Origin of the sequence: Mesorhizobium sp. M0058, assembly GCF_040323095.1 — a bacterium.
GTDB lineage: Bacteria > Pseudomonadota > Alphaproteobacteria > Rhizobiales > Rhizobiaceae > Mesorhizobium.
Genome location: NZ_JAMYUQ010000016.1, coordinates 56442 through 140645, shown reverse-complemented (window position 1 = coordinate 140645; position 84204 = coordinate 56442). Strand labels below are relative to the sequence as shown.

Annotated in this window: 79 protein-coding genes and 1 pseudogene (1 of these 80 cut by a window edge); 33 read left to right on the top strand and 47 right to left on the bottom strand. The window is 63.5% G+C overall.

The genetic code is table 11. The features are described from left to right. Together NKJ75_RS26080 and NKJ75_RS26075 are read left to right on the top strand one after the other, a co-directional pair. The coding region (locus NKJ75_RS26080; RefSeq protein WP_352500355.1) for an aminotransferase class III-fold pyridoxal phosphate-dependent enzyme at positions 1 to 315 on the top strand (315 nt) is incomplete at its 5' end. Between the two features lie 9 nt (positions 316 to 324). Continuing rightward, positions 325 to 1428 carry an alcohol dehydrogenase family protein gene (locus NKJ75_RS26075; protein ID WP_023834904.1) on the top strand — a complete coding sequence of 368 codons (1104 nt, stop codon included), beginning with the start codon at positions 325 to 327 and terminating at the stop codon, positions 1426 to 1428. A 12-nt stretch (positions 1429 to 1440) separates the two neighbouring features. Here the strand turns inward: NKJ75_RS26075 and NKJ75_RS26070 are convergent, their stop codons facing one another. Further along, the gene (locus tag NKJ75_RS26070; RefSeq protein WP_023709171.1) at positions 1441 to 1584 is read right to left on the bottom strand and encodes a hypothetical protein; all 144 of its coding nucleotides are present in this window, start codon (positions 1582 to 1584) and stop codon (positions 1441 to 1443) included. A gap of 210 nt (positions 1585 to 1794) precedes the next feature. Here NKJ75_RS26070 and NKJ75_RS26065 point away from each other — a divergent pair, with 210 nt between their 5' ends. Genes NKJ75_RS26065 through NKJ75_RS26040 form a run of 6 tightly spaced genes read left to right on the top strand, consistent with a single transcriptional unit; the run spans position 1795 to position 6621 of the window. Continuing rightward, on the top strand, positions 1795 to 2466 hold the full coding sequence (locus tag NKJ75_RS26065) for an amino acid ABC transporter permease (RefSeq protein WP_023695231.1): 672 nt from the start codon (positions 1795 to 1797) through the stop codon (positions 2464 to 2466). Beyond that, positions 2466 to 3125, top strand: a complete 660-nt coding sequence (locus NKJ75_RS26060; RefSeq protein ID WP_352500354.1) for an amino acid ABC transporter permease — start codon at positions 2466 to 2468, stop codon at positions 3123 to 3125. Before NKJ75_RS26065 ends, NKJ75_RS26060 begins: the two co-directional genes overlap by 1 nt. A gap of 13 nt (positions 3126 to 3138) precedes the next feature. After that, positions 3139 to 3873, top strand: coding sequence for an amino acid ABC transporter ATP-binding protein (locus tag NKJ75_RS26055; RefSeq protein ID WP_023699816.1), 735 nt, complete (start codon positions 3139 to 3141; stop codon positions 3871 to 3873). 2 nt (positions 3874 to 3875) lie between these two features. After that, the gene (locus NKJ75_RS26050) at positions 3876 to 4802 is read left to right on the top strand and encodes an isoaspartyl peptidase/L-asparaginase (RefSeq protein WP_352500353.1); all 927 of its coding nucleotides are present in this window, start codon (positions 3876 to 3878) and stop codon (positions 4800 to 4802) included. An 11-nt stretch (positions 4803 to 4813) separates the two neighbouring features. Then, positions 4814 to 5605 carry a transporter substrate-binding domain-containing protein gene (locus NKJ75_RS26045; RefSeq protein ID WP_023738369.1) on the top strand — a complete coding sequence of 264 codons (792 nt, stop codon included), beginning with the start codon at positions 4814 to 4816 and terminating at the stop codon, positions 5603 to 5605. Beyond that, positions 5599 to 6621 carry a LacI family DNA-binding transcriptional regulator gene (locus tag NKJ75_RS26040; RefSeq protein WP_352500352.1) on the top strand — a complete coding sequence of 341 codons (1023 nt, stop codon included), beginning with the start codon at positions 5599 to 5601 and terminating at the stop codon, positions 6619 to 6621. Before NKJ75_RS26045 ends, NKJ75_RS26040 begins: the two co-directional genes overlap by 7 nt. 81 nt (positions 6622 to 6702) lie before the next feature. On the opposite strand, the gene NKJ75_RS26035 is transcribed toward NKJ75_RS26040, so the two are convergent. From NKJ75_RS26035 to NKJ75_RS26010, 6 genes are read right to left on the bottom strand one after another with little or no spacing between them, the layout of a single operon-like run. After that, positions 6703 to 7962, bottom strand: a complete 1260-nt coding sequence (locus NKJ75_RS26035; RefSeq protein ID WP_352500351.1) for an ABC transporter substrate-binding protein — start codon at positions 7960 to 7962, stop codon at positions 6703 to 6705. 36 nt (positions 7963 to 7998) lie between these two features. Then, on the bottom strand, positions 7999 to 8427 hold the full coding sequence (locus NKJ75_RS26030; RefSeq protein ID WP_023667860.1) for a hypothetical protein: 429 nt from the start codon (positions 8425 to 8427) through the stop codon (positions 7999 to 8001). Continuing rightward, positions 8424 to 9479 carry an aldo/keto reductase gene (locus NKJ75_RS26025; RefSeq protein WP_352500350.1) on the bottom strand — a complete coding sequence of 352 codons (1056 nt, stop codon included), beginning with the start codon at positions 9477 to 9479 and terminating at the stop codon, positions 8424 to 8426. Before NKJ75_RS26025 ends, NKJ75_RS26030 begins: the two co-directional genes overlap by 4 nt. After that, positions 9476 to 9829, bottom strand: coding sequence for a TIGR04076 family protein (locus NKJ75_RS26020; RefSeq protein ID WP_023682686.1), 354 nt, complete (start codon positions 9827 to 9829; stop codon positions 9476 to 9478). The genes NKJ75_RS26025 and NKJ75_RS26020 overlap by 4 nt, the downstream gene beginning before the upstream one ends. Beyond that, on the bottom strand, positions 9830 to 10318 hold the full coding sequence (locus NKJ75_RS26015) for a DUF3830 family protein (RefSeq protein ID WP_352500349.1): 489 nt from the start codon (positions 10316 to 10318) through the stop codon (positions 9830 to 9832). A gap of 1 nt (position 10319) precedes the next feature. Further along, the gene (locus tag NKJ75_RS26010; protein ID WP_023686960.1) at positions 10320 to 11042 is read right to left on the bottom strand and encodes a GntR family transcriptional regulator; all 723 of its coding nucleotides are present in this window, start codon (positions 11040 to 11042) and stop codon (positions 10320 to 10322) included. A 124-nt stretch (positions 11043 to 11166) separates the two neighbouring features. Between NKJ75_RS26010 and NKJ75_RS26005 the strand changes: the two genes are divergently transcribed. Genes NKJ75_RS26005 through NKJ75_RS25985 form a run of 5 tightly spaced genes read left to right on the top strand, consistent with a single transcriptional unit; the run spans position 11167 to position 15890 of the window. Continuing rightward, positions 11167 to 11967 (top strand): ABC transporter ATP-binding protein, encoded by an 801-nt coding sequence (locus tag NKJ75_RS26005; RefSeq protein ID WP_352460169.1) that lies wholly within the window; start codon positions 11167 to 11169, stop codon positions 11965 to 11967. Then, a complete protein-coding gene (locus tag NKJ75_RS26000; RefSeq protein WP_352500348.1) occupies positions 11964 to 12713 on the top strand; it encodes a branched-chain amino acid ABC transporter ATP-binding protein in 750 nt (249 codons plus the stop codon). Before NKJ75_RS26005 ends, NKJ75_RS26000 begins: the two co-directional genes overlap by 4 nt. Beyond that, positions 12710 to 13618: a branched-chain amino acid ABC transporter permease gene (locus NKJ75_RS25995; protein ID WP_352500347.1), complete on the top strand. Its 909-nt coding sequence runs from the start codon at positions 12710 to 12712 to the stop codon at positions 13616 to 13618. Before NKJ75_RS26000 ends, NKJ75_RS25995 begins: the two co-directional genes overlap by 4 nt. Then, on the top strand, positions 13615 to 14598 hold the full coding sequence (locus tag NKJ75_RS25990) for a branched-chain amino acid ABC transporter permease (RefSeq protein ID WP_023682691.1): 984 nt from the start codon (positions 13615 to 13617) through the stop codon (positions 14596 to 14598). The genes NKJ75_RS25995 and NKJ75_RS25990 overlap by 4 nt, the downstream gene beginning before the upstream one ends. Continuing rightward, on the top strand, positions 14595 to 15890 hold the full coding sequence (locus NKJ75_RS25985) for an NAD(P)/FAD-dependent oxidoreductase (protein WP_023682692.1): 1296 nt from the start codon (positions 14595 to 14597) through the stop codon (positions 15888 to 15890). Before NKJ75_RS25990 ends, NKJ75_RS25985 begins: the two co-directional genes overlap by 4 nt. 67 nt (positions 15891 to 15957) lie before the next feature. On the opposite strand, the gene NKJ75_RS25980 is transcribed toward NKJ75_RS25985, so the two are convergent. From NKJ75_RS25980 to NKJ75_RS25945, 8 genes are all read right to left on the bottom strand, one after another. Further along, the gene (locus tag NKJ75_RS25980) at positions 15958 to 18795 is read right to left on the bottom strand and encodes a nitrate reductase (RefSeq protein ID WP_031247200.1); all 2838 of its coding nucleotides are present in this window, start codon (positions 18793 to 18795) and stop codon (positions 15958 to 15960) included. Positions 18796 to 18798: 3 nt separating this feature from the next. Beyond that, the gene (gene nirD / locus NKJ75_RS25975) at positions 18799 to 19128 is read right to left on the bottom strand and encodes a nitrite reductase small subunit NirD (RefSeq protein WP_023745647.1); all 330 of its coding nucleotides are present in this window, start codon (positions 19126 to 19128) and stop codon (positions 18799 to 18801) included. A gap of 5 nt (positions 19129 to 19133) precedes the next feature. Beyond that, the gene (gene nirB, locus NKJ75_RS25970; RefSeq protein ID WP_023686953.1) at positions 19134 to 21584 is read right to left on the bottom strand and encodes a nitrite reductase large subunit NirB; all 2451 of its coding nucleotides are present in this window, start codon (positions 21582 to 21584) and stop codon (positions 19134 to 19136) included. A gap of 4 nt (positions 21585 to 21588) precedes the next feature. Continuing rightward, on the bottom strand, positions 21589 to 22386 hold the full coding sequence (locus NKJ75_RS25965) for an ABC transporter ATP-binding protein (protein ID WP_023667847.1): 798 nt from the start codon (positions 22384 to 22386) through the stop codon (positions 21589 to 21591). 10 nt (positions 22387 to 22396) lie between these two features. Continuing rightward, complete coding sequence (ntrB, locus tag NKJ75_RS25960; protein WP_023682697.1) at positions 22397 to 23287, bottom strand: nitrate ABC transporter permease; 891 nt, start codon at positions 23285 to 23287, stop codon at positions 22397 to 22399. Positions 23288 to 23379: 92 nt separating this feature from the next. After that, positions 23380 to 24708 carry a CmpA/NrtA family ABC transporter substrate-binding protein gene (locus NKJ75_RS25955; protein WP_023745648.1) on the bottom strand — a complete coding sequence of 443 codons (1329 nt, stop codon included), beginning with the start codon at positions 24706 to 24708 and terminating at the stop codon, positions 23380 to 23382. A 343-nt stretch (positions 24709 to 25051) separates the two neighbouring features. Further along, the gene (locus NKJ75_RS25950; protein WP_023745649.1) at positions 25052 to 26290 is read right to left on the bottom strand and encodes a CmpA/NrtA family ABC transporter substrate-binding protein; all 1239 of its coding nucleotides are present in this window, start codon (positions 26288 to 26290) and stop codon (positions 25052 to 25054) included. A gap of 2 nt (positions 26291 to 26292) precedes the next feature. Next, on the bottom strand, positions 26293 to 26895 hold the full coding sequence (locus NKJ75_RS25945; protein ID WP_023667842.1) for an ANTAR domain-containing response regulator: 603 nt from the start codon (positions 26893 to 26895) through the stop codon (positions 26293 to 26295). A gap of 282 nt (positions 26896 to 27177) precedes the next feature. On the opposite strand from NKJ75_RS25945, the gene NKJ75_RS25940 reads away from it, so the two are divergent. Beyond that, positions 27178 to 29466, top strand: a complete 2289-nt coding sequence (locus tag NKJ75_RS25940; RefSeq protein WP_245265816.1) for a mechanosensitive ion channel family protein — start codon at positions 27178 to 27180, stop codon at positions 29464 to 29466. Positions 29467 to 29641: 175 nt separating this feature from the next. On the opposite strand, the gene NKJ75_RS25935 is transcribed toward NKJ75_RS25940, so the two are convergent. Genes NKJ75_RS25935 through NKJ75_RS25925 form a run of 3 tightly spaced genes read right to left on the bottom strand, consistent with a single transcriptional unit; the run spans position 29642 to position 33832 of the window. Then, positions 29642 to 31129 (bottom strand): aldehyde dehydrogenase, encoded by a 1488-nt coding sequence (locus NKJ75_RS25935; RefSeq protein ID WP_023692260.1) that lies wholly within the window; start codon positions 31127 to 31129, stop codon positions 29642 to 29644. Then, positions 31126 to 32340: a cytochrome P450 gene (locus tag NKJ75_RS25930; RefSeq protein ID WP_031204603.1), complete on the bottom strand. Its 1215-nt coding sequence runs from the start codon at positions 32338 to 32340 to the stop codon at positions 31126 to 31128. The genes NKJ75_RS25935 and NKJ75_RS25930 overlap by 4 nt, the downstream gene beginning before the upstream one ends. A 43-nt stretch (positions 32341 to 32383) precedes the next feature. Beyond that, positions 32384 to 33832, bottom strand: a complete 1449-nt coding sequence (locus NKJ75_RS25925; protein WP_023745652.1) for an APC family permease — start codon at positions 33830 to 33832, stop codon at positions 32384 to 32386. A 165-nt stretch (positions 33833 to 33997) separates the two neighbouring features. Between NKJ75_RS25925 and NKJ75_RS25920 the strand changes: the two genes are divergently transcribed. The 6 genes from NKJ75_RS25920 to NKJ75_RS25895 are packed head-to-tail and all read left to right on the top strand — an operon-like array spanning position 33998 to position 40447. After that, a complete protein-coding gene (locus tag NKJ75_RS25920; protein ID WP_352500346.1) occupies positions 33998 to 34768 on the top strand; it encodes an IclR family transcriptional regulator in 771 nt (256 codons plus the stop codon). Further along, the gene (locus NKJ75_RS25915) at positions 34768 to 36051 is read left to right on the top strand and encodes a Tm-1-like ATP-binding domain-containing protein (protein ID WP_023738353.1); all 1284 of its coding nucleotides are present in this window, start codon (positions 34768 to 34770) and stop codon (positions 36049 to 36051) included. The genes NKJ75_RS25920 and NKJ75_RS25915 overlap by 1 nt, the downstream gene beginning before the upstream one ends. Next, positions 36048 to 36710, top strand: a complete 663-nt coding sequence (locus tag NKJ75_RS25910; RefSeq protein ID WP_023745654.1) for an HAD family hydrolase — start codon at positions 36048 to 36050, stop codon at positions 36708 to 36710. The genes NKJ75_RS25915 and NKJ75_RS25910 overlap by 4 nt, the downstream gene beginning before the upstream one ends. A gap of 20 nt (positions 36711 to 36730) precedes the next feature. Continuing rightward, positions 36731 to 38080 (top strand): aspartate aminotransferase family protein, encoded by a 1350-nt coding sequence (locus tag NKJ75_RS25905; protein WP_023745655.1) that lies wholly within the window; start codon positions 36731 to 36733, stop codon positions 38078 to 38080. Positions 38081 to 38111: 31 nt separating this feature from the next. Then, the gene (locus NKJ75_RS25900) at positions 38112 to 39419 is read left to right on the top strand and encodes an aminotransferase class III-fold pyridoxal phosphate-dependent enzyme (protein ID WP_352500345.1); all 1308 of its coding nucleotides are present in this window, start codon (positions 38112 to 38114) and stop codon (positions 39417 to 39419) included. Next, a complete protein-coding gene (locus NKJ75_RS25895; protein ID WP_023745656.1) occupies positions 39416 to 40447 on the top strand; it encodes a phosphotransferase enzyme family protein in 1032 nt (343 codons plus the stop codon). The genes NKJ75_RS25900 and NKJ75_RS25895 overlap by 4 nt, the downstream gene beginning before the upstream one ends. 17 nt (positions 40448 to 40464) lie before the next feature. On the opposite strand, the gene hpaH is transcribed toward NKJ75_RS25895, so the two are convergent. The 5 genes from hpaH to NKJ75_RS25870 are packed head-to-tail and all read right to left on the bottom strand — an operon-like array spanning position 40465 to position 45083. Next, the gene (hpaH, locus tag NKJ75_RS25890) at positions 40465 to 41274 is read right to left on the bottom strand and encodes a 2-oxo-hept-4-ene-1,7-dioate hydratase (RefSeq protein WP_031204606.1); all 810 of its coding nucleotides are present in this window, start codon (positions 41272 to 41274) and stop codon (positions 40465 to 40467) included. Further along, positions 41268 to 42143, bottom strand: coding sequence for a fumarylacetoacetate hydrolase family protein (locus NKJ75_RS25885; protein WP_023834914.1), 876 nt, complete (start codon positions 42141 to 42143; stop codon positions 41268 to 41270). Before NKJ75_RS25885 ends, hpaH begins: the two co-directional genes overlap by 7 nt. Positions 42144 to 42172: 29 nt before the next feature. Next, positions 42173 to 43153 carry a 3,4-dihydroxyphenylacetate 2,3-dioxygenase gene (gene hpaD / locus NKJ75_RS25880; protein ID WP_023686936.1) on the bottom strand — a complete coding sequence of 327 codons (981 nt, stop codon included), beginning with the start codon at positions 43151 to 43153 and terminating at the stop codon, positions 42173 to 42175. 14 nt (positions 43154 to 43167) lie between these two features. Then, positions 43168 to 44685: a 5-carboxymethyl-2-hydroxymuconate semialdehyde dehydrogenase gene (gene hpaE, locus NKJ75_RS25875; protein WP_023745659.1), complete on the bottom strand. Its 1518-nt coding sequence runs from the start codon at positions 44683 to 44685 to the stop codon at positions 43168 to 43170. 11 nt (positions 44686 to 44696) lie between these two features. Beyond that, positions 44697 to 45083 (bottom strand): 5-carboxymethyl-2-hydroxymuconate Delta-isomerase, encoded by a 387-nt coding sequence (locus tag NKJ75_RS25870; RefSeq protein ID WP_023686935.1) that lies wholly within the window; start codon positions 45081 to 45083, stop codon positions 44697 to 44699. 201 nt (positions 45084 to 45284) lie between these two features. Between NKJ75_RS25870 and hpaR the strand changes: the two genes are divergently transcribed. After that, complete coding sequence (gene hpaR / locus NKJ75_RS25865) at positions 45285 to 45680, top strand: homoprotocatechuate degradation operon regulator HpaR (RefSeq protein WP_023704722.1); 396 nt, start codon at positions 45285 to 45287, stop codon at positions 45678 to 45680. Positions 45681 to 45690: 10 nt separating this feature from the next. Here hpaR and NKJ75_RS25860 read toward each other — a convergent pair whose 3' ends face one another. Continuing rightward, positions 45691 to 46200, bottom strand: coding sequence for a flavin reductase (locus NKJ75_RS25860; RefSeq protein ID WP_023692271.1), 510 nt, complete (start codon positions 46198 to 46200; stop codon positions 45691 to 45693). A 6-nt stretch (positions 46201 to 46206) separates the two neighbouring features. Then, positions 46207 to 47751 (bottom strand): 4-hydroxyphenylacetate 3-hydroxylase N-terminal domain-containing protein, encoded by a 1545-nt coding sequence (locus NKJ75_RS25855; protein WP_023710044.1) that lies wholly within the window; start codon positions 47749 to 47751, stop codon positions 46207 to 46209. A 92-nt stretch (positions 47752 to 47843) separates the two neighbouring features. Between NKJ75_RS25855 and NKJ75_RS25850 the strand changes: the two genes are divergently transcribed. Both NKJ75_RS25850 and NKJ75_RS25845 read left to right on the top strand, forming a co-directional pair. Further along, positions 47844 to 48713, top strand: a complete 870-nt coding sequence (locus NKJ75_RS25850; RefSeq protein ID WP_023745660.1) for a helix-turn-helix domain-containing protein — start codon at positions 47844 to 47846, stop codon at positions 48711 to 48713. Positions 48714 to 48981: 268 nt separating this feature from the next. Then, entirely contained in the window at positions 48982 to 49728 is a 747-nt protein-coding gene (locus tag NKJ75_RS25845; RefSeq protein WP_023745661.1) for an IclR family transcriptional regulator, read from the top strand. A gap of 335 nt (positions 49729 to 50063) precedes the next feature. On the opposite strand, the gene NKJ75_RS25840 is transcribed toward NKJ75_RS25845, so the two are convergent. Then, positions 50064 to 50789, bottom strand: a complete 726-nt coding sequence (locus tag NKJ75_RS25840) for an SDR family oxidoreductase (protein WP_023682721.1) — start codon at positions 50787 to 50789, stop codon at positions 50064 to 50066. 147 nt (positions 50790 to 50936) lie between these two features. Between NKJ75_RS25840 and NKJ75_RS25835 the strand changes: the two genes are divergently transcribed. Then, on the top strand, positions 50937 to 51833 hold the full coding sequence (locus NKJ75_RS25835; protein ID WP_352500344.1) for an AraC family transcriptional regulator N-terminal domain-containing protein: 897 nt from the start codon (positions 50937 to 50939) through the stop codon (positions 51831 to 51833). 70 nt (positions 51834 to 51903) lie between these two features. On the opposite strand, the gene NKJ75_RS25830 is transcribed toward NKJ75_RS25835, so the two are convergent. Then, positions 51904 to 52923 (bottom strand): NAD-dependent epimerase, encoded by a 1020-nt coding sequence (locus NKJ75_RS25830; RefSeq protein ID WP_352500343.1) that lies wholly within the window; start codon positions 52921 to 52923, stop codon positions 51904 to 51906. Positions 52924 to 52954: 31 nt separating this feature from the next. After that, positions 52955 to 54235 carry a nucleotide sugar dehydrogenase gene (locus NKJ75_RS25825; RefSeq protein WP_023686926.1) on the bottom strand — a complete coding sequence of 427 codons (1281 nt, stop codon included), beginning with the start codon at positions 54233 to 54235 and terminating at the stop codon, positions 52955 to 52957. A gap of 102 nt (positions 54236 to 54337) precedes the next feature. Here NKJ75_RS25825 and NKJ75_RS25820 point away from each other — a divergent pair, with 102 nt between their 5' ends. The 3 genes from NKJ75_RS25820 (at position 54338) to NKJ75_RS25810 (ending at position 57863) form a co-directional block, all read left to right on the top strand. After that, on the top strand, positions 54338 to 54520 hold the full coding sequence (locus NKJ75_RS25820; protein ID WP_023667816.1) for a hypothetical protein: 183 nt from the start codon (positions 54338 to 54340) through the stop codon (positions 54518 to 54520). A 179-nt stretch (positions 54521 to 54699) separates the two neighbouring features. Next, complete coding sequence (locus NKJ75_RS25815) at positions 54700 to 55677, top strand: UDP-glucuronic acid decarboxylase family protein (RefSeq protein ID WP_023667815.1); 978 nt, start codon at positions 54700 to 54702, stop codon at positions 55675 to 55677. Between the two features lie 224 nt (positions 55678 to 55901). Then, positions 55902 to 57863: a 3-hydroxyacyl-CoA dehydrogenase NAD-binding domain-containing protein gene (locus tag NKJ75_RS25810; RefSeq protein ID WP_352500342.1), complete on the top strand. Its 1962-nt coding sequence runs from the start codon at positions 55902 to 55904 to the stop codon at positions 57861 to 57863. 8 nt (positions 57864 to 57871) lie between these two features. On the opposite strand, the gene NKJ75_RS25805 is transcribed toward NKJ75_RS25810, so the two are convergent. The 5 genes from NKJ75_RS25805 to NKJ75_RS25785 all read right to left on the bottom strand — a co-directional run bounded on the left by NKJ75_RS25805 (position 57872) and on the right by NKJ75_RS25785 (position 63004). Then, positions 57872 to 59143, bottom strand: coding sequence for a cysteine desulfurase-like protein (locus tag NKJ75_RS25805; RefSeq protein WP_352500341.1), 1272 nt, complete (start codon positions 59141 to 59143; stop codon positions 57872 to 57874). A 45-nt stretch (positions 59144 to 59188) separates the two neighbouring features. Then, complete coding sequence (locus tag NKJ75_RS25800) at positions 59189 to 59863, bottom strand: amino acid ABC transporter permease (RefSeq protein ID WP_023667812.1); 675 nt, start codon at positions 59861 to 59863, stop codon at positions 59189 to 59191. 150 nt (positions 59864 to 60013) lie between these two features. Then, the gene (locus NKJ75_RS25795; RefSeq protein WP_023682726.1) at positions 60014 to 60811 is read right to left on the bottom strand and encodes an ABC transporter substrate-binding protein; all 798 of its coding nucleotides are present in this window, start codon (positions 60809 to 60811) and stop codon (positions 60014 to 60016) included. A 76-nt stretch (positions 60812 to 60887) separates the two neighbouring features. Further along, positions 60888 to 62087, bottom strand: coding sequence for a pyridoxal phosphate-dependent aminotransferase (locus NKJ75_RS25790; RefSeq protein ID WP_352500340.1), 1200 nt, complete (start codon positions 62085 to 62087; stop codon positions 60888 to 60890). A 155-nt stretch (positions 62088 to 62242) separates the two neighbouring features. Then, the gene (locus tag NKJ75_RS25785) at positions 62243 to 63004 is read right to left on the bottom strand and encodes an HpcH/HpaI aldolase family protein (protein ID WP_023686922.1); all 762 of its coding nucleotides are present in this window, start codon (positions 63002 to 63004) and stop codon (positions 62243 to 62245) included. A 120-nt stretch (positions 63005 to 63124) separates the two neighbouring features. Between NKJ75_RS25785 and NKJ75_RS25780 the strand changes: the two genes are divergently transcribed. Beyond that, positions 63125 to 64216: an LLM class flavin-dependent oxidoreductase gene (locus NKJ75_RS25780; RefSeq protein WP_352500357.1), complete on the top strand. Its 1092-nt coding sequence runs from the start codon at positions 63125 to 63127 to the stop codon at positions 64214 to 64216. A 23-nt stretch (positions 64217 to 64239) separates the two neighbouring features. Here NKJ75_RS25780 and NKJ75_RS25775 read toward each other — a convergent pair whose 3' ends face one another. From NKJ75_RS25775 to NKJ75_RS25715, 14 genes and pseudogenes are all read right to left on the bottom strand, one after another. Then, on the bottom strand, positions 64240 to 64635 hold the full coding sequence (locus NKJ75_RS25775; RefSeq protein WP_023667806.1) for a RidA family protein: 396 nt from the start codon (positions 64633 to 64635) through the stop codon (positions 64240 to 64242). Between the two features lie 54 nt (positions 64636 to 64689). Then, a complete protein-coding gene (locus NKJ75_RS25770; protein WP_352500339.1) occupies positions 64690 to 65838 on the bottom strand; it encodes an acyl-CoA dehydrogenase family protein in 1149 nt (382 codons plus the stop codon). Next, entirely contained in the window at positions 65838 to 66650 is an 813-nt protein-coding gene (locus NKJ75_RS25765) for an enoyl-CoA hydratase family protein (protein ID WP_023834923.1), read from the bottom strand. Before NKJ75_RS25765 ends, NKJ75_RS25770 begins: the two co-directional genes overlap by 1 nt. Continuing rightward, positions 66647 to 67117 (bottom strand): MarR family winged helix-turn-helix transcriptional regulator, encoded by a 471-nt coding sequence (locus NKJ75_RS25760; protein ID WP_023667803.1) that lies wholly within the window; start codon positions 67115 to 67117, stop codon positions 66647 to 66649. The genes NKJ75_RS25765 and NKJ75_RS25760 overlap by 4 nt, the downstream gene beginning before the upstream one ends. Beyond that, positions 67111 to 67884 carry an SDR family NAD(P)-dependent oxidoreductase gene (locus tag NKJ75_RS25755; RefSeq protein WP_023834924.1) on the bottom strand — a complete coding sequence of 258 codons (774 nt, stop codon included), beginning with the start codon at positions 67882 to 67884 and terminating at the stop codon, positions 67111 to 67113. Before NKJ75_RS25755 ends, NKJ75_RS25760 begins: the two co-directional genes overlap by 7 nt. Continuing rightward, positions 67881 to 70175, bottom strand: a complete 2295-nt coding sequence (locus tag NKJ75_RS25750) for a bifunctional salicylyl-CoA 5-hydroxylase/oxidoreductase (protein WP_023834925.1) — start codon at positions 70173 to 70175, stop codon at positions 67881 to 67883. The genes NKJ75_RS25755 and NKJ75_RS25750 overlap by 4 nt, the downstream gene beginning before the upstream one ends. 141 nt (positions 70176 to 70316) lie before the next feature. Then, a complete protein-coding gene (locus tag NKJ75_RS25745; RefSeq protein ID WP_023834926.1) occupies positions 70317 to 70916 on the bottom strand; it encodes a VOC family protein in 600 nt (199 codons plus the stop codon). Positions 70917 to 70992: 76 nt separating this feature from the next. Continuing rightward, on the bottom strand, positions 70993 to 71823 hold the full coding sequence (locus NKJ75_RS25740) for an ATP-binding cassette domain-containing protein (protein ID WP_023834927.1): 831 nt from the start codon (positions 71821 to 71823) through the stop codon (positions 70993 to 70995). Beyond that, entirely contained in the window at positions 71816 to 72694 is an 879-nt protein-coding gene (locus tag NKJ75_RS25735) for an ABC transporter ATP-binding protein (protein WP_023695186.1), read from the bottom strand. Before NKJ75_RS25735 ends, NKJ75_RS25740 begins: the two co-directional genes overlap by 8 nt. Continuing rightward, positions 72691 to 73539, bottom strand: a complete 849-nt coding sequence (locus NKJ75_RS25730) for an ABC transporter permease (RefSeq protein WP_023714925.1) — start codon at positions 73537 to 73539, stop codon at positions 72691 to 72693. The genes NKJ75_RS25735 and NKJ75_RS25730 overlap by 4 nt, the downstream gene beginning before the upstream one ends. Beyond that, a complete protein-coding gene (locus tag NKJ75_RS25725) occupies positions 73532 to 74539 on the bottom strand; it encodes an ABC transporter permease (RefSeq protein WP_023699867.1) in 1008 nt (335 codons plus the stop codon). Before NKJ75_RS25725 ends, NKJ75_RS25730 begins: the two co-directional genes overlap by 8 nt. Before the next feature lie 42 nt (positions 74540 to 74581). Further along, positions 74582 to 74694: pseudogene (locus NKJ75_RS32900) on the bottom strand (endonuclease domain-containing protein); the annotation flags it as partial. 33 nt (positions 74695 to 74727) lie between these two features. Then, positions 74728 to 76257 (bottom strand): ABC transporter substrate-binding protein, encoded by a 1530-nt coding sequence (locus NKJ75_RS25720; protein ID WP_023686913.1) that lies wholly within the window; start codon positions 76255 to 76257, stop codon positions 74728 to 74730. 112 nt (positions 76258 to 76369) lie between these two features. Further along, on the bottom strand, positions 76370 to 77944 hold the full coding sequence (locus tag NKJ75_RS25715) for a phytoene desaturase family protein (protein WP_023834928.1): 1575 nt from the start codon (positions 77942 to 77944) through the stop codon (positions 76370 to 76372). Between the two features lie 119 nt (positions 77945 to 78063). On the opposite strand from NKJ75_RS25715, the gene NKJ75_RS25710 reads away from it, so the two are divergent. The 5 genes in view from NKJ75_RS25710 to NKJ75_RS25690 are tightly spaced (at most 43 nt apart) and all read left to right on the top strand, a layout consistent with a single transcriptional unit that may run on beyond the window. Then, on the top strand, positions 78064 to 78855 hold the full coding sequence (locus NKJ75_RS25710) for a cyclase family protein (protein ID WP_023695181.1): 792 nt from the start codon (positions 78064 to 78066) through the stop codon (positions 78853 to 78855). Between the two features lie 16 nt (positions 78856 to 78871). Further along, positions 78872 to 80443: a phytoene desaturase family protein gene (locus NKJ75_RS25705; protein WP_023834930.1), complete on the top strand. Its 1572-nt coding sequence runs from the start codon at positions 78872 to 78874 to the stop codon at positions 80441 to 80443. Next, positions 80443 to 80925: a MarR family winged helix-turn-helix transcriptional regulator gene (locus NKJ75_RS25700; RefSeq protein ID WP_023834931.1), complete on the top strand. Its 483-nt coding sequence runs from the start codon at positions 80443 to 80445 to the stop codon at positions 80923 to 80925. Before NKJ75_RS25705 ends, NKJ75_RS25700 begins: the two co-directional genes overlap by 1 nt. A 43-nt stretch (positions 80926 to 80968) precedes the next feature. After that, the gene (locus NKJ75_RS25695; protein ID WP_023834932.1) at positions 80969 to 83122 is read left to right on the top strand and encodes a thiamine pyrophosphate-dependent enzyme; all 2154 of its coding nucleotides are present in this window, start codon (positions 80969 to 80971) and stop codon (positions 83120 to 83122) included. After that, a protein-coding gene (locus tag NKJ75_RS25690) for an indolepyruvate oxidoreductase subunit beta family protein (RefSeq protein ID WP_352500338.1) crosses the window boundary here: on the top strand, positions 83115 to 84204 show its 5' portion. 503 nt of this gene lie beyond the right edge of the window; 1090 of the gene's 1593 nt are visible here — the first part of the coding sequence; the start codon lies at positions 83115 to 83117; its stop codon lies off the right edge, out of view. Before NKJ75_RS25695 ends, NKJ75_RS25690 begins: the two co-directional genes overlap by 8 nt.

The window sequence follows — 84204 nt, the reverse complement described above, 5'->3', positions numbered from 1 at the left end:
ACCGGCGCCTATTTCCGCGCCGAACTCGCCAAGGCTGTCGGCGGCCACAGACACGTCGGCGACGTGCGCGGCGATGGCATGCTGGCGGCGGTCGAATTTGTCGCCGACAAGGACGACCGGGTGTTCTTCGACGCCTCGCTCAAGATCGGGCCGCAACTGGCGACAGCACTTGCCGCCAGCGGTGTCATCGGCCGCGCCATGCCGCAGGGCGACATCCTTGGCTTCGCGCCGCCGCTCTGCCTGACGCGTGAGGAAGCCGACATCGTCGTCTCGAAAACCGCCGATGCCGTCAACAGCGTGTTTTCCAATCTCTGAGATCGACCCATGAATGCCATGACCAAGACCCTCCCCGCCACCATGGCCGCCGTGCTGCTCACCGGGCATGGCGGACCGGAAAAGCTCGTCTATCGCAGCGATGTGAAAGTGCCTGTGCCTGCCGCCGGCGAGGTGCTGGTCAGGGTCAGCGCTTGCGGTATGAACAACACCGATGTCTGGGTACGCCAGGGCGCCTATGGCACGGAGGAGGACGCTGCCGCCGTGTCGACGTGGCGGCGGCAAGGCAACACGCTTACCTTCCCGCGCATCCAGGGCACCGACACGGTCGGCACCATCGCTGCCGTCGGCGAAGGCGTTTCCCCGGGCCGTATCGGCGAACGGGTAATGGTCGATTTTTCGATCTACAACCGCGACGACGATTCCCTCGCCGACATCGACTATATGGGCCACGGTCGCGATGGCGGGTATGCCGAGTACCAGACAGTGCCGGCCGAGAACGCTCATGTCGTAGACACCGGGATGAGCGACATCGAACTCGCCACTTTCTGCTGCGCCTACCTCACCGGCGAGCAGATGCTGGAACGCGCCGGGCTGAAAGCCGGCGAGCGCGTGCTGGTCACGGGCGCCTCAGGCGGCGTCGGTTCCGGCATCGTGCAGCTGGCGCGGGCGCGCGGCGCCATTCCCTACGCCGTCGTCGGCAAGGGCAAGGAGCAGGCGGTGCGCGACATCGGCGCCGAAGCGGTTATTACCCGTGGGGTTGCCGATCTTCCCGCCGCCGTGAATGAAGCCACTGGCGGCCAGCCGATCGATGTGGTCGCCGATCTCGTCGGCGGCGCGATCTTCAACGACCTCTTGCGCATCCTGAGGCCCGAAGGCCGCTACACCACCGCCGGCGCGATTGCCGGTCCGGTTGTGCAGCTCGATCTCCGGACCATGTATCTGAAGCAGCTGCAACTGCACGGATCGAGCCAGGGGACGCGCGCCGACTTCCGCCGCATCGTTGGATACATCGAAGCGAAGAAAATCCGGCCGCTGGTCGGCGGTGTCTACAAACTGTCCGATTTCCACAAGGCGCAGGCCGACTTCATCGCCAAGGATTTCGTCGGCAAGCTGGTGGTTGTGCCGGACGCCATGTGGAACATCCGCGCATAACGGCTCCCAACGTCAGAGCGCGTCGTAAACGGCATCAATCAACACCTTGCGGCGTGGATCGACGTCGTCGAAACCCAGCATGCGGTTGGTGACGTAGCCGAATCCGACACCGGCGCCGGGATCGGCAAAATCGAGGGCGCCGCCCCCAGCCGCCATGGCCGAGGATTGCGGCGACGCGCGGCTGGCATAGGCGGCGTCCTCGAGCTGAAAGCCGGCGGCGAATTGCCGGCGCTTGAGACATAGCGCGCATGAGGCGAACCGGAATCATCGCAACGAATGCAAGCCACAGGCCGGCAACCAGACCCTGCATCTTGACAGACGAGGCGAAAGCCAAAAGAGTGAAACCGGTTTCACTGGGGACCGCCGGTGCATTTCGATCTGTCCATTCTGCTCCCGCATCTGGGTTTTCTGGCGCGCGGCGCCGAACTTACGGCGGCGGCTTGCGCGCTGTCGCTGGTGGGAAGCGTCGTCATGGGCGCGTTGGTGGCGATCGCACGCACCTCCGCCTCGGCACTGCTTCGACGGATCGCCTTCGTCTACGTCGATCTCTTCCGCAATGTGCCGTTCATCGTCCAGCTGTTCTTCTTCTATTACGGCCTGCCCGAGCTCGGCATTTACATCGACGCCTTCACCACCGGCGTCGTGGCGCTTTCCATTGCCGGCGGCGCCTATGCCTCCGACATCATTCGAGCCGGCATCCTCGCCATCGACCAGGGCATCATCGACGCCGCTGAAGTGAGCGGCCTGTCCAGGCGCAAGATCTTTACCCGCATCGTGCTGCCGATTGCGCTGCGCACCTCCGTGCGACCGCTCGGATCCGTGCTCATCAACATGATCCTTACGTCCTCGATCCTCTCGACCATCACGCTCAACGAGCTCACCGGCTCAGCCCAGATCGTGGTCTCGCAGACCTATCGGCCCTTCGAGGTCTATGTGGTGCTGCTCTGTGCCTATGCGGCCCTGACTTATCTGGTTTCGCTGGGCGTCACCCTGCTCCACCGCCATCTCAATCGGGACATGATGGAGGCGGTCGGCTGATGCGGTTCAGCGATTTCACCTCCTACGACCTGATCCTGCTGGCGCAAGGTCTCGGCACCAACGTCGCGCTGTTTCTCGTCACCTCTCTGATCGGACTGCTGATTGGCCTGAGCTGGGCGCTGGTGCGGTTCTACCGTGTGCCGGTTCTGGCCCAGGTCGTCACCTTCCTGTCGGAGCTGTTGAAGAACTCGCCGGTGTTGGTGCAGCTGTTCCTGGTGTTCTTCGGCCTGCCGGCGCTGTTGCATATAAGGGTGACGCCGGTCACCGCAGCGACCATCACTCTGTCGGCGAACACCGTGGCATTCGTCTATGTCATCGCGGTCTCGGCGATCGAGTCGATCGAACGCGAGCAGGTCGAGGCCGCGCGTGTCTTCGGCCTGACCCGGTGGCAGGTCCTGCGCCATATCGTTTCGCCCCAGGCTGCCGCCTTCGCGGTCGGCCCGCTCGTCGCGCTGCTGGTCAACCAGCTTCAGGTGACGTCGCTGATTTCTGTCATCGGCGTCGTCGACCTGACCAAGATTGGCCACATCCTCAACATGCGAACCTTGAAGCCGTTCGTGGTCTGGACCGTCGTCGGGCTGCTCTACTATGGCGCGGCAAAGCTGGTCGCCCTGCTTGGCGAGCGTCTTGAAAACCGCCTGCGGGCGCACAGCGCCTGACGGGGGCTTTAACATGCTCAAGATCGAAAACGTGCACAAAGCGTTCGGCGAGGTCACTGTGCTGGACGGCGTCGACCTGACGATCGCGCCCGGCGAAGTGGTCTCGATCCTCGGGTCGTCGGGGTCCGGCAAGTCGACACTGATCCGTTGCATCAACGGCCTCGAAAAGCTGAAGTCGGGCCGCATCACGGTCGACGATTTCGATGTCAGCAAGCCGAAGGAGCTGGCCGAGGCGCGCAAGCGCTCAGGCACCGTCTTCCAGCTGTTCAACCTCTATCCGCATATGAGCGCGCTTCAGAACATTACGCTCGCCCCGATCGAGGTGCTGAAGATGCCGCGCCCTGAGGCCGAGGCGCTGGCGCGCAAGCTGCTCGAGTCCGTCGGCCTCGCCGATCGGGCCAACGCCTACCCGGCGCAGTTGTCGGGCGGGCAGCGCCAGCGTGTCGGCATCTGCCGGGCGCTCGCCATGCAGCCGCGCTATCTGCTGCTCGATGAAGTGACCAGCGCGCTCGACCCGGAAATGACTTCCGAGGTGCTGGCCATCCTGGCAAAGCTCGCCGCGCAAGGCACGACGATGCTGTTCGTCACCCACGAGATCGAATTCGCGCGCGAGATTTCCAACCGCATCGTCTTCCTCGACAAGGGCAGGCTGGTGGTCGATCTGCCAACGGATCGTTTCTTCGCCGCGGACGGCGGCCGGGCGCAGCCGCGGGTTGCGCAGTTTCTCTCCAAGATGCGCAAGGACTAGGAATGCTGCTGTTAGCCAACAACGAAGCATGGCCGGGATTCGAAACCTCGGTGCAAATGCTGCGCGATGGCGCCGTCAGCCTGGACGCGATGGTTGCCGGCATCGGCATGGTGGAGAAAGAGGTCAAGGTTCGCAGCGTCGGTTATGGCGGCTGGCCGAACATGCTGGGCGAGATGGAGTTCGACGCCGGCGTCATGGACGGCAATACAAGAGAGGTCGGTTCAGTCGGCGCCGTGCCAAGGACCTTGGCGGTCGCTGCCCTGGCGCAGCAGGTAATGAAGCGCCTGCCGCATGTGATGCTGACCGGCGAAGGGGCGCGGCGCTTTGCCAGCGAAATCGGTTTTGCCGAAGACGAAGTCTTGTTCGAGGACAGCAAGCGCGTCTGGTGGGAGCGGCTGCAACAGGAACTCACACCGCAACAGCTGGCGAAATTCCCCGATATCGATCTGGCGCCGCTCAGCCGTACTATAACCGATCCCGAGCGCGTCCGCGACACCACCGTCTTCCTGTCGGCGGATGCGCGGCGCGGCATCCATGCCGCGACTTCGACCTCGGGCTGGGCGTGGAAATATCCGGGCCGGCTCGGCGATTCTCCCATTCCCGGCGCAGGCTTTTACGCCGACAGCCGCTATGGCGCGGCGGCGTGCACCCATACCGGCGAGATGACGATGCGCTGCGCCACCGCACGGACCGTCGTGCTGGCCATGAAGTTTGGCCGATCCCTGTCGGATGCGGTCGCGCTGGCGGTCGAGGAACTGGCTGAACTCGACACCGGCTTCCTGGCCGGAGTGGTCATCCACGCCGTCGACGCCGAGCAGAACCACGAGGTGGTGAATTTCAGATGCGAGGGCGAGGTCCGCTACTGGCTCTGGAAGGATTCCATGCCCGCACCCGAATTGCGGGCAGCAAAACGTGTCACTAGAAAATAAGGAGAGGAACCATGAAAACCGTACTGCGTGCCTTCGCCGCGCTGGCCATCGTGGCCGGTTCGGCTTTTCCGGCCCTTGCCGGCATGATTGACGACATCCGCTCACGCGGCACCATTCGCATCGGCGTATCGCTCGGCGGCGAGCCGATCGGCTTTCGCGATGCACAAAACAACCCTGTCGGCTACGATGTCGATGTCGCGACGCTGCTGGCGCAAAAGCTCGGGGTGCAGGTCGAGTTCGTCGACGTCTCGGGCGATGCCCGTATTTCCATGCTGGTGTCGGGACAGATCGATGTCGCGGTCGCAAACACCTCGGCAACGCTCGAGCGGGCCAAGACCGTCAACTTCACCATCCCCTACAACCGGGCCGGGCTGCGCGTCATCGTCCAGAAGGATGCCGGGATAACCGACCTCAAGGGGCTCGCCGGCAAGAAGGTTGTCGTCGGCCGCGGCACCACGGGCGAAACCTTCCTCAAGGCGGCCGTGCCGGAAGCAGAGCTCGTCTATGTCGACCAGTTCGCGCCCGACGGGGTTCTGCAGCTGCAACAGAAGCGCGTCGATGCGGCGATTGAGGATTCCTCGCTGCTCGATTACCTCGCGACCAAGACACCGAGCCTGGTGACGCTGCCTGGCCTCTATTCCAACGATCCGATCGGCATCGCGGTCGCCAAGGGCGATCCCGAATTCGTCCGCTGGCTCGACATGTTCGTGTCCGACTTCATCCAGTCGGGCACCTATGAGACGACCTACAAGAAGTGGTGGGGGCCGGACTCCAACCCGCCGGCGCTCAACCCGCTGTGGTGACACCCACTACCGGTAACCGATCGGCGCACACTCGAGGCGCCGTCGCAACGATCGCCGATGTCGCGCGGCTGGCAGGCGTGTCGCGTGCCGCGGCCAGCCGTGCGCTGTCGAGCGGACCGCGACCGGTCTCGGCGGACAAACGCGAACGTGTCGTGCAGGCCGCCGCGCAGCTCGGCTACAAACCCAATCTCCTGGCGCAAAGCCTGACCACCAAGACCGTCAATCTGGTTGCCGTCGTGGTCAACCACATTCACGATCTTTCAGATCTCGACCTGTTCGACCGGCTGCTCGACGCAATCCAGTCGATCGGCAAGCAGGTCATCCTCATCCGCATCGGCTCGGCGGAAGGGGTCGAGGATTTTCTGCGCAACGGCGTTGCCTATCATGTCGATGCCGCCGTGGTGTTCTCCGACTTTGCCGATGCAGCGACGGTGCGGCGCATGTTTCGCTCGGACCTGGTCATCATGCTGAACGGACTGCATGACGATCTGTCACCCACCGTCATTCCCGATGAAGGCGTCGGCATCGCCGAGGCCGTGGCGGATGCGGCGGCCAAGCGCGCGCGCACGGCCAGCCTGCTGACCGGCCGTTCGTCCTCGCGGGTCGAACAGCTGCGCATCGGCCACTACCTCGAAGCGTTCCGGCATCATGGAATTGAACTGCTGCAGACGGTCCAGGGAGACTATTCCTACGAGTCGGGCTATGCGGCAGCCGCCGGCCTGACGGGACGCGGCTGTCCCGATGCGGTCTTTTGTACGTCCGACGCGATGGCCATGGGTGTTCTGGATGTCTGCCGGGCGGATTTCCCCGACAACCGGCCCAGCCGCTTCCGCCTCTATGGCTTCGACAATGTGTCCCTGACCAATTTCGACGCCTACCCGATATCGTCAATCGGCTACGACAAATCAGACTTTGTGGGTCATATCGTCGGCGCCCTCTCCAATCCGCAGGTCTTCATGCCCGGCCAGCCGCCTGTCGTTATATTGACCCGGCTGATTTCGCGCTTGACCGCGTAACTAGCGCCGATGTTGGACTGCTTGTCCGGCGTCGATCTCCCAGAGATCGAACGGAGATCGCGCCGGACAATGTACCGGCGCCTACTGCAATTTCGCCTGTAGCACGTTGACGTCGTCGGTTGTCATTTCACCGTCGGTCGTCACCTTGCCGTCGACGATCTTCCACAGCCGGAACGGACCGGTGATGTCGCCATATTTGTCGAAGCTGACCGGACCGATGACGCCTTCATAGCGGATCGGCTTGCCGTCCTTGATCAGGCCGAGCGCCTTGGCGAACTCGTCCTTGCCGGCATAGATCGGTGTGCCGGCAGGATCGACCGCCTTGTACATGGCATCCTTGATCTTGGCTGGATCCTCGGAGCCGGCAATGGCAATGGCGAGGCCGACAATGGCGCCGGCATCATAGGAACGGTCGGCTGCCGGGTTCGACGGTTCGATGCCCGAAAACTCCTTGTAGTTTTTCAGGAAATAGTCGGTGGATGCCGTCGGGCTGGTGCCGGAAGAGGTACCGTAGGCATCCTTCAGATAATCGGCGCCGACGGATTCGATGAAGTCCGGGCTGTTCATGCCGTCATTGAGCAGGAATTTCTGCACGCCGCCCTGCGATATCCAGGTGCGGGCGACCGTTGCGCCGTCGACCGGCGTGCTGACGAGGTAGAGTCCGTCCGGCTCGCCTCCCATCGCCGCCGTCACTTCCGAAGCATAGCTCGACTGCTTTTCATTATAGGGCGTGTCGGAGACGATGGTGCCGCCGAGCGCTTTGTAGGCACGCGAGAATTCGGCCACCATGTTGACGCCGAAGTCGTTGTTGACATGGATGATCGACAGTTTCTTGAAGCCCTTGTCGATGGCGTATTTGGCGGCGGCCACGCCTTGCAGCGCATCCGACGTGATGGTGCGGAAGAAGATGCCGTTGGTCTTGCCGTCGCGGCCAAGGGCGGTCAGCGTCGGCGAGGACGAAGCCGGCGACACCTGCACGATCTTGGCCGGCCCGGTGACCGAGGTCAAAATCGGGATCGACACCGAGGAGATGATGCCGCCGATGATCACCGGCACCTTCTTGACCTGTACCAGCTGGGTCGCGGCATCGACCGCGATATTGCCCTGGCTCTGGCTGTCGCGCGTGTCGGTTGCGAGATCGCAGCCGCGTACGCCACCGGCTTCATTGATGTCGCGGAAGGCCATTTCGACGGACTTCGCGCCGGCCTGGCCGTATTCGCCGGCCGGACCGGTGAGCTCCATGACCAGGCCGACGGTGATCTTGCAGTCCGCTGCATGTGCGGCGCCGGCCATCGTCACGAGAGCCAGTGCTGTGGTGATTTGAAGTATCGTCTTCTTCATTGCCGTTCCCCTTTTCTTGTTTGAACTTTTGCCTGTTCAGCCTTCCGGCGCCTGCAGCCAGGTCTCATGCAGATGCCGCCATTCGACGCCGTTTGGTGCCGATGAACTGGTGGTGAAGACCGCACTGGACTGCCGGCGACTGTGTTTGCCGGCGCGCAGTTGCGCCTCGATGTAGAAGATGACGATCGTGTCCGCGTCCTGCCAACCCGGCCTGATGTCCTCGATCGATATGGCAAAACCGTCGTCGCAAGTGGCGCGGCTTGTCCGGACATGATCTACGACCGCGTCGCGATCGAGGATCTGGCCATTCGGCGCCACCATGGTGAGGCCTTCGCCCATGACAGCCTCGAAGCGGCCGAACTCCACAGCGTCGGCTCGCGCGGCGACAAACCAGTCGACGAAGAAGCGATGCAGGTCGATGATTTCAGCGCTGGCACGCGAAAAAAGGGAAGGCTCTCCGCTCATTTCTTCCCCGCATTGAGGTTGTAATGCATGATCGAGCCGTGGCGGCCATGACGGTCGCGCTCCAGCGCGTAGACATCGCCCGCGAGGCCGGTGCCTTGTGCGATGGCGGCAGCAATCCGCGCGCGATCGTCGGCGTCGAGCGCGACGTCCATGATTTTCGTATTGGCCAGCGCATGTGCCTGGTTGCGCGCACCCACAATGACGGCCGCGACCTGCGGCTGCTCGAGCACCCATGCCGAGGCGATGGTGGCGATGTCGACGCCGTGGCGATCGCCGACCGCTTTCAGCGCCTTGAGCAGGGACTGGAACAGCTCCCAGCCGCCGAAGTCGTCGATGATCAGCTTGTATTTGACCAGCGAGCGGTTTTCGAGCGGCGTGGAGGGCTCGGCCACGCCAAGCCATTTGTCGCTGAGGAAGCCGCCCGCCACCGAGCCGTAGCAGAGGAAGCGGACACCGTTCTTAGCGGCAAGGCCCGCAAGGCTGTTTGCCGGCCGCTGGTCGAGCACTGAATATTGCAGTTGCTGGCTGACCAGCGGGATGCCCGCGGAGAGGATTTCGGCTAGCCTCGGCGTATCGAAATTGGTGGTGCCGAGATTGCGCACCTTGCCTTCCAGCCGAAGCTCGTCGAGCCAACCCATCGCCTCGACGTAACGAGGCTGGTCATAATCCCACCAGTGAAACTGCACGAGGTCGATCCGCTCGGTCTTGAGCCTGCGAAGCGACTGATCGACGATGCCCCTGATGTAGTCGCGGCTGATGCCTGCCAGTCGTTCGAGGTCCGGCACCAGCTTGGTGTGCACCTTCATCCTGGCCGCGACATCGAGACCGCGCTCGCCGGCCAGCCGCAGGCGCGCGGCGCCGATCAGTTCCTCGACGCCGGTGTAGATGTCGGCGCAGTCATAGGTCCAGATGCCGGCATCGAAAGTGGCGATGAGGTCGGTCACCGCCTGGCTGCGGTCGACGGCGCCATGCCCGCCGGCGAGCTGCCAGCCACCGCGGATGACGCGCGAGATCGTATAGCCGGGGCTGAGTTCGACGGTCCTGGCGCTCATCTTTTGTCGGTCTCCTTCGGCAGCGGCACAGCCGTGGTTTGGGCATGGCTGAACCGCCGCTTGGCCAGCCTGACGATCCGCAGCCGGCTGGCGCAATTGGGATCGGGACAGGCGATCTCGGCATCCGAGGTCATCCAGTCATTTGCATGCGTCGGGCGCTGCTTTGCCGCCAGGAGCGGCAACACGGCGGAGATCGAGTAAATCGAAAAACCCTGCCCCGCCGGCAGCGACAGCATTTCGCCCTTGAGTTCGAAATAGTCGCCGGCCCTGGCGCCGCAATAGACCGGCTTGCCCTCGGGGATGACCGCTTCGACGCGCAGATCGAAGAGTTCGAAACTGTCGTCGGCCATTCAGGCCTCCACCAGGCTGAAGGTGATGTCACAGGCGCCGTTGCGGCGGATGACGCCGCAGGCGGCGGCAAACTGATCGCGCTCTCCGGCAAGCACTTGCGCGACCACGCTGCCGGCCAGCCAGCCGATCGGGAACAGCAGCCGCGCCCCCTGCCCGTAGTACAGGCCGATATCGAAGATGGCATTGGGATTGCCGCCCCACACGCGTGGCGGCACATAGGACAGCACGATATCGCCGGGCTGCGGCGTCAGCGTTGCATTCTCCGGTCGCAAAGACTGGGCATAGGCCTGGCCGTGGAGATCGGCTGACGGAACCGGGCACGAGATTTCCGGTCCTGTCCACATCGCATGGATGCCTGGGATGATGCGTGGCTGCGCCAGATACGCCAGCAGGAAGGCGGCATTCTCCGGCGCCTTTTCGGGCAATAGCAGCGCCGTCACGGAAAGCTTCGAGCGTGGTTCTGTGATGCCGATGGCGGGCTTGGGCATGTCAGTCCTTCGCCGATTGAAGTTTGTCGCGCAGGAAGGCGAAGGGGCGGCTGATGTCGGCTACCAGCGCCTCGCGCGCCGCTTGCGCATCCTGTTTGGCAAGTGCAGCGACAATTCGACGATGATAGTGGGCGGTATCAACCTCGCCTGCCTCGGAGAAGGCATAGATGGCGACGCGGATGCAGGGACCCGATTGAAGCCAGAGGCTTTCGATCATCGGGATCAGCACAGCCGAGCCGCAGCAGCGGTAGATCTCAAAATGAAAGCTCTGGTTGAGCGTCGCTTCGCGATCGATATCCTTCTTGTGCTTCAGGGCCCGCATCTCGTCCCACTCGCCCAGCATGGCTTCGATCGATGCGATCTGGCGCGGGCTCATGCGCCTGGCGGCAAGCGCGATCGCTTCGCCTTCGATGAGTGAGCGGGCACGCAGGAGGTCGTCGATGCGCTCCAGCGTGATCGGCGGCACGCGCACGGAACGGTTGGGCAGCGCCTCCAGCGCCTTTTCCGTGATCAGCCGGCCGAGCGCTTCGCGTACCGGCATGGTCGAGGTGACCAGCGCATCGGCAAGACCGCGGATGGTCAGCACCTGGTTCGGCTCGAAAAGGCCACCGATCAGAGCACGGCGCAGCTCGGAATAGACGCGATCCTGCACGGTCTCGCGGCCGACCGGCGTAAGCTGGGCTGCGATCGTCTCGTTGTTCTTTTCGATGGCAGCCTTCTGCATTACCGGCATTTGCCCCGTTTTCGGCTTGCGAATGGAATTAAAGCCGAATAGCGTGATCAAAGCAAGTGTGATCACAAATCAAAAATCAGGAGGCGACAACGATCGTCTTCGGCCAGAGGGTTTGATGAGCGATGCAGCGGAGCGCCAACGGCAGGAGACCCGTGCGCCGGTTCTGACGGCACGAAACGTCGTCAGGCGTTTTGGCGGCCTTGTCGCCGTCAACGATGTCTCGTTTGATGTCAAAGCGGGCGAAATCCTCGGCCTGATCGGGCCGAATGGCGCCGGCAAGACGACGATGTTCGATCTGTTGGCGGGCAGCATATTGCCAACCAGCGGCGATATCCTGCTCAATGGCACGCGCGTCTCCGGCGAAGCCGCTCATCTGCGTATCGGCCGTGGTCTTGGCCGCACCTTCCAGATCCCGCGCCCCCTGCCCAATCTGACGCTGATCGAAAACATCATGCTGGCGGCGCAGGGCCAAGCCGGCGAAAAATTGCTCGCCAACTTCGTCACGCCTTGTCGGGTCGCGGCACAAGAAAGGGCTGCCAGGACAAAGGCGCTCGAGCTGCTGGAGTTGGTCACTCTCACCCATCTCGCGCACGAGCCGGCACGCGTGCTTTCCGGCGGCCAGCGCAAGCTGCTCGAACTCGCCCGCGTCATGATGGCCGACCCGGCGATCATCCTGCTCGACGAACCGGCGGCCGGCGTCAACGCGACGCTGCTCGAGATCATCATCGACCGTATCCGCGACATCAACGCGCGCGGCATCACCTTCCTGCTGATCGAGCACAATATCGACATGGTAACGCGGCTCTGCCACCGCGTGCTGGTCATGGCGAGCGGCCAGTTGCTCAGCGAAGGCACGGCAGAGGAAGTCGCCCGCGACCCGCGCGTCATCGAGGCTTATCTCGGGGGCGCCACATGAACGAGACCGTCCTCGACGTGCGCAACCTCGAAGCCGGCTATGAGCTTGGCGTGCCGATCGTGCGCGGCGCCTCGATCACCGTCGGCAAGGGGGAGATCGTCGTCGTGCTCGGCCCCAACGGCGCCGGCAAGTCGAGCTTCATCAAGGCGATCGCCGGCCTTGTCCCGATCACCGGCGGCGCGGTGTTCCTGGACGGCAAGGACATAACCGCCGCGCCCGCCCACACCATGGTCCGGCTCGGCCTCGCCTTCGTACCGCAGACGGAGAACATCTTTCCGCTGATGTCGGTCGAGGACAATCTGAAAGTCGCCTGCGGCATCCTCGAGCGACGCGAAATCCCTGCCCGCATCGAGGAAATGTATGCGGCCTTCCCCGACCTCGTCCGCCAGCGCCGCACCGCCGCCGGCAATCTGTCGGGCGGACAGCGGCAGATGCTCGCCGTCGCACGCGCGCTGATCGTCCATCCCAAGGTGCTGGTGCTCGACGAGCCGTCGGCCGGCCTGTCGCCGAAATTCGTATCGATGGTGTTCGAGATGCTGGCCGGCATCCGCAGGTCCGGCGTCACCATCCTGCTGGTCGAACAGAACGCCAAGGCAGCGCTGGCCATCGGCGACCGCGCCTATGTGCTGGTCGAAGGCAAGGACCGGCACGAGGGTGTGGCGTCCGAATTGTGGAACGATCCTGTCGTCGCCGAACTCTATCTCGGCCAACGCCCGTCTCACGCCGGCAAGGAAGGCGCGGCATGAGCCTGCAATTTGTCGTCGATGGGTTGCTGACCGGCTCGATGATCGGACTTGGCGCCATCGGCGTGACGCTGACCTATTCGATCCTGCGCTTCTCGAATTTTGCCCATGGCGACTTCATGGCCTGGGGAACCTATGCGACGCTCGCCGTCGTCAGCGCCATCGGCGCGATGTTCGGCAAGGTGGCGCCCATTGGACCGCTGTCTTTCGGCTGGCCGCTGCTGGTTGCGCTGGTTGTCGGCATGACTTTCACCGCCCTGCTGGCGCTGTTGCTCGACAAGGTGCTGTTTTCGCGGCTGCGTTCGCAGGGGCAAGCCATCATCGTGGTGATGGCGAGCTTCGGCGCCTCGATGGCGCTGCGCAGCCTGCTCGAATTCACCTTCAGCTCACGCCCGACCTATTTCAGCCGGACGATCCAGATCGCCATGCCGGTCGGCTTCGGCATCCGCATCACGTCCGATCAGATCGCGCTGCTGCTGCTGACCGCAGTGCTGGTGCTCGGCGTGCATCTGTTGATGACACGCACGCAGACCGGCCGCTCCATGCAGGCGCTGAGCCAGAATGCAGCGCTGGCCCGCATCGTCGGTATCGACGTTGCCTCCGTTGTGCGTGTCACCTGGATCATCGGCGGGGCGCTGGCCTGCGTGGCCGGCGTGATGATCGGCATTCTGGTGCAGATCCGCCCGTTCATGGGCTTCGACATGCTGCTGCCGATGTTTGCAGCAGCCATCCTCGGCGGCATCGGCAGCATTCCGGGCGCTGTGCTCGGCGGCTTGATCATCGGTCTTGCCGAAGCCGGTGCGGTGCAGCTGATCGGCGCCGAATGGCGCGCCGCAATCTCCTTCATCATCCTGATGGCGGTGCTGTTCGTTCGGCCGATCGGCCTGTTTGGTGTGAGGGAACGCTGATGGACCTGCTCGGCTACGGCGCCTTCTTCCTGACCACCGCACTGATCTTTTCGCTGGTCACACTGGGGCTCAATCTGCAGTGGGGGCTGACTGGCCTTTTCAATGTCGGCCTTGCCGGATTCGTCGCCATCGGCGCCTATACATCGGCGCTGCTGACGACCCCGGACGATGCCGCGCGCTTCGGCGGCTTCGGTCTGCCGATCCTGGTCGGCTGGGCGGGCGCCATGGTCGTCGGCGGTATCGCCGCAGCACTTACCGGCATGGCCACGCTGCGTCTGCGATCCGACTACCTGGCGATCACCACCTTCGGCGTCGCCGTCGTCGTGCAGCTGGTCGCGCTCAACGCGCAGAAAACAACCGGCGGCCCGTTCGGCATCGGTTTCATCCCGCGCCCGTTCGGCGGCCTTGCCGAAACGCCGCTGCTGTTCAACCTGTCGAACCTCGCCGTCGTTTCGGCTGTGACGCTGATCGCCTATCTCGCTCTGGAGCACCTGTCGCGCAGCCCCTGGGGCCGCGTGCTCAAGGCGCTGCGCGAGGACGAGCGAGCGGCGATTTCGCTGGGCAAGAGCGCGCGCTTCTACCGCGTCCAGGCCTTCGCCGTCGGCGGCGCTATCATGGCGCTGGCCGGCGCTTTGCAGGCGCATTTCACCGGCTTCATCGCGCCCGATAACTATCTGCCGATCCTGACCTTCCAGGTCTGGGTGATGCTGATCGTCGGCGGCTCGGGCAGCAATGCCGGCGCCGTTGCCGGCAGCATCCTGGTCTGGGCGATATGGGCGGGGTCGGGCACGCTGACCAGCGTGCTGTTTGCGCCCGAGCAGCAAGCACGCGCGGCCTCACTGCAGATCATCGCCATCGGCGTCATGCTCTGCGTCATCCTGCTGATCCGGCCTAACGGATTGTTCGGCGACCGGCCGCGCCGACCGAAGCCCGGCACACAGACAAAGGCGGCGGCCAACGAGAACGAGGCCGGATCATGAATGCCATGATCCGGCAGCAAGCGTATGGCGTTTCGCTCTGGCATGCCGTCAGCCGCAACCGCCGCGACAGGGGCGCGCTGCAAGGCGGACTCGACGTCGATCTCGCGATTGTGGGCGGCGGCTTTTCCGGCCTGTCGACGGCATTGCATGCCTCTGAGAAAGGGCTTTCGGTCGCGGTCCTCGAAGCCGAATTCATCGCTTGGGGTGCGACCGGCCGGAATGCCGGCTTCGTCGTTCCGAACTTCGCCAAGCGGGATCCAGACGACATCATCACCGAACTCGGACCCGAGCGCGGCGGGCGCCTGGTTGACTTCGCCGCCGGCAGCGCTGATCTCGTCTTCGGCCTGATCAAGAGGCACGGCATCGAATGCGACGCTGTGCAGAATGGTTGGATCCAGCCGGCGCATTCGTCCGCCGCGCTGGAAAAGACGCGATCGCGCGCCGAGCAATGGGCGGCGCGGGGCAGGCCGACCGTTGCGCTCGATGCCATGGCGGTCACGACGCTCACCGGTATCGGCGGCTACGCCGGCGGTTGGATGGATAACTCGGGCGGTGTCCTCAATCCGGTCGAGTACGCACGCGGCCTGGCAGATGCCGCGGAAAAGGCAGGAGCGCGCATCTTCGAGCAGACGCGTGTCACTTCCATCGACCGCACTCCGGATGGCTGGGCCTTGAAGACGGCGTCCGGCACTGTGCGAGCGGGCAAGGTCTTGGTCGCCACCAACGCCTATGGTGGAGAGCTGAACCCGACCTTGGCGCGGACCTATATCCCGCTGAAAATCTTCCAGATCGCCACCGCGCCGCTGCCGCGCGCCATACGCGCGCGCCTGCTGCCGGGCGGCCAGGGCGTCGGCGACACCAGGCGCAATCTCTTTACCTGCCGCTTCGATGGCCAGAACCGGCTGATCAGCGGCGGCATGCATGTCGTCGGCGCCGGCGCCGAGACGCGCTTGCCGCAAACGATTTGGCGACGGCTCGCCAGGCATCTCGATTTGCCTGACCTGCCGCCGCTTGCCTACAGCTGGACAGGCGTGGCGGCGGTGGTGCCGGATTTCCTGCCGCGTCTCATCGACCTCGGCCCGGGCCTGATCGCCGGCTTCGCCTGCAACGGCCGCGGCATCGCCATGACCACGGCAATGGGCAAAGTTCTGGCGGACTGGGCGAGCGGAACGGACGCCCGATATCTGCCGCTCCCCTTCGCGCCGCCAGCGCCGATCCCGCTGCACAGCCTCGTGCGCTATGCGCCGAATATGCTGCTTCCCTGGAGCATCCTGCGCGACCGGCTGGATTAGACAGCCACCACCTTCCGCAATCGATGACCATGGTGGCCCAAGAGGATATCGTCAGATCCAGCCGCACCTACTCCGCAGCCTGAACCCGATTGGCCTGAATGACCGCCCGGATCTCGGACCGGCAGGAGCCGCAATTGGTGCCGGCCTTCAGGGCGCCGCCTATGGCTTCGACTGTCGTGCACCCGGCTGCCACTGCCGCCGCGATCTGGTTGACCCCGACGTTGAAACAGGAGCAGACGGTCGCGCCCGCATCGGGCCGATCGGCGCCGGCGCGACCGGCGACGATCCTGAAGCGTTCGCGCTGGCTGGTGTAGACCTCCTCGAGCTGTTGTGCCGCCCAACCGCGCGAAACCGCCACCGGGCCGGACGCGATAAACAAAGCCCCGGCGAGGTGCTGGTCGTCGAAGGCAGCAATGCGATGCTGGCCGGAATCGCGGTCGTGATAGGCGAGCATATCGGCTACGGGAACATCGAAGAGCGAACCAGCGAAACCAGCCCAGTCGATGTCGTCGTCAGCAAAAGCAAGCTCTACCCGCCAGCCGCCCTTGCATTTGGCCACGGCCCAGTAATCTGCTGCGACCGGCACCGGCTTTCGGCGCACCACAGCAAAGCCGAAGGCTCTCGCGGCGAACTTCTCGATGCGGGCGCCGACATGTTTCAGCGCAGGTTGGCCGGAAACCGGATCGGTCAGAGGCGCGGTCAGCGTGTCGAGGCGGCCCTTTGCCGAAAACTGATCGGTCCAGTGCATCGGCGCAAACACGCTCCCCCGGCGCTGGCGTGCCGTCACCAGCGCGCGCACCAGCACATCCCCGCGCAGGCTGGAGACGCGCACGATGTCGGCGTCGCCAATGCCGTGATGCGTGGCATCCGCCGGGTGGATCTCGACGAAGGGCTCGGCCATGTGCTGGGAGAGACGTGGGCTTTTCCCAGTGCGGGTCATCGTGTGCCAATGGTCGCGAACACGGCCGGTGTTGAGGATCAGCGGATAGTCCGGGCTGGTGCGTGTCTCGACGATGGGACGAATGGCGATGAAGCGCGCCTTGCGGTCGGGATTGTAGAAATTGCCGTTGGCGAAGAAGCGGGTGCTGGAAGGGTCAAGTCCCGCTTGAACACCCCCCTCTGTCCTGCCGGACATCTCCCCCGCAAGGGGGGAGATTGGCAGCTTTGACGCCGGCATATCTTCTGCATCGTTGGTAATTGGCGAAGGCCGAGGCGACGGCTGATCTCCCCCCTTGCGGGGGAGATGGCCGGCAGGCCAGAGGGGGGTGGCTGGGCTCGGCGCCGGCCATTGGAAAGGCTCAAGCGCTGCATAGGCCTCCTTATCAACACCAGCATAACCACCAATATCGAAATCCCGTGCGCCGTCATTCTCGAACCCGGACAGCGCGGCGTGTTCGGCGAAGATTTCCGCTGGCGACGAATAGGAAAACGCCTCGTCAAACCCCATCCGCTTGCCCACCTCGGCGACGATCAACCAATCCGGCCGCGCCTCACCGGGCACTGCAAGAAAACTGCGCTGGCGCGAGATGCGGCGCTCTGAATTGGTCACGGTGCCGTCCTTCTCGCCCCATGCGGCGGCAGGCAGCCGCACATGGGCGTGGCGCACGGTGTCCGTGCTCGCCAGCACGTCCGACACCACGACGAACGGGCAAGCCTTGATCGCTGCCTCGACGGCATCGGCGTCCGGCATCGAATCGACCGGGTTGGTGGCCATGATCCACAATGCCTTGATGCGCCCGGCAGCGATCGCCTGAAACATCTCGACCGCCTTCAGACCGGGCTTTGGGGCGACGGCCGGCGCATTCCAGAAACGCTGCACGCGGTCGCGGTGCTCGGGGTTTTCGATCTCCATATGGGCGGCCAGCATATTGGCCATGCCGCCGACCTCGCGGCCGCCCATGGCGTTGGGCTGGCCGGTCACTGAAAACGGTCCGGCCCCAGGTTTGCCGATGCGGCCGGTGGCAAGATGGCAGTTGATGATGGCGTTGACCTTGTCGGTGCCCGAAGACGACTGGTTGACGCCTTGGCTGTAGACGGTGACGGTCTTCGCTGTGGCGGCAAACAGGCTGTAGAAGCGGGCAAGCTCCTCTTCGCTCAAGCCGGTGGCGGCGGCAGCGCCGGCAAGATCGAGTTTCGAGGCGGCGAAGAGCGCTTGCCCGAAGCCAGTCGTGTGGGCGGTGATGTAGGCGCGGTCGAGCGCGTTGTGCTGGCCAAGCCAGGCGAGCAGACCAGTGAACAAAGCAACGTCGCCATCCGGCGCGATCGCCAGGTGCATGTCGGCGATATCAGCGGTCATTGTGCGGCGCGGGTCGACCAGCACGACCTTCATCTCCGGTCGTTTTTCCCGGGCCGTCGCGATGCGCTGGAAGAGCACGGGATGGCACCAGGCGAGATTGGAGCCGACCAGCACGATCAGGTCGGCGAGCTCGAGATCCTCGTAAGTGCCGGGCACGGTGTCGGAGCCGAAGGCGCGGCGGTGGCCGGCAACCGACGAGGCCATGCACAGGCGGGAATTGGTGTCGATGTTGGCCGAGCCGATGAAGCCCTTCATCAGCTTGTTGGCGACATAATAGTCTTCGGTCAGCAACTGGCCCGAGACATAGAAGGCGACGGAGTCCGGACCATGCTCGGCGATGGTTTGCGAGAGGGTCGAAGCGACGAGATCGAGCGCCTCGTCCCAGCCGGCATGGCGGCCGTGGATTTCGGGGTAGAGCAGCCTGCCGTCGAGGTCGATGGTCTCGGCAAGCGCGGAACCCTTCGAGCAGAGCCTACCGAAATTGGCTGGATGGTCGGGGTCGCCGCGGACAGTGACTTCACCGTCCGCGGCGACCTTCGCCAGCACGCCGCAACCTACCCCGCAATAGGGGCAGGTGGTCCTCACCTCGCGCGCTTCGCCAGGTTCCATGCTTCAGGCCGCGCGGCTGGCCAGCGCTTTCAGCGCAATGAACAGGTGCTCGCCCTCGATCCGCACAGGAATGGTGCGCACCACGCCCTCGTCGGCGCCGAGCGCCTTGCCCGTCTCCAGCGAAATGACCCAATTGTGCAAGGGGCAGGTGACGGCGGTGCCGTGGACGATGCCTTGGCTCAGCGGCCCACCCTTGTGCGGGCAATGGTCGTCGATGGCATAGACCTGATCGTCCTGCGTGCGGAAGACGGCGATCTTACCCTCGGGTGTGTCGACGCAGCGCGCGCCGCGGCGGGGGATGTCGGAGAGCGAGCCGATTGCGATCCAGTCCATTTTAATCACTCCGCAGCCTGCGCAAACCCGACAGAAGCCATTGGCCGGAACTCGTGCTTGTCCTTGCCGGAGACGCGTTCCGACCACGGGTCGACTTGGGCGAATTTCTGGCTGAAGACGAAGCGTTCGTAATAGGCCTTGCGCTTGGCACCGTCGTCCATGATCTGGCGCTTGATCTCGGGGATACCGATGCGCTTGGCCCATTTGTAGATGCGCTCGAGATAGCGGCCCTGCTCGCGGTACATCTGCGTCAGCGCCACGATATGCTCCAGCGCCTCGTCCTCGGTCTTGACCAGGCCAAGCACTTCGGTGCCCTTGATGTCGAGGCCGGCGGCGCCGGCGAAATGGATCTCGTAGCCACTGTCGACACAGATCACGCCGACATCCTTGCAGGTCGCCTCGGCGCAGTTGCGCGGACAGCCCGACACCGCCATTTTGACCTTGGCCGGGGTCCACGAGCCCCACATGAATTTCTCGATGCGAATGCCGAGGCCGGTCGAATCCTGCGTGCCGAAGCGGCACCAGTCGGAGCCGACACAGGTCTTCACCGTGCGCAGGCCCTTGGCGTAAGCATGGCCTGAGACGAAGCCGGCCTGGCCGAGATCGGCCCACACCGCCGGCAGATCCTCCTTGCGGATGCCCAGCATGTCGATGCGCTGGCCGCCGGTGACCTTGACCATCGGTATCTCGAACTTGTCGACGACGTCGGCGATGGCGCGCAGTTCGGCGGCGTTGGTGACGCCGCCCCACATGCGCGGCACCACCGAATAGGTGCCGTCCTTCTGGATGTTGGCGTGGACGCGTTCGTTGATGAAGCGCGACTGATAGTCGTCGGCGTAATCGTTCGGCCAGTCGCAGACGAGGTAGTAGTTGAGCGCCGGCCGACATTTTGCGCAGCCGCAGGAGGTCGTCCATTCCAGCTCCTGCATGACGGCGGGAATGGTCTTCAGGCTCTTGGCGATGATCAGCCGGCGCACCTCGTCATGGCCGAGCGTGGTGCAGCCGCACATCGGTTGCACGGCGGCCGGGTTGTATTTGTCGCCGATGGTCAGCACCATCAGCTTCTCGACCAGCCCGGTGCACGAACCGCAGGAAGCCGATGCCTTGGTGTGGGCGCGCACGTCGTCGAGCGAAGCCAGGCCCTTGGCCGTGATCGCGCCGGTGATCTTGCCCTTGCAAACGCCGTTGCAGCCGCAGATTTCCGCATCATCCGGCAAGGCTGCAACGGCCGCCATAGGGTCCAGCGGGGCACCCCCCTGGTAGGACTGGCCGAAGATGAGCGTGTCGCGCATCTCCGATATGTCGGTCTGCTTCTTCTTGAGATCGTTGAACCAGGCCCCATCCGCCGTCTCGCCATAAAGCACGGTGCCGATGATGCGGTCGTCCTTGAGCACAAGGCGCTTGTAGACGCCGGCGGCGGCATCGCGCAGCACGATCTCCTGGCGGTCCTCGCCTTCGGCGAAGTCGCCAAGCGAGAACAGGTCGATGCCGGTGACCTTGAGCTTGGTCGGCGTGTCCATGTGGACGAAGGCCGCTGCCTCGTTGCCGGCCAACTGGTTCGCGGCAACGCGCGCCATCTCGTAGAGCGGCGCGACCAGCCCGTAGACCTGGCCGTAGACCTCGGCGCATTCGCCGAGCGCGTAGATGTCGGGGTCGTTGCTGCGCATGCCGGCATCGACGACAATACCACGATTGACGGCTATGCCGGCCTCCCTGGCCAGCGCCGCATTCGGCCGGATGCCGACCGCCATCACCACCAGCGTTGCCGGGATAATAGTGCCGTCGGCAAGCTCCACCTGCCCGACCTTGCCGTTGCCGGTGATCGCCTGGGTGTTGGCCTTGGTGATGACCTTGATGCCGCGCTGTTCCACCGCGCGCTGCAGGAGATAGCCGGCGGCTGGATCGAGCTGACGCTCCATCAATGTCGGCATGACATGCAGCACGGTGACGTCCATGCCTTGGGCGTTCAAACCTGCTGCCGCCTCCAGCCCGAGCAGGCCGCCGCCGATGACCACGGCCTTGGCGCGCGACTGGGCGGCAAGCATCATGGCCTGAACATCGTCGAGGTCGCGATAGGTCAGCACCCCCGGCAGATCATGGCCGGGCACCGGAATGATAAAGGGCACCGATCCGGTGGCGATGACGAGCTTGTCGTAAGGCTCGGTGACGCCGTGATCGGAGGTGACTGTCTTGGCCGCCCGGTCGATGGCGACGATCTTGTGACCTTTGTAGAGGGTGATGTTGTTGGCGATGTACCAGCCGTCGCCGTGGATGATGATTTCCTCATAGGCCTTTTCGCCGGAGAGAACCGGCGACAGCATGATGCGGTCGTAGTTCACCCGCGGCTCGGCGTTGAAAATGGTCACGGTGTAGCGGCCCGGCGCCTGTTCGAGCAGATGCTCCAGCATGCGCCCGGGGGCCATGCCGTTGCCGATGATGACGAGTTTTTCGGTCATGGCGTTACTCCGCGGCTTCGACGAAGCGGTGGCGTTCATAGAGGAACTTCAGCACCGCTTCGCGGCAGCGCAGGAAGGTGCGGTCGGAAGAGAGTTCGACGCGTCGACGCGGCCGCAGCAGCGGCACCGCAAGCACCTCGCCGATTGTCGCCGCCGGACCGTTGGTCATCATGACGATGCGGTCGGACAACAGCACCGCCTCGTCGACATCGTGGGTGATCATGATCGTCGTCGAGCCGAGCCTGGAATGGATGTCCATAACCGCATCCTGCAGATGGGCGCGCGTCAGCGCGTCGAGTGCCCCGAACGGCTCGTCGAGCAACAGGATCTTCGGCTCCATGGCAAGCGCCCGGGCAATGCCGACGCGCTGCTTCATGCCGCCCGATATTTCGGCCGGCCGCTTGTCCTTGGCATGGGCCATCTGCACGAGATCGAGATTGCGCATGATCCAGTCATGTCGCTCGGTCCTGCTCTTGGAACGGCCAAAGACTTTCGACACCGCCAGGCTGATGTTTTCGTAGACGGTGAGCCATGGCAGCAGGCTGTGGTTCTGGAACACCACGGCGCGCTCGGGTCCGGGGCTGTCGACCTCCTTGTTTTCAAGCAGCACGGCGCCGGCGGAAACCTTGGTCAGCCCGGCGATCAGATTGAGCAAGGTCGACTTGCCACAGCCGGAATGGCCGATGATGGAGACGAATTCGCCCTTGTCGATGGTCAGCCTGATGTCCTTGAGCACCTCGCTGACCTGACCGCCGCGGGCAAAGGATTTGTCGATATGGTCGAGCTTCAGATAGGCCGTCATCGCCCTCTCCTCACTTTGCCGTTGTGCCGCGGGTGACGAAAGCGCCGACCGCAGCGACCAGGCGGTCGAGGCAGAAGCCGGTGACGCCGATATAGGCGAGCGCGACGATGATGTCGGGCAGCCGCGACGAGTTCCAGGCGTCCCAGATGAAGAAGCCGATGCCGACGCCGCCGGTCAGCATTTCGGCGGCGACGATGGCGAGCCAGGACAGGCCGATGCCGATTCTGAGGCCGGTGAAGATGTAGGGTGCGGCGGCCGGAACCATGATCTTGACGAAGAATTCGAACTGGTTGAGCCGCAAGATGCGCGAGACGTTGCGGTAGTCTTCCGGAATGTTTCGCACGCCGACGGCGGTGTTGATGATGATCGGCCAGATCGAGGTGATGAAGATAACGAACAGCGCCGACGGGCTGGAATCGCGGAAAGCAGCCAGCGACAGCGGCAACCAGGCCAGCGGCGGCACGGTGCGCAGTATCTGGAACACCGGATCGAGGCCACGCATGGCCCAGATCGACTGGCCGACCAGGGCGCCGAGCGCGACGCCGACGATCGCCGCCAGGCCGAAGCCGATGGCGACGCGCTGCAGAGAGATCAGCACCCGCCACGCAAGGCCGATATCCTGCGGGCCGTTGTTGAAGAACGGATGCGCGATCAGGTCATAGGCCTCGTTCCACACCTGGCTGGGCGGCGGTAGGCTGGCGGTCGGCGACGAGCAGGCGATCTGCCACACGACCAGCATGAAGGCGATAACGATGACCGGCGGCACCAGGGCGGTGGCCAGCCTGCCGGCGATCGCGATCGGGTCGAAGCGGCGCCGCGCTTTGGCGGTGAAAGCGATGACTGCGGCAGGCTTGGCGGGGAACGCCTTCACCGTGGTTTCCTCAATGGCTTGGATGGACATGTCTGGGTATAACTCCGGGGTCGGTGCGGGCGACAACGGCGAAGCGCCGTTGCGCTGGGGCGACAAACGGCGGAACGCGCCGTTTGCGCTGGTCAAGCCGATGCCTTGATCTTCAGGCTGTCGAGATAGGCCGACGGGTTGGCCGGGTCGAAAATCTTGCCGTCGAAGAAGGTCTCGACGCCGCGCGACGACGAGGCCGGAATATCGGCTGCGGCAACGCCGAGATCCTTCGCCGCCTCGCGCCAGATATCCTCGCGATTGACCTGATCGACCAGCGTCTTGATGTCGGTGGTCGGCGCGAATTTTCCCCAACGGATGTTTTCGGCGAGGAACCAGCTGTCGTGGCTCTTGTAGGGATAGGAGACGCCACCCTTCCAGAATTTCATGTAGAGGTCAGTGCCGGTGGCCACGCGGCCGTTGCCGTAGTTGATGTCGCCCTTGAGGCGGCCGATAATGTCGGCGACAGGCACGTTCATCCATTGCCGCTTGCCGATGATGGCGGCCATCTCGTCCTTGTTCTCCGTGGCCTCGCACCATTGCTGGGCCTCCATGACGGCCATCACGATCGCCTTGGTGGCGTTCGGGTATTTGTCGATGAATTCGGCGCGGAGGCCGAGCGCCTTTTCGGGATGACCCTTCCACAGTTCGCCGGTGGTGGCGGCGGTGAAACCAACGCCTTGGTGGACGAGCTGTTCGTTCCACGGTTCGCCAACGCAGAACACGTCCATGTTGCCGACTTTCATGTTGGCGACCATCTGCGGCGGCGGCACGACAATGGTCGAGACGTCCTTGTCGGGATCGATGCCGCCGGCGGCCAGCCAGTAACGGAGCCACAAATCATGGGTGCCGCCCGGGAACGTCATGGCGGCCTTGATTTCCTTGCCGGCCGCCTTCTTGGCGGCGAAGGCGTCCTTCAGCTTGGAGGCGTCGAGGCCGACACCGGTGCCGGCGTATTCCTGCGCAACCGAAATGCCCTGGCAGTCGTAGTTGAGCCGCGCCACGATAGCCATCGGCATCGGCTGGTTGTTCTGCGTCACCTTGCCGGTGTGCATGAGATAGGGCAGCGGCGTCAGGATGTGAGCGCCGTCGATGCCGTTGGCTGCGCCGCCGAGCATCAGATTGTCGCGCGTCGCGCCCCAGGAGGCCTGCTTGAGCACCTCGACGTCGGGCATGCCGAACTTGGCGAACAGCCCCTTCTCCTTGGCGATCATCAGCGGCGCCGCGTCGGTCAGCGCGATGAAGCCGAGCTTGGCGCCGGTGACCTCCGGAGCGGTCGTGGCGGCATAGGCGCCCGAGGGGAAGAGCTTGCGGGCCGCCACGAACAGGCCGGCCGTCATGGCGCTGCTGACAAGAAAATCGCGGCGCGTCACATCCTTGAGCGATGTTCCCGTCCCGATCCATTTCCCTATTTTTTCTTTCATCGTGATCTCCGGTTGAACGCGAGGGCTTCGTCGAGTGGCCAAAACAAAAAAGCCGCCGTCCAGGCCTCGCGCGTCCGTACATCCGGGATCGCGTCGTTGACCTGAGCGGCAGCTTTGCCTGTGGCGCCCGCCATTGGACGCCTGTTCCGTGACCCGCGAAGGGCCTGACTAATTCAAAGCAGGAACCGTGCCAGTTTTGGGTGAAACGAAAAACCTAAATGAAATCAACATTACGCGCCAGATGCCGGCACGCGAGCCGACATCGCAAGCAGATCAAAGATTGTTCACTACAGCAATCGCACGCACATTTTTTGTGCAATGCACAAGAATGGCGCGAGAATGATCAGGCTTCCGCGCGAGCGGCTTTCTGGCGCGCTATATAGCCGTCGATCTCGTCGGGGTCGAAGGTCTGACCGTCGAAGAAGCCGTCCGGCCCAAGCACCAAGCCTGCCCCGGTCGCACCGACAGCCGTGGCGACCTTAAGCGCGCCCTCGACCTTCGCATTGGCGCCGGGAAGTGCAACGCCAAGCGGCTTTAGCGCCGAGCGGTAGAGGTCCGGACGGTAGCAGTCACGGGCGATAGCAAGGTTTTCCGGCGTGTGCTCGACATGCCCCCAGCGCACCATCTGCGTATAGAACCACAGCGCATGGCTCTTCCACGGAAAGTTCGCCGCCTTGTCGAAGGGCAGGAAGAAGTCGTCGACATCCAGTTCGGCGCCGCCGCCCAGTTCAAGATGGCCGGTCAGGATCGGCATCTGGACAGCTGGTGGCAGGCCCAGGAAGCCAGCTTGAGCCATCACACCAGCCAGTTCGGCGTGGTTGCGCCGATCCTGGCACCAGCGCGCCGAATGATGCAGCGCGCGCAGCAATGCTGCCAGCGCGACCGGGTTCTCCTGCGACCACGCCTTGCGCACGCCGATCACCTTCTCCGGACTGTTGCGCCACAGCAGCGCCTTGACGGTGACGATATGGCCGGTGCCGGCGGCGACCGAGGCGCTGTTCCAGGGCTCGCCGACGCAGTAGCCGTCGATCCGCCCGGCGACCAGCGCATCGGCCATGAAGGGCGGTGGCACGATGACGATCTCGATCTCGCGCTCCGGATCGATGCCGCACCCGGCAAGCCAGTAGCGCAGTTCGTAATTATGCCCCGAATGCGGGTGAACCACGGCAAAGCGCAGCGGATCGCCGCCAGCCCCGGCGCGGTCGCGAATGAAGGCACCGAGGGCTGCGCCCGCGCGCGCGGGCTCGAGATCGGGTATGGCGCCGTGTGCCGCCATGCCTTCCCAGACGGCGTTGGAGATGGTGACGCAATTGCCGCCAAGCCCGAGCGAAAACGGCACGATGGTCTCGGAAGCAAGCGGCGTCAGCCCGAGATTGCAGGCGAGCGGCATCGGCCCCAGCATGTGCGCCAGGTGGAAATGGCCGATGGCGATGCGGTCGCGGATGTTGGCCCAGGAGGTCTCGCGGTGAAGTGTGAGATCGATGCCCTCGCGCGCGGCAAATCCAAGCTCACCCGCCGCAACCAGCACGGCACTGTCGAAGAGCGGCATGAAGCCGGCGGTGATCTGGTGCTCGGCGCTCATGCTCATTCGTCCTCCGACGGCCCGAGCAGCCCGGCGGCAGTCACCAGGCTCTGAGCAATGTCGCCGATCTTGCGGTTCTGGTTCATCGCCGTCTTGCGCAGCAGCGTGTAGGCGGCCTCTTCGGTCAGGCCGCGCGACTTCATCAGGATGCCCTTGGCACGGTCGATCACCTTGCGGCTCTCAAGCTCCCCTCGAACCTCTTCCAGCTCGCGCGCCATGCGCGAGAAAGCGTTGAAGCGGCTGACCGCCATGTCCAGGATCGGCTTGACGCGCTCTTGCCTGAGGCCGTCGACGACATAGGCCGAAACGCCGGCATCGACCGCCGCTTCGATCGATGCCTGGTCCGATCGGTCGACGAACATGGCGATCGGCCGCTTCACCGCACGCGACAGCTGGAACATGTTTTCCAGCATGTCGCGGTTCGGGTTTTCCAGGTCGATGACGATGACGTCCGGCTCGATCTCGGCGATGCGCCGCGCAATGCCGGTCACGTCGTGGATGACGGTGACCCGCTCATGGCCGGCCTCGCGCAAACCTGCCTCGATGATCGCGGCGCGGATACGGTTTTCGTCGATGACCAGGACGGCGAGTGAGCTGCGGACCATGCGTGCATTGTGGGCAAGGTCGCAAAATTGTGCAATGCGGCATGGTCACAGGCTCCCGCCGCGGAGCAACCGACGACCGACAACGACCCGGTCTAGGTGGTCGGGACAAGGAACGCAGCGCAACGCTGGCGCTGGTGATGACAGCCTTGCCGGTCGCCTGGTGCCCTACCCAACGGTCTAGGTGCGATGAGACTTGCACCGCAACATCGGCTTGTTAAAGGTGGGGGCAACGACGGACATAGCTGTCCTTGCTCGCCGATCTGACCGGAAGGTTACCGCACGATGCTGCTCATGAAACGACGATTGGGGGCCAGGGAGCCGGCGCGCCCGGCACGGCGTCCCGGGAACCTGACGGCGATGTTCGTCCTGATAGCCGGGCCACTCGTCCTTGGCATCGCCCTCCTGTTGGCTGGTCCGGCACAGGCCCAGGCACCGGCCGCCGTCACGCCCGACAAGGTCAAACAGCTGTTCGAGCTTCTCGACGATCCGTCGGTGAAGGCCTGGGTGGCCGAGCAACGAAATCCGGCCGCAGGATCGACGGAAGCGCCTGCCGAGACTAGCGCTCCGCCGGCCGACGCCGTGGCCGCACCGGGCCAGATGAATACTATGGCATCCTCGACGCTCGATCGGATCAAGCATCACATCGAAAAGATCGTGCGAACCTTGCCTTCGCTGCCGGACCAGTTCGCGCGCGTCCGGGCCAATACCATGGACGATATGTCCAGCAAGGGCCCCGTCAGCATATTGGTGCTGATTGCGATCTTTATCGCTGCCGGCCTGGCGCTCACCTGGGCAATATACAAGCTCACCCGTCCATTTCGTCTTTGGATCATCGCGCAACCCAGAGATACGCCCATCGGGCGGGCCAAGAAGATCGGCGGCCGCACGCTTTATTCCAGCATGATGATCGGCTCGTTCGCGCTGGGCAGCGCCGGTGCGTTCATGCTGTTCGACTGGCCAGCGCTCATCCGCGAGATTGTGCTGACATTTCTGATGGCTGCGGTCTTTACGTGGGCTGTGCGCCTATACGTGATGGCCACACTCGTCCCTTCTTTCATGGAGGTCGAGCACGCCATCGAGGTTCGTGCCCTGCCGATCACCAACGGAGCTGCTGACCATTGGGCTTATTGGCTGCCCCGGATCGTCGGCGTTTTCGCCTTCTTCGCCGCCGCGTTTGTCCTCTTGCCGGGTCTCGGCATAGACCAGGACGGAATGATGGTCCTGTCGGTGGGCGCCGATTTCATCCTGCTGTTGCTCTTCCTGCTGGCCATTTGGCGTCGGCCAAGAACGCAGCGAGACGGCGCGCGCCACAGCGGTGACACGGCAGTGACATGGTTGTTGACGGCTTACTTCGTCGTTCTGTTCCTCGAACGCATTGCCGGCCTCTACACATTCTTCTGGTTTACCTTCACCGCATTCTTCCTGCCTTTGGCAATTGTGCTGACAGAGCGCGGGGTTAATTTCGTCCTGCGGCCCGGTTCGGAAGATGCCGGCCGGCCGACGATCCCGGCGGTGACGATCGCTGTCATCGATCGCGGTATCCGGATGATTTTCATCCTCGCGGCGGCTTACCTTCTCGCACGCGTACTGGGCCTGGACATGCAATCCATGCGCGGCAGCGATACGACCACCATGCTCATATTGCGCGGCTTGATCAACGTCGTGGTCATTGCCCTTGCTGCCGATTTCGGCTGGTCGATCATCAAAGCCTTGATCGAACGAAAGCTGGGCGTCGCGATACCGCAAGCGGTGGTGAGCGAAGAAGACATCCTCACCCTCGATCCGCATCAGGCGCGGCTGCACACGCTGTTGCCGATCATCCAGAACATTCTGCTAGCAGTGATCATCGTGATGGCGGTGCTGATGATGCTCGCTTCGATCGGCATCCAGATCGGCCCGCTGATCGCCGGCGCCGGCGTCGTCGGCGTCGCCGTGGGTTTTGGCGCGCAAACCATCGTCAAGGACGTGATCTCTGGCGTGTTTTATCTGCTCGACGATGCTTTCCGTGTCGGCGAATACATTTCATCGGGCAGCTACAGGGGTACGGTGGAGAGCTTTTCGCTGCGCTCGGTGAAGCTGCGCCACCATCGTGGTCCGCTGTTCACGATACCTTTCGGCGAACTCGGCGCCGTGCAGAACCAGAGCCGTGACTGGGTCACCGACAAATTCAACATCACCGTTGGCTATGACACCGATATCGACTTTGCTCGCAAACTGATCAAGCGAATTGGCCTGGAACTGGCGGAAGATCCGGAGTTCAAACACTGGGTGATCGAACCGATCAAGATGCAGGGGGTGCAGGAGTTCGGCGAGTACGGCATCGTCTTGAGGGTCAAGGTCACGACCAGACCTGGAGGCGCCTTCAGCATGAAAGGCAGGTTCTTTTTGCGCCTCCGCCAGGCCTTCAAGGAGCAGGGCATCGAGCTCCCATTCCCGACCGTCCACGTCCAGGGGCTGCAAGACCCGCATGGGACAGAGAATGCGCGTTTGGAGGTCACACCTGAATTACGAATGGCCGTCGCCCAGTCGCACACCAATCGGCGCAGAAAAAAAGCCGGCACAACGGAGTAGGACGCTGTGATACCCGCCGGTCGCAACACGGCTTTCCGCGCAAAGCCTGGACCCGCGACACCACGCTAGTCGAGCTGCCGATAGCGACGACCTGATCGCCGCCAACCAGCACCAGCGTGGCGTTCTGAGGCCAAGCTTGACGAAAAGAGCAGATATGCTGGCCTTTCCGCGAGGCTCAGAGCGCAATCCAGGCGGTCTTGAGGTCGACAAATTTCTCCAGCGCATGCAGCGACTTGTCACGGCCGAAACCGGACTGTTTGACGCCGCCAAGCGGCACGGTGATATCGGCTCCGCCATAGGTGTTGACGTGGACGACACCGGCGTTGATGGCGCGCACCATGCGATGGGCCGTGGAAAGATTGGCGGTCCACACCGCCGAGGCAAGTCCGTAGACAGTGGAGTTGGCCAGATGCACCGCCTCCTCCTCGGTCTCGAAGCGCATCACGCCGAGCACCGGTCCGAACACCTCCTCGCGCGCCAACTGCATCTCTTGCGTCACGTTCTCGAAGATCGTCGGCGCCATGTAGCTGCCGCCGGTCTCGGTCAGTATCCGTTCGCCACCGGCGACGAGACGGGCGCCTTCGGCTTGCGCCATGGCGACGAAGCCGAGATTCTTGTCCAGCTGTTCGGCGCTCGATACCGCACCGATATCGCTGGCGAGATCGAGCGGGTCGCCGACCTTGAGCCGCGTGGTTGCCGAGACAAGTTCGTCCATGAAAAGATCATAGACCGACGACTGGACGAGCAGACGCGAGCCCGCCACGCAGACCTGGCCTGAATTGCGAAAGATGCCGTTAGCCGAGACGACCGCCGCCTGCTTCAGGTCCGGAGCGTCGGCAAAGACGATGTTGGGCGACTTGCCGCCAAGCTCGAGGAAGACCCGCTTCAAATTGGAACGGGCGGAGTATTCGAGCAGCCGCCGGCCGACCGGCCCCGATCCGGTAAAGGCGATGGCGTCGACATCCATATGGAGGCCAAGCGCTTCGCCGGCGACAGCACCATGACCGGTAACGACGTTGAACACGCCTTCGGGAAGTCCAGCCTCGCTTGCGAGTTCGGCCAGCCGCAGCAAGGTCAGCGAGGCGATCTCCGGCGGCTTGACGACGACGCTGTTGCCGGTGGCCAATGCGGGCGCAATCTTCCAGGCACCGATCATCAGCGGGAAGTTCCACGGCACGATGACGCCGACGACACCGAGTGGCTCCCTGTGGATCAGCCCGAGCACATTGTCGGCCGTCGGCGCGATCTCGCCATAGACCTTGTCGATCGCCTCGGCGTAGTAGCGGATGGTGCCGGCCGCCGACAGCGGCTCGGCCTTGTAGGCCATGCCGATCTCGGTGCCGTTGTCGCGCACGCCAAGCACGGCCAGCTCATCGACATGTTTTTCGATCAGCTCGGCAAATTTCGTCAGCACCTTCTTGCGAAAGGCAGGGGCGGCGCGCGACCATGAACCCTTCTCGAATGCTTTTCGCGCCGATCGGACCGCGCGATCGATGTCAGCGGCATTGCCGTCAGCGATGCTGGCAAAAGGGCGGCCGTCGATCGGCGAAATCACCGCCAGCGTCGCGCCGCTCGTCGCTGCGGCCTGTACGCCGTCGATAAACAAGCCCCGCTCGCCGATCTCCGTCTTGCGCAGCGCGTCGATGGCATTCTGGCTGATCATTGGTGGCGGACTCCCAGGGAAACATACAACGTGGTTGGCGCGCGGAATTCCCAGCCGCGAAACACCGGCACCTTGCCTGGCACCAAGCTGAGATCGGGGAAGCGCAGGAGCAGCAGCCTTAACGCAAGGCACATCTGCTCGCGCGCGAAAAACCGGCCCGAACAGAAATGATGACCAAAGCCGAAGGCGGCATGATTGCCTTCCCTGCGGTTGATGTCGAAGCGGTCTGGATCGGCAAAGCGGCTCTCGTCGCGGCTTGCCGAGGAGACAAGTGCAGCGACCGCGGCGCCGGCAGGGATCGTTACGCCGCCAAGCTCGACCGCCCGCGTCGTCTGCCGCGTCTGGGTTCCGATCGGCGCCACCCAGCGCAAGCCTTCATCGACAGCCCTGGGCACAAAGGTCTCGGGATCGGCGAGCACCTGCCGCACTTGTTCGGGATGCGCAAGCAGGCCGGCGAGGATCGAACCGGCACCATGTCCGGGCTCCTGCATGCCGCCAAGCAGGATGACCTTGATGCTTGGCATCAAGAAATCGATCGGCCGCGTCGTGCCTTCCGGCATGCCGTCATGCAGCATATGCGACAGCGCCGAGTCGTCGGGTGCGCGCGCAAGTCTATCCAGAGTCGGCCGGATGGCAACGCCGACCTCGGCGCTGATCGCATCGGCGATCTCTTGCCGTTTTTGGTCGTTCTCGAAATTGATGGCACCCTGCGCAAGGCCATAGAACCAGCGGCGCAGCGTCGCCATGTCGATGTCGGCAAGGCCCAGCGAGCGCGCCAGGCTGAGCGTCGACACCGGCTCGAAATAGTCCGCCATCAGCTCGGCGGAGCCTTGTTCGGCGATCCGGTCCAGAAAAGGTTCGGCAATCGACCGTACGAGATCGCCGGCATAGGCGGCGACGGTGCGCGGCCGGTATTTCGGATCGACGCCTTGGCGTAGCTGTCTATGCGTTTCGCCGTCGGTGGTCAGGATGGTCGGCTTGCCGAACGAGCGTTCGACCGGAGACGTACCGACGACGGCGGAGAAGATGTCGGGTGACTTTGCGACGGTCTCGACGTCCTTCCAGCGGGTGACGAACCAGAGATTGACCGCCGGCACGAAAGCGACAGGGGCGCTGCGCCGCAGTTCCGCATAGATCGGATACGGATCGGCTTCCAACGCCTCAACGGTGATGCTCTCGGCAAAGCTCAACGCCGGTACTCCCTTTGCCATGGAAAGGGGCGGCGCCGAACGCGCTACCCCCTTGTCCTTTGTCCTAGTCCTTCAGCGGCACGCCGAGATTTTCGAAGGCAACCGGATCCCGGCTCTTCAACGCACCGGCAAGCAGCAGGCCGACCACCGCGGCAATCAGCACCAGCCCCGGCAGCAACACGCCGAGGAAGCCGCTGGCGCCCGACAGGCCACCGAAATTAATGACGATCAGGTAGATGATGATGACGAAGGCGACGAAGGTCAGCCCCGGCAGGATGGTGGTCTTCAGCGCGTTTTCCTGGGCAGACGGATTGGCGCGAAAGTACATCACCACGGCGAGCGAGGCCACGGCCATCATCACGATGACTCCGAGCGTCGCGACATTGGTTAGCCAGGAAAACAGCGCCAGAACTGGATCGAGGCCGAGTATCGCGAACAGTCCGATGACGAGCGCGGCCAACACGCTCTGGATGACGGAAGCGGCATGCGGGCTCTGGTGCACTGAATGCGTCACGCCGATCGATTCAGGCAACAGCTTCTCGCGGCCCGAGACGTAGATGTAGCGGGCAACTGCGTTGTGGAACGCCAGCACGCCGGCAAACAGGCTCGATACGAACAGGATGCTCATGGCGTGCGACAGCATGGTTCCGGCGTAGCGGTCGGACAGGCCGAACAGGAAGGTCGTCGGATCCTGAAGCGTCTGCAGTGCAGGCAACAATTTGTCGACGCCGGCCCCGACCGCCATCAGCCAGGCCGTGACCATGTAGAAGACGCCGATCAGCAACACTGAGAAATAGGTGGCGCGCGGAATGGTCACCTTGGGATTGCGGGCTTCCTCGGCGTAGATCGTCGTCGCCTCGAAACCAATGAAGGCGGCGAAACAGAACAGGATGGCGATGGCGGGCGAGCCGCTGACGATCTGGCTCCAGCTGAACGGCGCCGCCGAGAGACCACTGTCGCCACCGGTCTTGAGGATGGCGAGGTCTAGCACCAGCACAACGATGTATTCGCACAGCACCAGCACCGTCAGGATCTTGGCCGACAGGTCGACCTGGCGGTAGCCCAACACCGCGACGATGGCGACGGCGATGAAGCTCCACACCCACCAGGGCAGGTCGATGCCCCAGCCGGCGAACAGGCCGGCGGTCGCGGCCCCCAGCAGGCCCATGACCCCGATCTGCATGGCGTTGTAGGACAGGATCGCGATGATTGCGGTTGCGCCGCCGGCAAAACCGCCCAGCCCGCGCGCGGCATAGGCATAGAAGGCGCCGGCATTGCCGACATGGCGCGACATGGCGACGTAGCCGACCGCAAACAGCAGCAGCAACACGGTCACGATAAGATAGGTGCCGGCAAAGCCCGCCCCATTGCCCATAAGCATGCCGAGCGGCGTGCCGCCGGCGACCGCGGTGAGCGGCGCCGCCGCCGAAATCACCATGAAGGTGATAGCGCCGACGCCAAGACTGTTCTTGCGCAGCCTGTTGGCGGGCGCCTGTTCCGAAACTGCTGACATTTGTCCCTCCAGTTTACGAACCCCTGGGTTCGCGGCCGCTCGGCCTGTTCCCTGAATGCCATCGGTTCATTATTTGAACCCTTATTTTGAATATAGACTTGCAAAGAATGCCGATGCCTGTCAAGTTAATTCACACATTAAGTTTCTATCCGAGCGGGAGGCTGGATGGGTACGGTCGGCAAGGCGATTTCACTTCTGGAGCTGTTCACGGCGGACGAGCCCGAGCTCGGACTTTCCGATCTCGCGCGGCGGTGCGCCTTGGACAAGGCGACGACGCGGCGGCTGCTGATGGCGCTGGGCGGCCATGGCTTCGTCGAGCAGGATGCCGGCACGCGGCACTATCGCCTCGGCGCCGGCCTGTCGCGGCTAGCGCGTATCCGCGAAGCCTGCTTCCCGTTCCTGCCAACGGCAATTCCCGTGGCGCAGGATTTGGCGGGTTCGACAACCGAGACGGTGCATCTGTCGGAATTCGGCGTCGACAGGCTGATCACCGTCCATGTCGAGCATTCAAGCTGGGCAAACCGGGTGAACATCGATGTCGGCCAGCTTCTGCCGCTGCATTCCACCGCCTCCGGCATCGCCTATCTCGCCTTCGCCGACAACGCGACCGTGAAAGCATGCCTGACAGGTTCGCTTGAGGCCTTCACCGATCATACCCTCGTCGAGCCGGCCGCCATTTCAAAGTCGATCGGCGAGGCGCGCGACCGCGGCTATTCAATCTGCGACCAGGGCCATGAGGACGGCGTGATCGGCGTCGCGGCTGCAATCCGCGCCGCCGATGGTCTTGCGCTGGGGACAATTGCGGTGGCAGCCCCGAAGGCCAGGACGACACCGGCTACGATCGTGGAACGAGGGCTTGCGGTTGTGACCGCAGCACGGGAGATTTCGATGCGCCTCAATGGCGAAAACCTGCAAACCCTGAGGAGGCAGGCCTGATGTCTGCAGATATGGCGACGCCCCGCATCCTGGTCATCGGCACGGGCGATACCAAGACCGACGAACTGCTGTTCATGAAAGCGTGTATCGAGGCATCCAGTGGCCGCGCCGTGATGATGGATGTCAGCGTGCTGGGCGACCCCGCCTATAGTCCCGATCACGACAAGCATGCCGTTGCGCGGGCCGCTGGCGTGACGATGGCCGAAATCGTCTCGAGCGGCGATGAAAACACCGCCATGACATTGATGGCCGTCGGCGCCGTTCAGCTGGTGCGCCAGCTTCACCAGCGCGGCGAGATCGACGCCTTCATCGCCATCGGTGGTTCGATGGGAACCGATTTGGCGCTCGATGTCGCGCTGTGCCTGCCGCTCGGCGTGCCGAAATTCGTCGTCTCGACCATCGCCTACTCGCACCTCATTCCGCCCGAGCGTGTCGCGCCCGACCTGATGATGATCCTGTGGGCAGGCGGGCTCTACGGCCTCAACACCATCTGCAAGCTGGTCCTTTCCCAGGCCTGCGGCGCGGTCGTCGGTGCGGCGAGGATCGTGCTTGCATCCCGTGCTTCGGCCCCGGCGGTCGGACCGACCATCGGCATGACTTCGCTGGGCAGCAGTTGCCTGCGCTATATGAAGACGCTGAAGCCGGCGTTGGAGCAGCGCGGCTATGATGTCGCGGTCTTTCACACCACCGGGATGGGCGGCCGGGCCTTCGAATCGATCGCCAGCCAGGACCATTTCTGCGCGGTGTTCGACTTCAGCCTGCAGGAGATCACCAATCATCTTGCCGGCTCGGTCGTCAGCTCCGGCGCCGACCGGCTCGAGAATGCCGGCGCCCGCGGCATTCCGCAGATCGCAGCCCCTGGCGCCGTAGACATGGTCGATTTGCCGACCTGGCAGGCGCTGCCGACAAAGTTCGCGCAGCGGCCATTCCATGCTCATAACAGGTTGATCGGCTCGATTACCGTCGATGCCGCCGACCGCCGTGAAGTCGCCAGGACCATCGCCGCCAAGCTCGGTGCGTCGAAGGGGCGCTCCGCTTTCATCCTGCCCTCCGGCGGCATCCAGGAATGGGATGCGCAGGGCGAGCCGCTGTACGAACCCGAAGCCCTCGCGGCGTTCACCGATGAGATGCGCAAGGCCATTCCCGCCGGCGTCGAGTTCCACGAGATCGACGCCCACATTAACAGCGACGAGTTCGTCGGCAAGGCGCTCGAAATCTTCGACCGCTGGGTCGAGGAAGGCATCATCCCGCGCGGCATGCCGGCCAAGGGAGTGGCTGCGTGAGCGCTGTTCCTGCCCAGGCGCTCGTCCTCGATTTCGGCGGCGTCGTCACCCGGACCCTTTTCGAGACCCATGCCTTGACCGAACAGGCGCTCGGCCTCGCGCCGGGAACGCTGCAATGGTACGGGCCGTTCGACCCGGATTCAGATCCGCTGTGGCGCTCAATGCAGGCCGACGAGATCAGCGAGCGCGATTATTGGCGCACCCGCACCAGCGAAGTCGGCCGGCTCGTCGGCGAGGACTGGCAGGCGATGGAGACATTCGTCCAGCGCGCACGCGGAGCCGAGCCGGAAAAGATCGTGCGGCCCGAAGCCGTCCGCGCAATCCGGACCGTGCATGCGGCGGGATTTCGCCTGGCGATCGTGTCCAACGAGCTAGATCTGTTCTATGGCGCCGGCTTCCGTCAGCGGCTGCCGCTGCTCGAGCTGTTCGACACCATCGTCGACGCCACTTATACCGGCATCCTCAAGCCCGATCCGCGCGCCTATGCCTTGGTGACCGAGGCGCTTGGCCTGCCTGCCGGCGCCTGTGTGTTCGTTGACGACCAGCAGCGCAATGTCGATGGCGGCCGTGCCGCCGGCATGCGCACGGTTCATTTCGACGTCGCGCGACCGGCACTTTCCTATGCCGAGGCCCTCGGCCATTTCGACCTCATCTCCTGAGACATTTGCGGAGCCTTGCGATGCGCGACATCAATTTCCTCACCGAGAAAAACGCCAAGCCGATCTGGCATCCGATGGCACACCCGGCCGAGATGCGGGCCAACCCGCCAAAGGTGATCATGAAAGGCGAAGGCGTGATGGTCACAGACATCGACGGCAACACCGTGCTCGATGCGGTTGGCGGACTGTGGAACGTCAATCTCGGCTACTCCTGCGACCCGATCAAGAAGGCCATCGCCGACCAGCTCAGCGCCCTGCCCTACTATTCCGGGTTTCGCGGCACGTCGACCGGCCCGTCGATCGAGCTCGCTTACGAACTCAGCGAATGGTTCGAACCGGAAGGCATGGTGCGGACCTTCTTCACCTCGGGCGGCTCGGATTCGGTCGAAACCGCACTGCGGCTCGCCCGCCAATACTGGAAGATCCGCGGCCAGGGCGACCGGACAAAATTCCTCGCGCTGAAGAAGGGCTATCACGGCACCCATTTCGGTGGCGCGTCAGTCAACGGCAACGCCAATTTCCGCCGCAACTATGAGCCGCTTATGCCCGGCGTCTTCCACATTCCCGCACCCTGGACCTTCCGCAATCCGTTCGATGAGACCGATCCGGCGCGGCTGGCCAAACTGTGCGCCAAAGCGCTGGAGGATGAGATCGCCTTCCAGGGCGGCGACACCATTGCCGCCTTCATCATGGAGCCGGTTCTCGGCGCCGGCGGCGTCATCGTTCCGCATGACAGCTTCATGCCGCTGGTGCGCGAGATATGCGACCGCCACGAAATCCTGCTGATCGCCGACGAGGTGGTCACGGGCTTCGGTCGCACCGGCGCCTGGTCGGGTTCGCGGCTATCCGGCGTGAAGCCGGATTTCATGACCATCGCCAAGGCGATCACCTCGGGCTATTTCCCGCTCGGCGCCACCTTGATCGGCGCCAAGGTCGCCGACGTCTTCGAGGCCGACAAGACCAGCTTCGGGGCGATCGGTCATGGCTATACCTATTCCGGCCATCCTGTCGGCTGCGCGGCAGGGCTGGCTGCACTTGTCGAGACCAAACGGCTTCGCCTGGACGAGAACGCAGCCGCGCGCGGCATCGAGCTGGCGGCGATGCTGGAGGGGCTAAAAGCCAAGCACGCGATCGTCGGCGACATCAGGTACAAGGGCCTGATGGCTGCGCTAGAGCTGGTCTCCGATCGCACGACGAAAAAGCCGGTGGACAAGAAGACCATGGCCGTGGTTTCGGAAGCCACTTATGACGCCGGCGTCATGCTGCGCGTGTCCGGCAACAACATCATCCTGTCGCCGCCGCTGATCATCGGCGCCGCCGACGTGGCAAAGATCGGCGAGGCCATCGATGCAGGTCTGTCGAGGGCCTGATGCCCGCTGACGCAATGGAGTTTGGTACGCAATGACCCAATCTGAGAAGAACCCGAGCGAGGAAGCGCTCGTCAAGCGGCGTGCCCGCCTGCTCGGCGCGAAATCGCAATTGTTCTACGACGAGCCCGTGCACCTGGTGCGCGGCGAAGGCGTCTGGCTCTACGATGCCGACGGCCGCAAGTATCTCGATGCTTACAACAACGTCGCCCATGTCGGCCATTGCCACCCGCATGTGGTCGAGGCCTTGTGCCGTCAGGCAAGCCTGCTCAACACCCACACACGCTATCTGCACACCGCAATTCTCGACTATGTCGAGCGGCTGACGGCGACCTTCGATGCAAGCCTCACCACCGCAATCCTGACCTGTACCGGCAGCGAGGCCAACGACATAGCGCTGCGCATGGCGCAGGCCGCCTCCGGCAATATGGGCATCATCGCCACCGACGCCACCTATCATGGCAACACGGCGGCGGTTTCGCAGCTCAGCACGCGCATGCCTCCGATCCGCGGCCGCGCCCCCCATGTCAGGCTGGTGCCGGCCCCCGACAGCTATCGCCATCCCGATGCGATGGCCAATGGCAAGGCCTTCGGCGACGCCGTGCGTCAAGCGATCGCTTCGCTGGCACAGGACGGCATTGGCCTGTCTGGCATCATCTTGTGTCCGCTGCTCGCCAATGAAGGTTTCCCGGCTCTGCCCACCGGATTTTTCGACGACGCCTTGGGGGCCGTGCGCGAAGCCGGTGGTCTGGTCATCGCCGACGAAGTGCAGCCCGGCTTCGGCCGCACCGGCAGCCATTTCTGGGGCCATCAGCGCGCCGGCTTCGTCCCCGACATCGTCACCATGGGCAAGCCGATGGGCAATGGCCATCCGATCGCGGCCGTGGTCACCACCAAGGAGATACTGGCGACCTTCCGCGACGCTTTCCGCTACTTCAACACCTTCGGCGGCAACCCGGTCTCCTGCGCGGTCGCCAATGCCGTCCTCGACGTCATCGAACAGGAAAACCTTGTCGCCAACGCGCAAGACGTCGGCGCTTATGCGCTTGGCCTGCTGCGCCCGCTGGCCGATCGGCATGAGTGCATCGGCGAGGTCAGGGGCGCCGGACTGTTCTTCGGCGCCGAGCTGGTCCACGACCGCGACACGCGCGAACCGGCGCCCGACATTGCCGAGCAGGTCGCCAATCGCATGCGCCATCGCGGCGTGCTGATGGGCAAGACCGGCATCCACGGCAATGTGCTCAAGATCCGCCCGCCCATGCCGTTCTCGCGTGACAATGCCGACTTCCTGATCGGCCTGCTGGACGAGGTGCTGGGCGAAGTCGGCGGAGTGCCGGCGTGAATTCTGTTTCCACCCAATCCGAGCCCGAAACGGCAGCCGATGTCACGGAGCTCGCCAGGCGTGCGCTCGAACATTGGGGCGTCCGCAACTCTGAGCCGGAACTTCTGAAGCACCGCGAGAACGCCGTCTTCCGCGTGCGGCTGCCGGATGGCCAGCCGGCAGCCATGCGCATCCACCGGCTCGGCTACCACACGGACGCCGCGCTGCGTTCGGAACTGCAATGGATGGGCTTCCTGCAATCCGCCGGCGTCGCCACGCCGTCTTGCGTCGCAACACAGGCCGGCGATCCGTTCGTACTTGTCAGCACGGCCACCTCGGCGCAGCCCCGGCAGGCCGATTGCCTGAGCTGGCTGGAGGGCCGCGCCGTGGGCGCACGCGGCGTGCCACTGGCCTACACGGCCGACCAGTCGATCCAGATCTTCACGGCGATCGGGCGGACCATCGCCCATATGCACAATGTCACTGCCTCGTGGGCGCCGCCCGCGGGCTTCGCCCGCCATGCCTGGGACTTCGACGGCTTCTTCGGTGCGAACCCGGTCTGGGGCCGGTTCGAGACCTCGCCCTTTCTCGATGGTCCTCGCCGCGCGCTGGTCTTGCAGGCGCGCGACAAGGCAGTGAAGGCGCTGTCGCAACATGAGCGCAGCGCGCGCAATTTCGGCATCATCCACGCCGATCTGGTGCGCGAGAACGTGCTCATCCATGACCGTGCCGTACGCATCATCGACTTCGACGATTGCGGCCATGGCTGGCACATGTACGACCTTGCCGTCGCCCTCTACCAGAACCGCGAGGAGGCGATCTACCCGCTGATCGAAACCGCTTTGCTTGACGGCTACCAGCAAGAGCGTGCGCTGACCCCGCAGGACATCGCCGCATTGCCTCTATTCGCCGCCTTGCGTGCCTTCGCGTTTCTTGGCTGGGTGCAAAGCCGCGTCGAAGGCGACATCACCAGGGATGTCGGCTTGCGCATGTCGACCATCGCAGCCGATGTGGTGATTGACTACTTGCGCGGCGAACAGCCCAACTGACGAGCCGATGAGAGCCGTCAGCTCTTGGCGAAATGGATACTGACCGTTCCCGAGCTGCCGAAGTCGGCGACGATCGTATCGCCGGGCCGCGCCTCGACCGGGCGCACGAACGATCCGGACAGCACCACCTCGCCGGCCGCGATGGACATGCCGTAGCGGGCGAGCCTGTCCGCCAGCCAGGCAATGCCCATCGCGGGATGGTTGAGCACGCCGGCGCCAAGCCCGGTCTCCTCGACCTCCGCATTGCGCGAGACGATGGCGCCGATCCAGCGCATATCGGCTTCATCGGGTCGTTGCGGCCGGCCGCCGATGACAATGCCGGCATTGGCGGCGTTGTCGGAAATCGTATCGAAGAAAGTGCGCGCCTTCTTTGTCTCGGCATTGACGCGTTCGATGCGCGTGTCGAGGATTTCGAGCCCCGGCGTGATATAATCGGTGGCGTTGAGCACGTCGAAGATGGTCACGCCTGGGCCCCTCAGCGGCGCCTTCATGACGAAGGCTATCTCGGCCTCGACGCGCGGCTGGATGAAGCGGCCGACGGGTATCGTCGCGCCGTCGTTGAAGAACATGTCGTCGAACAGCACGCCCGAATCCGGCGTGTCGATGGCGAGCGCATATTGCATCGCCTTCGATGTCAGGCCGATCTTCCAGCCCTTCGGGGTCAGCCCGGCATCGGTCTTGCGTTTCACCAGCGCTGCCTGGACGCGATAGGCATCCTCCATCGTCGCATCGGGAAAATCGAGGCTGAGCAGACGGATCTGGCGGCGCGAACGCTCAGCTTCGAACAGCCTTGCCGCGGCATCTTCAACTTGCTCGGGGGTCACGATGCTGCCTCGTCGACGACGCCGTTGCGGAGCACGCCGATGCCGTCGGCTTCGACTTCGATCACGTCGCCCGGCTTCAGCCAGATCGGCGGGTCGAAGCGGGCGCCGGCGCCGGTCGGCGTACCGGTGACGATGATATCGCCTGGCACCAGCGTGGTGAAGGTGGAGACATAGGCGATGATCTTGCGGAACGAGAAGATCATCCGGCTGGTGCGGTCCTGCTGGCGCAATTCGCCATTGACGCGGGTGGTCAGCGCGATGTCGGCAATCTGCGCCTCGTCGGTGAACGGCACCAGCCACGGACCGAGCGAGCCGGTGCGGTCGAAATTCTTGCCCTGCGTGACGTTGAACTTGGCGTGCCGTACCCAATCGCGAATGGTGCCTTCGTTGCACAGGGATAGTGCCGCGATATGGTCAAGCGCATCCCTCTCGGCGATGCGTCGTCCACCCTTGCCGATGACGATGACGATCTCGCCCTCATAGTCCAGCTGCGGCGATTCCGGCGGCCGCACCAGCGGCGCGTTGTGGCCGACGAAGGAGCGGGGGAAGCGGATGAACAGCGACGGGTTCGAAGGCGCGGCCTGGCCGTCCTTGTACTCTTCGTTGCGGTCCGGGTAGTTGACGCCGACGCAGATGATCTTTTCCGGCGACGGCACAGGGATTTCATAAGCGATGGCGCCGACTGGAAAATCGACGGCGTAGGCTTCGGCCTCTTCCGCCAGCCGCCGTAGCACGCCGGCCTCGATCACTTCGCGCAGCGTCGGCCACTGGCTGTGCCGCGCCGACAGGTCGACGACGCCCTTATCTGTGACCACGCCATAGCGCGTCTTGCCGCCGACGGTGAAGGTGGCGAGCCGCCCATGTGCAGTCATCCCGGTCTCCGTCAGGTTCGCGTCTGTGGTCACGGTGCGATGATCGGCGACGCCGTCAAATCCGGTTGGCGTGCGGCCGCGCCGGCAAAGGTGCTGCCCTCCTCGAACCAGCTTTTCGGCGCCGGCGCGCCCCACAGCGTCTGGCGCTGCGGGTCCTTGAGGTCCCACTTGATCGGCTCGAGATCCGGATCGACCGTCTGGTAGTCCGAGCAGTAGATCTCGATGCGGTGATTGTCCGGGTCTCTGACATAGAGGAAGAAGGCGTTGGAAATGCCATGCCGGCCGGGGCCGCGCTCGATATTTGCGAGGTAACCCGTCGTCGCCATCAGATCGAGCAGGTCGATGATGTTGAGCGGTGTCGGCACCCAGAAGGCGACGTGATGCAGGCGCGGACCCACACCGTTGGTGAAGGCGATGTCGTGGACGCCGCCCTTGCGGTGCGTCCAGGCCGCCCACAGCTTTCCGCTACTGGCATCCTCGGTGTATTCGGTGACGCGGAAGCCAAGCTCGTTGTAGAAGGCGACGGACTCGTCGACATTGGGCGAGAAGCAGTTGAAGTGGTCGATGCGCAGCGGCTTCACGCCCTTGTAGAGCGCATATTTCTGATGAATCGGCGGCAGCCTTTCCATTTGGGCAAAGAACTCGAGCGGAATGCCGTGCGGGTCGCGGGTGCGGAAGGTGCGCGACTGGTACTGTCGCTCGACCCACTCGACCGGCAGGCCTTTTGCCTTGAAGAAATGCTCGGCCTTGTCGAGATCCTCATCCGAAAAAACCTTGAAGCCGAGATCGCGGGCTTCGGCGCTGCCGGCCTTCTTCAGCACGATGCAGTGGTGTCCGCGCTCTTCCAACGCCCTTAGATAGATGGCTTCCGATGTCTCGTCGGTAACCTGCAGGCCAAGCGTGTCGACATAGAAGGCGCGGGATTTCGCAAGGTCGGTGACCGCCAGTTCGACATGGCTGAGGCGCACGATGTTGAAGGCGGGATAGAGGTTTGGTTTGGGCAGTGGCATGCGATGTCCTCCGGTCAGCCGCCGAGTTTCTGGATCGTGTGCGCTGAAGTGGCGAAGGCGATGTTCTTCGTCTCCATGTAGAAATCGAAGGAATGGTCGCCGCCGTCGCGGCCGATGCCGGAATTCTTGACGCCGCCGAACGGCGTCGGCAAATGCCGCACATTCTCCGAATTGACCCAGATCATGCCGGCGTCCAGCGCATCGGTGAAGCGGAAGGCGCGGGTGACATCCGACGTCCAGAGATAGCCGGTCAGGCCGTATTGGGTGTCGTTGGCCAGCGCCAGCGCTTCGGCCTCGTCCTTGAAGGAAATGGCGGTCAGCACCGGCCCGAAAATCTCTTCCTGGGCAATGCGCATCCTGTTGGTGGCGCCGGTAAACAGCGTCGGGCTGACATAGCAGCCACCGCCCGGACCGGCGAACTTGTCGCCGCCGGCGGCTACCACCGCGCCTTCCGATTTGCCGATCTCGATATAGGAAAGCACCTTTTCCTCGTGCACCGGATGGATCAGCGGACCAACAACCGTTTTGGGATCGAGCGGATGGCCAACCTTGATGCGCTTTGCCTTCTCCGCAACCAGATCCGTGAATGTGTCGTAGACCGAGGCTTCGACCAGAAGCCGCGACGATGAGGTGCAGCGTTCGCCGTTGAGCGAGTAGATCATGAACACGGCCGCATCCGCCGCACGTTCGAGATCGGCGTCGGCGAAGACGATCACCGGGTTCTTCCCGCCCAGTTCGAAATGCACGCGCTTCAGCGTATCGGCGCCTTGTTTCATGATCATCGAGCCGGTGCGGCTCTCACCGACAAAACCGATCGCCTTGATGTCAGGGTGCTCGGTCAGCGCCTTGCCGGCGTGCTCGCCGAGGCCGTTGACCAGGTTCCACACGCCTTTCGGCAGGCCGGCCTCCTCCGCGATCTCGACCAGCAGGCGAGCGGTCAGCGGCGAAAATTCGGCCGGCTTGTGGACGACGGTGCAGCCTGCCGCCAGCGCCGGCGCGATCTTCCATGTCGACAGCATGAACGGCGTGTTCCACGGCGTGATGATGCCGACCGGGCCGATCGGCACGCGCGTGGTGATGTTGACCTGGCCTGTCGTGCGCAGCGTCTCGCCGTCGCGCGCTTCCGGCGCGCGGTCGGCGAAGAAGCGGAAATTCTCGGCGCCGCGCAGCGCGGCCTTGGCCATGAATTTCAGCGCCTGGCCGGTGTCCATGCACTCGACGAAGGCGATCTCCTCGGCGCGCGCTTCGATCGCATCGGCTATCTTGTGCAGCAGCTTCTTGCGCCCGTCGCCCGGCATGGCGGCCCAGGCCGGGAACGCCGCCTTTGCCGCCTTGGCGGCGCGGTCGATATCGGCGGCACTGCCACGCGCGACCTTGGCCAGCGGCTTGAGATCGACCGGCGACATGCTCTCGAAGGTCGAGCCATCCACCGCCGGCACCGCTTCGCCGCCGATCTGGTTCAGCACGCCGTCGCGCTTGAAACGGGCCAGATAGGCCTCGGCCTTTTTCAGATTGCCTTCGAGGTCGGACATATCAGCTTCCGTCACTTGCCGCGCAGTCGCGGATGGATTGCGTTTTTCTTCCAGCTCAGTACCGGGTCGATCTCCCTGATCTCCAGGGAAAGAGCGAAATGCGGGGTCTCGAACAGGGGCCCAAGGTATTCGCTCACCGCGGCGAAGACCGCCTCCCCGGTTCGTTTCTTGTCCTGGGCGCTGCGCCCGGTTCCAATGCGAAACGACATGTCGAGGAAAGCGTTTTCCGGCAGGCTGTCGGCGATGGCATAGGCTTCCGCACGGAAGGCCCGCACCCGCACCGCGCCGGTTTCAAACAGCCCGGTGCCGAGCACGGTGCGCAACACCAGCGCGCACAATTCGCTCATGTCGACCTTGGCATCGAGGTTGGCCGAATACTCGATGGAAAAGTGAGGCACCGCGTCTCGTTCCCCGGATTGTTCCACTGTTGTAGTTAACGCGTTAATTACATGCAGCATCACTGAAGTCAAGCCTTGCATCCAAGTTGAGGCGACGATACGGGATGGAAAGGTCAGGTTTTGGCGTGCGGTCCCGCCGACCGCCCGCATCATTGGGGACGCTGCTTCTTGCTGCCTGAAAACACCCGTCGTTCTCTGCCGATGGCGCTGCTCCATGCCCGCGAAGTGGTGATGGCGCGGTTTCGCCCTATGCTGGCGGCGCATGACGTGACCGAACAGCAATGGCGTGTGCTGCGCGTTCTGAGCGAGGCCGGCCCTGTCGAGGCGACGGAACTTGCCGATCGCGCTTCGGTGCTGCCGCCCAGCCTGACACGCATCATCAAGACGCTCGAGGGCCGAAAATTCATCACCCGCAACAAGGCGGAAGGCGATGGCCGCCGTGTCGTTCTGACGATCGCCCCGGCGGGCTCCGCCCTTATCGATGCCTTGTCGCCGGAACGCCTCGTCATCTACCGCGACATCGAACAGCGCTTCGGACATGAGAGGCTCGAGCAATTGCTCGATCTGCTGGAGAGCCTGATCGCCGGCGAGAGCTGATCGCTGCGGCTCAGCCGCCAAAGCTGCCAAGCCGCGTCGGCTGCGTGTAATTGCGGTCGACATAGAGCAAGGCCGAGCCGCCGCTGCCGTGCCTGACATCGATAACGCGGCCGATCATGACATTATGCGTGCCGACGATGTGCACATCCTCGATCTCGCAATCGAAATTGACGATCGCATCGGACAGCGCCGGCGTGCCTGACGCCAGCGTTTGCCAGCGCGCCGCCGAATAGCGTGCCTCCATGTCCCTGGTCGCGCCGGCGAACTTGCCGGCTAGGTGCATATGGTCATGCGTCAGCACGTTGACGCAGAAGCGCCGGTTGGCGAGGAACATGGCGGCCTGCGTCGAGCGGCCGTTCATGCACACCAGCAGTGTCGGCGGTTCGTCCGACACACTGCACATGGCGGTGGCGGTGAAGCCGCCGCGCCCGGCCGGACCATCTGTCGTGACGATGTTGACCGGCGCGCAGACCCTTGCCATGGCGTCGCGGAAATCGGCCTTCGAAATCTGCGTGGCCATCTGACATCACCCGGCCGTAGAAGCGAGCGGATTGAGCCAGGTATCTCCCGTCCAGCCGTTCTCGTCATAGTCGGCCATGCAGGTGTCGACCAGTTCTTCCATGGCCTTCAGGCGGCCGCCGCGTTCGGCGCCCTTCAGCACCTGCAGCCGCACCTCTTCCGGCGCACCGGCATAGTTGAGTTCGTAGAGTGCGTGGCGGCCGCCGAACTCGGTGCCGGTCGCGTCCCACAACAGTTTCATGATCTTGATGCGCTCGACATGGCCCATGTCGTTGGAACCGCGCACATATTGCGCGAGGTATTTGTCGATCTCGGGATTGTTGAAGTCGCGCACCGATGACGGCAGGTAGATCAAGCCGGAGGCGATCACCCGGCGCACCGTGTCGATGACGCGCGGATAGGCTTCCGACATGAAAGTCCGGTAGGCAAGGGCTGCTTCCAGGTTGGGCAGGACAGCGCCATTCGCCCACGGGATCGGATTGTAGGCCATGGCGTTGGAAAAGCTCCAGAACATGTGCCTGAGCGCGATGACCTCGCCCAGCGCCGCCTGGTTGCCTCGGAAGGCATCGCCGCCGGTGGCGCGCAGCGCCTTGGCTAGCAGGCCGGCGAGGAAGTCGAGCTTGACGGCAAAGCGTGTGCAGCCCTGGAAGCAATAGCCATGCATGAAGCCCGAAGCTGGATGGAAGGACAGGATTTTCTGCGCGTCGCGCAGCACCAGTACGTCCTCCCAGGGGATGAAGACATTGTCGAGCACCAGGATGGCATCGTTCTCGTCGAAGCGCGACGACAACGGATAGTCGAACGGAGCCGCCGCCGTGTTGGCCGTCTGCTCATAGGAGACGCGGCAGAACATCTTTACCCCCGGCGCATTCATCGGCACGATGAACATGACCGACAGCGACGGATCTTCGGTGACCGTCGCCGAACTCTGCGCCAGGAAATTGTAGTGGGTCAGCGCCGAGGACGTCGCCACCACCTTGGCGCCGGAGACATAGATGCCGGCGTCGGTCTCCTTGGTGATGTGGACGAAGACATCCTTCACCTGTTCGGCCGGCTTGTGCCGGTCGATCGGCGGGTTGACGATGGCGTGGTTCATGAACAGCACGGCTTCCTGCGCACGCTTGTGCCAGGCGAGCGCATTGTCCTTGAACGGGCCGTACCAGTCGGCATTGGCGCCGAGCGTGTTCATCAGTGCCGCCTTGTAATCGGGCGTGCGGCCCATCCAGCCATAGGACATGCGTGACCACTCGGCGATCGCGGTCTGCTGGGCCGCGAGTTCGCCGGAGGATTTGGCGACGCGGAAATATTTGTGGGTGTAGCCGCCCGAACCGGTATCGGTAGGCGAGGTCAGCGTGCCCTGCCGCTTGGGATCGTGCAGCGCATCATAGAGGCGCGCCAGCGACCGCGCCGAATTGCGCATGGCCGGATGGGTGGTGACATCGGCAATGCGCTCGCCGTTGATGTAGACCTCGCGGCCGTCGCGCAGGCTCTCCAGATACTCGGCCCCGGTGAACGGGCGCCCATTGTCGGCACGAAAGTCTTCCGATCGCATGATGTTCCTCCACTTATGGCATCAACTCTAGCGCTCCTGGCAAGGATCGGTTAGGACGTAACGGCAAAACCGATTGGACTTTTTCCGGCGCCATGAGCCTCAATTCCATTCCTGATTTCTTTGTCTATGGCGAGCCGGTGCGGCCGCTCGATGTCGGCTTCCTGCATGTCGAGACGGTGCTTGCGCGCAGCAACATTCATCTCGGCCAGGTTGCCGCGCACAAGCATCCGCAAATGGGCCAGATCACCTACTGGACAAGCGGCTCCGGCACTTATCGCATCGAAGACCAATCCTGGGACTTTTCGGCACCGTCCGTCAGCTTCGTGCCGAGCACTATCGTGCATGGCTTCTCGATCGGGCCCGGCACCGACGCCATCGTCGTTTCGGTCGCCGATGATGCGCTTGCGGCAATAGCAGCTCACAGCCTGCTGCCATTGGACCGGCCCGTCTTTGCCGATAGCCTTCCTCAGCACGTCGCGTGGAAAAGGCTTGCGGCGGTGCTGGAGATGATCGCCACCGAATATGCCGAGGCGCAGGCCGGGAGTGACAAGACCCTGCCGGCGCTGATTGCCGTCGCGCTCTCGCACATCGCGCGTCTTGGTCCCGAGGTAATGGATCCCACTGGCTCTTCCGATGCTGCATTGGCGCGCGGCTTGCGCCGCCTGGTCGATGCGCATTTCCGCGACAACTGGCCCGTCGACCGCTACGTCGGGGCGCTGGCCACGACACCGCATCTTCTCGACAAGGCCGCCCATACGGTGCTTGGCAGCGGCGTCAAGCGACTCATGGGGGAGCGACGGTTGCTGGAGGCCAAGCGCTTGCTGCTATTCACCGTGCGCACCGTCGAGGACATCGCCTACGAAATCGGCTTCGAAGATCCGGCCTATTTCTCACGCTTCTTCCGGGAGCGGGTTGGCCAGGCGCCCGCCGCCTGGCGCCGCGCGCAGCTGGGGCAGAGTTGAAGCTTCCGCGCCGGCCAGGATCAGGCGTTTGGGCCGACACGCCGGCCAGGCACGGCGCCGCCGAGTTGATCCACCTGTTGATAGGTGTTGCCGCGCAGCATTACCCCGCGCACGGCGCGGCGCATCGAGATTGATGTCGCCGCGAAACTTGCTGGTGTTTTTTGTCGCTTCCAAACGGTTCGTTATTTGAACCACCGTTTGATGTGCTATGAGCGGACTGCAAGGTGGATTGGCTTTCGTCCCATGCGAAGTATCTTGAGGATGCACGATGAGCACAGTCGGCAAAGCGATATCGCTGCTGGAGCAGTTCACGCTCGGCGAACCGGAGATCGGCCTGTCCGAGCTCGCCCGCAAAACCGGCCTCGACAAGGCGACGGCGCGGCGCCTGCTGATGGCGCTGGCCGACCACCGCCTGATCGAACAAGAGCCGGCAAGCCGCCGCTACCGGCTCGGCGCCGGCCTGTCGCGGCTGGCCCGGTTTCGCGACGCGCATTTTCCCTTCGTGCGCGTGGCAGCACCTGTGGTTCGCGAGCTGGCGCTGGAAACCGGCGAGACGGTGCATCTGTCGGAATTCAGCGCCGGCGCACTGCTGACGGTCCATGTCGAGCTGTCGGCAAAGGCCAACCGGGTCAATGTCGATGTCGGCCAGGTGCTGCCCTTGCACGGCACCGCCTCCGGCATCGCCTTTCTCGCCGCTTCGCCTCGGGAAGCGGCCGAGGCCTATGTCGACAAGCCGTTGCCGACCTTCACGCCACACACGGTGACGCAGCCCGACAGGCTGATGAAGGCGATCCGGCTTGCCGCCAAGCGCGGCTATTCCTCGAGCTCCCAAGGCTATGAAGAAGGCGTGCACAGCATAGCCGCGGCAATCCTCGGCTCCGATGGGCGTCCTCTCGGTGCGCTCGCGGTGGCCTCGCCTGCGTCACGCGCCGATGACAGCATGGCGGCCAGCCAGGGCGAAGCGGTGATCCAGGCGGCGCGGCTGATTTCAGCGCGCCTGGCCGGCGAAGCCTGACATCTCTACCGTCGGAGGGGAGATGATTAGCGGGTTAAGTTCCCAGCGGCGCACCGGCCTTGCCGCGAGACCGGAACGCTTCGTCTGGGACAGGCGGCTGGAGCGCAGCAAGGAAGAATTGTTGTCGCCCGCCCGAGCGTCGCCCACGATCTCGGAAATCGCCTTTGCTTGCGGGTTCAATTCGAGTGCGCATTTTCGCGCGCGTTCGAGAGCCGGTACGATGTGGCCCGCGGGAGTTGCGCCAGAGGCTGAGGGCGGGTGCATTAAGGGGTGGGCCGTTTGCCGATCTCGGATAGCGCCCTAGCTCGCCGAAAGCCGGCATCCGGCAGCAAGTTCTACATATTGGCAGCGGTTGGCCGCACGATCACTTCGTTGACGTCGACGCCATCGGGTTGATCAAGCGCAAAACGGATCGCCCGTGCAATGGCGTCCGGTGTGAGCGACTTCTGCCGCCATTCTTTCAGAGCCGTGGCGACCTGAGGATCGCTGATATCGTCGCCCAGTTCGGTTGCGGTCACTCCGGGGGAGATGATCGTGGCGCGGATGTCGTCATGCTCCTGCCGCAGCCCCTCGGTGATTGCCCAGACGGCATATTTCGTGCCGCAATAGACCGCCGCGGTGGGCAGCACGATATGCGCGCCGACCGAGGCGACATTGACGATATGCCCATTCTTCTGGGCGACGAAGCGCGGCAGCACCGCGGCGATCCCGTTCAGCACGCCGCCGATGTTGACATTGATCATGCGAGACCACTCATCGCGCTTCAGCGCGGCAAGCGGCGACAGCGGCATGACGCCGGCATTGTTGACCAGCACATCGATCTGCCCGAATTCGGCATGAGCGGCATCGGCAAAGGCGTCGAAATTCGCCGCGTCAGTCACGTCGAGTTCGCGCCACGCGACGCCTTTGCCTATTTCTGCGGCCAGCGCCTTGAGCCGCTCGGTGCGGCGGGCCCCGATGAACAGTCTGGCGCCGGCACCGGCAAGTTCCCGAACCGTCGCTTCGCCGATGCCGCTGGAGGCGCCGGTGATGAGTACAACCTTGTCTTTAAGTCCCGTCATGATCGTTCCTTTTTCGCTGCGGTGACGGGGAGATAGATGGCGGCGAACCGGCAAAGGGCGGTAGCGTGATCGTCCAAAGAGTTTGCACGATCCTCCAAATGAACTCGAAATGCCTTGCAACATTTCGCGCCATGAAGATTATGCGGCATGGGGAAAATCAATGAACTCGCCGAGCTGATCACCCGCTTTGCGCCGAAATCTGGCATGGCCGGCACTGCGGTGCCGCGGCTGTCGCTCATTCGCGCCAACCAGCCCAGTGCACCCGTGCCTGCGGTCTACGAGGCGTCGCTTTGCATAATCGCCCAAGGATCGAAGCGCGTCTCGCTGGCCGACCAGAGCGTGGTCTATGACGCATCGAGCTACCTGCTCGTCTCGGTCGACCTGCCGCTGGTCGGGCATGTGTTGGAGGCGAGCCCGGCGGCGCCCTACCTCTGTTGCAAGATAGATTTTGATTCCACCGCGCTGGCCGAACTGCTTGTGAAAGAAGGACGTGCATCCCCCAGCAGGGATCTGCCGGTGTTAGCTGCCTATCCAAGTGACCCCGACCTGATTGATGCCGCCTGTCGGCTTGTCAGGCTGCTCGATCGCCCCGAGAGCATCACCGTGCTGGCGCCGCTGATCGAACGCGAAATCCTTTACCGGCTCCTCACCGGACCGCACGGTGACACGCTTCGCCAGATGGCGTCGGTGGACAGCCACCTGAGCCAGGTCAGCCGCGCCATCGCCACGATCCGCAATCATTTCCAGGCACAACTGCGCATCGAAGACATTGCGGCGGCATCAGGCATGAGCGCGTCGTCCCTTCATGCCCATTTCAAGGCGATTACGCGCATGACCCCGCTCGAATACCAGAAGCAGCTGCGCCTGCAGGAGGCGCGAAGGATTATGCTTGCCGGCGGCGCAAACGCAGGCACGGCCGGGTTCGCGGTGGGCTATGACAGCCCTTCGCAGTTCAGCCGAGAATATCGTCGCCTGTTCGGTGCGCCGCCCCGGAAAGATATTGACCGCCTTCAGGCAACACCCAGTTCGGCTGCGGCTTATTGAGTTTTCCGAGCGGCATGCGCCAGCCATGGCTGGTCAGGAGCCAGCCGCCTCCAGGTGGCGAAGCGTCCGATCATGCTCGGTAGAACTCCCGGTACCATTCGACAAAGCGCGGAACCCCTATTTCGATCGGGATTTTGGGCTTGAAGCCGGTCGCCTCCTCGAGCGAGCTGACATTGGCGAAAGTTGCCGGAACGTCGCCTGGCTGAAGTGGCCTGAGGTTGCGGTTTGCCTTGCGTCCCAGCGCGTCTTCGAGCACCTCGATCAATCGGTTCAGTTGAACGGGCGAATTGCCGCCGATGTTGTGAATCCTGAACGGGGAGTTGCTGGTCGCTGGGTCTGGCGCGACACTTTTCCACTCAGGATTGGGTGTCGCGGGTTGCTGCATGACGCGGATAATGCCTTCGACAATGTCGTCGATATAGGTGAAATCCCGCTGCATATTGCCATAGTTGAAGACCTCGATCGGCTCGCCAGCGAGGATAGCCTTGGCGAAGATGAACAGCGCCATGTCCGGCCGCCCCCACGGACCATAGACGGTGAAAAAACGCAGCCCGGTGGTCGGCAGTCCAAACAGATGGCTGTATGTGTGCGCCATCAGCTCGTTCGCCTTCTTGCTTGCCGCGTAAAGGCTGAGCGGATGGTCCGCCGGATCGTGCACGGAAAACGGCATGCGGGTGCTGCCGCCATAAATCGAACTCGACGATGCATAGACCAGATGGCCGACCGACGCCTGCCGGCATCCTTCCAGGATGTTGACAAAGCCGCTGAGGTTGCTTTCCACATAGGCGTGCGGATTGCTGATCGAATAGCGTACGCCGGCTTGCGCCGCGAGATTGACGACAACCTCCGGCGCGGCCGAAAGAAAGAGCTCCGAAATACGGTCCCGCTCCGTGAGATCGGCATGCTCGAAACAAAAATTCGAAAACGCTTTCAGCCGCTCGAGACGAGCCTGCTTCAGGCTGACGTCATAATACTCGTTCATGGAGTCGAGGCCGATAACCTGGCGTCCTTCGGCAAGCAGCCTCAGGCAAAGATGAAACCCTATGAACCCGGCTGCGCCGGTGATCAGTATCGGCCTGCTTGATGTCACTGCATATCCTAGCGTTAATTTCAGGCGAGCTTTACAAGCTCCAGTATTTTATGTTGTCGGGAACTTCATTGGGCTTGATGGCCGACTTGACATCGAACAGTGTCCCCCCCGGCCTGATCATTTGAAAAAGACGCGCTCTTTCGTTGGTGAGATATTGCCTGTGAGGCACCGCCAGAACAAGCGCCTGCAAATCGTTTATCTCATCGAGCGGCAGGATTGTTTCGCCGTGATCACGCCGAGCGGTTTCGACATCGGCAAGGGGATCATGGACTTTGGGGACAATTCCGAACTGCCTTAGTTCCTTGACCATGTCGAAAACGCGGCTGTTGCGCAAATCCGGCACGTCCTCCTTGAATGTCAGCCCGAGAATGCCGACAGAAGCCCCTTTGACGGGCGTGTCAGAACCAATCAGCCGTTTGACAACCTGCTGGGCGACGAAGGCCCCCATGCCGTCATTGATGCGACGTCCGGCGAGGATGATCTGCGGATGGTAACCTTCGGCCTCGGCCTTGGCGGTCAAATAATATGGATCGACGCTGATGCAGTGGCCGCCGACGAACCCCGGTTTGAAGGGAAGGAAGTTCCATTTCGTCGACGCAGCATCAAGAACATCCTGCGTCCGGATATCGAGCCGCTCGAAGATCATTGCCAGTTCGTTCATCAGCGCGATGTTCAGATCGCGCTGGGTGTTCTCGATAACCTTCGCTGCCTCGGCCACCTTGATCGACGGGGCGCGGTAGACGCCGGCATCGATGATACGGCCATAAACGTTCGCGACGCGCTCCAGCGTCTCGTTATTCTCGCCGGAGACGACTTTGACGATCTTTTGCAGCGAGTGTTCTCGATCGCCGGGGTTGGCGCGTTCGGGCGAATAGCCGAGGGCAAAGTCGCGGGGATGTCGCAGGCCGGAAACCTGCTCGATGATCGGCCCACAGAAATCTTCGGTCACACCTGGATAGACTGTCGACTCAAAAACGACGACGGCGCCTTTGCTCACCGCCTCGCCGACGAGTTCGGACGCCAGTTTCAAAGAAGCTAGATCGGGAGCGCGATTTGCGTCGATAGGGGTTGGCACGGCGACGATGAAGAAAGTAGCGCCTTTCAACATCTCCCGGTCGGTGGTCAGCCCTATCGAGGTCTCCTTGAGCGCCGTTGCGTCAACTTCCCCCGTACGATCGACGCCGCCACGCAATTCCCCGATCCGACGCTCGCTGATGTCAAAAGCTATGGTGCCGGGGAAAACCTTCCCAAAGGCAATGGCTACCGGCAGGCCGACATAACCCAGGCCGATAACTGCAATGCGTTCGGACATCCGTGGGGTTCCTCGAGCCACCTGTTGAGCCGACGTGCTTGTATGGCAGGCTGTTGGCCAATTCAACGATGCTCTATCGCGAAGAGGAATGTCTCACGAAAAATGGTCGTTGCCATTTTCATGTTGCCATCCGCCGATGCCATCGATGTTGTGGATAAAATCCAGCAGGACCGGGTTTCGAGCCACTCTCTGCTGCGGATTGGGGTGAACCGTCAGGTTCTGCCGGCCATCTACGCAGCGGCGGCCCTGACGACAGGGCTGATATTCTCTGCTGCCAATCCATAGGCCACTATCGGCCTCAATCGTGCCTTCTGATCAAACCAAATGCCCGGATCGGAATTCGCATCGGCACCGAGCGGATCTGCGAAATTTCAGTTTGGTCCTTGTGCATTGGCTGCGGACACGTCGTATCCTGCGTGTGGCGACCGATATCTGGTCGATCAGCATTTGCCTGGGAGCAGAAATTGGCCAGACTCTATGACAGCCGCAGACGCATTCTCGTTACCGGGGGCGCAGGGTTTATCGGCTCGCATCTTATTGACCGCCTGTTGGAACGAGGCGACGAAATCTTGTGTGTCGACAACCTTTTCACCGGATCAAAGCGCAATATCGACCATTTGGCCAAGCATCCCCGCTTCGAATTCATGCGCCATGACGTGACCTTTCCGCTCTACGTCGAAGTCGATGAGATTTACAACCTGGCGTGTCCGGCCTCGCCTGTTCACTACCAGTACGACCCGGTTCAGACGATCAAGACCGCCGTGCACGGCGCCATCAATGTTCTTGGACTGGCAAAGCGGCTGAAATGCAAAGTCTTTCAGGCCTCCACCAGTGAGGTCTATGGTGACGCGTCTGTGCATCCGCAGCCCGAGAGTTACTGGGGCAATGTAAACCCGATCGGGCCGCGCTCATGCTACGATGAAGGCAAACGCTGCGCCGAAACGCTGTTCTTCGACTATCACCGACAACATGGCTTGTGGGTCAAGGTCGCGCGGATTTTCAATACGTTCGGGCCGCGCATGCACCCGGCAGACGGCAGGGTTGTCTCAAATTTCATCGTGCAGGCGCTTCGTGGTGAACCGATAACCATTTTCGGCGACGGCTCACAGACAAGGTCGTTTTGCTACGTCGACGACCTGGTGAGCGGCATGCTGCGCCTCATGGATACGGGGCCGGAGGTGACCGGTCCAGTAAACATCGGCAATCCAAGGGAAGTAACGATCAGGCGCTTGGCCGAACTGACGACGCAGATGACCGGATCAGGTTCGGATATAATTTACCGCGATCTTCCGCAAGACGATCCGCGGCACCGCCAGCCCGATATCACCCTTGCCAAAAGGCTTGTCGGCTGGGAGCCGACGGTGACTTTAGAAGCCGGGCTGCAACAGACGATCGACTATTTCAAAGCCCTGCTGCCGAAGGTTTCCACAAACTCGCCTTGACCCGGCACCGCAGTGCAACCGTCAAGTCTGACCGATCACCGTCGTGGTAGCGACGCCTTTTGCAGTCGACTCCGGTAGGCTTGAAGTTTTTCGAATTCTAATTATTTTAAGCTTGAAATTATTTTGAAGATCCATGGCGCTTCATCCGTCCGAGCCGGGACACCGGCATTTGGCGGAGAGCAGAAGGAGGAGGAAGATTTGCCGTCGTTCCGGGATAAAACTCCATGAACACAGCACGATTTTCCGAGAGTGTCACAGGCAAGATCGTCGATGGCGTTCTCGTCGTCACGATCGAAAATCCGCCGGTCAACGCGCTGTCCTTCCATGTCAGGGCCGGACTGATGGCTGCGCTTGGGCGTGCGGCGTCGGATGAAGTGTCTGCCGTGGTGCTGACCGCCATTGGGCGCACCTTCATCGGTGGCGCCGATATCAAGGAATTCGGCAAGCCCGCTGTCTCGCCCACACTGCCTGACGTGATCGAAGCGATCGAGAGCTTCGCCAAACCGATCGTGGCGGCAGCAGGCGGCGCGGCGCTCGGCGGCGGCTGCGAGATTGCGCTGGCCTGCCACTACCGGGTGGCCAGCAAGGCGGCCAGCTTCAGCCTGCCCGAGGTCAAGCTCGGGTTAGTGCCTGGGGCCGGCGGAACCCAACGCCTGCCCCGCCTCATCGGCACGGTCGCCGCAATTGACCTGATCGGCACGGGTCGGCCCGCAAATGCCGACGAAGCGCTCGCTCTCGGTCTGATCGATACCATTGCCGACGATCTTCCCGAAGGCGCGCTCGACGTCGCCCGCCATCTCGTCGGCCAACCGCTGCGGCGCACGGGTGCGCTTTCCGTCCCGCGCTCGCAACCTGAGGCCGACGCGGCAGCCGCAAGAAAGGTGCTTTCCCGCAGCCGTGGACAGATCGCGCCTGCAGAGGCCGTGAGACTGGTCCGGGCCGCGTCCACGGCCAGACTTGAGGACGGTCTTGTGCACGAACGCGCGACCTTCCTGCGCCTCCGGGATTCTCGCGAGGCGGCAGCGTTGCGCCACGTCTTCTTTGCCGAGAGGCAAGCCAGCAAAGTCGACAGGCTGGAGGGTGTCACGCCTCGCAAGGTCGAGACCGTCGGTATCGTCGGAACCGGCCTGATGGGTGCAGGCATCGCGGTCTCGGCCTTGAATGCCGGCTATCGCGTAATCGGCATCGAGCAGAACGACGACGCCGCGGCAAAAGGATACGAGCGTATCGCCGGGCTTCTCGACAAGTCGGTCCAATCCGGCCGTCTCACCGATCATGCGCGCAGGGAGGCGCTGAGCCGGTTTGAAGCGGCCAGCGACGCCGGCAGGCTGGTGCAGGCCGATCTGGTCATCGAGGCAGTGTTCGACGATCTCGCGGTAAAAACCGAACTCTTCCGGAAGCTCGAACGTATCGTCCGCCCCGACGCCATCCTTGCGACCAACACCAGCTACCTCAACCCCGACGAGATCGCCTCGGCAACCGCCCGGCCCGAACGGATCGTCGGCCTGCATTTTTTCTCCCCGGCCAACGTCATGCGGCTCACCGAAGTGGTGGATTGCGCGGCGACGGCGCCCGATGTGCTCGCCTCGGCGATCGCCTTCGTCAGGAAGCTCGGCAAGCTGCCTGTCGTGTGCGGCGTTACCGAGGGTTTCATCGGCAACCGCATCTATTCCGCCTACCGCCGCGAGGCGGAGTTCATGGTGGAGGATGGCGCAGCACCCGATGAGGTGGATGCCGCGCTGGAGGCCTGGGGCTTCCCGATGGGGATCTTCGCGGTCAACGATATGGCTGGGCTGGAGATAGCCTGGGCGCGGCGCAAGCGACAGGCGGCGATGCGCGATCCGCAAGCACGTTATGTCGAAATCGCCGACCGGCTGTGCGAGGCCGGCCGCTTCGGCCGCAAGACCGGGCGCGGCTGGTACGATTATTCGGACGGCGAACGCAGGAGCGACCCGCAAGTAACGGCGCTGATCGAGGCCGTGCGAGCGGCCAACGGCATCGTGCCGCGCCGCTTTTCGTCCGATGAGATCGTCACGCGCTTACTGGCGGCAATGGCCGAAGAGGGCAAGGCACTGCTGGCCGAAGGCATCGCGGCGCGTGCCTCCGACATCGATCTGGTGATGATCAACGGCTATGGCTTCCCGGCCCACAAGGGCGGGCCGATGTTCCACGCCGGAGACATCTGACGATCGAGCTAAGACAGCTTGGCGATGACGGCGCGCAGGGCTTCGCCGAAACGCCTGACCTCGTCGACCGTGTTGTAATGAACCAGCGAGGCGCGGATGGCGCCGCTGTCCATCGACAGGTTGAGACGCTTCATCAGCCGGGGCGCATACATATGGCCGTCGCGGATGCCGATCTGCATGTCAGCCATTTCCTCGACGATCCGCTGCGGCGACAGCTTGCCGATGTTGAAGCAGAATGTCGGCACGCGTTCGTTGATGCGGGCTTCCTCGGCGACGCCGTAGATCGTGGCATTGCATCCCTTGAGCACGGCGAGCATCTCACGCGCCAGGAGCACTTCGTAATCGCGGATGGCGCCCATGCCGGCAACGACGTTGTCGCGCCGCGAGCGGTTGTTGGAGGGCGCCAGATTGCGGCCGATCAGTTCCAGGTACTGCACTGCGGCATCCATGCCTGAGACGTTCTCGTAGATGAAGGTGCCTGCCTCGACCTTGTAAGGCGGCTCGTCGGGGATGAAATCCTCGCGGAAGGTCGGCAGCCGCTTCAGCGTTTCGAAGCGGCCCCACAGAAAGCCCATATGCGGCGAGAAATTCTTGTAGCCGGAGCAGACGAGATAATCACAGTCCCAGGCCTGCACGTCGATCAGCCCGTGCGGTCCGTAATGCACGCAGTCAAGGAACACTTCGGCGCCGGCCGCATGCGCGATCGCGGCCACCGAAGCGACGTCGACGATCGAGCCGATCGAATGCGCGGTCACCGTGCAGGCGACGAGACGGGTGCGATCGGAAACCAGCGGCTTGAGGTCGTCGACATGCAGGTTGCCGTCCTCGCGCATGCGCCACCATTTGAACTTGGCTCCGGCGGGCTCCAGCGCCAGCCACGTGGCGATGTTGGCGTCGTGGTCCATATCGGTGATGACGATCTCGTCGCGCTCTGTGTCCTTGGCCAGCATCTGGCCGATGCCGAGGCTGACCAGGCGAATGAACGAGGTGGCGTTCATGCCGAAGCAGATTTCCGACGGACTGTAGGCGTTGATCAGCAAGGCCACGCTCGTCCGAGCATCCGCAACCGATTGGTCGACCGTGACCGAGCGCCCATAGCGACCACCACGCTGCACATTGTGCGAGACCAGGTGATTGGTCACCGCGTCGAGCACGCTCTGCGGGATCTGCGCGCCGGCGGCGTTGTCCATGAAGATGAAATCACCGGCGCGCTGCAAGGCCGGAAACATGGCGCGGATGGGGTCGACCGGAAAGCCGCCGGCGGCTTGGGAATTGCTCAACTGTATCTCCTGCGAATGGCTTGGGAAGCGGGACGGTTGATGAGGTCAGCGCGTCTTCTCGGTCTTGAAGCGGTCTTCGAGCAGGCTGACGAGGCGGACCATCGGCCAGAGGAAGATGAGATAGACCAAAGCGGCGCCGATCAGCGGCGAGGGATTGGCATAGAGCGACTGCGCGTTGGTCGCTTCCTTCAACAGTTCAGGCAGCGCAACGGTGGAAGCGAGCGACGTGTCCTTGAACATCGAGACGCAATTGCTGGTCATCGGCGGGATGACGACGCGGATCGCCTGCGGCAGCACCACCTTGCGCAAGGTCAAAAGGAAAGGCAGGCCGAGCGCCTGTGCTGCCTCGAATTGGCCTTTCGGAATGCTCTCAATGCCGGAGCGGAACACTTCTGCTGAATAGGCCGACATGATGATGGCGAACGCCGTCACGGCGGAGGCCCAGGACGACAGACGGATGCCGAGGAAGGGCAGCGCATAATAGATCAGGATCAGCACCACCAGCACCGGCAGGGCGCGGAAGATGTCGGTGTAGCCGACCGCCAGCCAGCGCAGCGGCTTCGGCGCATAGAGCCGCAACAGGCTGATCCCCAGGCCGATGGGAATGCCGATGCCGATACTCAAAATGCCGAGCAGCAGCGTGTTCAGGAAGCCACGCAACAGCGCCGGCAGGCTGGACATTATCACGTCAGGATTGAAGAAGGTGTCGATCAGCGACATGGGAGCGTTCCCGAACCCCAGAGCAAAGGATGCTCAAGTTAAAACCAATCGACCTTGCCTCCGATGAGGCTATCCGTGCGGCAGCAGGCGCCGGAGCGTGAAATGAATCGTGCCGGCCTGGGAGCCGGCACGATTTAAGTGCATTGCCGGTCAGGCCTTGGGCAGCGGCATTTCCTTGACCGTCGAGGAATCGGCTGGCGCGTCGCTGCCGAACCACTTCTTGTGGATCGCGGCCAGCGTTCCGTCCTTCTTCATCGCGGTCAGCGCGTCGTTCAGCTTGCCGAGCAGCGGATGGTCCTTGCTCATCATCAGGCCGTACTGTTCGCCGGTCTTGATGCGCTGCTTGACCTTGAGGTCCTTCATCTTGGTGAAGGAGTATTCCATGCCCGGAATATCGCTGACGGCGGCGTCCACGCGGCCCGCGCTGAGGTCGAGCAGCAGATTCTGCTGCGTGTCATAGCCCTTCACGTCGCTGTAGCCGTCAGCCTCCTGATGCGCCTTGACCCAGGTCTCGCCGGTCGAGCCTGAAAGCACGCCGACGATCTTGCCCTTGAGGTCGGCCTCGGTGTTAACAGCGCTATCGGTCTTCGTCGCAATGCCCATGTCGGAGTCATAATAGGGCTGGGTGAAGGACAGCGTTTTCAGTCGCTCCGGCGTGATGGTGATCGAGGAGATCGCGACATCGATGCGATTGGAACTGACAGCCGCGAACAGCGCCTGGAAGCCGAGGTCGGCAATGTCGGTGGTCATGCCGGCACGCTTGGCCGCTTCGTTGACGATGTCGACTTCAAAGCCCTCGAACGTGCCGCTCTCGTTCTTGTATTCGAAGGGCGGATTGGTCGGGTAGGCGCCGACATTGAGCACATCGGCGGCAAAGGCGGTGGCCGGGCCGGCAGCGATGCCGATCGTGGCGGCGAGAAGAAGCAGGTTGCGACGAGTGAAGCTCATTTTGTGTTCCCTCTGGTTGTGATCGGGCGGGTTTGCTCCCGCACGGTTTGTTGCCGTCCCACCTCCCAGCGGGGCGTCAATTCATGGCGGCGACCATGCGCTCGAGCGCGGTCGCTATCTGGTCGCGTTCACGGCACACGCACATCCGCAGGAAGGCCGCTGCCGAATTTCCAAAGAGGTGGCCGGGAGCCAGCCCGACGCGCGCCGTCTCCAGTATCCTGGCGCAGGCCTGCCGGGCGTCGCTTTCGCCGTCCATGGCAAAGAAGGCATACATGCCTCCGCGCGGTTTCGTCGGCAGGATGATGCCGGGAATCTGGGCCAGCCTGTCATAGGCAAGGTCGAGGCCGGTTTTGATCCGCTGCCTGATCTCCTCGACCAGCGGCTCGCCTTGGCGGATGGCGGCGACAGCGCCTGCCTGGATAGGCGCGGCGGTGCCGCTGTTGATGTACTGCGTCATGGCGCCAAGCTGGTCGGCCACCCCCGACGGATGCGTCAGCCAGCCGATGCGCCAGCCGGTCATCGCCCACGCCTTCGAAAAACTGTTGACCGACAGCACCCGGTCGCCATCCTCGGCGATCTGCAGGATGGAAGGAGCAACATTGCCGTCGAAATAGAGCCGGCCATAGACCTCGTCGGAGATGATCCAGATGCCGGTGCGCCGGCTGAAGTCGAGCAGCGCCTGCATCTCCTCGCGCGACGCGGTCCAGCCGGTCGGGTTGGACGGCGTCGACAGGAAGATCGCGCGTGTGCGCGCATCGCAAGTGGCGAACAGCCGGTCGAGATCGAGATGCCAGTCGCCCTTGAAGTCGAGCGAAAACGGCCTTGGCTCGCCGCCCATCAGATGGATGGCGTTGTGGATGTTGGGCCATTGCGGCGCGACATAGACGACGTTGCTGCCGGTATCGACCAGCAGTTCCAGCGCCAGGTACAGCGCCTGCATGCCGCCGGGCGTGACCGTGGTGCGCGCAATCGGGATCGTCCGGCCGTGAATGCGCGTTTGGTATTCCGACAGCGCCTCGTTCAGTAGGGGGTGCCCACGCATGTTAGGGACGTAGAACGTCTGGCCTTCATCGAAGGCGGCCTTCGCCGCGTCGCGGATGAAAGCGGGCGTCACCATGTCGCCTTCGCCGTACCAGAGCGCGATCACGTCGCCCAGTTCTCGGGCGCGCACGGCAAGGTTGGCAATGTTTTCGGTGTGCAGGTCACGGATCTGGGCACGTACGCCGTCGAAAGCATAACGCGCGCTGGACGATGACTGGGGCAGTATGAACGACAAGGACTGAAACCCCTCCCACCCGGAGCACCGCGACGGACTGCCCGGCAAGCCCCACCGGCACGACAGTCGCCATCGAGTTTGGATGCTATCCAATGTGCTGCGCTTTTCAAGGAAAAAGTTTTAAGCTTAAAAAGTTTTTGCCCGATCCCGCCCGTCTACCGCAGCTCGGCGCGCGCAGCGGTGCAGTTGGCCGCAGCGCCGGCGCCAAGAAACATCGTATCGCTGGCCAGCACGAAGAAGCTCGCGCCGATAGCGGCCCACTGGCTGATCGTCTGTGGGCTGGCGCAAAATATACCCGATGTCCTGCCATGCGCGACGGTCGCGCGGATGATCCTTGTGATCGCCTCATTGAGCTTGTCCACGCCTTTCGGCCCGATCGCATCGATCGACACGGAGAGATCGCCGGGGCCGACGAAGACCACATCGATGCCGTCTATGGCCGCGATCGCCTCGATGTTGGCCAGCCCCTCCGATGTCTCGACCTGGACCGCGACGACCACCCTATCATTGGCCGCGGCCAGATATTCGGGAATGCGATAGCCATAGCCGGCCGCGCGGCCAGGCCCGACGCCGCGCTCGCCCAGCGGCGGATAGCGCGAGGCTTTCACCGCCGCCTCGGCCTGAGCAGCGGTCGAGACGCGCGGCACGAGCACGCCTTGTGCGCCGCTGTCGAGCGCCGCCTGGATAGCTTCCGGCGCATGACCGGGAACACGCACCATGGCCGGCACGCGATGCACGTCGGCCGCGCGCACCATGGTTTCGATCGTGTCGCGCGCGATCTGGGCATGTTCCCAGTCGATGCAGACGAAGTCGAGGCCGGTGAGCGCCATCACTTCGACGGCGACGGGATGGGGAATAGCGGCGAAGGAGCCGACGAGATTGGTCTTGCCGATGCACTTCTGACGGAACGCGCTCATATCCATCCCCTTTTCCCCTCCAAATTCATATCCGCAATCGGCGGCGAGGCGAAGCTATTTCAGGCTTGAAATATTTTTGCGCGGGCCTAGCGTGTCGGTCTCCCGCCACGAGTTCCCATGATGATCAAAACGCATCCCCTGCACGGCTCGAACAAACTGAAGCTCGGCGTCTTTTCGACCAATGCCGATGGCGGTCTGGCCATCACCGATGTGCCGGAACGCTGGACGGCAAGCTGGCAGGACAATTTGACGGCGGCGCAGATCGCCGACCGCGCCGGGCTGGAATTTATGCTTCCGATCGCGCGCTGGCGTGGCTTTGGCGGCCGCAACAAGGTGCGCGAATGGTCGTTCGAGACCTTCACCTGGGCAGCAGCTCTGGCGGTGGCCACCGAGCAGATCGGCCTGTTCATGACCGTGCATGTGCCGCTGGTGCATCCGCTCTATGCCGCCAAGGCGCTGGCAACTGTCGACCATATCAGCCAGGGCCGCGCCGGCTTGAACATCGTCTGCGGCTGGAACCCGAAGGAATTCGGCATGTTCGGCACGCCTTTGGTCGAGAAGGGCTACGACCAGGCCGCCGAATGGATCGAAATCCTGGAAAAGCTCTACGCCTCGGACCAGCCTCTGGACTATGAAGGCACCTACTATCGCCTCAAGGAGGCGGTGAGCCGGCCGGCGAGCCTGCAGGTTCCACGCCCGGTGACCATGAACGCTGCTTTCGGTGGCCCGGGCCGGGATTTCGCCGCCGCCCGATGCGATTATCTGTTCACGACCTTTTCGGAAATGAGCGATGCCGGCAAGCATGTCGCCGACATCAGCGAGCGGGCCGACAAGGTTGGCCGCAACGTCGGCGTCTACACGGTGGCGCATGTCGTCTGCCGTCCAACCATGGAAGTGGCGCAGGCCTACTACACGCGCTATGCCGTCGATCTGGCCGACCACGATGCGGTCGATGCCCATATGGCCGGCAAGAAGGAGTTCTCGCAGTCGCATGACCCGCATGCCTATGACCGCTACCGGCAGCGTTTCGCCGGCGGCGCCGGCACCTACCCGCTGGTTGGAACGCCGGAGACGATCGCCGCCGAGATGGCTGCCATTGCCGGGCATGGCTACCAGGGCATCGCGCTGTCGTTCGTCAACTACACCCAGGAATTGCCCTATTTCTGCGACCATGTGTTGCCGCTGCTGAAGCGGGCGGGGCTGCGCTGCTGATCAGTCAGGGAATAACGAATTCGTTAATCCGGAATAACGGCGGTGGCCTGAATCTCGATTTTGGCGCGATCTTCCACCAGCGCCACCACCTGCATGGCGGCCATCGCCGGAAAATGCCGGCCGATCACCTCGCGATAGGCTTCGCCGATGCCCTTGAGGTTGCCGAGATATTCGGCTTTGTCGGTGAAATACCAAGTCATCGCGGTGATGTGGCGTGGCTCCGCGCCGGCTTCCGCCAGCACGGCGACGATGTTTTGCAGCGTCTGCCGCACCTGGCCGGCGAAATCGTCGGTCTCGAACTGGCACTGTCCGTTCCAGCCGACCTGTCCGCCGACGAAGACGAGCCTGCCGCGCGCAGCAATTCCGTTGGCGTAGCCGACCGGTTTCGCCCAGCCCTCCGGCTGCAGGATCTCGTGCATTTTCAAGCCTCCCCGGTATTCTTAAAGATCAATCTCAAATGAAATACATCGCCGTCAGGCCGCGCCCATCACCTGCCGCGCGATCACCACCTTCTGCACGTCGGAAGCGCCCTCATAAATGCGCAGCGCGCGGATTTCGCGATACAGGCTCTCGATGATGTGACCTTTGCGGACGCCGTCGCCGCCATGCAGCTGCACAGCCTTGTCGATCACCTCTTGCGCCTTGTCGGTGGCGAACAGCTTGGCCATCGCCGCCTCGCGGGTTACACGCGCCGCGCCCATGTCCTTGGTCCAGGCAGCGCGGTAGACCAGCAGCGCCGCGGCATCGACGTCCAGCGCCATGTCGGCGATATGGCCTTGTACCATCTGCAGCTCTGCCATCGGAGCGCCGAAAAGTTTGCGCTCGGCCACCCTGCTGATGCTTTCGTCCAGCGCCCGGCGGGCAAAGCCGAGTGCCGCCGCGCCGACCGTCGATCGGAACACGTCAAGCACCGACATGGCGATGCGGAAGCCGTCTCCCGGTTTGCCGATCAGCGCCAAAGCCGGCACCCGGACCTGATCGAAGGAAAGCCGCGCCAGCGGATGCGGCGCGATCACTTCAAGGCGCTCGGCAATGCCAAGCCCCTTGGTATCAGCGGGTACGAGAAAGGCGGAAAGTCCCTTAGCACCCGGTGCCTCGGCGGTGCGGGCAAAGACGACGTAGAGATCGGCGATGCCACCGTTGGATATCCAGGTTTTTTCACCCGACAGAATATAATCGTCGCCATAGCGCGTCGCAGACATTTCCATATTGGCGACGTCCGAGCCTGAACGCGGCTCCGACAACGCGAACGCCGAGATCGCCTTGCCGGCCCTGGTCTTTGCCAGCCATTGCTGCTGGCCGGGCGTGCCGAACAGGCTGAGCGCGCCGGTGCCGAGGCCCTGCATGGCGAAGGCGAAGTCGGCCAGGCCGTCATGGCGCGCCAGCGTCTCGCGCGTGATGCACAAAGTGCGGACATCGAGTGGTCCGGGATTGTCGGTATCGAGCGCCGTCGGCTTCAGCCAGCCGTCGCGGCCAAGTTTGGCCACAAGCTCACGGCAGGCGGCATCGACGTCATGGTGATCGACCGGCAGGTTCCTGGCGCACCAGGCATCAAGGCGCTCGGCGAGTTCGCGGTGGCGATCTTCAAAGAACGGCCAGCTGAGGAAACTCTTGTCAGCCATCAATTGCCCTCGAACACCGGTTTTTCCTTGGCGACTAAAGCCTTGTAGGCGCGCTCGAAGTCACGCGTCTGCATGCAGATCGCCTGCGCCTGCGCTTCCGCTTCGATCGCCTGGTCGAGGCCCATCGACCATTCCTGGTTGAGCTGCGTCTTGGTGATGCCGTGCGCGAAGGTCGGGCCGGAGACGATGCGCGCCGCCATCTCGAGCGCGTCGGCCTCGAGCACTGCGGCATCGACCAGCCTGTTGTAGAAGCCCCAGCGCTCGCCTTCCGCCGCCGTCATCGTGCGGCCGGTGTAGAGCAATTCGGCGGCACGGCCCTGGCCGATGATGCGCGGCAGGATCGCGCACGCGCCCATATCGCAGCCGGCAAGCCCGACGCGGGTGAACAGGAAAGCGGTCTTGGCCTCCGGCGTGGCGATGCGGATGTCGGCGCTCATGGCGATGATGGCGCCGGCGCCGACCGCGACCCCGTCGACCGCCGCGATGATCGGCTTGCCGCAATTGAGCATCGCCTTGACGAAATCGCCGGTCATGCGGGTGAAGGCGAGCAACTCCTTCATGTCCATCTTGACCAAGGGGCCGATAATGTCGTGGACATCGCCGCCAGAGCAGAAATTGCCGCCATTGGGCAGGAACACCACGGCGTCGACGTCGTCGGCATAGACAAGATCGCGGAACGTATCGCGCAGTTCCGCATAGCTGGCGAAGGTCAGCGGATTCTTGCGCTCCGGCCGGTCGAGCCGCACCCTGGCGATCCTGCCTTCGACTTCCCAAAGGAAGTGCTTCGGCTTGAGGCCGGCCATCGAACTCATTCGCGTCCCTCCCAGTTGCTGCGGAACGAGGTCAGCATGCCGGTCAGCCGGCGCGCATCCTCCTCGCTGACCTTGGCCAGCAATTCTCCGATCCAACCCTCATGCGCCGCGGCCATTGCGGCAAAAGATTTGGAACCCTCGTCGGTCAGTCGCACCATGGATGTGCGGCGATCGCCATTGCGGCGCGCGCGCGCGACCACCCCTTCCGAAACCAGCCGGTCGACAATGCCGGTGACATTGCCGTTGGATACCAGCAGGAAGCGCGACAGATCGCTCATCAGCATGCCTTCCGGCGCGCGGTAGAGGGCGGCCATGACGTCGAAACGCGGCAGTGTCGTATCGAATTCCTTCTTCAGGCGCTCGCGCAGCTCGGCCTCGATCGTGCGCGAGGCGCGCAGCAGCCTGATCCAGAGACGCAGCCGGTCCTTGCCGGGTCCCGACGGCGCGGGCAATGGGCCGGCTACCATGTTTCGCCTCCTGAGATCGAAATCGCTTGTCCGGTAATCGACGCAGCCGCATCGCCGCACAGCCAGAGCACCGCCGCGGCAACTTCCTGCGGCTGGATGAAACGGCCTTGCGGGTTGGTCGAGGCAAGGCTCGCCCGCGCCTGCTCGACTGAGCGGCCGGTCTTTTCGACGACGCGCTGAATGGAGTCCACCAGCATGTCGGTCTCTACGAAGCCCGGGCAAACGGCGTTGACGGTCACGCCGGATTTCGCCGTCTCGGCCGCCAGTGCCCGCATCAGCCCGACCACCCCATGCTTGGCCGCCACGTAGGGCGCGACATAGGCGTAGCCTTTCAGCCCTGCGGTCGAGGCGACGAAGACGATCCGGCCCGCCTTGCGCGCGGCCATGCCGGCCAGCGCCGGCTTCACCGTCAGGAAGGCGCCGGTCAGATTGACGTCGAGCGTCCGCTGCCAGTCGGCAAGCGAGGTCTTGTGCGCCGGCGTGCTGCCGGCCATGCCGGCATTGGCGACGACGATGTCGAACGGGCCGCGCACGGCTTCCGCTTGCGCGTAGAGCGATGTCACCGCCGCCTCGTTGGCAACATCGGCTGACATGGCGTGGATGCGGTCGTTCTCGCCAGCCACCTTGGCAAGCTCGGCCTCGCGCCGCCCGCATATGGTCACCTCTATGCCGGCCTCGGCCAGCACGAGTGCTATGGCCCGGCCGACGCCGGAGCCGCCGCCAGTGACCAGCGCATGCTTGCCTGAAATCGCCAAGGCCGTCGTCATACTTTCAGCCCCGCCGCCGCATCGCGCTCGGCCAGCCGGTAGATCTGGTCGCGTCCGGGCAGATAGGGATCCGGCCATTTGACACCACGATCACCGAGCGTCACGGCCGCATGCAGCGTCCAGTAGGGATCGGCGAGATGCGGCCGTGCCAGGGCCACCAGGTCGGCGCGGCCGGCCATCAGGATCGAATTGACATGATCCGGCTCGTAGATGTTGCCGACCGCCATCGTCGCCATGCCGACCTCGTTGCGGATGCGGTCCGAGAACGGCGTCTGGAACATTCGGCCATAGACAGGCTTGGCGGCAATCGAGGTCTGGCCTGCCGAGACGTCGCATATGTCGACGCCGGCTTCGTGCAGCATCCGCGCGATCTCCACCGCATCGGCCGGCGTCACACCTTCGATGCCGACCCAATCATTGGCCGAAATTCGCACCGAGATCGGCTTTCGCGTCGGCCAGGCGGCGCGCACCGCATGGAAGATTTCCAGGGGATAGCGCATGCGATTTTCCCGCGAACCGCCATACTCATCCGTGCGCTGGTTGGTGACCGGCGTGATGAAGGACGACAGCAAATAGCCATGCGCGGCATGGATCTCGAGCATGTCGAAACCGCAGCGATCTGCCATCTCGGTGGACGCGACGAACTGGTCACGCACCTCGTCCATGTCGGCGCGGTCCATGGCTTTCGGCACCTGATTCTCAGGCGACCATGCAATCGCCGAGGCCGCCATGACCGGCCAATTGCCCGAGGCGAGCGGCACGTCGGTGCCTTCCCACCCGACACGGGTCGAGCCCTTGGCCCCGGAATGGCCAATCTGGGCGCAGATTTTCGCCTCGGTCTCGGTGTGGACGAAATCGACCAGCCGCTTCCACGCCACCTCATGTTCGGACGCATAGAAGCCGGGACAACCGGGCGTGATGCGTCCTTCCGGGCTGACGCAGGTCATCTCGATATAGACAAGCCCGGCGCCGCCCTTGGCACGCTCGGCATAGTGGGCGAAATGCCAGTCGGTCGGGCAGCCATCGACTGCCTTGTACTGCGCCATCGGCGAAACGACGATGCGGTTGTTGAGCTGCATGTCGCGCAGTTTGAACGGCGCGAACATCGGTGCCCGGCGCTGCCTGTTGCCGCCTGCCCCTGCCTGGCGCTGGAACCATTCCTCGGCGCTTTCAAGCCATTTGGCATCGCGCAGCCGCAAATTCTCGTGGCTGATGCGTTGCGAGCGGGTCAGCAGCGAATAATTGAACTGCACCGGATCGAGGCCGAGATAGCGCTCGACCTCCTCGAACCACTCCAGCGAATTGCGCGCCGCCGACTGCAGCTTCAGCACCTCGGTGCGGCGCGCATCCTCATACTTGCGGAAGGCGGCGTCGAGGTCCGGTTCGGTTTTGACATATTCGGCCAGCGCCACCGCGCTTTCCAATGCGAGCTTGGTCCCGGAGCCGATCGAGAAATGTGCCGAGGCCGCCGCGTCGCCCATCAGAGCCAGGTTCTTGTAGGACCAGCGTTCGCACAGCACGCGCGGGAAATTGATCCAGGCCGAACCTCTGATGTGATTGGCATTGGTCATCAGCGCGTGGGCGCCGAGATGTTTCTCAAAGATGCGCTCGCAGACGGCGATGGATTCCTGCTGCGACATGGCGCCGAAGCCGAAGGCAGCCCAGGTCTGTTCGCTGCACTCGACAATGAAGGTCGCTGTCTCGCTGTCGAATTGATAGGCGTGCGCCCACACCCAGCCATGCTCGGTCTTCTCGAAGATGAAGGTGAAGGCGTCGTCGAATTTCTGGTTGGTGCCGAGCCAGACGAATTTGCATTTGCGGGTGTCGATGTCGGGCTTGAAGACTTCGACGAAGGTGTTGCGCGCCCTTGAGTTCAGCCCATCGGCGGCGACGACCAGATCATGCGTCTCCATATAGGGCTGAGGGTCGGCGATATCGCTCTCGAACATCAGCCTCACGCCAAGTTCGCGCGCGCGTCGCTGCAGCAGGACCAGAAGCCGCTTGCGGCCGATGCCACAGAAACCGTGGCCCGACGAGACCGTGCGCACGCCGTCATGGATGACGGCGATGTCGTCCCAATAGGCGAAATGCTTCTTGATCCAGACAGCGCTGACCGGGTCGTTTTTGGCAAGGTTGTCGAGTGTTTCGGCCGACAGCACGACGCCCCAGCCGAACGTATCGTCGGCGCGATTGCGCTCGAACACCGTGATCTCGTGGGCGGCGTCCCGCAGCTTCATTGAAATGGCAAAGTAGAGGCCGGCTGGTCCGCCACCGAGAACCGCAACCTTCATCCGTGCGATCTCCTCTTCGCTTGCTGCATATCAAGTATCGCGCCGGAGATAAAATATTTCAAGCTTAAAGTTTCATGTTGGAACGATTGCTGGACACGGGTGGCGCGCCTGCGGGCTGGCCCCGCAAGCGCGCTCTGGAAATCACTTGTCCGGGTTCTTCGGGCTCCACAGCACAGTCTCGGCACCCTTCTCATAGGCCATCCCATCGGGATAGCTGATCGCCTCCAGTTGCAGTCCCCATGGCGCCTGGAAATAAAGGATGGTCTGGCCGGCCGCCGGACCTTCCTTGACCGGCAGCGGACCCATCCGCGTCTTCACCCCCTTGCCGTCGAGATAGGCTTTCGCCGCGGCGACATCATCGACATACATGGCAATGTGGAAGCCGCCGATATCGCTGTTCTTCGGCGTCAAATCCTTCTGGTCAGGCGCGGTGTATTTGAACAGCTCGATGTTCGATCCATAGCCGCAACGCACCATGGTGACCTGCTCGATGACAGCCTTCGGATCGACGCCCAGAAGATCCTGCATGAAGGTGCCCTTGTCGTCGGCAAAGGGCCCGAACGACATCGCCTTCTTGCAACCGACGACCTCAGTGAAGAAGTCGACCGCCTGCTTCATGTCGGGAACCGTTATGCCGGTGTGGTCGTCGCCGCGCATGCCGGGGATCGAATCGGCCGAGGCCGCTCCCATCGAGCCGAACAGGATCGCGGCAAGCATCGTGCCGCGGGCTGCATAGTTCATGTTACCCTCCGTTCGCGGGCTGATTTTGCTCTTCTGCACGTCCGAGGCCCGCTGTTGGGCGTGCAGATGAACAATCCTATTCCGGCGCTTTCGCCGCTGGCCGCAGCCAGTCCGCATCGATCTCGGGCAGCGGAATGGCGGCAAGCAGGTCGCGCGTGTAGGTCTCCCTGGGATTGTCGAACAGCGCATCGGTGGCGCTCGCCTCGACGATCCTGCCCTCGCGCATGACGATCACCTGTTGGCAGAGCCGCCGGATGACCGACAGGTCGTGGCTGATGAAGGCGACCGTCAGCCCCATCTCCGCGGCCAGTCTCTCCAAAAGGGTGAGGATCTGCGCCTGCGTCGATACGTCGAGGCCGGAGACGATCTCGTCGGCCAGCACGAATTTCGGCGAAAGCGCCAACGCGCGCGCAATTCCGACGCGCTGGCGCTGCCCGCCCGACAGTTCATGACGATAGCGACTAGCGAAGCTTTGCGGCAGGCCGACGCGATGCAATGCCTCGGCGACGCGTTCCCTAAGCCTGTCGCCAAGCCCATTCTGCTTGAGCGGCGCGGCAATGATGCCGGCGATGGTGCGACGCGGGTTGAGCGACGACATCGGGTCCTGGAAGATCATCTGCAGGTCGCGGCGCAGAGGTCGCAGCTCCGCATCCGGCAGATGGGCGATATCGCGGCCCTCGAAATGGATGCTGCCGACGCTCGGCTCCAGAAGTCTGACAAGCGTGCGGCCGAGCGTCGATTTTCCGGACCCGGATTCACCGACGATGCCGGTCACCGAACCTCTCGGCAGATCGAAGTCCAGGCCTTTCAAAATCTCGGCCAGCGGCGCGCGGCCGATCAGCGGCTTGCGGGTCATTTCGGGCAGCGCCACCTTCAGCCCGCGCACGGAAAACAGCGGCTCAACCATGCGGCCGCCTCCACGCCTGGTCTGCCGCGCCGATCTCGGCGGCAAGCCCGGCCAGCACGGTCTCGTCCACCGGCTTCAGCGAGGCCAAGGGATGGGTGTAGCGTGGCGTGGCGGCTATCAATGCCCGCGTATAGGGATGCTCAGGCGCGGCGAAGAGAGCGGCTGTATCAGCCTCTTCCACCACCTTGCCGGCGTAGAGCACAGACACTTGCTGGCTGATCTTTGCAACGACGCCGAGATCGTGGGTGACGAACAGGATCGCGGTGCCATGCTCGCGTTGCAACTCGGCGATCAGGCGCAGGATCTGCTTTTGCACGGTCACGTCGAGCGCGGTTGTTGGCTCGTCGGCAACGATCAGCCGTGGCTCGGCGGCGAAGGCGGCGGCGATCAGCACACGCTGGCGCATGCCGCCGGACAGCTCGTGCGGATAGCATTTCAGCACCCGGTCGGGATCGCGGATCTGCACCTCATCCAACAATTGCCGGATACGCTTGTCCGCCTTGTCACCGTTCCAGCCGAGAATGCGCACCAGCCGGTCAGTCATCTGCGGACCGATGCGGCGCGACGGGTTGAGCGCAGTCAACGGATCTTGCGGGATCAGCGCCGTGCGAGCGCCGATCAGCGTGCGCCTTGCCTTGGGCTGCAGCCTGCCGAGGTCTTCGCCTTCGAGCTGCATGGCGCCTTCGACGATGCGCACGCTTGACGGCAGCACACCGAGCACCGCCTTGCCGATCATCGTCTTGCCGGCGCCGCTCTCGCCAACAAGGGCACGCACCTCACCCGGCTGCACGGAGAGCGACACCGACCGCAGCACGCGCTGGCCGTTCGGCAGCACGGCGCTCAGATTGGCAATATCCAGGCAAGCGCTCATCGCAGCACCGGATCGAAGCGTGTCTTCAGCGCCTCACCGAACTGGCTGAACGACAGCACGGTGAGGATCAGCGTGACAAGCGGAAACACCAGCACCCACCAGGCCTGATGGATCGACAGCCGGCCCTCGGCGATGATGCCGCCCCAGGTCGGATCGTCGGTCGAGATCGACAGATTGACGAAGGACAGGATGGCCTCGACGATGACGGCGATGCCCATCTCCAGCGACAGCAGTGCCACGATCGACGGCACCACATTGGGCAGCACCTCGCGCAGCATGATGCCGATGCGGCCATAGCCGGCGATGCGGGCGTTCTCGACATAGTCCATGCGCGACTGGCCCATCGCTTCGGCGCGGATCACCCGGCAAAAGCGCGTCCAGTCGATTATGACGATGGCGAGGATGACGGAACTGAGGCCGGTGCCGAGCACCGCGACCAGCAGGATGGCGAACAGCACCGGCGGGAATGCCATCCAGACGTCGACGATGCGTGAAATGATGCGGTCGGCCCAGCCGCCAAAATAGCCGGCGACCAGTCCGAGCGTCGAGCCGACAAGGCAGGCGGCGATCGCCGCCGCGAAAGCGACGATGAAGGCGATACGGCCGCCGAAGATCAGCCGGGAGAGGAGATCGCGGCCGAGGCTGTCGGTGCCCAGCCAATAGCCGGATTCCGCACCACTCATCCAGAATGGCGGCAGCCGTTCCAGCATCAGGTCTTGCGCCAGCGGGTCCTGCGGTGCGACCAGCGGCGCGAAGATCGCGGCCAGCAGCGCCAGCAGCAGCCAGCCGCCGGCCAGCCACAGCCTCGGGCCCAGTCCGCGCCGGGCGATGCGTGCCTCATCCATGGCGCAGCCTCGGATTGAGCAGCGCGTACATCATGTCGACGCCAAGATTGATCAGCACGAACAGCAGCGCGAACACCAGCACGATGCCTTGGATCAGCGGCAGGTCGCGGTTGATGACGGCATCGATCGCCATGTTACCGAGCCCTTCGTAGGAAAACAGCCGCTCGACGATGACCGTGCCGCCGATGAGGAAGGTGAACTGGACGCCGACGAGAGTCAGTGTCGGCAAGGCAGCGTTCTTCAGCGCCTCGCGTAAGATAACCTGCGTTTCCGAAAACCCCTTCACCCGCGCCAGCACGACATAGTCGAGGTCCAGCACTTCCTTCAGCGACTGTTTCAGCAACTGCGCGATGATTGCGGCCAGCGGCAGCGCCAGCGCCACAGCCGGCATCAGCATGTGCTTCAGGAGATCCCAGGTCAGGTCGAGGCGCAGCCGAAGCAAGCTCTCGAAGAAATAGAACTGGGTGACGAAGGGCAGGTCGAGCTGCGGCGATACGCGGCCGGAAATGTCGAAGATCGGCACCAGCACGCCAAACAAAAGGATCAGCACGAGGCCCCACAGGAAATCGGGAATGGAAAGGGCGGCACCGCTGGCGATATCGATGCCGGCTTCGACCGCCGTGCCACGTTCGCGGGCGCCGAGGATCGCCGTCGTGCCGCCGAGCCCAACCGCCATGATCAGCGCGACGATGGCGAGTTCCAGCGTTGCCGGCAAGCGGTTGAAGACGAGGCTGAGCACATCTTGCCTGAGCGAAATCGAGGTGCCGAAATCGCCCCTGACGACGCCGGACAGCCAGATGAAGAATTGCTGCACGATGGTCTTGTCGAGCCCGTAGAGTGCACGCAGCCGGTCGATGTCGGCATCTGTCGCACCGGGGGGCAGCATCATGGCGATCGGGTCACCAGGCGCGACGCGGATCACGACGAAGACGACGACAGCCACGCCGAACAGCGTGATCAGCATCGTCAGCAGACGGATCAGGAATCGTTGCAGGAGCATTCTGGTGTTGGCCCAGTGCGTTTCTAACGAAGAGCCCCCTCATTCGTCCGCTTCGCGGCCACCTTCTCCCCGAGGGGAGAAGAGGTCACGGACAGCTGAGCTGGTCTCTTCTCCCCAGCGGGGAGAAGGTGGCCCGAAGGGCCGGATGAGGGGGCCGCTCAGCGAAGGGTGGCGCCCACAAGCCGATATCAGGCCGGGGTCATCAGCGCCGGCAGCAGCGCGCCGGACACATGCTGCACCACGTTGACGCCCTTGGCATGCACGATAGGTTGCGCATACTGAATCAGCGGCAGCACATAGGCCTGCTCGGCGATATACTTGTCGACAGCCTTCCAGCCGGCGATGCGCTTGGCCTCGTCCTTCTCGCCCCAGAGCGGATTGATCATGTCGATCAGATCCTGGCTGTCCCACACCGAGTGCGGGCTCGGCCCATACATGGCAAAACCCGTCGACGTCGTCGGGTCGCCGATGGCGTTGCCCCAATTGTAGAAGGCGGCCGGCGCCAGCTTGTCGGCGGCGCGCAGTTCATAGTGCTTGGCGATCTCGTAGACCTCGATCGTCGCCTCGATGCCGACCTTACGCCACATGCCGACGATCGCCTGGATCATCTCATAATCCTTGGGCTTGAAGCCCTTGGTCGTCTGGATGGTGAACTTGACCGGTTTTTCCGGCGAATAGCCGGAAGCCGCGAGCAGCTCCTTGGCCTTTTCCGGATTGTGCTCGACCTTGATCGAGGCGTCGAAGGCCGTGTACTCCGGGGTCTCCAGCGTAGCGATCGGTTGGCCATAGCCGCGCAGCAGCCGCTTGACCAGAAGCTCCTTGTCCACAGCCATGACGGCGGCCTGGCGGACGTTCTTGTCCAGCATCGCTTCGATGTCGTTGAAGAAGATCATGCCGATGTCGGAAACGGGCTTGCACGAGCCGGCAAGCCCGTCCTTGGCGATCAGCCGGTCATACTCTTCATAGGGGACCTCCAGCGTCACCTGCGAGGAACCGGATTCGATTTCGGCAACGCGGCTCGCCGCATCAGTGACGAACTTGATCGTCACATTCTCGAAGGCCGGCTTGTCGCCCCAATAGTGCGGGTTGGCCTTCAGTCGGAGGAAAGCATTTCGCTCGAATTTTTCCACCATGTAAGGGCCGGTGCCGATCGGCGCCTTCTCGAAACCTTCGGCGCCGACCTTCTCATAATAGGCCTTCGGCAGGATGTAGCCGGTCAGGAACGACATCCATTTAAAGTAGACCGGATCGAACTGCACGACGTCGCCGGTGATCTTGTTGCCGTCGATCTTGAAATTGTTGACGTTCTTCCAGACGAACTGGATCGGATTGCCGGTCTTTTCGTCGCCCGCCCGCTGCAGCGACCAGACCACGTCCTCGGGCGTGAAGGGCGAGCCGTCATGCCAGGTCACGCCTTCGCGCACCGTCATCGTCACCTTGGTGCGATCCTCGTTCCAGCCCCATTCGGTGAGCAGGCCAGGCGCAAAGGACAGGTCCGGCTTTTGCGGAATGAACTGGTCGAACACTGACTGGTAGAGGCCCTGGATCGTCGGGTTGACGGCCGAGGGTCCGGTGGTCGGATCCCAGGACGGCAGGTTGACGTTATAGGCGATGGTCAGCTCGCCCGCTGCCGCCTTGGCGATCTCAGGCAGGCCGATCGCCGCCACCCCAAGTGCCGCGGCACTGTATCCCAGCAATTCTCGTCTGTTGATTGTCATGGTCGTTCCCCTTGTTGGTTTTGTTGTCTTTGCGCGGCACTATCAGTTTATCGATCCGGGCTTCGTGGGCAGCAGCGCCTTGCCTCTCGTCGCCTTCATGAAATCTTGCGAGCTACCTCCCGCCAAGCTGTTGCGCGAGCATGAAGCCGGAGGCCGCGCCGGTGCCGGCGCCGGGCCATGTCGCGGCGCCTATGAGATGCAGATTGCCGACCGGCGTGTTCCAGCCGGCATAACCGCGCGCCGGGCGGAACAGGAAATTCTGTGCCAGATGGTGGCTGCCGCAGACCTGGTCGCCACCGACGAGATTGGGGTTCTCACGCTCGAGGTCGATTGGCGAGAACACTGCACGGCCGAGGATTTTCGGGCGCAGTCCGGGTGCGTATATCTCGATGATGTCGAGCACGCGCTCGGCGTAGGCATCCTTGACCTGATCCCAATGCGCGGGCGCGATCCTGCCTGCCGCATCGCCCAGGATTTCGGCAGGCAGCATGCGCACCTGCACCCACAGCACATGCTTGCCCTGAGGCGCGCGCGACGGATCGATCGCGGTCGGCTGGCCGACGACCAGCACCGGTTCGTCCGGCAGCATGCCCGCCATCGCCTGCTGATAGGTGCGCGACATCGCGTCGAGCGACGGCGACAGATGCACATAAGCGAACTGCCGAAGCTCCGCGCCGGCGCGCCAATCGGGCAGGTCGTCGAGCGCCAGATGGATCATCATCGTGCCCGGCGCGTGCCGGAATTTCTGCATCGCCGTGTCGAAGCCGGCGTCGCCGGAACCGTTGGGCAGCAACTTGCCGGTCAGCGCCCTGGGCGCGACGCCGGCAATCACTGCCTTGGTGGCCGTATGTGTCTCACCTGAAGCGAGTCGCACGCCCGATGCCTTGCCGCCGGCAACGGTGATCTCGGCAACTTCCGCCCCGGTGACGATCGTGCCGCCCGCCGAGGTGACCATACCTGCCAGCGCCCGGATGATCGTGTCGGCGCCGCCCTTGCCTAGCACCATGCCAAAGCTCTGGTTGGCGATCGATTCCAGATAGGGGAACACGGCGCCGCCGGCGATGTCGGGTGCGAAATCGAGATGCATGCCCCAGGTGGCAAGCGTTGCCCGCACATAAGGCGACTCGAAGGTCTCCTCCAGCCAGGCGCGAGGTGACGACAGCAAAAGCCGGCCGGTATCGAGCGCGCCTGACATGCCCTTCTTGCGCCACAGGTTCCAGGCGGTGCCGGCAAGCGCACGCGCACTCATCGGCGATCCCAGCAGCCGGAACAGGTGCTCGGCTTCACCCGGAAAGGCGGCGACCAGTCTACGCCAGGTCGCGGCATCGGCGGCGGAGAAAGCGGCCATGCGGGCGGTGGTTTTTTCCAGATCGTTGCTGACGCCGAACCAGCGTCCGTCCGGGAAGGCGCTGGCAAAACAGTCGGCGACCGGCGCGAACTCAAGACCCTGTGCTTTCAATTCATTTGCATATTTCCGGTGGAAGGCGGACCCGGCGAACAGGCTCAGATTCATTGCACCGAAATCGTGCCGGAAGCCGGGAAGCGTGTATTCGTGGGTCTGGACGGCGCCACCGATTGCTGCGCTGCGCTCGAAAATCCCGGTTTTCCAGCCTTTGAGCGCGAGATGCGCGGCGCATGCCAGACTGTTGTGGCCCGCCCCGACGAATATGGCGTCAAACTCGCTCACGCCCCGTTCCCATTTCCTTTATGCTTAAAGATAATTGCAGATGCATATGTTTTCGTCTAGTAGGATATTAAGGGCCGAGACGAGCCTTGATCTTCACCATAAAGAGGGAACTTCAGACCATGGACACGCAAAAACTCCTCGGCGAAGTCGCCGGCCAGCTGCTTTCAGGCGCCATCAGGGTGGTCGACCTCTCTGCGCAACTCGGACCCGACACGCCTCTTATCAAGCTGCCGCCGGAGCTTGCCGTCGACACGCCAAAGGTCGAGATCCATAACATCTCCCGTTATGACAAGAACGGCCCGTGGTGGGCATGGAACTGGCTGAAGCTTGGGGAGCATTCGGGCACGCATTTCGATGCGCCGCAGCATTGGATCAGCGGCAAGGATTATCCGGACGGCGCCACCGACACCATTCCGGCGCAGAACTTCGTCGGCCCGGTCAATGTCATCGACTGCTCGAAGGAAGCCGCCGCCGATCACGATTTCCTGCTCACCGTCGACCACATCAAGGCGTGGGAAGCCAAGCATGGCGCCATCAACGCCGGCGAGTGGGTGGTGATGCGCACCGACTGGTACAAACGCAACGGTTCGGAAGCCGAATTCCTCAACGCCAACGAAACCGGCCCGCATACGCCAGGTCCCACAGCCGAAGCCATCCAGTTCCTGATCAGCAAGGATATCAAGGGCTGGGGCTCCGAGACCATCGGTACCGATGCCGGCAAGGCCGGCGGCATGGAGCCGCCATTTCCGGCCCACACGCTGATGCACAAGGCCAACCGCTATGGCCTCGCCAGCCTCTGCAATCTCGACCAGTTGCCTCCGAAGGGCGCCATCCTGATCGCCGCACCGCTCAAGATCGAACATGGCACCGGCAGCCCTATTCGCGCGCTGGCGCTTGTATCCAACGGCTAGGTGAAAGCACGCCAGGGTGAGCCAGCCGGATCACATCATCGTTGGCAGCGGCATCAACGCGCTGGTCTGCGCGGCGATGCTGGGCGGCAAAGGGGCGCGTGTGCTCGTCCTCGAGCGCAACGACCGCATCGGCGGTTGCATGCGCACCGAGGAGATTACTGCACCCGGCTTCATCCATGATGTAATGGCGACGACCTTCGTGCTGTTCGTCACCTCCCCGGCCTTTGCGGCATTGGGCGGCGATCTCGCCAGGCACGGGTTGGAGTTCTGTCACACCGGCACGCCAACCGGCGTGCTGCGGCCGGACGGCAGTCATGCAGTGCTCACCACCAACCGCGCCGCCAATGTCGCTGCAATCAATGCGATCATGAATGGCGATGGCGACCGGCATGCCGGCGATGTCAGCGGCATCGAGCGCAATGCCGGCCTGTTGTTCGGCCTGCTTGGCGGCAGCCTGTGGTCCTATCCGACGGCCAAACTGCTGGCGGGCGACGCCTGGCGGCGAAGCCCGCGCGGGCTTGCCGCCTTTCTCGGTGAAGCACTGGTGCCGGCGCGCAGTTGGCTGGAAAGCACCTATCGGTCCGAGACAATCCGCGCGCTGTGGGCGCCCTGGGTGCTGCACGCCGGGCTCGGACCGGAAGACGCCTTCTCAGGGCAGATCGCCAAGGTCATTGCCTTCGCGCTGGAAGCGGCCGGGGCGCCGATCGTCAAGGGTGGAGCGAAGACCCTGCTCACCGCCTTCGAAGCTCTGATAAGGGAACGTGGTGGCGACATCCGCACCGCCGCCGATGTCGCCTCGATCGTCCAGAGCGGTGGCCGCGCGACCGGCGTACGGCTCGCCTCGGGCGAAACGATCACTGCCAACAAGAGCGTCATCTGTTCGGTCACGCCGACGCAGCTTTACGGCCGGCTGGTCGGCAGCGAAGCTCCCGAAGCCGATGTCGAGGCGACACAGAAATACCGCTACGGCAAAGGCAATTTCCAGATCCACTATGCGCTGAACAAGCCGCCGGCATGGCGCGGCGAAGGCCTGGACCAGGTGGCATTGTTGCACCTGACGCCGGGGCTCGATGGCGTCTCGAAAGCCTGCAACGAGGCGGCGCGCGGCATGCTGCCCGAAGTGCCGACCATCTGCGTCGGCCAGCCGCATGCGCTCGATCCGTCGCGCTGCCCGGAGGGCAAGGCGATCCTGTGGCTGCAACTGCCCGAGGCGCCCCGTCACATCAAGGGCGATGCTGCCGGCACGCTCCAGGCACCCACCGACGGGCAATGGACCGAGGCGTTGCGCGAAGCCTATGCTGATCGTGCCGAAGCCATCCTGGCCAACCACATCGATGGTTTCAAGGACAGCGTGATTGCGCGGCGCGCCTATTCGCCGGCCGATCTCGAAGCGATGAATATCAATCTGGTCGGCGGCGACCCCTATGGCGGGTCTTCGACCATCGACCAGTCGTTCCTGTGGCGGCCGTTCAAGACCAGCCGCAACCATCAGACCGGCATCAAAAACCTCTATCACATCGGCGCGTCCACCCATCCGGGCGCGGGCCTCGGTGGCGGTTCCGGCTTTCTGCTGGCGGGGAGGCTTTGATGGAGCAGAAGGTTCCGGAAAAGCGCCAGCGCATTTCGACGCTTGGCCAGATCGGCCTGCAGCAATTCGCGCCCTATCTGATGAACCGCATCATGGGGCGCTACAACGCCACCTTGCGCGACGATTTCCGCAAGCAGGGCCTGACCATTCCGCAGGTCCGCACGCTGGCCGTGCTGTCGGTCACCGACGGCGTCACCGTCAACGACCTCTCGGTCTACACCGTCATCGAGCAGTCGACATTGAGCCGCACGCTCGACACGCTGGAAGGGCAAGGTTTCGTGCGGCGCGAGCAGGGCGTTACCGACAGCCGCATCCGCCATGTGTTCCTGACCGATGACGGCCGCGCCGAGTTCACCCGCGCCTGGCCGGCCATGCATGATGCGTTCGAGGCGATGTTCAACGGTGTCGACGACGCCGAATACGCGGCTCTGATCGCCACATTGCAGAAGATGCTGAAGAACATTCGCAAGCACGACATCTAGACGCAGGCGCCGGCCGCACCGCCGGCAACGGAAGGTTGGAAAAATGGCCGAACGGTCTTTTGCCAAGGAAGTCGAAAAGCTCCGGCTCGGCGCCGGCGAGGAGTTTGCGGGCGAAGGCATTCTCGCCATCACCAAGGCGCTGCTGCAATGCGGCGTCGGCTATGTCGGCGGATACCAGGGCGCGCCGATCAGCCATCTGATGGACGTGCTGGCCGACGCACAGGAGATTCTGGGCGAACTCGGGGTGCATTTCGAGGCGAGCGCCTCGGAAGCCACCGCCACCGCCATGCTGGCGGCCTCGGTGCATTACCCCATTCGCGGTGCGGCGACCTTCAAGTCGACCGTCGGCACCAATGTCGCGTCCGACGCACTGGCCAACCTCGCCTCCGGCGGCGTCACCGGCGGCGCGCTGATCATCGTCGGCGAAGACTATGGCGAAGGCTCCTCGATCATGCAGGAGCGCAGCCATGCCTTCGCCATGAAGAGCCAGGTCTGGCTACTCGACCCGCGCCCCAATTTGCCGTCGATCGTCAAGGCGGTGGAGGATGGTTTCGAGCTGTCCGAGGCATCCAACACGCCGGTGATGCTGCAGGTGCGCATCCGCTGCTGCCATGTGCATGGCCATTTCATCGCCAAGGACAACAAGCGCCCGCCGATGACGGTGGCCGATGCGCTCGACGCGCCGCGCCGCGACACCGGCCGCATCGTGTTGCCGCCCGCCTCCTTCCTGCACGAGAAGGAGAAGGTGCAGAAGCGCTGGCCGGCGGCGGTGGAGTTCATCGCCAAGAACAAGATCAACGAATTCTTCGGTTCGGACCATGGCTCGGTCGGCATCGTCATGCAGGGCGGCATGTACAATTCGGTCATCCGCGCCTTGCAGCGGCTCGGCCTTGCCGACACCTATGGCGAGACGGATGTGCCGCTCTACGTTCTCAACGCCGTCTATCCCCTGATCGATGACGAGTTCCTCACCTTCTGCGAAGGCAAGCAGGCGGTGCTCGTGGTCGAGGAGGGCCAGCCCAACTACATCGAGCAGGCCTTTGCCGCCATGCTGCACAAGGCCGGGCGCGGCACCAGGCTGGTCGGCAAGGAGTATCTGCCGATGGCCGGCGAATATACCGGCCAGGTCATGCTGGACGGCATCGGCGCCTTCCTGCGCGCCGAGGCCCCGCATCTCTTGCCGGGTGAGGTGCGCGCGCCCAACAAGGTCGGCGACGGCGTTGACGCCGCGGACCTGATCAACGTCGTGCCGGGACGTCCGCCAGGCTTCTGCATCGGTTGCCCGGAGCGGCCGATTTTTGCCGCGACAAAGCTGGTCGAGCAGGAACTCGGGAACCACCACATCGCATCCGACATCGGCTGCCATTTGTTCTCGATCATGCCGCCTTTCGAGCTCGGCGCCACCACCATGGGCTACGGGCTGGGGCCGGCATCGGCATCGGCGTTCAATTCGCCCGACGCCAAACGGCGGTCGATCTCTTTCGTCGGCGATGGCGGCTTCTGGCACAATGGCCTGACCTCCTCGATCGGCAACGCGGTCTTCAACAAGAACGACGGCGTCATCGTCATCGTCGACAATTTTTACTCCGCCGCCACCGGTGGGCAGGACATCCTGTCGTCGCGTGCGGGCAACAAGACCAAGTCGACCAAGCATCCGATCACCGAGGCGGTGAAGGGCATGGGCGTCAAATGGCTGCGCCATGTCGACCGCACCTATGACATCACCAAGATGCAGGACACGTTACGTGAGGCGCTGACGACGGACGAAAAGGGTCCCAAGGTCATCGTTGCCTCGTCTGAATGCATGCTCAATCGCCAGCGCCGCGAAAAGCCGCTGGTCGACAAGGCGATCAAGGATGGGACTCGCGTCGTCAAGCCGAAGTTCGGCGTCGATGAGGATATCTGCACCGGCGACCATGCCTGTATGCGGCTGTCCGGCTGCCCGTCGCTGTCGGTAAAGTCGCTCGACGATCCGTTGCGCGACGATCCGGTGGCATCGATCGACCAGAGCTGCGTCGGCTGCGGCAATTGCGGTGAAGTGGCGGATGCAGCGGTGCTGTGCCCTTCCTTCTACCGCGCCGATGTCGTGCACAATCCCCGCCGCTGGGATCGTTTTCTGGAAGGCACGCGCCGCGCCGTGATCGGCCTGCTGCAGCGGCGCCGTGAAAGCCGCAGGTTGACGTTCGCCGATGCTTGACCAGGCTTCGCCCTTGCGCCCGAAATCCGATGCCGCCGATACCGAGCCGGTGATCAAACTCGCTTTGCTCGCGGTCGGCGGCCAGGGCGGCGGCGTGCTCGCCGACTGGATCACCGATGTCGCCGAGCGCAATTCCTATGTCGCGCAATCGACCTCGGTCGCCGGCGTCGCCCAGCGCACCGGCGCTACGATCTATTACGTCGAGATGGCCCGCGACACCGGCCGGCTGCCGGTCTTTGCCCTTTCGCCTTCGCAAGGCGATGTCGACATATTGATCGCCGCCGAGCTGATGGAAGCCGGCCGCGCCATCATCAGGGGCTTCGTCACGCCCGATCGCACCACGCTGATCACCTCCTCGCACCGTATCGCCGCGGTGTCGGAAAAGATCGAGCCGGGTGACGGCCGGGCCTCGTCTTCCAAGGTACGCGCGACGGCGGAAGCTGCATCGAAACGCTTCATCGCCTTCGACATGGAAAAGATCGCCGCGGACAATGGCTCAATGATCTCGGCCAGTCTGCTTGGCGCGCTGGCCGGCTCCGACGCATTGCCGTTCACGCGTGAAAGCTATGAGCAAGCGATCGGCGCCGGCGGCCGGGGTGCGAAAGCCAGCCTTGCTGCCTTCGCCGTCGCCTACGACCGCGCGCGCGGTACGACGGCCCCCGCGCCACAGCCGGCAGAACCGGCCACGGTCGTCCCCGCTCCGGGTTCAGGGCGCGTGAGCGGTCCGCCGAACCTGCTGCAGGGTTGGCAGGCGCTGGCCGCCCGCATCGACCTGATGCCCGCGGCGGTGCGCGACATGGCGCTCCGGGGCCTGAGAAAGGTCGTCGACTACCAGGACATCTCCTATGGCGGCGAGTATCTCGACCGGCTCGACCAGGCGGTCGCGCTGGATAGCGCTGAACATGCCCATGCATTGTCCATCGCTGCCGCCAAGCATCTGGCCAACGCGCTGTGCTACGACGACATGATCCGCGTCGCCGATCTCAAGACACGTTCGACGCGTGACCGGCGGGTGCGCAAGGAGGTGGGCGTCAAGGACGGCTCCATCCTGCAAGTGACCGAATATTTCCATCCGCGCATCG

Coding starts and splice junctions, on each gene's coding strand:
- NKJ75_RS26075 (WP_023834904.1), top strand. CDS start 325: ATGAATGCCATGACCAAGACCCTCCCCGCCACCATGGCCGCCGTGCTG.
- NKJ75_RS26070 (WP_023709171.1), bottom strand. CDS start 1,584: ATGGCGGCTGGGGGCGGCGCCCTCGATTTTGCCGATCCCGGCGCCGGT.
- NKJ75_RS26060 (WP_352500354.1), top strand. CDS start 2,466: ATGCGGTTCAGCGATTTCACCTCCTACGACCTGATCCTGCTGGCGCAA.
- NKJ75_RS26055 (WP_023699816.1), top strand. CDS start 3,139: ATGCTCAAGATCGAAAACGTGCACAAAGCGTTCGGCGAGGTCACTGTG.
- NKJ75_RS26050 (WP_352500353.1), top strand. CDS start 3,876: ATGCTGCTGTTAGCCAACAACGAAGCATGGCCGGGATTCGAAACCTCG.
- NKJ75_RS26045 (WP_023738369.1), top strand. CDS start 4,814: ATGAAAACCGTACTGCGTGCCTTCGCCGCGCTGGCCATCGTGGCCGGT.
- NKJ75_RS26035 (WP_352500351.1), bottom strand. CDS start 7,962: ATGAAGAAGACGATACTTCAAATCACCACAGCACTGGCTCTCGTGACG.
- NKJ75_RS26030 (WP_023667860.1), bottom strand. CDS start 8,427: ATGAGCGGAGAGCCTTCCCTTTTTTCGCGTGCCAGCGCTGAAATCATC.
- NKJ75_RS26025 (WP_352500350.1), bottom strand. CDS start 9,479: ATGAGCGCCAGGACCGTCGAACTCAGCCCCGGCTATACGATCTCGCGC.
- NKJ75_RS26020 (WP_023682686.1), bottom strand. CDS start 9,829: ATGGCCGACGACAGTTTCGAACTCTTCGATCTGCGCGTCGAAGCGGTC.
- NKJ75_RS26015 (WP_352500349.1), bottom strand. CDS start 10,318: ATGCCCAAGCCCGCCATCGGCATCACAGAACCACGCTCGAAGCTTTCC.
- NKJ75_RS26010 (WP_023686960.1), bottom strand. CDS start 11,042: ATGCAGAAGGCTGCCATCGAAAAGAACAACGAGACGATCGCAGCCCAG.
- NKJ75_RS26005 (WP_352460169.1), top strand. CDS start 11,167: ATGAGCGATGCAGCGGAGCGCCAACGGCAGGAGACCCGTGCGCCGGTT.
- NKJ75_RS26000 (WP_352500348.1), top strand. CDS start 11,964: ATGAACGAGACCGTCCTCGACGTGCGCAACCTCGAAGCCGGCTATGAG.
- NKJ75_RS25995 (WP_352500347.1), top strand. CDS start 12,710: ATGAGCCTGCAATTTGTCGTCGATGGGTTGCTGACCGGCTCGATGATC.
- NKJ75_RS25985 (WP_023682692.1), top strand. CDS start 14,595: ATGAATGCCATGATCCGGCAGCAAGCGTATGGCGTTTCGCTCTGGCAT.
- NKJ75_RS25980 (WP_031247200.1), bottom strand. CDS start 18,795: ATGGAACCTGGCGAAGCGCGCGAGGTGAGGACCACCTGCCCCTATTGC.
- nirD (WP_023745647.1), bottom strand. CDS start 19,128: ATGGACTGGATCGCAATCGGCTCGCTCTCCGACATCCCCCGCCGCGGC.
- nirB (WP_023686953.1), bottom strand. CDS start 21,584: ATGACCGAAAAACTCGTCATCATCGGCAACGGCATGGCCCCCGGGCGC.
- NKJ75_RS25965 (WP_023667847.1), bottom strand. CDS start 22,386: ATGACGGCCTATCTGAAGCTCGACCATATCGACAAATCCTTTGCCCGC.
- ntrB (WP_023682697.1), bottom strand. CDS start 23,287: ATGTCCATCCAAGCCATTGAGGAAACCACGGTGAAGGCGTTCCCCGCC.
- NKJ75_RS25955 (WP_023745648.1), bottom strand. CDS start 24,708: ATGAAAGAAAAAATAGGGAAATGGATCGGGACGGGAACATCGCTCAAG.
- NKJ75_RS25950 (WP_023745649.1), bottom strand. CDS start 26,290: ATGAGCGCCGAGCACCAGATCACCGCCGGCTTCATGCCGCTCTTCGAC.
- NKJ75_RS25945 (WP_023667842.1), bottom strand. CDS start 26,895: ATGGTCCGCAGCTCACTCGCCGTCCTGGTCATCGACGAAAACCGTATC.
- NKJ75_RS25940 (WP_245265816.1), top strand. CDS start 27,178: ATGCTGCTCATGAAACGACGATTGGGGGCCAGGGAGCCGGCGCGCCCG.
- NKJ75_RS25935 (WP_023692260.1), bottom strand. CDS start 31,129: ATGATCAGCCAGAATGCCATCGACGCGCTGCGCAAGACGGAGATCGGC.
- NKJ75_RS25930 (WP_031204603.1), bottom strand. CDS start 32,340: ATGGCAAAGGGAGTACCGGCGTTGAGCTTTGCCGAGAGCATCACCGTT.
- NKJ75_RS25925 (WP_023745652.1), bottom strand. CDS start 33,832: ATGTCAGCAGTTTCGGAACAGGCGCCCGCCAACAGGCTGCGCAAGAAC.
- NKJ75_RS25920 (WP_352500346.1), top strand. CDS start 33,998: ATGGGTACGGTCGGCAAGGCGATTTCACTTCTGGAGCTGTTCACGGCG.
- NKJ75_RS25915 (WP_023738353.1), top strand. CDS start 34,768: ATGTCTGCAGATATGGCGACGCCCCGCATCCTGGTCATCGGCACGGGC.
- NKJ75_RS25905 (WP_023745655.1), top strand. CDS start 36,731: ATGCGCGACATCAATTTCCTCACCGAGAAAAACGCCAAGCCGATCTGG.
- NKJ75_RS25900 (WP_352500345.1), top strand. CDS start 38,112: ATGACCCAATCTGAGAAGAACCCGAGCGAGGAAGCGCTCGTCAAGCGG.
- NKJ75_RS25885 (WP_023834914.1), bottom strand. CDS start 42,143: ATGACTGCACATGGGCGGCTCGCCACCTTCACCGTCGGCGGCAAGACG.
- hpaD (WP_023686936.1), bottom strand. CDS start 43,153: ATGCCACTGCCCAAACCAAACCTCTATCCCGCCTTCAACATCGTGCGC.
- hpaE (WP_023745659.1), bottom strand. CDS start 44,685: ATGTCCGACCTCGAAGGCAATCTGAAAAAGGCCGAGGCCTATCTGGCC.
- hpaR (WP_023704722.1), top strand. CDS start 45,285: ATGGCGCTGCTCCATGCCCGCGAAGTGGTGATGGCGCGGTTTCGCCCT.
- NKJ75_RS25860 (WP_023692271.1), bottom strand. CDS start 46,200: ATGGCCACGCAGATTTCGAAGGCCGATTTCCGCGACGCCATGGCAAGG.
- NKJ75_RS25855 (WP_023710044.1), bottom strand. CDS start 47,751: ATGCGATCGGAAGACTTTCGTGCCGACAATGGGCGCCCGTTCACCGGG.
- NKJ75_RS25850 (WP_023745660.1), top strand. CDS start 47,844: ATGAGCCTCAATTCCATTCCTGATTTCTTTGTCTATGGCGAGCCGGTG.
- NKJ75_RS25845 (WP_023745661.1), top strand. CDS start 48,982: ATGAGCACAGTCGGCAAAGCGATATCGCTGCTGGAGCAGTTCACGCTC.
- NKJ75_RS25840 (WP_023682721.1), bottom strand. CDS start 50,789: ATGACGGGACTTAAAGACAAGGTTGTACTCATCACCGGCGCCTCCAGC.
- NKJ75_RS25835 (WP_352500344.1), top strand. CDS start 50,937: ATGGGGAAAATCAATGAACTCGCCGAGCTGATCACCCGCTTTGCGCCG.
- NKJ75_RS25825 (WP_023686926.1), bottom strand. CDS start 54,235: ATGTCCGAACGCATTGCAGTTATCGGCCTGGGTTATGTCGGCCTGCCG.
- NKJ75_RS25820 (WP_023667816.1), top strand. CDS start 54,338: ATGGTCGTTGCCATTTTCATGTTGCCATCCGCCGATGCCATCGATGTT.
- NKJ75_RS25810 (WP_352500342.1), top strand. CDS start 55,902: ATGAACACAGCACGATTTTCCGAGAGTGTCACAGGCAAGATCGTCGAT.
- NKJ75_RS25800 (WP_023667812.1), bottom strand. CDS start 59,863: ATGTCGCTGATCGACACCTTCTTCAATCCTGACGTGATAATGTCCAGC.
- NKJ75_RS25795 (WP_023682726.1), bottom strand. CDS start 60,811: ATGAGCTTCACTCGTCGCAACCTGCTTCTTCTCGCCGCCACGATCGGC.
- NKJ75_RS25785 (WP_023686922.1), bottom strand. CDS start 63,004: ATGAGCGCGTTCCGTCAGAAGTGCATCGGCAAGACCAATCTCGTCGGC.
- NKJ75_RS25780 (WP_352500357.1), top strand. CDS start 63,125: ATGATCAAAACGCATCCCCTGCACGGCTCGAACAAACTGAAGCTCGGC.
- NKJ75_RS25775 (WP_023667806.1), bottom strand. CDS start 64,635: ATGCACGAGATCCTGCAGCCGGAGGGCTGGGCGAAACCGGTCGGCTAC.
- NKJ75_RS25770 (WP_352500339.1), bottom strand. CDS start 65,838: ATGGCTGACAAGAGTTTCCTCAGCTGGCCGTTCTTTGAAGATCGCCAC.
- NKJ75_RS25765 (WP_023834923.1), bottom strand. CDS start 66,650: ATGAGTTCGATGGCCGGCCTCAAGCCGAAGCACTTCCTTTGGGAAGTC.
- NKJ75_RS25760 (WP_023667803.1), bottom strand. CDS start 67,117: ATGGTAGCCGGCCCATTGCCCGCGCCGTCGGGACCCGGCAAGGACCGG.
- NKJ75_RS25755 (WP_023834924.1), bottom strand. CDS start 67,884: ATGACGACGGCCTTGGCGATTTCAGGCAAGCATGCGCTGGTCACTGGC.
- NKJ75_RS25750 (WP_023834925.1), bottom strand. CDS start 70,175: ATGAAGGTTGCGGTTCTCGGTGGCGGACCAGCCGGCCTCTACTTTGCC.
- NKJ75_RS25745 (WP_023834926.1), bottom strand. CDS start 70,916: ATGAACTATGCAGCCCGCGGCACGATGCTTGCCGCGATCCTGTTCGGC.
- NKJ75_RS25740 (WP_023834927.1), bottom strand. CDS start 71,823: ATGGTTGAGCCGCTGTTTTCCGTGCGCGGGCTGAAGGTGGCGCTGCCC.
- NKJ75_RS25735 (WP_023695186.1), bottom strand. CDS start 72,694: ATGAGCGCTTGCCTGGATATTGCCAATCTGAGCGCCGTGCTGCCGAAC.
- NKJ75_RS25730 (WP_023714925.1), bottom strand. CDS start 73,539: ATGGATGAGGCACGCATCGCCCGGCGCGGACTGGGCCCGAGGCTGTGG.
- NKJ75_RS25725 (WP_023699867.1), bottom strand. CDS start 74,539: ATGCTCCTGCAACGATTCCTGATCCGTCTGCTGACGATGCTGATCACG.
- NKJ75_RS25720 (WP_023686913.1), bottom strand. CDS start 76,257: ATGACAATCAACAGACGAGAATTGCTGGGATACAGTGCCGCGGCACTT.
- NKJ75_RS25710 (WP_023695181.1), top strand. CDS start 78,064: ATGGACACGCAAAAACTCCTCGGCGAAGTCGCCGGCCAGCTGCTTTCA.
- NKJ75_RS25700 (WP_023834931.1), top strand. CDS start 80,443: ATGGAGCAGAAGGTTCCGGAAAAGCGCCAGCGCATTTCGACGCTTGGC.
- NKJ75_RS25695 (WP_023834932.1), top strand. CDS start 80,969: ATGGCCGAACGGTCTTTTGCCAAGGAAGTCGAAAAGCTCCGGCTCGGC.